At 71.0% G+C, this 86592-nt stretch carries 89 protein-coding genes and 1 pseudogene; 31 read left to right on the top strand and 59 right to left on the bottom strand.

The genetic code is table 11. The features are described from left to right. The 4 genes and pseudogenes from P3T27_RS33185 to P3T27_RS33170 all read left to right on the top strand — a co-directional run. Positions 1-667, top strand: a pseudogene (locus P3T27_RS33185) (hypothetical protein); the annotation flags it as partial. Positions 668-733: 66 nt separating this feature from the next. Beyond that, positions 734-937, top strand: coding sequence for a hypothetical protein (locus tag P3T27_RS33180; RefSeq protein ID WP_348534171.1), 204 nt, complete (start codon positions 734-736; stop codon positions 935-937). A gap of 59 nt (positions 938-996) precedes the next feature. Next, positions 997-1236 carry a hypothetical protein gene (locus tag P3T27_RS33175; protein ID WP_280684981.1) on the top strand — a complete coding sequence of 80 codons (240 nt, stop codon included), beginning with the start codon at positions 997-999 and terminating at the stop codon, positions 1234-1236. A 418-nt stretch (positions 1237-1654) separates the two neighbouring features. Beyond that, positions 1655-1858 carry a hypothetical protein gene (locus tag P3T27_RS33170; RefSeq protein ID WP_280684977.1) on the top strand — a complete coding sequence of 68 codons (204 nt, stop codon included), beginning with the start codon at positions 1655-1657 and terminating at the stop codon, positions 1856-1858. Positions 1859-1945: 87 nt separating this feature from the next. Here the strand turns inward: P3T27_RS33170 and P3T27_RS33165 are convergent, their stop codons facing one another. From P3T27_RS33165 to P3T27_RS33140, 6 genes are all read right to left on the bottom strand, one after another. Then, the gene (locus P3T27_RS33165) at positions 1946-2218 is read right to left on the bottom strand and encodes a hypothetical protein (RefSeq protein ID WP_280684976.1); all 273 of its coding nucleotides are present in this window, start codon (positions 2216-2218) and stop codon (positions 1946-1948) included. A gap of 56 nt (positions 2219-2274) precedes the next feature. Further along, positions 2275-2661: a hypothetical protein gene (locus P3T27_RS33160; RefSeq protein WP_280684975.1), complete on the bottom strand. Its 387-nt coding sequence runs from the start codon at positions 2659-2661 to the stop codon at positions 2275-2277. Between the two features lie 68 nt (positions 2662-2729). Beyond that, positions 2730-3155 carry a sigma factor-like helix-turn-helix DNA-binding protein gene (locus P3T27_RS33155; RefSeq protein WP_280684974.1) on the bottom strand — a complete coding sequence of 142 codons (426 nt, stop codon included), beginning with the start codon at positions 3153-3155 and terminating at the stop codon, positions 2730-2732. A 77-nt stretch (positions 3156-3232) separates the two neighbouring features. After that, a complete protein-coding gene (locus P3T27_RS33150; protein ID WP_280684973.1) occupies positions 3233-4300 on the bottom strand; it encodes a helix-turn-helix transcriptional regulator in 1068 nt (355 codons plus the stop codon). 1046 nt (positions 4301-5346) lie between these two features. Next, positions 5347-6114: a hypothetical protein gene (locus P3T27_RS33145; protein WP_280684972.1), complete on the bottom strand. Its 768-nt coding sequence runs from the start codon at positions 6112-6114 to the stop codon at positions 5347-5349. Then, entirely contained in the window at positions 6111-6794 is a 684-nt protein-coding gene (locus tag P3T27_RS33140; protein WP_280684971.1) for a hypothetical protein, read from the bottom strand. Before P3T27_RS33140 ends, P3T27_RS33145 begins: the two co-directional genes overlap by 4 nt. Before the next feature lie 164 nt (positions 6795-6958). Between P3T27_RS33140 and P3T27_RS33135 the strand changes: the two genes are divergently transcribed. Next, complete coding sequence (locus P3T27_RS33135; protein ID WP_280684970.1) at positions 6959-7378, top strand: hypothetical protein; 420 nt, start codon at positions 6959-6961, stop codon at positions 7376-7378. A 147-nt stretch (positions 7379-7525) separates the two neighbouring features. Here the strand turns inward: P3T27_RS33135 and P3T27_RS33130 are convergent, their stop codons facing one another. From P3T27_RS33130 to P3T27_RS33110, 5 genes are all read right to left on the bottom strand, one after another. Further along, positions 7526-8659 carry a methyltransferase domain-containing protein gene (locus P3T27_RS33130; RefSeq protein WP_280684969.1) on the bottom strand — a complete coding sequence of 378 codons (1134 nt, stop codon included), beginning with the start codon at positions 8657-8659 and terminating at the stop codon, positions 7526-7528. A 224-nt stretch (positions 8660-8883) separates the two neighbouring features. Further along, positions 8884-9318: an ATP-binding protein gene (locus P3T27_RS33125; protein ID WP_280684968.1), complete on the bottom strand. Its 435-nt coding sequence runs from the start codon at positions 9316-9318 to the stop codon at positions 8884-8886. Between the two features lie 257 nt (positions 9319-9575). Then, positions 9576-10424 carry a helix-turn-helix transcriptional regulator gene (locus P3T27_RS33120; protein WP_280684967.1) on the bottom strand — a complete coding sequence of 283 codons (849 nt, stop codon included), beginning with the start codon at positions 10422-10424 and terminating at the stop codon, positions 9576-9578. Positions 10425-10448: 24 nt separating this feature from the next. Beyond that, positions 10449-10973: a DUF6879 family protein gene (locus P3T27_RS33115; protein ID WP_280684966.1), complete on the bottom strand. Its 525-nt coding sequence runs from the start codon at positions 10971-10973 to the stop codon at positions 10449-10451. After that, positions 10948-11211 carry a hypothetical protein gene (locus tag P3T27_RS33110; protein ID WP_280684965.1) on the bottom strand — a complete coding sequence of 88 codons (264 nt, stop codon included), beginning with the start codon at positions 11209-11211 and terminating at the stop codon, positions 10948-10950. Before P3T27_RS33110 ends, P3T27_RS33115 begins: the two co-directional genes overlap by 26 nt. Before the next feature lie 367 nt (positions 11212-11578). On the opposite strand from P3T27_RS33110, the gene P3T27_RS33105 reads away from it, so the two are divergent. Together P3T27_RS33105 and P3T27_RS33100 are read left to right on the top strand one after the other, a co-directional pair. Next, entirely contained in the window at positions 11579-12379 is an 801-nt protein-coding gene (locus tag P3T27_RS33105; protein ID WP_280684964.1) for a ParA family protein, read from the top strand. After that, positions 12379-13344, top strand: a complete 966-nt coding sequence (locus tag P3T27_RS33100) for a hypothetical protein (RefSeq protein ID WP_280684963.1) — start codon at positions 12379-12381, stop codon at positions 13342-13344. The genes P3T27_RS33105 and P3T27_RS33100 overlap by 1 nt, the downstream gene beginning before the upstream one ends. Before the next feature lie 96 nt (positions 13345-13440). On the opposite strand, the gene P3T27_RS33095 is transcribed toward P3T27_RS33100, so the two are convergent. After that, a complete protein-coding gene (locus tag P3T27_RS33095) occupies positions 13441-13626 on the bottom strand; it encodes a hypothetical protein (protein WP_280684962.1) in 186 nt (61 codons plus the stop codon). Between the two features lie 151 nt (positions 13627-13777). On the opposite strand from P3T27_RS33095, the gene P3T27_RS33090 reads away from it, so the two are divergent. From P3T27_RS33090 to P3T27_RS33080, 3 genes are read left to right on the top strand one after another with little or no spacing between them, the layout of a single operon-like run. Continuing rightward, positions 13778-14941 carry a site-specific integrase gene (locus P3T27_RS33090; RefSeq protein ID WP_280684961.1) on the top strand — a complete coding sequence of 388 codons (1164 nt, stop codon included), beginning with the start codon at positions 13778-13780 and terminating at the stop codon, positions 14939-14941. Beyond that, positions 14941-17433: a tyrosine-type recombinase/integrase gene (locus P3T27_RS33085; RefSeq protein ID WP_280684960.1), complete on the top strand. Its 2493-nt coding sequence runs from the start codon at positions 14941-14943 to the stop codon at positions 17431-17433. The genes P3T27_RS33090 and P3T27_RS33085 overlap by 1 nt, the downstream gene beginning before the upstream one ends. Next, the gene (locus P3T27_RS33080) at positions 17430-17954 is read left to right on the top strand and encodes a DUF6262 family protein (RefSeq protein ID WP_280684959.1); all 525 of its coding nucleotides are present in this window, start codon (positions 17430-17432) and stop codon (positions 17952-17954) included. Before P3T27_RS33085 ends, P3T27_RS33080 begins: the two co-directional genes overlap by 4 nt. A gap of 194 nt (positions 17955-18148) precedes the next feature. Here the strand turns inward: P3T27_RS33080 and P3T27_RS33075 are convergent, their stop codons facing one another. Beyond that, positions 18149-18832 (bottom strand): response regulator transcription factor, encoded by a 684-nt coding sequence (locus tag P3T27_RS33075; protein ID WP_280684958.1) that lies wholly within the window; start codon positions 18830-18832, stop codon positions 18149-18151. After that, positions 18829-20034 carry a sensor histidine kinase gene (locus tag P3T27_RS33070; protein ID WP_280684957.1) on the bottom strand — a complete coding sequence of 402 codons (1206 nt, stop codon included), beginning with the start codon at positions 20032-20034 and terminating at the stop codon, positions 18829-18831. Before P3T27_RS33070 ends, P3T27_RS33075 begins: the two co-directional genes overlap by 4 nt. Before the next feature lie 154 nt (positions 20035-20188). Between P3T27_RS33070 and P3T27_RS33065 the strand changes: the two genes are divergently transcribed. The 4 genes from P3T27_RS33065 (at position 20189) to P3T27_RS33050 (ending at position 25414) form a co-directional block, all read left to right on the top strand. Then, positions 20189-20917, top strand: coding sequence for an ABC transporter ATP-binding protein (locus P3T27_RS33065; RefSeq protein ID WP_280684956.1), 729 nt, complete (start codon positions 20189-20191; stop codon positions 20915-20917). Then, a complete protein-coding gene (locus P3T27_RS33060) occupies positions 20914-23316 on the top strand; it encodes an ABC transporter permease (protein WP_280684955.1) in 2403 nt (800 codons plus the stop codon). Before P3T27_RS33065 ends, P3T27_RS33060 begins: the two co-directional genes overlap by 4 nt. Before the next feature lie 839 nt (positions 23317-24155). After that, positions 24156-24899 carry a hypothetical protein gene (locus tag P3T27_RS33055; protein WP_280684954.1) on the top strand — a complete coding sequence of 248 codons (744 nt, stop codon included), beginning with the start codon at positions 24156-24158 and terminating at the stop codon, positions 24897-24899. Between the two features lie 5 nt (positions 24900-24904). Beyond that, positions 24905-25414, top strand: coding sequence for a hypothetical protein (locus P3T27_RS33050; protein ID WP_280684953.1), 510 nt, complete (start codon positions 24905-24907; stop codon positions 25412-25414). Between the two features lie 15 nt (positions 25415-25429). On the opposite strand, the gene P3T27_RS33045 is transcribed toward P3T27_RS33050, so the two are convergent. From P3T27_RS33045 to P3T27_RS33010, 8 genes are all read right to left on the bottom strand, one after another. Next, positions 25430-25843, bottom strand: coding sequence for a hypothetical protein (locus tag P3T27_RS33045; RefSeq protein ID WP_280684952.1), 414 nt, complete (start codon positions 25841-25843; stop codon positions 25430-25432). Continuing rightward, complete coding sequence (locus tag P3T27_RS33040; protein WP_280684951.1) at positions 25840-27960, bottom strand: hypothetical protein; 2121 nt, start codon at positions 27958-27960, stop codon at positions 25840-25842. Before P3T27_RS33040 ends, P3T27_RS33045 begins: the two co-directional genes overlap by 4 nt. Beyond that, positions 27957-29915 carry a hypothetical protein gene (locus P3T27_RS33035; protein ID WP_280684950.1) on the bottom strand — a complete coding sequence of 653 codons (1959 nt, stop codon included), beginning with the start codon at positions 29913-29915 and terminating at the stop codon, positions 27957-27959. Before P3T27_RS33035 ends, P3T27_RS33040 begins: the two co-directional genes overlap by 4 nt. Beyond that, the gene (locus tag P3T27_RS33030; RefSeq protein WP_280684949.1) at positions 29905-31353 is read right to left on the bottom strand and encodes a site-specific integrase; all 1449 of its coding nucleotides are present in this window, start codon (positions 31351-31353) and stop codon (positions 29905-29907) included. Before P3T27_RS33030 ends, P3T27_RS33035 begins: the two co-directional genes overlap by 11 nt. Continuing rightward, on the bottom strand, positions 31319-31603 hold the full coding sequence (locus P3T27_RS33025) for a hypothetical protein (RefSeq protein ID WP_280684948.1): 285 nt from the start codon (positions 31601-31603) through the stop codon (positions 31319-31321). The genes P3T27_RS33030 and P3T27_RS33025 overlap by 35 nt, the downstream gene beginning before the upstream one ends. Positions 31604-31619: 16 nt before the next feature. Continuing rightward, positions 31620-31871: a hypothetical protein gene (locus P3T27_RS33020; protein ID WP_280684947.1), complete on the bottom strand. Its 252-nt coding sequence runs from the start codon at positions 31869-31871 to the stop codon at positions 31620-31622. A 94-nt stretch (positions 31872-31965) separates the two neighbouring features. Further along, entirely contained in the window at positions 31966-32727 is a 762-nt protein-coding gene (locus P3T27_RS33015; RefSeq protein WP_280684946.1) for a hypothetical protein, read from the bottom strand. Positions 32728-32758: 31 nt separating this feature from the next. Beyond that, positions 32759-33430 (bottom strand): hypothetical protein, encoded by a 672-nt coding sequence (locus P3T27_RS33010; RefSeq protein ID WP_280684945.1) that lies wholly within the window; start codon positions 33428-33430, stop codon positions 32759-32761. A 493-nt stretch (positions 33431-33923) separates the two neighbouring features. On the opposite strand from P3T27_RS33010, the gene P3T27_RS33005 reads away from it, so the two are divergent. The 4 genes from P3T27_RS33005 (at position 33924) to P3T27_RS32990 (ending at position 35856) form a co-directional block, all read left to right on the top strand. Further along, positions 33924-34532: a hypothetical protein gene (locus P3T27_RS33005; protein WP_280684944.1), complete on the top strand. Its 609-nt coding sequence runs from the start codon at positions 33924-33926 to the stop codon at positions 34530-34532. A gap of 5 nt (positions 34533-34537) precedes the next feature. Continuing rightward, positions 34538-35065 carry a hypothetical protein gene (locus tag P3T27_RS33000; protein WP_280684943.1) on the top strand — a complete coding sequence of 176 codons (528 nt, stop codon included), beginning with the start codon at positions 34538-34540 and terminating at the stop codon, positions 35063-35065. Continuing rightward, complete coding sequence (locus tag P3T27_RS32995; RefSeq protein WP_280684942.1) at positions 35059-35268, top strand: hypothetical protein; 210 nt, start codon at positions 35059-35061, stop codon at positions 35266-35268. Before P3T27_RS33000 ends, P3T27_RS32995 begins: the two co-directional genes overlap by 7 nt. An 87-nt stretch (positions 35269-35355) precedes the next feature. After that, positions 35356-35856: a hypothetical protein gene (locus tag P3T27_RS32990; protein WP_280684941.1), complete on the top strand. Its 501-nt coding sequence runs from the start codon at positions 35356-35358 to the stop codon at positions 35854-35856. 26 nt (positions 35857-35882) lie between these two features. On the opposite strand, the gene P3T27_RS32985 is transcribed toward P3T27_RS32990, so the two are convergent. The 13 genes from P3T27_RS32985 to P3T27_RS32925 form a co-directional block, all read right to left on the bottom strand. Further along, positions 35883-36359 (bottom strand): hypothetical protein, encoded by a 477-nt coding sequence (locus P3T27_RS32985; RefSeq protein WP_280684940.1) that lies wholly within the window; start codon positions 36357-36359, stop codon positions 35883-35885. Continuing rightward, positions 36356-36748 carry a hypothetical protein gene (locus P3T27_RS32980; RefSeq protein ID WP_280684939.1) on the bottom strand — a complete coding sequence of 131 codons (393 nt, stop codon included), beginning with the start codon at positions 36746-36748 and terminating at the stop codon, positions 36356-36358. The genes P3T27_RS32985 and P3T27_RS32980 overlap by 4 nt, the downstream gene beginning before the upstream one ends. Beyond that, positions 36745-36870 carry a hypothetical protein gene (locus tag P3T27_RS32975; RefSeq protein ID WP_280684938.1) on the bottom strand — a complete coding sequence of 42 codons (126 nt, stop codon included), beginning with the start codon at positions 36868-36870 and terminating at the stop codon, positions 36745-36747. Before P3T27_RS32975 ends, P3T27_RS32980 begins: the two co-directional genes overlap by 4 nt. A gap of 86 nt (positions 36871-36956) precedes the next feature. Beyond that, on the bottom strand, positions 36957-37808 hold the full coding sequence (locus P3T27_RS32970) for a nucleoside 2-deoxyribosyltransferase domain-containing protein (protein ID WP_280684937.1): 852 nt from the start codon (positions 37806-37808) through the stop codon (positions 36957-36959). After that, a complete protein-coding gene (locus tag P3T27_RS32965; RefSeq protein WP_280684936.1) occupies positions 37805-38182 on the bottom strand; it encodes an HIT family protein in 378 nt (125 codons plus the stop codon). Before P3T27_RS32965 ends, P3T27_RS32970 begins: the two co-directional genes overlap by 4 nt. Positions 38183-38317: 135 nt before the next feature. Next, complete coding sequence (locus tag P3T27_RS32960; RefSeq protein WP_280684935.1) at positions 38318-38734, bottom strand: hypothetical protein; 417 nt, start codon at positions 38732-38734, stop codon at positions 38318-38320. Between the two features lie 122 nt (positions 38735-38856). Further along, positions 38857-39615 carry a hypothetical protein gene (locus P3T27_RS32955; protein WP_280684934.1) on the bottom strand — a complete coding sequence of 253 codons (759 nt, stop codon included), beginning with the start codon at positions 39613-39615 and terminating at the stop codon, positions 38857-38859. 104 nt (positions 39616-39719) lie between these two features. Further along, on the bottom strand, positions 39720-40922 hold the full coding sequence (dnaN, locus tag P3T27_RS32950; RefSeq protein WP_280684933.1) for a DNA polymerase III subunit beta: 1203 nt from the start codon (positions 40920-40922) through the stop codon (positions 39720-39722). 63 nt (positions 40923-40985) lie between these two features. Then, complete coding sequence (locus tag P3T27_RS32945) at positions 40986-41603, bottom strand: hypothetical protein (protein WP_280684932.1); 618 nt, start codon at positions 41601-41603, stop codon at positions 40986-40988. 131 nt (positions 41604-41734) lie between these two features. Further along, positions 41735-42103: a hypothetical protein gene (locus P3T27_RS32940; RefSeq protein WP_280684931.1), complete on the bottom strand. Its 369-nt coding sequence runs from the start codon at positions 42101-42103 to the stop codon at positions 41735-41737. Between the two features lie 133 nt (positions 42104-42236). After that, a complete protein-coding gene (locus tag P3T27_RS32935) occupies positions 42237-42887 on the bottom strand; it encodes a hypothetical protein (RefSeq protein WP_280684930.1) in 651 nt (216 codons plus the stop codon). A gap of 117 nt (positions 42888-43004) precedes the next feature. Beyond that, complete coding sequence (locus P3T27_RS32930) at positions 43005-43382, bottom strand: hypothetical protein (protein ID WP_280684929.1); 378 nt, start codon at positions 43380-43382, stop codon at positions 43005-43007. 49 nt (positions 43383-43431) lie between these two features. Next, a complete protein-coding gene (locus P3T27_RS32925; RefSeq protein WP_280684928.1) occupies positions 43432-43626 on the bottom strand; it encodes a hypothetical protein in 195 nt (64 codons plus the stop codon). Positions 43627-43765: 139 nt separating this feature from the next. On the opposite strand from P3T27_RS32925, the gene P3T27_RS32920 reads away from it, so the two are divergent. Further along, positions 43766-43909 carry a hypothetical protein gene (locus P3T27_RS32920; RefSeq protein WP_280684927.1) on the top strand — a complete coding sequence of 48 codons (144 nt, stop codon included), beginning with the start codon at positions 43766-43768 and terminating at the stop codon, positions 43907-43909. Positions 43910-43928: 19 nt separating this feature from the next. Here P3T27_RS32920 and P3T27_RS32915 read toward each other — a convergent pair whose 3' ends face one another. From P3T27_RS32915 to P3T27_RS32855, 13 genes are all read right to left on the bottom strand, one after another. After that, on the bottom strand, positions 43929-45362 hold the full coding sequence (locus P3T27_RS32915; RefSeq protein WP_280684926.1) for a transfer protein: 1434 nt from the start codon (positions 45360-45362) through the stop codon (positions 43929-43931). A 1-nt stretch (position 45363) separates the two neighbouring features. After that, complete coding sequence (locus P3T27_RS32910; RefSeq protein ID WP_280684925.1) at positions 45364-46194, bottom strand: hypothetical protein; 831 nt, start codon at positions 46192-46194, stop codon at positions 45364-45366. A gap of 111 nt (positions 46195-46305) precedes the next feature. Beyond that, positions 46306-46833 (bottom strand): hypothetical protein, encoded by a 528-nt coding sequence (locus P3T27_RS32905; RefSeq protein WP_280684924.1) that lies wholly within the window; start codon positions 46831-46833, stop codon positions 46306-46308. Between the two features lie 11 nt (positions 46834-46844). Beyond that, a complete protein-coding gene (locus tag P3T27_RS32900) occupies positions 46845-48986 on the bottom strand; it encodes a hypothetical protein (protein WP_280684923.1) in 2142 nt (713 codons plus the stop codon). Positions 48987-49130: 144 nt separating this feature from the next. Next, positions 49131-49313 carry a hypothetical protein gene (locus tag P3T27_RS32895; RefSeq protein ID WP_280684922.1) on the bottom strand — a complete coding sequence of 61 codons (183 nt, stop codon included), beginning with the start codon at positions 49311-49313 and terminating at the stop codon, positions 49131-49133. A 4-nt stretch (positions 49314-49317) separates the two neighbouring features. After that, positions 49318-49833 carry a hypothetical protein gene (locus P3T27_RS32890; protein ID WP_280684921.1) on the bottom strand — a complete coding sequence of 172 codons (516 nt, stop codon included), beginning with the start codon at positions 49831-49833 and terminating at the stop codon, positions 49318-49320. Between the two features lie 221 nt (positions 49834-50054). Beyond that, entirely contained in the window at positions 50055-52136 is a 2082-nt protein-coding gene (locus P3T27_RS32885; RefSeq protein ID WP_280684920.1) for a hypothetical protein, read from the bottom strand. Between the two features lie 46 nt (positions 52137-52182). Further along, the gene (locus P3T27_RS32880; protein WP_280684919.1) at positions 52183-52494 is read right to left on the bottom strand and encodes a hypothetical protein; all 312 of its coding nucleotides are present in this window, start codon (positions 52492-52494) and stop codon (positions 52183-52185) included. Positions 52495-52557: 63 nt separating this feature from the next. Next, complete coding sequence (locus P3T27_RS32875; RefSeq protein WP_280684918.1) at positions 52558-53004, bottom strand: hypothetical protein; 447 nt, start codon at positions 53002-53004, stop codon at positions 52558-52560. Between the two features lie 86 nt (positions 53005-53090). Further along, positions 53091-53585 carry an ATP-binding protein gene (locus P3T27_RS32870; RefSeq protein ID WP_280684917.1) on the bottom strand — a complete coding sequence of 165 codons (495 nt, stop codon included), beginning with the start codon at positions 53583-53585 and terminating at the stop codon, positions 53091-53093. Positions 53586-53913: 328 nt separating this feature from the next. Continuing rightward, the gene (locus tag P3T27_RS32865; RefSeq protein WP_280684916.1) at positions 53914-54315 is read right to left on the bottom strand and encodes a hypothetical protein; all 402 of its coding nucleotides are present in this window, start codon (positions 54313-54315) and stop codon (positions 53914-53916) included. Between the two features lie 167 nt (positions 54316-54482). Then, the gene (locus P3T27_RS32860) at positions 54483-55085 is read right to left on the bottom strand and encodes a hypothetical protein (protein ID WP_280684915.1); all 603 of its coding nucleotides are present in this window, start codon (positions 55083-55085) and stop codon (positions 54483-54485) included. A gap of 122 nt (positions 55086-55207) precedes the next feature. Then, positions 55208-55813 (bottom strand): hypothetical protein, encoded by a 606-nt coding sequence (locus P3T27_RS32855; protein WP_280684914.1) that lies wholly within the window; start codon positions 55811-55813, stop codon positions 55208-55210. Positions 55814-56159: 346 nt separating this feature from the next. Between P3T27_RS32855 and P3T27_RS32850 the strand changes: the two genes are divergently transcribed. The 4 genes from P3T27_RS32850 (at position 56160) to P3T27_RS32835 (ending at position 63438) form a co-directional block, all read left to right on the top strand. Then, the gene (locus P3T27_RS32850; protein WP_280684913.1) at positions 56160-56516 is read left to right on the top strand and encodes a GntR family transcriptional regulator; all 357 of its coding nucleotides are present in this window, start codon (positions 56160-56162) and stop codon (positions 56514-56516) included. Between the two features lie 389 nt (positions 56517-56905). Next, the gene (locus P3T27_RS32845; protein WP_280684912.1) at positions 56906-60316 is read left to right on the top strand and encodes an NB-ARC domain-containing protein; all 3411 of its coding nucleotides are present in this window, start codon (positions 56906-56908) and stop codon (positions 60314-60316) included. A gap of 6 nt (positions 60317-60322) precedes the next feature. Further along, complete coding sequence (locus tag P3T27_RS32840) at positions 60323-61477, top strand: damage-control phosphatase ARMT1 family protein (protein WP_280684911.1); 1155 nt, start codon at positions 60323-60325, stop codon at positions 61475-61477. 476 nt (positions 61478-61953) lie between these two features. Next, entirely contained in the window at positions 61954-63438 is a 1485-nt protein-coding gene (locus P3T27_RS32835) for a hypothetical protein (RefSeq protein WP_280684910.1), read from the top strand. A 265-nt stretch (positions 63439-63703) separates the two neighbouring features. Here P3T27_RS32835 and P3T27_RS32830 read toward each other — a convergent pair whose 3' ends face one another. Then, on the bottom strand, positions 63704-64297 hold the full coding sequence (locus tag P3T27_RS32830; protein ID WP_280684980.1) for a histone deacetylase: 594 nt from the start codon (positions 64295-64297) through the stop codon (positions 63704-63706). A 336-nt stretch (positions 64298-64633) separates the two neighbouring features. Here P3T27_RS32830 and P3T27_RS32825 point away from each other — a divergent pair, with 336 nt between their 5' ends. Continuing rightward, positions 64634-66196: an ISL3 family transposase gene (locus P3T27_RS32825; protein ID WP_348534170.1), complete on the top strand. Its 1563-nt coding sequence runs from the start codon at positions 64634-64636 to the stop codon at positions 66194-66196. Between the two features lie 636 nt (positions 66197-66832). Here P3T27_RS32825 and P3T27_RS32820 read toward each other — a convergent pair. Continuing rightward, entirely contained in the window at positions 66833-67429 is a 597-nt protein-coding gene (locus P3T27_RS32820) for a TetR family transcriptional regulator (RefSeq protein WP_280684909.1), read from the bottom strand. 65 nt (positions 67430-67494) lie between these two features. Here P3T27_RS32820 and P3T27_RS32815 point away from each other — a divergent pair, with 65 nt between their 5' ends. Beyond that, entirely contained in the window at positions 67495-68382 is an 888-nt protein-coding gene (locus tag P3T27_RS32815) for an NAD(P)H-binding protein (protein ID WP_280684908.1), read from the top strand. A gap of 500 nt (positions 68383-68882) precedes the next feature. Beyond that, positions 68883-70568, top strand: a complete 1686-nt coding sequence (locus P3T27_RS32810; protein ID WP_280684907.1) for a competence protein CoiA family protein — start codon at positions 68883-68885, stop codon at positions 70566-70568. 148 nt (positions 70569-70716) lie between these two features. Here P3T27_RS32810 and P3T27_RS32805 read toward each other — a convergent pair whose 3' ends face one another. Beyond that, on the bottom strand, positions 70717-71619 hold the full coding sequence (locus P3T27_RS32805) for a hypothetical protein (protein WP_280684906.1): 903 nt from the start codon (positions 71617-71619) through the stop codon (positions 70717-70719). Positions 71620-72006: 387 nt separating this feature from the next. Continuing rightward, positions 72007-73065 (bottom strand): hypothetical protein, encoded by a 1059-nt coding sequence (locus P3T27_RS32800; RefSeq protein ID WP_280684905.1) that lies wholly within the window; start codon positions 73063-73065, stop codon positions 72007-72009. A gap of 358 nt (positions 73066-73423) precedes the next feature. Here P3T27_RS32800 and P3T27_RS32795 point away from each other — a divergent pair, with 358 nt between their 5' ends. Then, a complete protein-coding gene (locus P3T27_RS32795; protein WP_280684904.1) occupies positions 73424-73735 on the top strand; it encodes a hypothetical protein in 312 nt (103 codons plus the stop codon). 248 nt (positions 73736-73983) lie between these two features. Here P3T27_RS32795 and P3T27_RS32790 read toward each other — a convergent pair whose 3' ends face one another. Continuing rightward, a complete protein-coding gene (locus P3T27_RS32790; protein ID WP_280684903.1) occupies positions 73984-74769 on the bottom strand; it encodes a hypothetical protein in 786 nt (261 codons plus the stop codon). A 410-nt stretch (positions 74770-75179) separates the two neighbouring features. On the opposite strand from P3T27_RS32790, the gene P3T27_RS32785 reads away from it, so the two are divergent. Beyond that, positions 75180-75830 (top strand): hypothetical protein, encoded by a 651-nt coding sequence (locus P3T27_RS32785; protein ID WP_280684902.1) that lies wholly within the window; start codon positions 75180-75182, stop codon positions 75828-75830. Positions 75831-76256: 426 nt separating this feature from the next. On the opposite strand, the gene P3T27_RS32780 is transcribed toward P3T27_RS32785, so the two are convergent. The 3 genes from P3T27_RS32780 to P3T27_RS32770 form a co-directional block, all read right to left on the bottom strand. Further along, positions 76257-76958: a class I SAM-dependent methyltransferase gene (locus P3T27_RS32780; RefSeq protein ID WP_280684901.1), complete on the bottom strand. Its 702-nt coding sequence runs from the start codon at positions 76956-76958 to the stop codon at positions 76257-76259. A gap of 39 nt (positions 76959-76997) precedes the next feature. Further along, entirely contained in the window at positions 76998-77438 is a 441-nt protein-coding gene (locus tag P3T27_RS32775; RefSeq protein WP_280684900.1) for a hypothetical protein, read from the bottom strand. Between the two features lie 205 nt (positions 77439-77643). Further along, on the bottom strand, positions 77644-78678 hold the full coding sequence (locus tag P3T27_RS32770; protein ID WP_280684899.1) for a hypothetical protein: 1035 nt from the start codon (positions 78676-78678) through the stop codon (positions 77644-77646). Between the two features lie 1021 nt (positions 78679-79699). On the opposite strand from P3T27_RS32770, the gene P3T27_RS32765 reads away from it, so the two are divergent. The 3 genes from P3T27_RS32765 to P3T27_RS32755 all read left to right on the top strand — a co-directional run bounded on the left by P3T27_RS32765 (position 79700) and on the right by P3T27_RS32755 (position 83262). Further along, on the top strand, positions 79700-81292 hold the full coding sequence (locus P3T27_RS32765) for a restriction endonuclease fold toxin-2 domain-containing protein (RefSeq protein ID WP_280684898.1): 1593 nt from the start codon (positions 79700-79702) through the stop codon (positions 81290-81292). Between the two features lie 43 nt (positions 81293-81335). Next, positions 81336-81710: a hypothetical protein gene (locus P3T27_RS32760; RefSeq protein ID WP_280684897.1), complete on the top strand. Its 375-nt coding sequence runs from the start codon at positions 81336-81338 to the stop codon at positions 81708-81710. A gap of 229 nt (positions 81711-81939) precedes the next feature. After that, positions 81940-83262, top strand: coding sequence for a hypothetical protein (locus P3T27_RS32755; RefSeq protein WP_280684896.1), 1323 nt, complete (start codon positions 81940-81942; stop codon positions 83260-83262). Between the two features lie 1079 nt (positions 83263-84341). On the opposite strand, the gene P3T27_RS32750 is transcribed toward P3T27_RS32755, so the two are convergent. The 3 genes from P3T27_RS32750 to P3T27_RS32740 all read right to left on the bottom strand — a co-directional run bounded on the left by P3T27_RS32750 (position 84342) and on the right by P3T27_RS32740 (position 86368). Further along, the gene (locus P3T27_RS32750; protein WP_280684895.1) at positions 84342-84500 is read right to left on the bottom strand and encodes a hypothetical protein; all 159 of its coding nucleotides are present in this window, start codon (positions 84498-84500) and stop codon (positions 84342-84344) included. Between the two features lie 6 nt (positions 84501-84506). Continuing rightward, the gene (locus tag P3T27_RS32745) at positions 84507-86180 is read right to left on the bottom strand and encodes an IS1182 family transposase (RefSeq protein WP_280684894.1); all 1674 of its coding nucleotides are present in this window, start codon (positions 86178-86180) and stop codon (positions 84507-84509) included. A 101-nt stretch (positions 86181-86281) separates the two neighbouring features. After that, a complete protein-coding gene (locus tag P3T27_RS32740; protein ID WP_280684978.1) occupies positions 86282-86368 on the bottom strand; it encodes a hypothetical protein in 87 nt (28 codons plus the stop codon). Between the last annotated feature and the right edge of the window lie 224 nt (positions 86369-86592).

The following is an 86592-nucleotide window of genomic DNA, read 5'->3' as shown; positions in this document are numbered from 1 at the left end:
CAACCCGGACGCCTACCTGCCCGACCTCGCAATGGCCCTCAACAACCTCTCCAACCGGCTCGGTGAACTCGGCCAGCAGGAGGAGGGGCTGGCCGCCGCCCAGGAAGCCACCGACCACTACCGCGCCCTCACAGCCACCAACCCGGACGCCTACCTGCCCGACCTCGCAATGGCCCTCAACAACCTCTCCAACCGGCTCGGTGAACTCGGCCAGCAGGAGGAGGGGCTGGCCGTCGCTCAGGAAGCCACCGACCACTACCGCGCCCTCACAGCCACCAACCCGGACGCCTACCTGCCCGACCTCGCCGGCGCCCTCAACAACCTTTCCGTGAACCTCGGTGAACTCGGCCAGCACAAGAAGGGGCTGGCCGTCGCTCAGGAAGCCACCGACCACTACCGCGCCCTCACAGCCACCAACCCGGACGCCTACCTGCCCGACCTCGCCATGGCCCTCAACAACCTTGCCGGGATCCTCGGTGAACTCGGCCAGCACAAGAAGGGGCTGGCCGTCGCTCAGGAAGCCACCGACCACTACCGCACCCTGACCGAGGCCAACCCCGACCTCTTCGAAGCCGCTCTACAGCAGTCCCTGGAGGTGGCCGCTTGGCTCGAGATACTGGAGTACCCCAGCTCTGGCCTCTCAGGGAATATCGCGCGTTCCGAATGACGCTCCCCGCCAGTCGGTGCCGATCTCTGGGACACCAGTACGAGGAAGAAGTTTGCGAATGACCTGGTGGAGCCTCAGCTGGTCGCGGTGTCCGCGGTCAGCAACAGGTCGAAGGGCGACAAGGGGCCGGAGGCCTGGCGGCCGCCGCTGCGGTCGTACTGGTGCACCTACTCGCGGGCCTGGGTCGAGGTGAAGAGCCACTACCAGCTGAACATCACCGGGCCCGAGAAGCGGGCCCTGTCCGACATGCTCGACACCTGCGGCCAGTGAGCGTCCCGCCGGACGCCGAGCGCCACCAGGCGCACGTGACCGCCGGGCCCGGCGGGGTGATGACCGAGGAGGTCGGCTGCATCACCGGCGAGCTCACCGTCGTCACCACCGCATTCCCGAAAGGGCAAGCGTGGGTCGCGGTCCAGTACCGCGGCGCCGACGAGTGGTACACACTCACCGGCACACCCGCTCCCCTGACCGCCGGCGAATCCCTGGCCCAGTATCACCAGCGTGTCCTAGACGCCGTCCGCGCCGGCGGCGAAGCGGTCGCGCCGCCCGCGGCCGGCACCGGGCAGTAGGCCATGGCACCGTCCCGGGGGTCCGGTCACCCGGGACGGCGACGCCCGCCCGCGCGTGCTCGCGGCCGCACGCAGTAGCGCCCCGGCCCGCCGTCGCCCTGACCGTCACACCACGAACCCGTGGCCTCCACACCCTGCTCAGGAGGTGGAGGCCACCATCGTGTTCCCGGCCAGCCCCACAGGTCAGCGGGGGTTGACCGGCCGACAGGGTCGTGTAGTCCCCGCCGCTTTCGCCGCCCAGACGCACCTGCCGCCCCAGCCGAAAATCCTTTTCCGGCGCCCCTTGACCAGCGCCCTCAGCCGCCTACGGTCCGGTGTCACGGACCCGCCCGGCCCTACCCGGGGCGCCGCGTACACCGGAACGTCGCGTACGCCGCTGAGTCTGTGTCAGCCACCCACGACTCGGAGGGGAACCATCATGACCAATCGCTCTTCTCGGCGCCGGAACACGGCGCCGCGCACCGGCGGCACGAACGGCAGGCCCCAGGCGGCGGGGCAGGAGCGGCCGGCCTGGCGTGATCCGGGTCGGATGCTCGGCGCGGTGCTGGCGAATGCCGGCTCCGGGGTGTTCGTCGCCACGCTGCTGTTCCTGGCACAGCATGTCGAGGTGACCTGGCACTGACACCTGGGGACCGGTCCGCTGCCCGCTCGGGGGTTCGGGCGCGGACCGGTCCTTCCAGTGTGCGTGGGCGGACACCGCGGTGCTCGGTCAGGGAGTGTCGCCGGCCCAGTCCCAGCGGGACGGGTCCGCACGGCGGGGTTCGTAGTGGGCACGGCCGCCGGCACCGTAGGAACCGATCTCCGTGGAGAGCGCGGCGCCGTCGGCGAGCTGTCCGGCGTCCCAGCCGGTGACGTCCAGGAGGAGGCCGTCCAGCGGGCCGCCGACGAGCTCGCGGTACTCGTGCCCCAGGCGAGGGCCGGGGTTCGGGTCGTCGTGGTCGGCCCCGTACACCCGGCCTCGCATCAGCGTCTCGTCGTCCATGCCGGCCAGCATTCCAGCCGGCACCGACACGCAGGACGCGAACAGGAGGACCGGGGTCACCACCATGCCGGCTCGACGGCGACGCCCTGGTCGTCGTCCTGGTCGCGGTCGGCAGCCCGGTGGCCGACCTCCTCCAGCACCTGGGCCTCCTCACGCAACAGCTCGGCGATCCAGTCGGCCACGCCTGCGGGGATTCGGACGGTGCGCTGTTCGATTTCGTACAGGGTGCCGATGGTGGCCTGGACGCCGCCGTTGCCGCCGTTGCCGCCGGGCGCGACATCGGTGGCGGTCCCTGGAACGCAGCGCCTGAGGCGGAACGGATGAACCCACGACAGGCGCTTACGACAGCTGGCCTGGGTCGGACGGCAGGCCGGCCGTCTCCAACATGCGGTTGTGCGACGCAGCCCGATCTCGTCCGTCCTGGTCAGGATCTCAGCCGTCATTGGCACAAGCCCAGGGTTGCAGGTGGCGAGCGGGAACGTTGGGGATCCCCTCCCCCGTCAGCAGCGGGTCACAGCTGGTGGCGGTGGGCCGCGCGAACAGAGCACAGGTGCATGTGTACAGCTGCCGGGTCGGTTCCGGTGAGTTCGGCGACCTCGGTCTCGGGCAGGTCGAGGACGAGGTGCAGGACGAGGACGTCCTGCTGAGGATCGCTCAGGTGGGCTACGGGTTTCAGAGGTCCGGCCAACGTTCGGACACGATGGCGGACGGTTTGCCAGGCGCAGGCGGCCGGGCTGGGGGCGGCCAGGACGCGGGGCCAGCTGTCGGCAAGTTCGTCGAAGGCCTCTCTGATGGCGTTGCAGGCGTCGGCGGCAGGCAGGAGGAGGGTGGCGTACTGGAGGTACCGGTCGTAGTGGAGGTCGCGGAGCGCCCACGGTCCGACCCGGGCGGGCCGTGTCGGCTGGCGCGGTCGGCCCCCCTGCCGAGTCGGCGGCATGCTGCCTCCTAAAGGTGTGGGGATGGACGGGGCGGTTTGCGGGCTGCGGCATGCGGTCCCGTGCCGCGGCCGGGTGGTCAGAAGGACTCTGCGGGCAGGGTGCTGAGCTCCGTGTCAGATACCGTTGACGGAGGGAGCGGGTTCTCGGGTGTCCACTCCGGGTTTTCCGCCAGCTGGAGGCATTCCCACAAGGGTCTGATGACCTCGGGCGGGCCTTGGAGGACAGTGATCACCGCTGCGATGTCCGGCCACGACGACAGCTTGAGGCCGGACAGGACGGCGGTGGCCTGAGCGGCGGTCAGGGGGCGCGAGGACCGCTCGGCGATGAACTGTGGGGTGGGGCGGCCGGCGCCGAGGTGAAGGCCCTGGAGCGCGGATGTGAGCTGGAACAGGGCGTGGTCGTATGCCTTCGGCCTGCCTGCGAAGAACGGCCGGGCCGTGGGTTTGCCGTTGGCCTCCTCCCACAGCACGCGCAACTGCTCGGGGTGCGCACCGCAGGACCGGGCGAACGAGTGCACCACGTCCCAGCGGGGCATGCGCTCGCCGCTGACCGCGCGGGAGATGTAGGAGGTAGAGACCCCGGCCACCTCGGCGATTTTGCGCATGGAGTTACCGGAGGAGCGCTGCAGGTGGGACAGGGCACTGGCGAGCCGGGCCTGGGCATCGAGAGTGGTGGCTGCCGAACGCCGGTTGCGGGAACCACGCTGCCAGGAACCGGAACCCCTCGGGCGTGCGGTCCGCCGTCCTCGTTCGCTACGGCGTGCCAGCAGGCGGGTGACCTTCGCCTCCTCCCAGCGGGTGCGTGCGGTCTCGGTACTGACGCCGAGGATCTTGGCGATGGCCGGCCATCGGACCTTGCGCAGGCGTGCCTGGAGGACGACGGCATTGAGCAGTTCGTGGTACTCCTTGCCGATCTCGGCGACGATCGTGAGTTCGGCGAAGTCTCCGAGCGCGGGATCGGCGGACTTCGCGACGTTCTGCAGACGCCGCGCGGTTGCCATCAGGCCCTCGGCGATGTGAATGACCATCGGGTCCACGGTCGGCGACGGTGCCTTCGGCGGGGCCTTCGTCTTGCGGTGCGCGGCGGAACGGCACTTGTCGGTACAGAAGCGGCGTCGGCGCCCGCGGGAGCTGAGCGTGAACATGGTGCCACAGTGGTCACAGGCCTGGCTCGGCCCTGTCGGCTGGGTCATTTTCCGTTCCTCGAAACAGTTCGGGGTAACGCAAACGGGTGAGCCCTGCGAGGGATTTCGTTCGCGGATGCCCGATGATCCAGAATTGCGCGTACGGATTGCATTTCACCAGCGCAATGGCAGTACGCTCGCCCGCCCGCTGCGGCGAGGCCACGAAGCGGGCGGGCCGCGTCGGATTCTCAGGTGCGACGGCGCAGGTAGCTGACGTGGGAGGCGTTAGCGACAGTCCCAGCGGCGCACAGCAGGGCCGACAGCCCGAGCCCGGGAGCGGCCCCCGCAGCGAGGGCGAAGAGCGCGCCCGGGACCGCTACGAGGAGCCCGCCTTTCAGATGTACCCACATGGCAATGGCCTCGGACGTTTCCCCGCCCAACTGCAGAGGCATGTTAGTTTCGGTGCCACGGCCAAACTGTCGCAAGGCGGCCAGGTACCGGATCCGGTCAGGACTCACGAGAGCTCCTTGATCGAGTGATGTTGTTGCGTAGAGCCCCGGCGCTATCGGTTTCTCAGGCCTGCCGGGGCTCTCCGTATTCGCGACATTACAACGCGATCACCCCAACGCGTTAACGGCTGATCCGCTTAGCTGCCATCGATCGGAAAGAATTCGAACGACTCGATCAGAAGCGAAAGCATTCGATCAGGTAGCAGCTTGGGTAGTTCCGAATTCCAGCCTGAATGTTCCGGTACGCCTGACTCCTTGCACCCGCCAAGGTCAACGAAACGCAATCTTCGGTACTGAGGGTGCGACTGTCGGCCCCGAAGCGCCTTCGCACAGCCGCAATCAGCGGCCGCCACTCCCAGGCACCGCGCAACGCGCGCTGTTGCCAACCCCACCAGCGGGCTTCAAGGCAACAGCCCGCCCACACACCGCCCATCTCGGCCGGCCTCAGTCGGCCAAGCGCATCCGGCAGCAGAGACCCGGGCAACCCCGTGCTAAGCCAGGCAGGCTCGAGAACCGGCGTAAGCCACCACCCAGCCGAGGCTCGTCCCACCGCTTCGGCTAGGCCAGCGCTGCCGCGGTCGGCAGCAGCGGCGTGGCCTCGGTGGCGGCTGCCGTGGAAACCTGGCGGACACCGCCGCCCTCGTCCGGCAGCCACAGTTGTGCGCGCCGCGGCCGGGCCGACGGCCCGCGCCCGACCGCCTGTACCTCGGCACGCCGGGCGGTGAGCTGGCCGTACCCGTCCCCCAGACCGATCCACTCCTTCGCGGTCACCTCCAGGCGCAGCTGGGCGCCGGGCCAGGGGCCGGGGGTGAGCAGAACAGTGCCGGCGCGGCGCAGGTGGGCGGCGAGCCGGTCCGCGGTGCGGGGCGGCAGGCGGCGGGGTGGGGCGGCGGCGAGGATCACGGGGCAGGCTGCGGCGAGCGTGGTCAGGACCTCGGCGTAGTGGTCGTCACCGGGGTGGTCGGCGACGACGAGGCGGCGCAGGTCGAGGCCGTAGCCGGCGGCCGCGGCCAGGCCGAGGTCGGGCAGGCCCACCACCGCGGTCCAGGCGTGCGGGTCGGCGGTCGCGGGACCTGCGGCGAGGGCCAGCAGCAGGCTCATGTCGGGGGCCTCGGTGACGGTGCCCTTTGCGAGGCCGCCGTGCGGCAGCAGCGGGCGCAGCGGCTCCAGCACCGGCAGGACGGCCGCCCGGGCCTCGCGGGCGCGGGCTGCCGGGGCGGTCTCTTCCATCAGGCCGGCCAGCTTCAGTCGGCGCCGCTCGTCTGTGTCCGGCTCGGGCAGCGAGGGTCCGGACACGTCGGGATCCGGGGCGGCGGTGAGCCTCATCCGGCCGTCTCCGGGGCCGTGTGTCCACGGTCGCGGACCGGGGTCCCGTCGAGGAACTCCGCAGCCCCTGCGGGCCCTTCGACGGGGGCGTCGGACCGGGGCAGGACCCGGACCGCGGCCGGGTCGTAGAGCGCCCAGGCGGCCTGCTTGTCCTCACCCCAGCGCGCGTGCACGATCCACGGCACGTCCGGCCCCGGGCGGCGGCGGGCGGTGACCACGCCCGAGCGCCACCCGCCCCCGGCCCGCACCCACGCCAGTCGCCAGCACCGGTCCGCGCCGTCCGGGTCGGGCGCGCCCGCGAGCTCGCCGGGCACCGTGATGGCGTCCCGCCACACTCCGTGGAACGGCGCCCGGGCGGGCGCCGGACCGCCGGGCTCGGGCAGCGGACGCACCGTCTCTCCGGAATAGAGGAACCAGCCCCAGGCCGTGCCGGGGCCGGCCTCGGCCGCGTCGTCGTCCCACCGCACGTGGACGACCCAGCCCGTCGACCCGGGAGGCCTGCGCCACACCGTGAGCAGCGCCGGGCGCCACCGGCCGCCCAGGCGGATCTCCACCAGCCGCCACCTGCGGACATCCCGCGAGCGGCCGGGCAGCGTCATCAGCTCCCGGGGCGCCCACTCGGCATCTCCAGGCAGTCCTTCGGGGCGCACGGGGCGGGAGAACGGCACGGCGGAGGTCATAGACTCAGTATTCGACCATTTGTTCGAGTGATCAAACGTCAGCTGCTCCGCCGCCGAACGGGCCGATCCTTCCGGGATCAGCCCAACGGCCCGAGTCGCGGGCGTCACCGCCGGGGCATACCCGGATACGGTGAATCACTCCTCTCCCCCGGCGAAGGACACCCGTGCGCCCTGCCCGATTCCAGCAGCTGCTCCTCGATGCCGCAGCCGGACTGCCTGGAGTGTCGGCGAAGACGTTCGCTGACGCCGGCCACACCCGGCACCCGTTCGGCGTCGCCGTCGAGGCCGGCGGACGGACCTCCCTGTGGCAGGTGATCGGAGTCGGCGCCCCCGGCGAAAAGTGGTACGACGCCGAACCCGCCCCGGTCCTCGGCACCAAGCCCGCCCCGATGGACGCGCCAGCCCCCGGCAACCACCTGGCCTCGGTCGAGCGGGCACTCGTCGCCGCGCTCCTCGCCGCCGACCCGGGCGAGATCGCCGCGGTCGAGGTCTACTCCGGCCTGCCCACCGCTCCGGCAGTCGGCCGCGGCGCCACGATCGACTTCCACGACGGATCGCAGATCTTCATCAACCACGTCCGCTGACGTCGAACACCCCTGGCCCCGCCGCGCAGCGCCGTGACAGCAGAAAGCGCGCCCGCACCTGCTACGCCCGACGAGTCGCGGCAGGCGGTGTTCGACACCGGTCCGACGCCGCGAGGTGAACTCGCGGCTCCGGACCGGGCCGGCCGGTCAGATCGCCTGGGCGGGGTCGTCCAGCCAGGCGTGCCAGCCGTGCGGGGTGACGGTGAGTCCGAGACGCTCGACTTCGGGCTCACCCGTGTCGTGCCACCAGGTAAGGGTCCGCTCGAAGTCGTCCCAGAGGCGACGCCCGCCGTACTGGCGTACCAGGTGCACGGCGTCGCCATCGCGGAAGGTCGCGGCGGCCCAGGCCGGAACGGTGAGGGAGTAGAGCCACAAAGTGCGGGCGCCGTCCTGGTGTGGCTGGATGGCGTGGACGACGTCACGCAGGCGCAGCCCGGTGGCGATCGGGAACGGGTCGAACTTGCCATGCGGCGGCAGGACGGCGGTGGTGGTGTGCTCGGCGACGGTGCCGCCGTCAGCGGGGTTCTCGGGCCACCGCAGGCGCTGGGAGCGCATCTTCATGAACTCGACCGGCTGGAGGAAGGGGCCGGACGCGGTGCCATCGGCCTGGACGGTGAGGCGGACCAGGGCGTCGGCGTTGGAGTAGTGGGTGCCGAACGGCGCCAGGATCAGCCCGCCGGGGCGGGTCTGCTCGATCCACGCACGCGGAATCTCCCGCAGCCCGTACGTCGCGGTGATCCGGTCGTACGGGGCGCCGAGTGGGTGGCCGGGCGCGCCGTCCCCGCAAACGACCTGCGGGCGGTAGCCGGCGCGCTCGAGTGCGGCGCGGGCCTGGGCGGACACGGCGGCGTCGACCTCGATCGTGGTCACGTTCGCGTCGCCGAGCCGGTGGGCCAGCAGGGCGGCGTTCCAGCCGGTTCCGGTTCCCTGCTCCAGCACCCGCATGCCCGGCTCGGCCTTCAGGTCGTCCAGCATCGAGGCGACCAGCGACGGCATCGAGGCCGAGCTGGTCGGCACGGTGCCGGGCTCGGCGCCCTGGTGCTCGCCGTCGTCCCACTGGGTGACGATCGGGATGTCCGCGGCGGCCGCCGCCAGCCAGCCGGATTCGTCGGCGGTGCGGTCGACGGGACGGCTCTTCCCGGTGGCCATGTCGTGCGCCCACACCAGGTCCGGCAGGAACAGCGCGCGCGGAACCGCGTCGAAGGCCGGCGCCCACGCGTCGGCGACGGGGAAGGACCGCCCCGGCGCGGGGCGGCCCTCCTGCTCAGGTGCGAGCGTCACTTGCGGTGTCCCCCGTCCCCGGGCGGGGTGCTGCCGTCAGGGGACGGCGGGTCGGACGGAGGCGTCCACGGAGTCCCCGGGTGCCCGTCACCCCCGCCTCCGTCGCCGCCCGAGCCTCCGCCACCGTGGCCACCGTCAATGTCCATACCGAGCTCCTTGTCGTCGCTGTGATGGTGCCCTCCCGCAGCCTGGGAGGAGTAGAGGGACGCCCCGGCGCACTGGGGCTATGCCGGGGCGGGAGCGCGGGTGCGCAAGTCCGCGTGAACGGTCTTGCCGTACGACTCCGGGGTGGCGCCCCAGTGCCCGCCGGTGAGGTGGTGGACCAGGGCCATGCCGCGGCCGGACTCGACTGCGGGGCCTGCGTCGATCAGACAGGGCAGGACGCGGGAGCCGTCGCGGACGCTGATCCGCACGCACCGGCCGGTGATGCGCTCGACAGTGACGGTCATCTTCCGCCGACAGCCGGTCTTCGCGGCGTTGCCGGCCAGCTCGCTGACGATGAGTTCGCCGGCCTCGACCAGGTCCTCCAGCTCCCACCCGCGCAGCGCGGTGCGCACCAGGCGGCGGGCCGCCGAAGCGGACCGCGGCTCATACGGCAGCAGCACCTTTACGGAGTCGGCGACCGGGGGCCGTGCCGGGGTCTCGACGGTCGTGGTCACCGGGTGCCTCGCACCCGCCGGCGCTGCCCGGGCGCGGCCGTGGCCGGTGGGCGGGGTATGCGGTGCGCGGCCACGGCGGTTCTCCGCTCTCTCGTCGGCGGTGGCAGCTGCGCCCACCCGACGGGGGGACAGGCGGGCGCAGCGGCCCCAGCTCGCCCGCCGGGGATCGGGTGTCCGGTCCGTCACGGCGGGCGACGGGTCGACGGTAGGGAGTGGCCGGCCGGGCACTCAACGTGTTTGCACGCGTTTGCAGGATTTCACCCCAGGGAGTCAGCGGCCCGGGAGATCAGGGCCCGTGCCTGCGCGCCGTGGACCGCGAAGGTCTTGAGCCGGTCGAACGCCTGGGCGTAGAGCGTGAGCTCGCTGGGCGTGGTGACGGTCACCTGGGCGGACAGCAGTTCCACGCCGGCCTCGGCGTCGTCGAAGATGTTGAACGTCTCCGCCGGCCACATGGTGCGCTGCGCGGTGAACGGGATGACGCCGAGCGAGACGGCCGGCAGCGCCATGGCGGCCCGCAGGTGCTCCAGCTGCTCGGCCATCGTCTCGACGGTGCCGAGGCGGTAGTAGAGGACGGACTCCTCCACCAGGATCGCGAAGCGGTGGTTGCCGGTGCGGATGACGCGGGAGCGGGCCAGGCGTGCCTTGACGGCGTCGGCGACGTCGTTGGGTGTTCGGCGGAAGTCGGCGACCGTGGCGAGCAGGGCGGTGGCGTACGCCTCGGTCTGGAGGACTCCCGGTACGACGCGGGAGGAGTAGGAGCGGAAGTGCCGGGTGCGCTCGTAGAGGGGCGCCGCGGATTCCTGGAGGCGGCGCAGGCCGGTGCGGGTGAGGCGGCGCCACTCGACGTACATGGAGTCCACGGCGCGGTTGGCGGCGATCAGGTCCGCGGCCTGGTCGTCGGCGCCGCAGGCGCGGCACCAGGTGCGGATGTCGGCGTCCGAGGGCGCGGTCTTGGCGTTGATGATGCGGGAGGTCTTGGCGCCGTTCCAGCCGCACAGGGCTGCCAGCTCCTGCCCTTGGAGGCCGGCGTCCAGCATGATCTCGCGAAGGCGCGCGGCCAGGGTCAGGCGGGCTTCCTGGGCGCTGGAGGACGGGGAGGGGGGCATGGAGCTGGTCGTCCGGCCGGGGTGTCAGACGGTGTACTGCTCGTGCGGGATGGCGCGCTCCCAGACGGCCTCGAACGCGTCGGCGCAGAGCTTGGCGACGGCGGGGTCCTCGCACATCTCCGGCCCGGCGGAGGCTCCGTCGCCGGTGAAGTGGTTGAAGCGGACGGTCGTCGCGTCGAACAGCCAGAAGTCGTTGCCGGGCAGGGCGAGGTCGGAGGCCTGGCGGCGCGGGAGCCAGCGGACCTGCTCGCCGGCCGCGAGGCTGACCACGGTCCCGGCGTGCTCGTAGCGGATGTACTCGGTGACCGGCTCGGAGACGATCCGGGCGCGGCGCACCACGACACCACGGGCAACTGCGGCCCGCACCATCGACACCCAGCCGGACCAGCCCTCGCCATCGGGATCGAGGTCTGGGTGCACACCGGTCCGCTGGAACTGCTCGAACTCGGCGGCCTCGCCGGCGATCCCGTAGGAGTCGCGCATCTCCAGGTGCACCGCGGAGTGCCGGGCGCCGGCCAGCAGCTCAGAGAAGGCCGTCACGTTCTGCATCGTCGAGCGCCTTCCTGATGATCGCCGCCATGCGCAGCGGGATGCGGGTCACGTTCTCGTGGTCGGGGGTGCCGACGGAGTGGCCGGGTACCCACTCGGTGGTGCCGATCTCCGTCAGAAGCTCGGCGCCGGGCTTGAGGCCCTGGACGACCAACTCCTTCTGGTCGTCGTCGACCCACACCATCGGGCTCTCGTCCTTGCCGGTGTTGGGGTCCACCCCGGCGAACCGTAGCGTCATGATGCCCTCCCGTACCAAGTCGGTTGCGCAGTTTTGCATGACGCTCCACCCACAGGTGACGGCACGTCAAGGGCGTGCGGGTGCATCAGGGCGGCTGGCGCCGCCCAGAATCGCGTGATGGTACTGGTGAGCGTCAGGTAGAGCGCCGACACGGGGGCATCCTCCAGCTGGCGCAGGCCGTCCTCCCGATCCGTGCCGCGTCGGTCCAGTCACTGCCCTGCCGATCCAGCCGCAGGATCAGGTCATGCGTGGACGCTCTGGCGGTGAGCGCCAACGTGGTGACATGCCCGTGGTGTTTTTTGCAGCACTCGGCCCCAGATAGCCTTCCTTCCGTGTATTGGGCATTCGACGGTCAGAAGGGCCGGGCATGAGCAGAGTGATCGCGGTCTACAGCGAGAAGGGCGGCGTCGGCAAGAGCGCCTTGGCAGCCGGCCTGGCAGCCGCTGCCCGCAATCGAGGCCTGGACGTCGTCGCCGGAGACCTCGACCCCCGCGGCACCTTCACCGCTGAGCTTGGCATCTCCGAAGACGAGGCCCCGGCCTTCAGCATGAACGACCTGCTCGCCCTCGACCCTCAGGGCGAGACCGGACTGGCCGCCGAAGCCTTCGCCCCGGCGTCCGACGCGTGGCCGGGAGTCCAGGTGATCGCAGCGGAGCGCGCCCTGGCTAACCGGGAGACTGACAACGTCGCTGTCGGACTGGAGTTCCGCCTGCGGCTTGCTCTGAAAGGTGCCATAAAGCCTGGCTCGGTCGGCGTCCTCGACTTGCCGCCGCGCGCTGGCGGCAAGCTCGTGACCTCGGCCCTCGTCGCAGCGACCGACGTGATCATCCCGGCGACCCTCGACGAGGACGGGCGTATCGGCGCCAAGGAGGCCCTCGCGACCATCAAGCTGGTCAGGGACCTCGGCATGAACCCGGACCTGAGGGTAGTGGGCATCGTCCCCTCCATCGTTCCCGGCGGGCGCAGCACCCTGAAGGACGCCATAGGGGCTTATCTGGCGGAGACGTACGGGGATCTGTACCGCGACGATCTCGCGATTCCCCGGCATTCGGTGCGCCAGCAGACGCGTTTTGCCTGCGTACCGATCACTGCGGCCTCCGGCAAGGAAGCTCAGGCGCTTACAGGTGCCTATGACCGAATCCTCACGGCAGCGGGAGTATCCCTGTAATGGCCAACAAGCTGATCCAGGCTGGCACTAGCCGACTGAAGAAGGCCCCAGACTCCGCAGTCGACCCGGCGGTGCCGGCTGAGCTGCAGCAGCAGGCTGCCTCCTCTGCGCTGCCGGCGATTGTGGACGCCCAGGGCACGCCGAGCGTCTTCGCGGGCGGCCGGGTGCTCACCGCCGAGGACATCACGGGCACTCCCAAGGAGCAGCTCGAATATGTCACCGAGCGGCTGATCGAGATCGATGGCCTCGGGCGGCGGGCCGAGGACTTCGTCGTACTCAACAAGGGCGTCCTGCTGGAGACCGCGCAGGAGCGGGAACTCCACGTGGTCGCTGGCCACTCGAACTTCGCTGTATGGGCGTCCGGGGTCCTGGACGTGGACGAGAAGTACGTCTTCGAGCTCATGCAGGACGCGGTTCGGGCGCGGGCGGTCGCTGAGCTGGGGCCCGAACTCACCCAGTACCTGAGCCGCGCCTCGGCCCGCAAGGCGGTGGCTGCGGTCATCGCCTCGCATGACCTGAAGACGGCCCGCACGGTCGTCGAGTTCGGCGTCGCCGAAGCGGCCGAGCATGGCAAGAAGCGCCCTACCGCATCCAGGTTGGTCGAGCTCGCCGCCGAGCTGACGACGCCATCCATTCCCGGGCAGAAGGCGGGGTCAGAAATTTCTGACCTCACCCCCTGCGATCAGGGGTCAGAAATTTCTGACCTCGGGAACGAGGAGCAGCCAGGTGTGGCCCAGCTGCGCGACCTGAGCCGCTCTGCAGCCGTACTGCGAGAGCGGGTGACCTCACTCCTTGCCCCCCGCGCGTTGAAGTCTGCAGTGGAGGCCGACCCGGCCGCAGCCCATCAGCACCTCGAGGACCTCGACATCGAGCTGCAACGTCTAGGCAAGCGCTTGGCGACCGCCAAAAAGACGGCCGCGGCAGCAGTGGCGGCAGCTCCAGTGGACGCGGAGATCGTCGACTGACCCTCGGACAGTAACGGGCGCTAGTCCACCCGGAAACGCAGAAGGGGCCCGTTCCTGGCTACTCACGCCAGGAACGGGCCCCTTCGGGTACTGCTGTCAGACGGCGACCTGAGTCAGGCCGATCGCGCGGGTGACGGTGGCGAGGGTGGTGGTCCAGTCGCCGTTGAAGTAGACGGCCTTGTCGCACACGTACGCGGCTGCACCGAGTTTGAGGTTGGTCACCAGGACGGTGCCGCGCTCGGTCCAGTAGGCACGGTCGGGGTCGTCGTTGACTCGAGTCACCAGGCCGCTGTGTCGGGTGATTCTCTGGGGGTCTCACCTACGTGGTGTGACGTGGTGCGGAGGGTTGTCGTTGGTGCTCTGAGACTCGTTCTCGGGGGGTGTGGCTCTGTGGCGGGTTGTTGCACGTATCCGTCGGACCCTGGAGTTTCACATGCGGGCCTTTCCTGTCGTCTTGCCGTCGGGCAGTCGGTACTGGACGGTCATCGACGATGACCTGAACGTTGTCCCGGTTGCTGACCACTGGCTGCGGTACCTGCGGTTCGGCAGGAGCCGGGCCGAGCTGACCACCAAGGCCCATGCTGGTGGTGCCGCGCTCTATCTGCGCTGGTGCTGCGGGACCGGTCGGCACTGGCCGGACGCCGCCCGTGACCTCGGCCTGTTCATGGTCTGGCTGAAGTACACGCCGTCGCGCCCGCCGGCCGGGGAGGGGGTGCTGCTGCTCGGACCTGGTGCAGAGCCAGCGCGGCGTGAGCGCCGGGTCAACGCCGTCCTAGCTGCGGTGCGGGGGCTGCTCGCGCATGCGGTGTCGCTCGGGGAGGCACCTCGGTCGGCGCTGTCGCAGATCTACGAGCTGGGTGACAGTCGGGATCTGCCGCTGGAGGCGCAGGGCGAGGACGGCGGGCTGTTCTACCGTCTGCGGGTCCGCCACCGGTTGCAGGAGCCGGAGGCGGATGTCGACCGTGCCTCGGACGAGGAGCTCGTGGCGATGTTCCTGGCCTGCCGCAACGCCCGGGACCGGCTCATCGTGCTGCTGCTGGGCCGGGTGGGGCTGCGCCGTGGCCAGGTCGCGGGCCTGCGCCGCGCGGACTGCCATCTGCTGGCCGACTCCCGCGTGCTGGGCTGCGAGCACCCCGGTGCGCACCTGCATGTGCGGCGCCGGGAGAACGGGAACGGCGCCTGGTCGAAGTCGAAGGCGGCGTGGGTCATGCCGGTGGACTTTCTGGTGGTCGAGGCCTTCGACCAGTACAGCGTGGAGCGCCATGAGGCCCTCGGCGCGGGTGGCAGCGACTTCCTGCTGGTCAACCTGTTCCGAGCTCCCTTGGGTGCTTCGATGCCGCCGGATGCGATCGGCGAGCTGATGGAGCGGCTGTCGCACCGTGCGGGGCTGGCCCGCACCGTGGGCCCGCATATGGCCCGGCGGGCGTTCGGCAGCAACGTCGTCGACGCGGGCGGCTCGCTGGACGAAGTGCAGGCCCTCCTGGGACACAAGAGCCCGCTGTCCTCCCAGCCCTACCTGATCCCCGACCGGTCCCGCCTGCGCGAGGCAGTCGAACGCGTTCCCACCCCGCGCCTGAACCCGCGGGGAGAGTGCTGATGACCTCGCCCCTGCCTGTCTCGTCTCCTGGCCAGCCGGAGGCGCGGACGCGGGAGATCACCGACGCTCTGGATCCGCACTTTCTGGCTCTGTTGAGCTGGGACTGGGACCTGCGGGTGGTCTTCTTCCCGAAGAGCCACCCCGTGCTGGGCATGCCGGACTGCCGCATCGAGGGCTGCCAGAAGGGCACAACGGTCGACCAGCCCCTGTGCCTGGGCTGCCACCGGCGCTGGAAGGACTCCGGTCTGCTGATCGACGACTTCGTGGTCTTGCCGCGCACCGAGCACTTCCGCTCTGTCGGCCATGTCCCGTGCCGGGTCCCTGGGTGCGAGCGTCCCCGCAAGACCGTCCGCGCCGGCCTCTGCGTCGCCCACCACGGTCAGCGCGATGGACTCGGGATCCCGGTGGAGGAGTACCTGCTGCTTCCCCAGGCGCTGCCCTTGCCGAGCTTCGGAACCTGCCAGGCTGCCGCCTGCTACCTCCAGCGCCGGGGGCCCGTGAACCCCTACTGCCAGGCCCACTACACCCGTCTGCGCAACGCCCGGCTGGACGGCACCCTCGACCAGGACGAGGCAACCTGGCGCCGGACCACCGCGGCGGTGGCGGTGAACCGCGAGGCGAGCATGCGCGGCCTGCCGGACCGGCTCGTCGCCGAGCTGCTCTACTTCTTCCAGGTCCGCACCGCAGGTGGCTCGAAGACCGTGGCCCACCAGCTGCGCCGGGTCTGCGACCGCCTCCGCGCGGCGGGGACGCCCTGCCTGGAGACACTGTCCGACGCCGAGCTGGCCGAGCAGCTCGTCGGTCTGGGCGGGTACGGGCCCGCCCTCCTCGGCGGGGCCCGCACCGCGGTTCGCCGGCTGGGGCTGACACCCGAGACCGAACGGCACAAGGACATCTGGGACCTGACGGCGTTCGGGCACCGGGGCCAGCTCTTCTTCACCAGGATCCACCAGCGACCTCTGCGCGAGGCGATGAAGATGTGGGCCACCGACGTTCTGCCCAAGCGCCGCGGCAAGCAGGTCCGCAACTCAGTCCAGGTGGTTGTGAACGCCGTCGGGGTGCTGTCCGAGAGCCTGCGCCTGCAGCGCGAGGACGGCGGGCACACTCCGGCCCTCCTGGGGCGGCCGGACATCGTCGACTTCTGCAACCGCACGGCGTTCCTCGCGGAGAGCGGCTCCTTCAGCGCCTACCGGCGCGTCCACATCATCCGCGACGTCCGCCAGGTGCTGGCCCGGTTCCGCACCCTCGGCCTGACCCGCGCCGGAGAAGTCCTGGAGGGCCTGCCCGCGGACTTCATGCTCGACCAGGAGGATGTGCCGGACGAGCCCGAAGACGGTGAAGCCGGCCGTGACCTGCCCGACGAGGTGATGCGCCAGCTGTGCGCGAACCTGGACCTCCTGGAGGAGAGCAGCAACCGCGAGGTGAGGGTCGCCACGGAGCTGGTGATCGACACCGGCCGCCGCCCGGAGGAGATCTGCGAACTCGGCTGGGACTGCCTCGCCCGTGACCCTGACGGCTCTCTGATCCTGGTCTACGACAACTTCAAGGGCCACCGCCCGGGGAGGCGGCTGCCGATCGGCAAGGCGACGGCTGCGGTCATCACCGCCCAGCAGGAGCGGGTGCGTCAGCGGTACCCGAACCGCCCGGTGTCCGAGCTGAGGCTCCTTCCGCGCCGAGCCGCCAACCCCGACGGGCGCAAGCCGATCGCCGACCTGTCCGAGCCGCACCGCGCCTGGGTCAACGCCCTGCCTGAGTTCCTCGTGCCAGTCGTCGTGGAGACCGATGGGCGGCCGATGACGGTCAAGCTGCCGTTCGACAAGGCCAGAGTCTTCCCCTACGCCTACCGGCACACCTACGCCCAGCGGCACGCCGACGCCGGCGTCGCCCCGGACGTCCTCCAGGCCTTGATGGACCACCGGCAGATGTCGACAACCGAGGGCTACTACCGGGTCGGCCAGGAACGCAAACGCGAGGCGGTCGACCGCGTCACCGCCCTGCAGTTCGACCGGCACGGCAACCGTGTCTGGCGCAAGGTTCAGGGACTGCTGGACTCGGAGCACGTACGCCGGGCGATCGGCGAGGTCGCCACCGCCTACGGCGTCTGCCTGGAACCCTCCAACGTGGCGGCCGGCGGCCACGCCTGCCCGCTGCGGTTCCGCTGCATCGGCTGCAACCACTTCCGCACCGACGTCTCCTACCTGCCCGACCTGGAACGCTACCTCGCCGACCTGCTCCGCAGCCGCGAGCGGCTGATGTCCGCCTTCGAGGCCGACGACTGGGCCCGCTCGGAAGCCATGCCATCCGAAGAGGAGATCCGCAGGGTCCGACGCCTGATCACCCGGGTCAAAGCCGACCTGGACGACCTCACCCCCGAGGACCGCGCGCAGATCGAGGACGCGGTCACTGTGGTCCGCCGCGGGCGCACGGTCATGCTCGGCCTGCCGAAGGTCCGCCAACCCCTGCCCGACATCCGCCCGTGGAGCGCCGGATGATCCCCGCCATGCACGACGGGCGCCAGGCCGGCACCGACCGCAGGCGCCAGCGCGTCGCCGACGCGATCAAGAACGCCGCGAAGAACGGCACCCCGATCAGCGTCTCCGGCATCGCCCGCCTGGCCCGAGTGGACCGTACGTTCCTCTACCGGCACCGTGACCTGCTCGCCCTCATCCACACCGCCGAACTCGAATCCGCCGGCCATGACCCGGCCGGCAGCTCTCCGGTCAGCCGGGCCTCGCTCCAGGCGGACCTGGCCAACGCCCAGGCCCGCAACACTCGACTGACAGCCCGCGTCCAGCAACTGGAGAGGCGGCTCTCCCAAGCCCTGGGGGAACAGGCGTGGCGGGAGTCCGGCCTCGGCGCACCCGCCAACGTCGACGAACTCCAACGCACCATCACCCGGCTGGAACAGCGGACTGTGGAACTGGCAGGACAGCTGGAGGAGGCGCGCGCCGACCTGGACGCCGCACGGTCGGCCAACCGGGACCTGACTCGGGCCCTCAACCAGCGCAACTGAACGGAGCCAGTCGACCCGCTGGCCTGTTGAAGCAGGCCAGCGGCTTCATTTCACGGGGCGGAGGATGCCTTCAGAGTCGGCGCGTGCGCTCGCGGCAAACTCCTGGAAGTCGAATCCCGCTGCGGCCAGGTGGGTGTGCTGGCGCATCTGGAACGCGGCGAACTCGTGGTCTCGATTGTTCTTCTCGTCCTGCCCTACCGTCTACGTGGCACGAGTCCGGTTTCGAAGGCGATGATCGCCAGGTGGACGCGGTCCCGGGCTTCGAGCTTGGCGAACAGACGTGCGACATGCGTCTTCGCGGTCGCCGCGCTGATCCCCAGCCGCTCGGCTATCTCGCCGTTCGACAGTCCCTGTCCGACCAGTGCCAGCACCTCGCGCTCCCGGTCGGTGATCCCCGCGATGAGACTTGAGTCCGCGGCGGGCTCGGCGTCCGGTTCGGGGGCCGCGGGGCCGGACGTTCCGGCGAAGTCCGCGATCAGCCGTCGGGTCACGCTCGGCGCGATCAACGCGTCGCCGGCCGCCACCACGCGGATCGCGTCCAGGATCGCGTCCAGGGCCATGCTCTTGAGCAGGAATCCGCTGGCCCCGGCGCGCAGTGCGCCGTAGACGTACTCGTCGTCGTCGAAGGTGGTCAGCACCAGCACCTTGGGCGGGTCCGGCTCGGCGGTCGCCTGCCGGGTCGCCTCGATCCCGTCCATGCCCGGCATCCGGATGTCCATCACCACGACGTCCGGCCGCAGCTCACGCACCAGGCGCACCGCCTCGCGGCCGTCGCCGGCCTCGCCGACCACCTCCAGGTCGTCGGTGTCGCCGATCAGGATCGTGAGCCCGACCAGCATCAGTGGCTGGTCGTCGACCAGCAGTACCCGCACGCTCATGCCGGGAGCCTCGCCGTCACCCGGAATCCGCCCTCGGGACGCCGGCCCGCGCTGAACTGGCCGGACAGCAGCGACACCCGCTCGCGCATGCCGAGCAGGCCGAAGCCGCTCCCGCCGGCCGCCGCCGGGGGCCTCGGCCGGCCGGGCCCGCCGGGACCGTCGTCCACCACCTCGATCGTCACTCCTGTCGGCTCGTAACCGACCGCGACCCGGCACGTCCGCGCACCGGAATGCCGCACCACGTTCGTCACCGACTCCTGGACGATCCGGAACGCCGACAGCTCGATCTCCGGCGGCAGCGGACGCTGCTCGCCCTGCCAGGTCACGTGGACCCGCACCCCGGCGTCGGCCGTGCGTTCGGCGAGCCGCGGGATATCGGCCAGGCTGCCGGCCGGCGCCAGCGGAGCGGCCCCCGGCATGGCGTCGTCGGGCTCGGCGCGGCGGAGTGCTCCGAGCATGCGCTGCAGCCCGAGCAGCGTCTCCCGGCTGGTGGTCTCGATGCCGGTCAGCGCCTGCCGCGTCTGCTCGGGCTTGGTCTCCACGACCCGCGCCGCCGCTCCCGACAGCACCGTGATGATCCCGATGCTGTGCGCGACGCTGTCGTGCAGTTCGCGGGCGATCCGCAGCCGCTCGGCCATGACGGCGCGAGCCGCGGTCTGCTCGTGCAGGGCTCCGAGGTATTCACCGCGTTTGCGGTACACCCCGCCGAAGACCCACGCGACCGCGAAGACGAACGCGAGCTGCCCGGCCCGCGGGGCCGCGAAGCCGACGGATTCCCGGTGGTAGCCGAGGGTGCGCTCGGCGAAATCGGTCGCGACGGCCGCGACGGAGGCGACGGCGGCAGCCGTCGGCCGCCGGGCGGCGAGGTGTCCGGCCAGGACCGGGAGCAGGAGGACCACGATCCAGGGGTTCGCGCCGAAGAGGTCGCCGAGGGCTGCTTCGCCCAGGACCGCCGCGAAGACCGCCGCGGGCAGCCGGCGCACCAGCAGGATCGGAAGGGCGAGCACGACGCAGAGACCGATCATCTGGTCGGGCCCGAGGGCGGGGAACCGGAACGTGCCGCCGGCGCTCCGGACCCGACCGACCGGCATCGTCCAGAAGAGCATCAGCGCGTAGAAGCAGGCGGCGGCCAGCAGCACGGCCCGCGACGTCAGCCAGGCGACGGGTTTCGATGTCGAGAAACGCTGGAGCAGCTCTTCCATGCGGAGATCGTATGGACCGGTGTCGGCTCTGCGCGTCGCCCCGGGGATGTACGCGGGGATGTACGCGGGTACGCCCCCGGGCCGACGGCCTGGGAGAGAGGTGACATCCGCCGGCCGACGCGATGGACCACGGTCCGTTCCTAGGTTGATGGCCATGACGAACGAACCGATGATCGATCTCCAGGACGCGACGAAGAAATACGATGACGGCCCGCCCGCGCTGGCCGGGGTGAGCCTGTCCGTGGCGGCTGGTGAGTGTGTGGCGATCCTCGGCCATTCCGGCAGTGGCAAGTCGACGCTGCTGAACCTGGTCGCGGGGCTGGACAAGCCCTCCAGCGGCACCGTGACCGTCAACGGAACTCGGGTCGATCAACTCGGCGAGGCCGGTTCGGCGAAGTACCGGCGGGCTTCCATCGGCATGATCTTCCAGTTCTTCAACCTGCTGGACGACCTGACGGTGCTGGACAACGTGATGGTTCCGGCGCAGTTGGCCGGGATGGGCAGGCTCGAGGTGAAGCGGCGGGCGATCGAGTTGCTCACCTCGCTGGGTATCGACCGGCACGCCAAGGCCTACCCGCAGAGGCTGTCCGGCGGTCAGCGGCAGCGGGTGGCGGTGGCCAGGGCCCTGATGAACCGGCCGGCGTTGCTGCTGGCCGACGAGCCGACCGGCGCGCTGGACTCGCGCTCGGCTGAGGACGTGCGCCGGCTGCTGCTGGATCTGAACGACGAGGGTCAGACCATCCTGCTGGTGACCCACGACATCCAGCTGGCCGCAAACACCGCGCGACGCACGATCGAGCTGGTGGACGGTGCCGTGGCCCGGGACGTGGTCAACACGGTCAGCGGCGCCACCTCCAACAGCTCGGCGGGAGCGAGCCGGTGAGCGCCCTGGGCAAGGTCGTGCGCTCCGGCGTCGGCCGGCGTCGCGTGCAGTCCCTCGTTATGGCGCTGACGACGTTCGCGGCCGTCACCTCCTCGGTGCTCTCGCTCGGTCTGCTGGCTATCGTGCAGGCCCCGTTCGACCACGCCTTCAAGGCCCGCAACGGCGCCCACCTGTCGGTCCAGTTCGACAGCTCGAAGGCCACCGCCGCGCAGGCCGCCGCCACCGCGCACGCCGCCGGCGTCACCGAGGCGTCCGGGCCGTACCCGGTCACCGCCGCCCTGAACACGGCTTACGGCGCGGACTGCACCGGGAACATCGTTGCGGGCATGCCAGTGGCCGGTCGCGCCAGCTCGCCGGTCGTCGTCGCCACCCGACCCGACCTGGCCGACACCTCCGGTCTGGACCATCTGGCCCTGGTCCAGGGCAGGTGGCCGACCACCGCGAACGAGATCGTCCTGTCCACGTGGGACCGTCTCTGCGCAGGCGGTTCCGTGATGTTCGACTCGCTGCCGGGCAAGCCCTCGTTCAAGGTCGTCGGCCAGGCGAACTCGCTGACCAACACCGCGACCGGCTTCCTCACCACCGACGGCTTCGCGCGGCTGACCGCCGCCGGCGCCAAGACCGACCAGCAGATGCTCTACCGGTTCGCCAAGTCCGGGACCGACGCCGACCTCACCACGGACAAGCAGGCGATCGCCGCCGCCGCGCCGGCCGGCTCGGTCGAGAGCGGACAGTCCTACCTGGCCGTAGAGAAGCAGATCGTCGGCGCCACGAAGTCCTACGTGCCGTTCCTGGTCGTCTTCGGCATCCTCGGCCTGTTCCTGTCGGTGCTGATCATCGCGATCGTGGTCAGCGGCGCGGTGGTCTCGGGAATCCGGCGCATCGGGATCCTGAAGTCGCTCGGCTTCACCCCCTGGCAGGTGGCCCGCGCCTACGCCGCACAAGCCCTGATCCCGGCGACGATCGGCGTGGTGGGCGGCACGCTGGCCGGCAACGTGCTGGCTGTTCCGGTCCTGGGCAAGGCCAGCAAGGAACTCGGTGCCGCAGACACCGGCCTGCCGGTGTGGGTCAGCCTCGTCGTGCCGATCGGCACCTTGGTCATCGTCGGTGTCACCGCGCTCATCCCGGCGCTCCGGGCCGGCCGAATGCCGGCGGTGCAGACCCTGGTCGTCGGCCGCGCCCCGAAGGCCCAGCGCGGCCGAGCCGCGCAGCGCCTGGCAAGCAGGCTGCCGCTGCCCCGACCGATGTCGTTCGGACTGGCCCAACCGTTCGCCAAACCGGCCCGGGCCGCGCTGGTCGGCGCCGCGGTGCTGTTCGGCGCGGTCAGCGTCACCTTCGCCATCGGGCTGGAGACCGCGTTCACCAAGTACCAGGACACGGATACCACCGGCTTCCACGCCGCGTCGATGCTCGTGGTGCCCGCCGGCACGCCCAGCGGCTTCCACGCCCCCGGCGGCGGCCCTGGCAGCCCCCACCTGGACTCCACCGAGGTGGCCGCCGCGCTCGCCTCGATCCCGGGCACGAAGGCCGCGTTCGGCTGGGGCAACAGCGGCGCGACCGTGATCGGCGCGCCGACGGGCGACCACACGATCGTGGACACCACCACCGGCGACCTGTCCTGGACCAACCTGGAACTGCTCGAAGGACGCTGGTACCAGAGCCCCGGCGAAGCCGTGATCAACGACCACCTGTCCTCGGCGCTCGGGATGCACCTCGGCGACACCGTCACCGTGACGCAGGACGACAAGCGACTGCCGCTGCGGATCGTCGGCATCGACTTCGACGGAGGCAGCGACGGGTTCGTGATGACCGACAACGCCACGTTCACCGCCGGCGGTCTGACACCGTACATCACCCAGTTCAACGTCAAGCTGGCCGACAACACCAGCGGCTCGGACTGGTCCGCCTCGGCCGCCCCCGCGTTGGCCCCGCTGCACGCCGAAACCGCCCCGAACATCACGTACCCGAACCCCACGGTGCTCACCATGGCCGCCCTGGTGGCCACCCTCACCCTGATGATGATCGCGGTCGCCGCGCTCGGCGTGCTGAACACCGTGGTGCAGGACACCCGGGAACGGATCCACGACCTGGGGATCTTCAAGGCCCTCGGGATGACGCCCAAGCAGACCATCGCGATGGTGCTGACCTCGGTGAGCCTCACCGGCCTGATCGCCGGGCTGATCGGGGTCCCGATCGGGATGGCGGTGGAGAAGGCGACGCTGAGTCAGATGGGGAGCGCGCTCGGCAGGAACATGCCGCCGAGCGTGACCCACGTCTACACCCCCGGGATACTGCTCCCGCTGCTGGCCGGCGGCATCGCGATCGCCCTCCTCGGGGCACTGCTGCCGGCCGGCTGGGCGGCGCGCTCCCGGACCGCCACCGCGCTGCGGACCGAGTAGAACCGGTCGCTCGTAGCACTGAGGATCTACCATCGTGAAGCTGCTGGTCAGGGTGACGGCACGGCTGGGATGGTAGGTCCTCGTGCTCGTGCTGGTCGTGGGCGGCTGTCTGCGGTCTCGACCGTTTGACGTTTCCCGGTTTCGGCGTCGCAGAGCGCGGTGGGGTTCCTACGCTCTGGATCCATGACGGATTCGGTGATGCTGGAACGGATCGCCGCTCGGCGTGCCGAACTGGACCTTCCGGAGGAGGAACTGGTCAGGTCGCTGGCCAACGGACGGGTCGAGCGTGACGATCAGTCATAACGGGGATCGTGGGCCAGTTGGGGCAGGCACGGTAGACGAAGACGTAGATACCATCGGCCTCGCCATGACCATCCCGTGGCTGTTGTTGTGCCGGGCGTCGGACACCTCCCAGCCTGAGCCGGGACTCGTCCACTCCTCGACTGGCAGCCATCGGCCGCACGACTCGCTCATCGCCGCACGGTAGCGCGGGCCACAGACACCACCTGGCGGGGAATCAGCCCGGGGCGACTCGTGCGCAACGCGGCCAACGCTCACCCTCCCAGGCGATGGCACCACAGCTGTTGCATTCGCTAGGGTCACCTTCACCGCTGCTGACCTGCACTGCTCTACCCGCCACGCGTCATCAACCCCAGAGAAAGGTGACCCACCCGGCGACGGCGTCGTGGAATCGACGGTGGCGGGCGGTGTAGTTATGGGGGTCTTTCAAATCTGTCCGTTGTCCACTCGTCCACCTACTCCTCGGAGCCTGCAGTAGCCCTGGTCTGTGGCCCGAGAATTCGGGTGTCTTGTTGGTGAGGCCGTGCGAGCATCGGCGGGTGATCGACGACGAGGAGCTGTTTGCCGCCGACCTGATCGGGAGGCGACTGCTGAAGGTGACCACGGCTTGGCATCACTACGCTGACGACGATCCGTCGCTGCTGCACCTGTGGCTTCACCTGGAGGGACTGGGCCCGGTCCTGTTCCACACGCCTTCAACAGGCGTGTCTCCGCAAGCCGACCAGCCACACGGACCGTACTCGATGGAGGAGCACGGAAACGTCTCCGTGATCGACGATTCGCCGGATGTTCCGGTGACCCAGTTCGTCGGACAGACGATCCGATCGGTTCGGCAGATCGACTACAACGACGGCCATGTCGGCTTCACGGCTGGCCTCACGCTCCAGTTCCCCAGCGGCAGCGTCCGCCTGATCGGTCTCGTGGACGATCTCCTCATCGCCCACGACCAGCATCTGGGCGCCGTCGAGGCCCACCTTCACGAGGATGTGACCCTCGCGCGGGTGGTGCAGACCTCCGGGGGTTGCCCGTCGCAGTGGGACGCCTGGACGACCAGGGGTCAGTACCTGTACCTGCGGTACCGGCACGGCGAAGGGACTGTCGAGCAGCATCCGAGCGAGGACGTCGACACCTGGGAGGGCGAGGAGTCGAGGCTCTGGACCAGCTGGGACGACGGAACCAACGGCGGCCGGATCGGACTCACAGACTTCCTCGCCACGGCCGGCCTGAGGCTGGCCCCGGAAGCCGAGGTCCACACCGCACCGCCGATCGACCCGAAGGCCTGAGGACGATGGTCACGCACCCCAGCCGCGACTACGTAATCACCGCGATGTACTCCGTGGCTGACGACGCCTGGTACCTGGAACTGAACCTCGTCCGGGAGCAACGGGCCGTGGTGACCGCGGTCATCCCCGACGAGGACCCAGCCCGCGAGCCGACGGTGTGCTTCGATCCCCAAGGGCGACATCTGGACATCCCGTACGAGGTCATGCGCTGGTTCATGGACCAGGTCGCGGATGAGATCCGGACTTCCCGCGCATGGATGCAGCTGAGGCCCGAGCTGGTGGAGGTCATCCACCGCTTGCGCCAGGAGTACCTGGGCGCCATCGACGACGCCGACTTTCCCGGCGTCCTCGCGGAGCTGCGCGTCGCTGTCCCCGACGCCGATCTCCCCGCCGTCCTTGCGGCCGCATTCGGACTGCATCCCGATGGGACCCCGATGGGTGGCATGCAGGCATTCGAGCTCGTCGCCGCGGGGGCGGTGGGAAGTGATCGCCGTCCCGCCGCCCCTGGGCGGTGAACCTATGCAGATCTCTCAGTTGTGTCCGTTGTCCACTTGGTGGCGGCGGCGGTCGGCGAGGTTGGTCACCCCGCCCAGCGCTTGCAGCTCGTCCTCCAGGGCAGCCTTGTCTCCGGTCAGCTGGCGGATCGCCTCGGCATAGATGCGAACCAGCTTGCGCAGGTCGGTGTTCTCCCGCCGAAGGCGGGTGGTCTCGTCGTCGGCCCGGACGCTGTTCTTCGGGGTCGTGGCCGAGCGGTGCCGGTCGGCAAGCTGGGACTTGAACCAGGTGATCAGTTCCGGGTAGTTGCGGTAGAAGGTCGCGTGGGTGACGCCGAGGCGCTTCTCGGCGTTGGTGACGGTGGCGCGCCGGCCGGCTGCCTCGCTCTCGGCGAGTTCGGATTCCATCGCAGTGCGGACCTGCTCGTCGGTGGGCGGGTGGTGGCTCACGGTGTCTCCGTCTTGGTGTCCGGGCCGGTGACGGCGGTTTCGGTGAGGAAGTCGGCGAGCTCCTGTCGGCGGGTCTGGAGGCGGTGCCGGACGAATGGCGCCAGTTGGTCCGCGCGGGCGAGTTCCCGGTCGTGGGCTTCCAGGGCCGCTCGCAGGTGGGCGGTGTTCTCGGCGGACAGGGCGACGTTGCGACACCGTAGGGGCTGGCAGTCCGGCAGTGATGGGCCGGCCTGGCCGTCGTCCCGGCGGCACAGGGCCCGGTCGGGATTGTGGACGCAGGTGACGTACCGGCCCGGGTAGATGTGGGGGTCGTGGCGGGTCATGTGGCGTTGGAGCCGCTTGGCGTCGTTGATGACCTTGCCCTGGAACTGGACATGCCGCTCGAACTCGGCGAGACGGCTTTCCGCCTCGGCCGCGGCTGGTCCGGTGAGGCGGTGGAACTCGTCGCTGGTGATCAGGTCGCCGAGTTTCTCGCCGCGGGCGATCGCCTCCTCGGACTCGACCTCGTCGCGGAACCCGGAGTCGGAGGTACCGGCGTAGCCCTCGAACATCTGCACACGCAGGTGCCGGTACTGCAGGGCGCCGGCGATGACGCCGCCGGGGCGGCGGGCGATGAACCAGGCCAGGGTGCGGCGGAACTGGCTGGTGGTGACCCGCCACTCCCGGCCGTTGACCGGCGGGATCCCGTCGTCGCGGCCGGTGCCTCGGCAGTAGGTGTTGATCCAGTCGCGGAATTCGGACAGGTCGTGGTTGGTCGTGCTCGTCGTGCGGGCCTCGTTGCGGCCACGCTGCAGCACGTAACCGGGCGAGGACGGCAGCAGCGCGAACAGGTACTTCTGCCGCGCGGGCTGGAGGCGCTCCAGGACGTCGACGGCCCGATGGGCGGGCGCGCTGATCACCCAGGTGGCCTCGGCGCCGTTGTGGTCGGCCTCGCCTTTGAAGGCCCGGCCGTGCAGCCTGCGGCGCACGATCCGCCCGGTCTCGTCACGCCAAACCTGAACGCAGCCGCGCTTCAGGTGCTTGACCTCGCTGTCGCGCAGGCCGGACAGGAACGAGATGGTGATGTAGCAGGCGGTCTGCAGCAGCCGGGTCAGCACGCCGATGCCCTCGTAGGGGACCGGGCCCCGCCAGGGCACCCCCTCCAGGAGGCCGGCCATCGGGGTCCGCAGGTAGGTGTCGTCCGCGACGCCGAGTTCGGCGGCGGCCTGGCGGATCAGCTTCCCCGAGGGGCGCCCTGCGCCCAGGGTTCCGCGCTGGACCCTGGCCTCGCGTGCGAGGTGGCTGAGGTTGGCGCCGCCCTTCCACCCGGGCAGCGGCCGGCCCTCGGCGCGGTAGCGGTCCAGGACGCCGATGACTGACGGGATCACCTGGGCCCGCGCGAGTGGCTCCTGCCCGCGCCGCTTGCGGCTCTTCTTTGTCCACCGGTCCAGCTGCTGCCACTCCTCGTAGGCCGCGAGGACGTCCTCGGAGAAGTCGTCGACCCAGCGCAGTGCCCACACCAGCATCGGCGCGTGGACCTGCTCGGGGATGCGGCTGGTGGCGTTCTCCCGCCCGCCGCGCCCACCCGTGCGTGACGGGGCGCCCGGCACCCGGCCCACGGAGGCAGGGTCGAACGTCAGCGGGTCGCCGATCGTGGAGCGGAACAGCCACAGCAGCCGCAGCGCGCGGTGGCGGGCTTCCCTGGTGTCGTGGGCGACCCGCAGGCCGGCGACGTGAGCGGTGAACGCCTCGATGTCGCCGGGGGTCACCGCCGCCGCCGTGGTGACCCCGCGGCCCTGGAGCCAGGTGAAGACGGCGTTCAGCCCGGTCAGGTACTTGCGGACCGAGGCGATGCTCCGGACCGGCTTGAGGCCCGGCGGCAGGTCTCCGCGCAGCAGCAGGAAGGCGAGTTCCTTGGCCGTTGGGCGGAACGGCTCCGGGACCAGTGCGAAGTTAATGACGATCGCGTTCTGGTGCCGCTGCGTCTGGGCGTGTTTGAGCTGCCAGGTGTCGTCGCCGAACCGGGAGGTGTCGGCCAGACGGACACCCGGTACCAGCGGATGTCCGGCCAGGACCGGCGCGTGCGCGGGGAAGCGTTCGCGGGTCAGGGCCGTAGCGGGGGCCTCCAGGTCGGTCACGAGGGCTCCTTGAATCCGTCGAGAAGGTCGGTCGGCAGGGACTTCGGCGCGAGCGCGCGGGCCTGCTCGCGCTGGGCCGCTGTGAACTTCGGCAGGATCAGGCGGGTGACGATCAGCCAGGTGGCGCCGTGGCGCCCGATCCAGTCGTCGACGTCGCGCGTGTCCAGGTCGGCCTGCAACTGGTGGAGCAACGCGAACAGCGCGGGCAGGTGGTGCTCGGCGACCAGCGCGTTCGGGCAGCGCAGACAGGTCAGGAACGACACGTCGCACAGGCCGTTGCCGCTGTAGGGGCTGTGCTCGAAGTCCAGGCAGGCGGCCACCAGGGTGTCCAGGTCGCCGGCCCGCGCGGCGGCGAGCGTGCCGGCCGTGGTGCCCAGGGCTGCGGCCGCGGCCTGCGGGTCGCGGGCGGCCTCCTCGGCGGCGGGCCCGTTCAGGATCCGGCCGCGGAACGCGCGGGCCGAGCCCTCGGCGTCCTCCAGCGCCTCGGTGAGGACCTGCTCCGCCCAGTCCCGGATCCGTGGATCGCTGCGCAGGTAGTGCAGGAACGAGACGTTGGGGGTGTTGGTGCGTGATGCCGACGGCAGGTGTCCGCCCACCGTCCGGGCGGTGCGGACCTCGACCGTCTTCTTCAGCCGGCCCAGGGTCAGCTTCAGCGGCCGCACCCCGCGCGCGTCGTCGGCGTCGTCGGGTTCGTCCGCGGTCAGCCCGTGCCGGGCGGCCCACCTGAACAGGTCCAGCTGCCGGCCCAGGCGGTTCTCGAACGGGTCGATGTGGCCGTGGGCCGCACGGCGGGCGGCCAGTGCCTCGCTGGGACCGGCGGGGTGGTGGGCGGCCCAGATCGACCACACCCTCCGCGAGCCGCTGAAGACCCGTCCGGCGGCGGTCAGCTCGTGCAGCAGCAGGAACCAGCCTCCCGGGGTACGCAGGCGGGAGCTGTCGGTGCCGGTCTCCCAGTGGATCGTCTCCCGCGAGCGGCTCTTTCCCCGCCGGCGCTTGAGGAGGTTCACCGCCACCGCCCGGTCCTCCAGGAGCCGGTGCTCGCAGGACAGCTCCTTGAGTGTCTCCGTGTTGCGGCCCGACAGGCCGACGCCGAGGACCAGCAGGGGAACGATGTCCTGTGTGGTCAGGAACAGCTCGCCGGCCGCCTCGCGCCAGGCGGCCATGTCCGCGACCTGGCCGCCGCCGGCCAGCGTGGTGTGCACGAGGGGGACCTCACCGGTCTCCAGCGTCCGTGCGAGGGCGGCGGCCCGGGAGCGGGTCGGCTCGTCCAGGTCCTGGGGTGCCGCGCGGAAACGCTCGACGAGGTCGCGTGCGGCCCGGTGCCGACGGCGGATGGCCACCACGTCGCCGCGCGCGGCCGCCATGATTGCGGCGAACTCGCGGTCCGAGTAGCCCGGGACCTGCGCACGCTCCTGCTCCACGTGCCAGCGGTCGTAGAGCCGTGCGGGCTGTTCCAGGTACTCGCGCACCTGCGGCCGCAGCACCTCCTGCGGCTCGACCTCCTTCAGCAGCGCCCGCACCTGGTGCATCTCCTGCACGACCGCCGGCCCCTGGGTCGTCATCCGCCGGTGCTGGTCGTAGCGGCGCAGGTGGGCAAGCGTCAGCGCACCCAGGGTCCGCGGCGGGCGGCTCAGCTCCCCCAGCCACCTCACCAGCCGCACGACGCCCGACCAGGACCCGTCGGCGGCCCCGCGGGTCCGCAAGCCCCCCGCTGTGCCGACCCGCCGGGCCCACGCCGCCGCCAGAGCCGCGTGCAGGCCCGGACACGGCAGGTGCTCGAACGAGTACACCGCCCGCCGCCCGTCCTCGCCGAAGAACTCCACCACCAGCCCGCCCGCGTCCGCCGCCGCTGGCGGCGCGTAGAAGCCGTCCGGCTGCGGTGAGATGCGCCCCCGCCCGGCCCGGCGCCCTGCGGCCGTGCCCGTCCCCGTGTCCGTGTCCGTTTCAGGCGGCATCGGCCACCGCCAGGTCCTCGGGGTGGACACCGGTCGGCTCCCAGCCGTCGGGGACCAGCGCCATCCGGGTCTCCATCTCCAGCTCCTGCAAGGTGTGCAAGTAGATCTGCGTCGTCTCGATCGACCGGTGCCCCAGGCGCATCCGCACCCAGTTCAGCGGATCACCGAAGATCATCTGGTAGGTCTCGCGCTGCCTCGGCGTCATCGCCGACAGCTCCTGAATGTGCCCGCGCCACAGCTGTTCGAGGGTGATCACCGCGAAGCTGTGCCGCAGGACGTGGGCGTGGCACGACACCCGCAGCCCCAGCCGCGCACAGCGCGCGTTGGCAGTCTTGAACACCTCCTGCCAGCCCGAGGGCCGGCTCGGCAGGCCGTAGCGGTTCAGCCACAGCGCCGCCGGCTCCAGGCCCCGCGCGGTGTCGATCAGGACCCGGCGCCGCTCCCGCTCGTCCAGCTTCCCGATCGCCACGCGCTCGCCGTCGACCACCACCACCGGCCTGCGCGCGTCCGGGACGATCAGCGGCCTACGGATCCGCTCGTAGAGGCCCTTCTTGTGGGCCTCCTCAACGGCCTCCGCCCGATCCGTCTCCACGTAGTCCCAGACGTCCTTCAACGCCGACGCCGGGAAGTAGACCCTGCGGGCCGAGCCGCCCTTGGCGATCGCCTCCGGCAACCACGTGCGGGCGTTGAGCACCCCCGGCACCGGCTCGGGCAGCTCGAACAGGCTCAGGCTGGTCTGCTCCGAGAGCCGCAGGCCGGTGCGGATCATCGCATCGGTGTAGGCGGCGTTCCGCGAGGCGAACCGGCCGCGGAACGACCGGTCCGCCAGGCCCCGCACGGTGAAGCCGCGCACCCCCGTGTCCCGCCAGAGCCGGTAGGTCGCGGGCGGCAGCCACTCGACGTCGTTCGGCCGGCCCTCGTGCGATGCCTCCGCCGGCGTCGGCCCGCCCGGTGCCCGCCGCGGATCGCGGCTGCGGGAGGCCCGCTGGCGGAACGGGTTCCGGGCCGCATGGCCCGCCGCGACAGCCCACAGGTAGAACTGGTGGACCGTGGCGACCTCGCGGTCCCAGGTCGTCATCTCCACCCGCGGACCGGCGGCATCGTGCAGCCGCCAGTGCTTGAAGGCCGCCCGGTCGTCCGCGGTCGCGGCCTTCCAGCTCCGCCGGCCCCGGTTGTCCCACAGGAACTTCAGGAACCGCTTCAGGTCGTAGGCGACCGCCGCCTGGGTCGTGGTCGGCTCGGTGGCCAGCACCCTGACGAAGTAGTCGTTCAGGTCGACGTCGTACCGGCCGAGCGGGTCGATCAGGTACGGCGAGCCGTCCTCGATCCGGTACGCGTCCAACCAGTCGTCCAAGGCGCCGACGTCGACCATCACGTCCGTACTCGACTGAGGCAGGCCGAGCTCACGCCGGGTGAAGAACACCCGCCAGCCCAGCACGCCCGGATCTCTTGATCTGGATCGCACCGCTGGAACGTAGCGCGGACATGTCCGAGACCGCATATGTGTAGACGAAGACGGCGCGGTGCTGGGCGAGCAGGCGCAGCGCTTCGATGGCGCCGGGGATCGGCTCGCCGTACACCTGGCCGTCCATCCATCCCCGGTCGACCAGCATGAGGGTCTCGTCGAAGTCCACGCCGACGGCTTGGCTGCTCGGGCTGTCGGGGCTGGGGGCGATGACGCGGCGCACGTGGTCCTCCGTCAGGTCAGCGAGCGGCGGGGCGGTGCAGGAGGAGCTGGAGGGCAGCGGTGATGTTGGGGTGCTCGCCGGTGGCCGGCCTTCCGCAGTTGAAGCAGTCCTGTTCTCCACCGGCCCAGGAGGTCTCGCAGGGCGTGCAGGTGTAGTGGCGGCGGCCGGCGGGCCCGGCGTACGGGTCCGAGGAGACGATCGGGAGGGCGATCAGGATCGGCTTGTGGTTGGCGGCCGGGGTGGGGCGGCAGGTGGCGGTGCGGGACATGGCTGTGGTCTCCCTGATCTGAGCTGCGGTGTAGGGGAGGGGGCAGCGGGCCGGTCCTCAGTGAAGGCCGGCCCGCTGCCGAGGTGCTGTCGAGCTACAGGAGGCCGGCCGCGTGGGCCTCGGCCTCCTGGTCGCGGTCGTCGTCCTCGTCGTCCTCGTCGGCCTGGTCCTCGCCGTCGCGCGGTTCGGCGGGGCAGAGCTCGGCGATGGCGAGTTCCTCGCCGAGGGCGGCCCACGGGTCGTCGGCCTGGTCCTCGTCGTCGGCGGGCTGCGCCGCGTCGGTGGCGGGGCCGTCCAGGAGCGCGACCAGCTCGCTGATGCTGCTCACCCGGATCTGCTGCTCGCCGTCGCGCACGAGCAGGTAGGTGCGGGTGTTGTGGCCGTACTGGTCGGCGGGGGAGGGGACGCACAGCAGGTGCGCGCCGCCGGGCAGCTCGCACGTCGCGGTGCCGTCGGCCGACCCGACCCAGTTGGCGGCCTCGGTCAGGCTGCCGCCGCTGCGGTCGAGACTGTGGGCACTGGTGGCCGCGCGGTGTGCGGCGTCGGCGGCGACCTCCTCGGCGAGCTGCTCCCTCGACGGCGCCGGGACGGGCGCAGCGGCGGCGGGGGTGTAGCCGTAGGCGGGGACGCCGAGGCGGTTGCGCAGCGGGCGGCGGAACTGGGTGGTGGCCTGGTCGGCGAGGCAGGCGGCGAGGCCGGCGCCGGCCGCGGCGAGGGTGAACCGGACCTCGGCCGGGCGGCCGGTGAGGGTGCGGTAGGTGGTGAGGCCGGCGCCGGCCGCGGCGGCGGCGATGGCGATGTTGTCGGCGGTGTCGAGGGCGGCGCGGATCGCACGGGTGCGCAGGGTTTCGGTCATCGGGGTTTCCTCCTCGGTTGGCGGCGGGCGGTCAGGGCGTGGGGCGGCGTGCGGTGGTGAGGAAGTCGGTGGTGGAGGTTCCGGAGGTGCGGGTGGCCAGCGCGGCCGCGAGCCGGTCACTCGGCTGCAGGTTGGTGCCGAGGTGGGTGCGGGCCGCAGTCATGGCGTCGTCGGCGGTGGCATGGAAGCCGTGTTCGGCGACGGCGAGATCGACGGCGGCCAGGGCGATGAGGTCGTCGCGGTCGGGCCCGGCCGGACTGGCGGCGGTCAACTGGTCGAAGGCGGCCTTCCACCCCCGGTCGGCTCGCTCGCGGGCGGCGGTGGCGCCGAGCGTGGTGGTCCCGGCCCGGCCGAGGCCTGCGATCCAATACCGGACGGGCACCTCGAGGGCCTCGGCGAACAGCACCTCGCGTCGGGTGGACTCGCCGAGGTAAAGGTTCGAGTCGGTGACGACCAGGACCTCGTCGGCACAGTTGATCTTCGCCAGGTGCAGGGCGTCGAGTCCGGCCTTGAGGGTGGCGGCGGCCGCCGGGTCGGCCCAGAGCGGGTGGTGGTCGCGCATGTTGACGGCCGGGGCGAGGACCATCCGGCCGGCGGCAGTCTCGTGGAACGCGGCTTCGGCCATGGCCTCCCAGAAGCGGGTGCTTCCGCAGATCGTGACGGTCGGCGGGAACACGTCCGGGATGTCGGGTACGTACGGCAACGGGCTCTCCGGTGGAGTAGGGGTCGGCCGGGCGGCCGCGCCGCTCACCACGGCGCCCCGCCGCCCGGGCCTGGCTGGCCGGTGGGCGGGGCGTGGTGGTGGGCAGCGTGGTGGTCCGGTCAGGCCGTGCGCAGGTGGCGGATCTCGTCCCAGCCTTCGCGGGGGAGCAGCTCGCGGGCGGAGCGGGCCATGCGGTGCTGCCAGCGGACCGTGTCCTCCGGCACCCGCTGCTGCGCCGGGCGCGTCGCATTCCGGGCGAGGCATTCGGGCAGTTCTCGGGTGGTCGCCGATCCTGAGGCGGACCCCTAGTTGGGTCCTCGCAGCTCAGTGGCTATGACCAAGCAAGGTAGGCAGTGCAGCAGGTGTGGCGCAAGGGATACCGGCTGGCTTCACTCGTCCGTGATCGTTGGCCGTGTCTGGGGGCCGAACCAGGCGAGGGTGGCCCGTCTGAAATTCGGGTGTCCTGGCGGTGGGGCCGTGCGAGCATCGGCGGGTGATCAACGATGAGGAGCTGATTGCCGCCGACCTGATCGGGAGGCGACTGCTGAAGGTGACCACGGCTTGGCATCACTACGCGGACGACGATCCGTCGCTGCTGCACCTGTGGCTTCACCTGGAGGGGCTGGGCCCGGTCCTGTTCCACACGCCTTCAACAGGCGTGTCTCTGCGAGCCGACCAGCCGCACGGACCGTACTCGATGGAGGAGTACGGCAGCGTCTCCGTGATCGACGATTCGCCGGATGTTCCGGTGACCCGGTTCGTCGGACAGACGATCCGATCGGTTCGGCAGATCGACTACAACGACGGCCGTGTCGACTTCGCGGCCGGCCTCACGCTCCAGTTCCCCAGCGGAAGCATCCGCCTGCTCGGCCTCGTGGACGACCTCCTCATCGCCCACGACCAGCATCTGGGAACTGTCGAGGCCCACCTGCACGAGGACGTCGACACCTGGGACGGCGAGGAGTCGCGCCTCTGGACCAACTGGGACGACGGAACCAACGGCGGCTGGATCGAACTCGCCGCGTTCCTCGCCATGGCAGGCCTGCGGCTGGCCCCGGAAGCCGAGGTCCACACCGCACCACCGATCGACCCGAAGGTCTGAGGACGATGGTCACCCATCCCAGTCGTGACTACGCGATCACCGCGATGTACTCCGTACCCGACGACGCCTGGTACCTGGAACTGGACCTCGTCCGGGAGCAACGGGCCGTGGTGACCGCAGTCATCCCCGACGAAGACCCGGCGCGCGAGCCGACGGTGTGCTTCGATCCCCAGGGACGGCACATGGACATCCCGTACGAGGTCATGCGCTGGTTCATGGACCAGGTCGCGGATGAGATCCGGACGTCCCGCGCCTGGATGCGGCTGAGGCCCGAGCTGGTGGAGGTCATCCACGGCTTGCGTCGGGAGTATCTGGGCTCCATCGACGACGCCGATTTTCCCAACGTCCTCGCGGAGCTGCGCGTCGCTGTCCCCGAGGCAGATCTCCCCACCGTTCTCGCGGCGGCATTCGGGCTGCACCTCGATGGCACCCCCATGGATGGCGTGCAGGCGTTCCAACTCGTCGCTGCGGGGGCGGTGGGAAGTGAGCACTGTCCCACCGCCCCCGCATCCGAGGTCAGTGGCTCGTGTTGAGCCGACTGATCAGCTGGCGGTTGGCAGCTCTGTGGGAAGCGTCCGGCCTGGGTGCCCCCGCCGACGTCGAAACGCTCACCCGCCGGATCGGCGAGCTGGAGCAGCAGATCCTCGACCTCCGGTTCGAAGTCGCCGAACGCGACGAGGACCTCGCCGCCGCGCGCGCCGCGAACCGGGAGTTGATGGCTCAGTTGAACCGCTGACCGAGTCGTCGCCGCCTCGCCCCATGCCGGTGAGAGCTGGACATAAGTGAGGTGCAGAACGAGAGGGCCTGCGGCTACAACGGACCCATGACGGTCTTCTACTGCTCCAAGTGCGGCACGACGCTCACCCCGGATCTGACGGCCTTGCCCGCCGTTCCCGCCGTTCCGGGGCTCGAAGACGCGCGGCCAAAGGGAGCACGGCAGGCCCCGCCGACCGTTCCGCAGGGCTGCTACGCGGTGGAAACAGAGCCCTGGGGAGCCCCCTTCGTCGTGCAGGAGGACCAGGAGAACCCCGTGCCGTCGCAGCCTCGCGGGACTCTCATGGCCACCGAGGAGGGCTTCGTTGCGTCGGCCGGGGTCCGCAACACGATCGTGATCCACCCCGATGACGCGCCGGCGTTGCAGCCCCTCCCGGACTGGGAGAACAGCACCGGATGCTGTGGGCCGAACGGAACCGAGGGTCCCAACCGGGCCTGTCCCTGCGGAGCCCGGGTCGCCACACTTGCCGCGGACTGCTTCGGGCCCTACGAACTGCACCTCGACCCGGTCCGCACCTACGCGTTCACGCCAGAGAGCGCGGAGGGCTGACACCTCAGCGGATTCGCCCGGGGACCTCACAGCCGGGTGATCAGGAGCGCGGAGATCAGCAATGCCCCGGCATGAAGAGCCTGATCAGCCAAATACAGCCCATTGAGCCCGGCTGACCGGAGATCGGCGAACGCCGGCGAGCCGGTGCGCTGAAGCAGCCAGCGCACCGGCCATCGCCGGTCCAGCACGGCGTGGGTGGCCGCCGACCACACGAACCCAGCGGCCAGCCCGGTCACAGTCAGTGGCAGCGGGATGAACAGCCACACCAGCGCGAGGAGCGCGGCCATGACCAGGTGGTACTGGCCGACGTGGGCCAGGCAGGCGGCCCAGCCCCGCCGCGGGCTCGCCCCGGCAGCCACGTCCTCCGCGCTCGGGGCTCCTTTGTTCGCGGCCTGGTGGTCGCTCTGGCCGAAGACGTGGTCCGCGAGGTTGTGACCGACAGCGAGCACCCCCCAGACCGCACCGAACGTCGCGAGGGTCGCGGCCTGGTCGATGCTCATCATCGAGCCGCCCCCATCTGCGCGACACAGGCGATGGCGGGAACGGTGCGCGACACCTGTCGCGCACTCACTACCCAGTGCGGCACGTCGCTGAGCTGGGCGGTCATCAGCTTGCCCGGCCGCTCAACCCGCGCCGCCCCCAGAGAAGCGACGTGCCGGGCGACGCTGAGGCGGCCGAGTTCGGTGGCGGTCATGGTTGGCTCGCCGGTGCGGTCCTCGGTCTCCTGCCCGACGGGCGTGCCGTCGCGGTAGACCAGGTGGTCCCCGTACAGGCCCTTACAGGAGGCGTCATTCGAGTTCTGGGCCCACTGATCGAGCGCAGGGTGCAGCTCGCCGAAGAGGCCGATCAGCGCGCCCAGCAGCGCGAGGCGCTCGATGTTGAGGTGCTTCATCGGGCCACCTCCACCGGGACGCGGGAGTGGCTGGACACGGCGGGTGCCGCGTTAACCCAGTGGTCGCCGACCTGGTGGCCGGCGTAAAGGGTGATGAAGACGGCTGCGAACGTGGCGAGCACGGGTTCCCTCTCTTCGTGGGCAGGCAGATGGCGCCCCGCCCGCCGTCCCGGGGACGGGCTCAGCAGGTGGGGCGTGATGGTGGGCGTCAGCAGCGTCCGGACTCGTTCTGCCGGGTGCGGATGGCGTGGCCGAGCGGGTCGGCGATCACGTCGAGCAGCGTCTGATGGTTGGCGGCCTCGATCTCGGCGACCCGGTGGGCCAGGTCCAAGGCCTCCTCCCGGGTGTGCCGGTAGGCGGCGGCGCGGCCGATGTCCCTGACGGGTTGCCAGCCGTCGGTCTCGGTCCAGGCCGCCAGGCCGACCAGGGCGCCGTCTGTCACCGCCCAGCCGTCGCCGGTCTCGTCGCGGCGCACGACGACCTCGCCGTACCCGCCGACCGGGCCCTGGGGGATCGGCACGCGGAACTCCACGGCCAGCGCCAGCTGCTCCTGCGGGGACAGGGTCCTGCTCTGGAGCCCTGCGTGGACCAGGGCGAGGGCGGCGGCCGCGGCCTCGGGGAGGGTGTCGCGGACCGGGGTGCCGTGGCGGCGGGCGATGTAGATCAGGTAGCGGTTGCGCTCGGGGTTGGGGCAGTCCGGGGGTGCGCCGAGCACCGCGCGGCCGCTGGTGACGTCCAGGCCGAACTCGACGTTCGTCGTCATGCCGGGCAACGTGATCATGTCGCGGGGGATCCAGAACAGGATCGCGTCGGCCGCCGCGCGGGCGGCGGTCTCCCAGTCGACCTGGTCCTTGTAGCGGTCGGCCCGGGTGCCGTTGCGGGATTCGGGGCTCAGCACAGTGAGCGGCTGCTCGCCGGTCCACTGCTCGGCCAGGGCGGCGACGGCGGCCGGGCGCCAGGACGGCACGGGGGCGGCCTTGTCCGGGGTTGGGCCGGCCAGGAACACCGAGGGTCCGGCGGGGATCGGCTCGCGGGCCATGACGACGTTGATGCTGGTCACTTGCTGGCTCCGTTCTGCGCGGCGGCGCGGGCGGCGTGCTGGGGGGTCCAGGGCAGCGGCAGGTCGTCGCCGGCCTCCCTGGGCACCACGTGGACGTGCAGGTGGGAGACGGTCTGGGTGGCCGCGCTGCCCTTGCTGGTGATGAGGTTCGCGGCCGGGTGCTCGGCCATCAGCTCGGCGGCCCGGTGCATCACGGCGGCGGTGACGTCCGGGTCGGTCCCGGCGTCGGCCACGTGCTGACGCGGGATCACGAGCAGGTGGCCGGGGTGGACGCCGCCGCTTCGGGGCCGGATCGCGACCGCGTCCGGCCACCGCCGGACGATGTCGGCCGCGGCCTGGCCGGCGGCGATGGCGCAGAAGACGCAGGACTGCACGGTTGGACTCCTTGGTCCCGTCGGTGGGCGATGCGGGCCGGGTGGCCGCGCCGCCCACCGGGCCGCGCCTCGCCGCCCGGCTGGGTGCCGGGAGGCGGTGTGCGGACCGGTGAGCAGCGGCAGTGCCCGGGTGGGTCAGCTGTGCTGGAGCTCGGCGGGGGCCGGGCTGGCGGGCAGGGAGCGGGCGGCGACGGCGGCGACCTGGCGCTCGAAGTCCTCCGCCGCGCGGGCCGCGGCCAGCAGGCCCGCGTACAGGGCCCGCTGGTCGGGGGCGGTGAGGTCGAGGTTGGTCTCGGCGGCGGCGGCGAGGGTGTTGAGGTAGGCGGTGGTGTGCGCCTGGTCGCGGTACAGGTCGACCAGGCCGGGCTGGAAGTGGATGGGCTGGATCAGGTTCGGGAGGGCCTTGCGGAGGTCGGCGGGCTGGACCGCCCAGGCCTCGGTGTGGGCGGCCTCGAGCGTGCTGTCGAGCTCGGCCGGGTCGAGATGGGCGTCGTGGTAGCCCAGGGCGCGCAGCAGGCGGGCGGGCAGGAGGCGGAGCAGCTGGCCGGTCACGGGTTCCTCCGGTGCGGGGTGGTGGCGGGATTCGGCCGGGTGGCCGCGCCGCTCGCCGGGCCGCTTCGCCGGGGTGCGCCCGGCCTGGGTGGCCGGGGCCCGGTGCGGACCGGCGGGCAGCGTCAGCGCCCGGACTCGTCGGTGGGGTTGATGCGGTGGCCGTCGCGGTCGACGACCAGGCGCTGGACGTCGACCACGACGCCCTCGATGCGCGGCTCGGGCACGGTCACCTCGACCGTGACGGGGGTGGGCTCGGGGGCGGGGATGACCACCGGCGCCGCCGGGGTGGGCGGCTTGACCTCGTTGATGACGGTGGTGTGGGTGGTGATCCAGGACCCGGTGAGGGCGAGCGCCGCCAGGCCGGACCAGAGCAGCACGGCCAGGCCGGCGGCGACCGGGCGTCCGGTGCCCGGGGTGCCGTCCCAGACCAGGGCGGCGGTCAGCGCGCCGAACACGAGCGCGCCGAGCTGCACGCCGACGATCGCCCCGCGGCGCAGTGCCCGCCACAGGATGAGCAGGCCGACCACGGACCAGGCGCCGTAGAGGGTGGCGGGCCCGGCGGGAAGGCCGGCGCCGCGTTCGGTGAGGCTGCGGCGGATCGGGTCGTTGACGGTGTGCCAGACCTCGGCGGCCGGGTGGGCAACGTTGGCCGGGTCGAGCAGCCAGCGTCCTGCGGCGAGGACGTAGGGGCCGACGGCGAGGGCGAGGATGACGAGGACGGCCAGGGCGCCGAGAGCGGCGAGGAGCGCCTGGGCGTCGGTGAGGTCGGCGTAGCGGCCGGGCAGGACCTGGCGCGGCCGGCGGTGTGGCTGGGGGCGGTGCCAGATCATGTCCGGCCGCTCGTCCTGCTCGGGCTGGTCGGGGGTGGGCTGCTGGTACATGGTGCGGGCTCCTCGGCAGGCAGGCGGTGCGGGTGGCAGCGGGCGGCCGGTCCGCCCCGGGCCCGGTACGGGGCGCGGGGCGGACCGGCCGGGGCGGCGGTTGGTCAGGAGGCGTTGAGGCGGATCGGCATCAGCAGGTGCTCGTAGCCGTCCTCGGTGGGGCCGCCGGAGTAGCCGGTGATCAGGGCGGGCTTGTGCGGGTGGGTCAGGTGCAGGCGGGCCTCGGGCGCGGTGAGCGCCTGGAGGGCGGTGACCAGGTAGGCGGGCTTGAACGCGATGTCGCAGCCCTCCCGGCCCTCGGTGAGGGCGCCGGTGGCGTTGCAGGGGATGCGGTCGGCGGCGTGGGCGTCGTCGCCGTCGCCGGCGTCCAGGAGCAGCTGGTCGTCTTCGTGGGTGAGGCGGATCGGGCGCTTGTCGTCGACGACCAGGGCGACGCGCTTGATGGCGGCCAGTGCCTCGTCGACGGGGATGGTGAGGGTCATCGCGGCGTCGGCGGGGTCGGGCATGAGGCCGCGGAAGCGCGGGAAGTCGCCCTCCAGCAGGCGGGTGCCGATCGTGCGGCTGCCGGGGACGGTGAAGGTCAGCTGGCCGTCGTGCCAGCCGATGGACAGCTGGTGCTCGCCCGCGAGGGCCTTCGAGGCGTCGGTGAGCCACTTGGCGGGGACCAGCGCGGTGCACAGCACCGCGTCGTCGGCCTGGTCCTTCTTCTCCTTCTTCTTGCCGCTGCGCTTGGGCTCGGCGGGCACGGTGCCGGTGGGCTGGACGGCGATCTCGCGCATGGCGAAGCGGTAGCGGTCGGTGCCGGCCAGGGTGAGCTTCTCGCCCTCCAGGGTCAGCAGGACGCCGGTGAGCACCGGCAGGGAGTCGTCGGTGCCGGCGGCGGGCGCGCACTGCCCGACGGCGTCGGCGAAGGCGTCCGCGGTGATGGTCAGCACGGTGTCCGGCACCGGGGGAAGCGCCGGGTACTCCTCGACCGGCAGGGTCGGCAGCGTGAACCGGGCGCTGCCGGAGGTGACGAGCAGCCGGGTGCCGGACAGCTCGATGTCCACCTCGGCGCCCTTGGGCAGGGCCTTGGCGATCTCGGTGAGGAGGCGGCCGGGGACCAGCACGGTGCCGTCGTCGGCGATCTCCGCGGTCAGGCGGCAGGTGGCGACGGACTCGTAGTCGTAGGCGGCCAGGCTCAGCCCGTCGGGGCCGGTGGTGAGCAGGATGCCGGCCAGGACCGGCACCGGGGCCCGGGTGGGCAGGGCGCGGGCGACGTGGGCGACGGCGTCGGCGAGCACTCCGGCGTAGGCGCGCAGCTTCACGGTGATGCCTTTCAGGATGAGGGGCCGGGCTGATGTCGGATCGGGCCGTGGAGCGGCGGGCCGTCAGGCCTCGGCGTCCTCGACGTAGTCGGGTCCGAAGGTGGGGTAGTCGGTGTCCAGCAGCAGGCACTCGCCGTAGTCGTCGGCGCTGTCCAGAACGAGCTCGGCGGTGCCGGCCCAGCCGTGGACGACGGCCATGACCGGCGCGTGGTCGGGCAGGCCGGCCAGCACCGCGGTGAGGTCTCCAACCGTCAGCACGCCGGTCAGGGCCGTACGGCGGGAGGCGGCGGGCTGTGCGGTCGGCGCTTCGTCGGAAGCGGGTGCGGGCAGGTGGAGGTCGAGGGCCAGGGCGTGCGGGTCGGGCTCGACCGGGGCGCTGCTGAGAACGAGCGCGCCGTCCCAGACGGTGGAGCGCACCGGCTCGATGTCGCGGCAGTCGAAGTCCGGGACGCCGAAGACGACCGGCAGCTGTCCGGGCACCTCGGTGAGGCGGGCGGCGAGGTCGCCGACGGTAAGGCGGGCGGCGCTGTAGGGGGTGCCGGCGATTCGCCAGCCCGCACTGCGGTCGACCTGCGGCTGGCGGCCAGCGGCGCGGATGGTCTCGGTGATGGCGGTGACCGCGGCGGCGCCCATCTCCTCGGGGCTGGCCGGGTCGGCGGTGACGGTGACGGTGATGCTCACGACGTCCTCCAGGCGGATCTCGGTGTCGGCCGGTCGGCCGGCCCCGCCCCCGGACACAGACCCGCCCACCCCAGCCGGAGATCGGCGGGGTGGGCGGTGTGCGGGCCGGGGCCGGATTGGTCGACCGGGCGTCAGGCCGCGTGGTTGGGGTGGTTGGCGGCGAGCCAGGCGCCGGCGGCGGTCATCGTCCGTCCGTCGTCGAGGGTGGTGAGCGGGGCGGTGTCGATGTCGTGCATGATCTCGGCCGGGGCCAGGACCCGCAGATAGGTGACCGGGACACCGGGGATGGTCTCCTGGGTGCGCAGGTCCAGCAGGGACGAGCAGCCCGCGGTGAGGTGGTCGGCGGGGTGGTCGATGACGCGGCAGGCCCGGGTGTGGTCGCTGTGCCCGGCGAGGTAGCGGTCGACGTCGCGGTACAGCACGTAGGTGCCGATGGGCAGCGCCGGCCCCAGGCCGGTGGGGGCGGGGTTGGTCAGGTCGATGCGGAACGGCTCGGTCATGGTCTGGTCCTCCAGGCGGATCTCGGTGTCGGCCGGTCGGCCGGCCCCGTCCCCGGACGCGCAGCCGCCCACCCGGCCAGTGGCGGCGGGGCGGGCGGAGGCGGGCCGGGGGCGAGACCGGTGGACCGGCTGGTCAGCCGTTGTGGTTGTTGACGACGCCGCGCCAGCCGGCGGACTGCTTGCCGATGGTCGTGGTGTGGGTGCGGTGAACCAGGGCCAGCACCGTGCCGGTCGCGCTGGCGCCCTCGCCGGTGGCGTTCGCGCTCGCCCCGGTGCCGGTGCCGGTGCCGGCCGCGACGGAGCGGAGCTTGCCGAGCAGGCCGGCCACGCCGAGCACCACGGCGGCGACGAAGATGGCGGCCCACTTGAGGAGGTCGCCGAGCTGGCTGGCGTGTGGGGCGACCTCGGCGACGGCCGCGCCCAGCATCCACACCGCGCCGCCGGCCGCGAGGGCGGCGATGGAGCCGTACAGGACGTACTGGCGCACCGCGAGCGACAGGCCCGGGTCGACGGCGGGTGCGGCCGCGGGGACCGGGTCGAGGGCATCGACGGCGCGGCGGTGGTCGGCCAGGCGGGCGGCCATGGTGTTCAGGTGGGCGCTCACGTCGAAGACGGGCACGGCGACGGCCTGGCCGTCGACGAGCGCGGGCACGCACGTGGCGTCCCCGCAGTCCGGGCTCAGCGGCACGGCGACGAGCTGCCCGTCCATGGTCGTCGGCGCGTAGCCGCGCTCCAGGAGGATGACCTGCGAGTCGTTGTTCGGGGTGTTGTCGGTGCCGGGCACGGGGGTCTCCTTCGGGGAAGCGGGTGGGCGGGGCGCCGCGGCGCCTTCTCGGGCTGCCGGATTCGCCCGCGCCGGGTGGCGGGCGGGTCCGGCGGCCCTGGGAGAGGCCGGGAGCGGTTACTGCTCGGGGAGGCGGTGCCGGCCGTCGTTGATGCGGCTGGTGCGGTCGGCGGCGAGGATCTCGCGGATCAGGTGGGCCGCTTCCGGGGACTGCTTGCCGCTGCGCGGCTGGCCGATCAGGATCGCGGCCTCGTCGAGGACGAAGACGACCTGGCGGGGCGGGCCGGGCGGCAGCTCGGGGCGCCGGGGCGCGGCGGGCAGCGCCCTGCGCTGGCGCAGTTCCATCGCGGCCCGCAGGGCGGTGAGCGCCTCCTCGACGGTGGTGGGCGGGCGGAGCCGTACGCGCGGGTCGCGGGACGCCTCGGCGAGGACCTGGTCGACCGGGCCGACCTGGTGGGATCCGAGCGGGGTGGCGGTGGAGCGGTGGGTGTTCACGGGCGGGTGTCCTTCCGGGGCGCGGTGGGCTGGTCGGGGTGGCGGTGGGTCAGGAAGCGGTGTTGCTGAGCGCGGTGACCAGGTTGGTGAGCAGCTGATTGATGACGGGGCCGGCGCCGGTGGAGGAGAGGGTGAAGCCGAACAGCACGAGGGCCAGGGCGGGCCAGAAGCCGACGGCGCGGCCCCGGTAGAGGACGACGGTGATGACGCCGAAGAGGACGGCGAGGGAGACGGTGACGGCCACGGCTGCTCCTGGCGGGTCGTTGGTGGGTTGGGCGGACAGGCGGGCCGGATCGGGTGTTTGCTGGCCAGGCCTGGTGGTACGTCAGGTTCGGACTGCGCCCCGCACTGCCTGGTGCGGGGCTTGGAGACGAGGGGGCGCGATGGCGCACGTGCACTACGCCTGTTGGAACTGCGGTGCGGACAACCGTGTGTATGGCGAGGGCTGTGACTGCTGCGACGTCGTGGAGGTTCCCGAGTCCTGGTTCTGCTGGGACTGCGACGCGGAGAACTTCTGCGAGGACTGACCACCGCCGGTCCTCGTGGTCAGCCGTGCAGGCCCGTGAGAGCGTTGCGGACGCCGCCGAGGCTGACTTTGCGGCCGCCGTCGGCGTTGACGGCGGCGAGGATCTCCTGGGCGTCCAGTTCCTCGCCGTCGTTGTTCTCCAGGACGGCCAGGACGCGGTCGGTGAGGTTGAGGCGGCCGGCGGTCCGCGGCTCGGGGGCGGGGATGACGGGGACCGGCGCGCTGCGCGCACCCCGTCCGCCGCCGCCCCGGTTCCCGCCGCGGCCGCGGCCGCCACCGCCGTCCTCGGGTTCCTCGAACTTCTCCGGGCACGCGGCCTGGTAGGCCTCCATCCCGTCCAGCTTCCCGACGTAGGCCTCGCCCGCGTCCTGCCAGGACTCCTTCTCCAGGACGGAGTGCGGGCCGTCGCCGTACAGGGCGAGCATCTCGGGGTCCAGGCCGTCGGTCGGCATCTCGGAGCCGACCTTGAAGAACCTCGTCCTCGCGGTGGGGTGCAGGCCGGAGAGGTGGTAGCCGCTGCCCTGGGTGCCGGGCCGGTCCTCGTCCGCCTCGGTGTCGTCGAACTGGGAGACCAGCTCGACGGCGCCGGCGTACTTGGGGATCGCGGCGAGCTTCTGCCCGGCGGGCAGCAGGCCGTCGCTGACGAGCTGGCGCATCAGGTTCGACGTCCAGCGCAGCAGGATCACCTCGCCCTCCTTGAGCATGGAGCGCAGGGTGTCGGAGCCGCCGAGCTCCTCGAGGTGGCCGGCCTGGGCGAACAGCGCGATGCCCATCCCGAGCGAGCGGCCGGTGCGGCCGATGTCCTTGATGTAGAACGTCGCCTCGTCGCGGTAAGGGGCGCCCTTCTCCAGCAGCCGGTTCGCCTCGTCCACGACCATGTACATCAGCGGGTCCGGGCGGTCCATCAAGAACTTCGACCGGCCCGCGGCCGCGTACCTGATCTCGCGGGCCTTCATGACGTTCCAGAAGGTCCGCAGCTGGGCGATGGCGCCCTCCTGCGTGTAGACGCACCAGTCGCAGTTGCCACGGGCCTCGGGGGCGGACTGGCCACCCTTGAGGTCGGCGTAGAACACGCCGACCCCGCTGCGCTTCATCCCGGCGAGGATGATCTGACCGCCGGTGGACTTCCCGGCGCCGGTGGTCCCAAACAGCAGCATCCGCTGCGCGCTGCCGGACTTCGGGTCGTACAGGCGCAGCCGGGTGCGGCGTCCGTTGTGGTGCAGGCCGACCCAGATCCGGCCGGTGGAGTCCATGACCAGGTACTCGGGGTCGGGCAGGAGGACGTCGGCGAGTGGGTCTTCGGGGTAGATGGTGACCAGGCCCTGGCTGCCGTGGGTCTCGACGGCGAGGCGGGCGGGGTCCTTGATGTCCATGGCGTCGGCGAGGCGGGCCATGTCGTAGCCGATGACGTCGCCGGGCGGGGCCGCCACGGTCAGCTCGTAGATGAGCCCCACGTCAGTGCAGTTCCTTCGTGTCGGTGTCGATGATGCGAACGCCGGTGATGACCGTGCCGGGCATGCCCTTCGGGGCGATGTTCTTGATCCAGTGCGTGTAGGGGTCCACGGCCTGGTCGGCGGTGCCCACCGTCAGGCGCCGCACCCCGGCGCCGCGACCGGCCACCTTCTCGACGCGGATTTCCTCCTCGTCCCAGTCCCGGAGCGCCGAGAGGGCGGTGATGGAGATCGTGGGCACCGGCGCGCCCGGGACGGCGGCGCGGATCAGCCCGGACATCCCCTTCTCGCCGGTGCGCTCGACGTCGGTCAGCACGGTGCCGGGGGCGACACCGCCCTCGACGGCGACCCGCTGCGCCCACCAGATCGACATCGGGTGGGTCGAGCCGGCCGGGACGAGGGCGGCGGCCTGCTGCTCCTGGACCTGCTGGACGGCCTCGGGGGTGAGGGAGCGCTCGCGGCCGGCCAGGACGCGGGCCATGCGGGCCGGGCGGACCTTCCAGACGGCCACCGCCCACGCGGCGTCCAGCGCGAGTTCCCACCAGTGCAGTCCGTGGACCAGGCGCTCGGTGACGAGCAGTGCGGCCGCGCTCACGGGGGCCACGAGGTAGAGGGCGGTGGCGGCGTCGCGGATGCGGCCCTTGGGCAGGGTGGCCGACCAGATCAGGCCCCACACGGTGGCGGTGCCCGCGCCGGTGATCGTGACGACGAAGGGGAAGGTGTCGGCGGTGAGCGCGCCGGCCGTCAGTCCCGCCGTGCCGGCGAGGGTTGCGGTGCGGCCGACGTAGCCGCGGGCGACGGCGATGCGCCCGCGCAGCGGGCCGAGGGACATCATCGGAGGAGGTGCTCCTTCGCGGGTGCCGCCGGGGAAGCGGCGGGGGTTCAAGGGGTTGCGAAGGGGCGGCCGGTACCGCGTCGGGGCGGCACCGGCCGCCCCGACGCGGGGTCAGCGGTTGCTGTAGAACTCGCGGACGGCCATCTGGCCCTCCTTGTTGGCGGCCGCCTCGTCGACCGGGCCGTAGTCAGCCTCGTGCGCGTCGGCGGTGGCCTGGAACGCGGTGGACAGGTCGGCGGTGGCGGCGGCCATGGCCTCGGCCTCGGCGAGGACGGAGAGCATGACCATGGCGGCGTCGCGGTGCTCGGCGATGGTGTCGCGGTCGACGTCCATCCCTGCGGCCTGGTCGGCCAGGCGCTGCACCGACTTGGCGCAGCCCTCGACGTACTTGTAGGTGCCGGTGACCTGGTCGGACAGGCGGGCCAGGCGCACCGCCGCGATGGCGAGCTGGCCGACGACCACGGTGTACTGGACGGCGTCGTGGATCATCTCGCCGGCGGCGGCCAGGGCCCGGCCGGTGGAGGCCGCCAGGCCGCTGCCGCGGGCCGGGGTCTGGGAGCCGCCGGGCCGGTCGGCGGGGGCGTCGTGGACGGTGGCCGGCGTGCTGCTGGTGACCGGCGCGAGGTCGGTGTCGGACATCGGTCTCCTTCCTACTTTCCGTGGTACTCGCGCTCGGCGGGGGCGGTGTGGCCCATGTCGCGCACGGTGTCGGCGAACGGCTGGTCGCGGCGGGCCGCGTTCTGGCCGGCCTGGGCGATGGCCTCGGAGGCGGCCGGGATGGTCTCGGCGACGGCGTCCGCCTTCGCCTTGACGTGCTCGGTCTTCTCGATCAGGGAGGCGACCATGCCCTCCAGGACGCCGGGGACCTTGAGGTCGATGACCTTGGTGTGCAGGGCCTCCAGGCGCCCGAGGAGCCGCTCGCAGCCCTCGGCCGCCAGCCGGGCCTCGTCGGCGCCGGCCAGGATCTCCTCGGCCATGTCGGCGTCGGCGTCGATGACGTCGTAGATCGTCAGGTCCGCGTCGGCGTACTGGGTTCCGTGTGCCGCTCTGGGCACGGGGATGGTCACGGGTCGTCCTCCAGCGGGTGATGCCGGAGGCATCGGGATCGGGCGGGTGGTTCCGGGCCGCGTGTGCGGGCCGCTGTACGGGGCGCGCGGAAGCGCGGCCTGGCCCCGGCCGATGGCCGGGGCGGCCACGTCGGGGTCGGGCCGGTCGTAGCGGCGCACCTTGATGTCCGGGCTGTGGACCCAGCCGGGCGGCGGGCCGAAGCCGTCCGTGCCCGCCCCGGCGGCCTGGCCCGTGGGCCCGGTGCCGCGGCCGCCGGTGCGGTCGGCCCGCTGCGAGCGGCGGGCGTTCGCGCGTTCCGCCCGCTCACGGGCCTGTCGCGCCTTCCGTTCCTGCTGCTCCCAGCGCTTTCGGGCCTTGCGCTCCTGCTGCTCCCGGCGCTTTCGTGCCCGGAGGTCGTCCGGGCTGCCGGGCGCGGTGGTGCCGGGCCTGCGCAGCCGCCAGGGCCGCGAGCCGCTCTCCCCGCCCGGGGTGAACACCCGCCGGAACCGGCGACCGGACCGGGTCCTGGCCGCCGCCGAGGCGGTGTCCGCCGTGCCCGTCCCGCTCCCGGCGCCCGTCGTCCCGGGCCGCACGGCGAGTTCGGTGCTCGGCGTCGTCGGCTTCGACAGGTCCGTCGTGCCGTCCTTCGCCGTGTCCTTGGGCTTCTTGCCGTTCAGGATCCGGTCCACCGCGCGCTTGCGGACCGCGCCGCGGATGGTGGTCGGGGTGGCCCCGCCTCCGCCGTGGGCGCCGGTCGGCTTCCAGGTGCCGGTGGTGATCCGGTCGGCGGCCCGGCGCCGTGCCGCACCGCGCACGGTGTCCGGCCCGGCCGGCTGCCGCTCGGGCTTGCCCGGCCGGTCGCCCGGCCCCTTTCGGTCGGGGCCCGGCTGCTTGTCCTTCGGGCCGTTCAGGACCCGGTCGGCGGCCCGCTGGCGGGCCGCTCCGCGGATCGTGTCCGGCCCGGCCGGCTGCCGCCCCGGGCGTTGCTGACCGCCGTTCAGGGGACCGTTCCGGGAGCCGTTTTGGGTTCCGGAATTCCCTTCTTGGCGGCCCTTGCGGCCGGAGTCCTCCAGGGCCTTCCTGCGGGCCTCCTGGACCCGCCCGGGCCCGGTGCTGCCCGCCGGGCCAGTACGTCCGTCCTGCCTACCTCCACGGCCCGTGTCGGGCTTCTTCGGCTGCGGGCCGCCAGGCCCCGTATGCCCGGTGGAGCGGAACGTCGAGGGCACCTGGCTATTCGGTCGACCCGAATTCTGGGAGTAATTCGGACCTGAATTCCGGGAGTTCCGGCCGAATTCCGGACCGGACTGCATGCGGCCCCGCTGCTGCGCCGCCAGGGCGGCCGCGCGGGCCCTTTCCAGTTCGGTATTGGCCTTTCCTGTGGCCGCGCTCTGCTGGTCCCGGACGGCCTTGAAGTGCTCCGCTCGGGCCTTCAGATAGCCGACCGCGTGATAGGCGCCGCGCAGGGCGGCGACCGTGATTCCCGCCATCATCACGGTGGACATCGAGGCGACCCCAGCCAAGGAGCCGGACCCGGCGGCCGGGGCGGCCTCCATTCCGTGAGCGGCGGTTTCCGCATTACCGCCGAGCGCGGGCCCCTCGGGAACGGACAGGGACGCGGGCGGGGCGAATTCGGTGGTCAGCGGGGCCAGGGTCGGCAGCCCGTCGCCGAGGCCGTCCTCGCCCACCACCCCCGGCAGGGTCAGGCCGGGGAAGCCGAGCACGGTCCCCGTGGTGTCGTCGGCCATCCGGCCGTCTCCAATCGTTCGTCACTGTCCGTCACCGATCCGGGGTCCCTCGCGTGCGCGCACAGTGCGCGCACGTGAGGACCCCGGATCGCGGCATCGCGGTGGATTCGGTGAGCGCGAAGAGTCACCCCGCCGTCCGGCCCGTCAGGAGCCGGCGTGGGCCTGCGTCCACTTCGTGAGCATCCGCACCAGGTCCGCCCACGCGGTCTCGTCCTTGCCGGCGAGCGTGCGGGCCAGGTCCCACAGCGCCTGCGCGCGGTCGGAATTCGTCGCGGTCGCTGCGATGCGCTGATTCCAGTGGGCAGCCTGTCCCGGTGTGAGCGGCACGGATTCACGCCTCCTTCAGGAAATCAAGGAACGTCGGGGCGGGCTTTTCCTGGGCGTTTCCGTCGCCGTTTCCGTCCTGACCCTCGGTGAATCCTGCGGCGATTCCGTGCAGGCTCGCCGCCGTGTTCACCGCCTGCATTCCCTGGCCGTTCTTGATTCCGGCCTTGTTGGCCTTCTGGAGCGCCTTGGCGTTCGCGCGGGCCTCGCGCTTCTGCGGGAGTTCCACGTAGAAGCGGTTGTAGGAGGCGTCGATCTTTCCGGCCGCGTTCACCGCGTCGCGCAGGTGCTTTTCGAGGGCGGCCATCGGCCGGGTCGCACGGAATGCGCGGACCTTCGGCTCCAGCGGCTTGTCGCCGTCGATTCGGATGTTCTCCAGGGCCGCGCGGTACTCGTGCAGCAGCGCCTGGACCTCGTTGGCCATCTGCCGCAGCCGCTCACGCTGCTGGGCGGCGTACAGGTTGGTGCCCTGCGGCTTGAGCAGGTGCTCCGACGTCCACGGGATCTTGGTGTTCTGGGACATGCGGCTCCTCCAGGGGAAGGTTGGTCGACCCGGGCTCCGGCCGGATGCACGGGTCGTATCGTGGCGCTCGGTGCCATCGGCACCTTCGGCGGTCACCAGGGCGCTTTCCTCGCCCTGGTGGCCACCGGAGAGACCGACTGTGGTTGCTTGCTCTCTGTGACGGATCGACGGGACGAGCCGCCACCGTGCGACCTGTCGGGGCGTCGGCGGGCGGGCCGGTCTCAGCCGGTCTTGCGGTAGCGGCCCCGCGCGGTCTCAAGGCGACGGGCGGCCGTCGCCCGGCTCTTGCCGGTGACCTCCTCGGCGTCGTCCAGTGAGACCAGGCCCGCGCCGCCCCGGCGGTGCATGAGACTGAGCAGTGCGGTGATCTCGCCCTCGATCTCGGCGTCCTGGGAGGAGGAGCGGCGCTTGGTCTCACCGCCGCGCTTGGCGAGCGCCGCGCCGGGCTTGGTCTCACCGTCGGTCTCACGCTCTGACCTGCCGGTCTCACGCTCGCCGCTGCCGGTCTCAACCAGTCGCATCGGCCGGGCGGTCTCACGCGGGCCGGTCTCACCGGGCCCGGCCTCGATCTCACGGTGGTCTCGCGGACCGTCCGGGTCGGTGCCCGCCTCGGGTGAGAGTGCGGCAAGGTCGTCGCTGAGATCGGCGTACACGCCGTCGCCGGTCTCACCGTCGTCCTCGGCGGTCTCACTCTCATCGGGGCCGGGCTCGACCGGGGCGTGGTCGCTCTCACCCTCGGCGGTGATGTGGTGCAGGCGCCACATCACCCACGGCGCGATGGCCGCCACCGTCACAATCAGCCACCACAGCGGCTGGCCCTTGTGCGGCCCGTCGGTGTGCACTCCGACCAGGCCGGCGGCCGCCAGGTGGTAGACGGCGTTCGCGGCGACCATCAGGAGGATCGCGCCGGGCACGTCCTTGTGCCGGCGGAAGGCCTGCACGACGTACACGTCGATCGACAGCGGCAGCGCCCAGGCGACCTGCCAGGGCCAGCCTGACATACGGGCGAGCGCGAACTCACCGGACGCGGTGAGGACGATCGTCGCGGCCAGCGCGACGCGCGGTCCCCAGGTGTCGACGAACTTCTTGCGGACCCGGGTCTTGGCGACCAACGCCTCGGCCTGCTCGGCCTCCTGACGGATCGCCTCCAGCCGGGCCTGCGCGTCGGCCTGCTGGCGGGCCCCGGCGCCGAGCACCTCGCGCACCCGGTCCTCCGCGTCGCCGACCAGCCTCCGGGCCTTCTCCTCGGCGCCGGCCAGGTGCTCGTCCGCGTCGGTCTCGGCCTTGCGGATCACCCCGGACGCCGTCGCCTCGGCCCGCGCCTTCACCTCGGCGACCGCCTCCTCGGCCTGGCCCTGCGCGGCGGCCAGCACCTCGGCGGCCTCCTTCTCCCGCTCCTCGGCCTGCGCCTCGGCCCCGGCCAGCAGCTCGCCCGCCTCCTCCCGCGCGCGGTCCAACATCTGCGCCGCCTCCTCCTCCGCCGCGTCGACCGCTGCCCGGGCCTGCCCGCGCAGCCGCTGCGCGTCCGTCTCCGCCTCGGTGCGCGCCTTCGCCGCCGACTCCCGACGGGCCTCGGCGTCCTGCTCGGCGGCCTCGACCAGGTCGGCCGCGCGCTGCTTGGCCTCGGCGACCAGGTGCTCGGCGTGCTCGGCGACCTGCTCGGCCTCCGCCCGCGCCTGCGCCGTGACCCGCTCGGCGTCGGCGATGATCTGCCGCGCCCGCTCGCGGGCCGCGTCGACGATCCGCGTGCCCTCGACCTCCGCCTCCGCCTGGAGCTTCTCGGCGGCCTGGCGGCGGCGGGCCACCGTCTGCTCGGCCGCGGCAAGGTCGCCGTCGGCGATGGCGCGGGCCCGGGCGACCGTGTCCTCGGCGGCCGCGATCTGCTGCTCGGTCAGCGACCGGAGCCGGGCGACGTGCTGCTCGGCCGCGGTGCGCTGCCCGATCGCCTCGGCCAGCTCCTCGCGGGCGGCCGTCAGCCGGCCGTCGAGGTCGGCGGCCGTCGCCTTCGCCTGCTGCTCGGCCTGGGACAGCACGGTGCCGGCCTCGGTGCGGACCTGCTCGGCGTGCTCCTCGGCGTCGGCCAGCTTCCGGCGGGCGTCGGCGAGCAGCTGGTCCGCGTCGTCCTGCGCGGTGGTGCGCAACTGGTCGGCCTCGGTTCGGGCGCTCTCCAGCAGGGCGTCGGCGGCGGCCTGGTCGACGACCGGCTCGCGGGGGACCGGGACGGTGTCCGTCGAGGTCGGCTTGGTAGTGGTGGGCTTGGTCGGCGCCGGGCGGCGGGCGGGAGTGCGGGTGCGGGCAGCCACAGCGGGCTCCTCCTCTATATAGGGGTGCGCGGGGAACGCGGTCGGATCAGGGGCGGCGCAGCCAGGCGAGGCGGTCGGCGGTGCCGTCGGCGTCCAGGACCAGCCGGACGTAGCGGGCGACCTCCTCGCCACGGGCGCAGCAGCCGCGCCAGGTGAGGGCGGCGGCGAGGGTGCCGGTGCGGAAGGCTTCGACGGCCTCCTGGTCGCCGCTGGCGATCCGGGCCTTGATGGCGCGGGTGAGCTCGCGGTGGCTTTGGAACTCGGTGACGGTGTCGGTGATCGCGGTGTGCAGGCGCTCGAACATCGGGGCTTCTCCTCTCGGGTCCTTGCCGGTGCCGGCGGGCGGTGCGTCGGGCACCGTCGAACACCCCCGCAGCCAGCGGTCTGGGGCGGGGGCGAACGACAGCAACCGCTGCGGGGGTCAGGCGGTGTGGGCGAGCTGCTGGAACGCGGCGGTGCTCACCGGGTGGGCGATCTCGTCCAGGACGTGCTGCCAGGCCGGGCTGGCGGCCTCGCGCCGCGCCCACGGGTCCGGGTCGTGGGTCAGCTGCCAGGCCGCCCAGGCCCGGGCGAAGCTCTCGTCCTCGGGCTGCGCAATGACCTGGTCACGCTCGTGGTCCCAGGCAGTGCAGTGCCGGCGGATCCGGTCCTCGCCGACGGTGCGCACGGTGATCTGCCAGGTCGGCCAGCCCTCGCGCGGGCCCGGGTCGATCGCCAGGACCTCGTAGGGGGTGTCGGTGGAGTAGGCGGAGCGGTAGATGCCGCCGACGCGGCGCGGGCCGATCACGCGGGCGATCCAGCGGCGGGTGCTGTCCGCCTCGTAGTACGCGCGGCGGGCGGGGGACGAGGTGCGGGCGCGGTGCTTCATGACGGCCTCCAAGCCGGGATGCGCGGGCGCCCGCTGCGCCCCGGGCCGAGGTCCAGGGCGCAGCGGGCGCGGGGGAGAGGGTCGGGTCAGCCGACTGCGAGGATGCGGCAGCGGATCGCCTTGCCGATCGGTGAGGGCTTGACGGTCCAGCCGGGGGCGAGGATGTCGAGGAGGAGCAGGCCGCGGCCGGACTCCGCCTCGTCGTCGTCCGGGGCGAGGTTGGTGCGGCGCGGGGCGATGTCGGCGAGCGGGTCGTGGACGGTGACGACCGCGTCGGTCCCCCGGGAGCGGTGGACCTCCACGACCAGCGGGACGTGGGGGCCGCAGGCCCGGATCGCGTTGCCGAGCAGCTCGGACAGGACCAGCTGTGCGGCCTCGGCGGTCTCCAGGTCGACGCCGTGGGCGACCAGGACGGTGAGGGCCAGCGCGCGCACGGTCTGCACGGTGTCCTGGTCGGCCGTCAGGTGGGCGGTGATCCCGCCGAGCCGGGGCGCCAGGTAGAAGCCGGGGCGCGGCGCGGGGAGAATCGGTTCCTGCGTGGTCAGGCCGGGCGCGGTGCCGGTGCCGAAGGTGGTGGTCATCGCTTGCCGCCCTTCGGCCGGGTGGTGGGCTGCGGGGGTACGGGCGTTCCGCCAGCGAAGCTCATCGCCGGCCTCCGCCCTGGCGGACCCGGCGCAGCGCCTCGTCCATGTCCGGGTCGCTGTCCCCCGCGGCGGCGGTCAGCATCAGGCGTGCCATCATGGTGTTCAGCAAGGTCGTTGCCTCCAACTAGGCGACGGACTCGAAGGCTCCGGGAGGGCAATCCCGGGGCCTTCGGCATTTCAAGGGCGGCTCCTGCCGTCCCCCCGCCGTCTCCGCACCAGCTCGGGGGCGGAGGCGACGGGCAGCGTCGCAGAAGTGGCACGCTGGTCAGGCGGCGAGCCCGGCGACCGCGACGCTCGTGACTACGGGGCGAAGGGGCCGGGGCCGGGCGGGGACGGTGTCGACCTGGTCGGCGTAGGTCTCCAGGTCGGTGGAGTCGACGCGGCGGCGGGCGCGGGGGAGTCCCGTCGGCCACTGCCTGACTCGGGCGGCGCGGACGCGGCGGACGGCGCTGTCGAGCAGGTCGAGGAGGCCGTCGAGGCCGCGGCGGCCGTCGGGGTAGTGGCCGGCGGCGACGGCCTCCCACACGTCCTGGGTGATGTCCTCGTCCAGGCTGGTGGCGTCCGGGCCGATCTCGGCGAGGCACTCGGTCGCGGCGGCGAGGAGCCTGCAGGAGTAGCGGGTGTAGAGGTCGAGGAGGGTGTCCTCGTGGGAGATGATGGGGGTCACGGTCGTGGTTCCTTCCGGAAGATGGTGGTGCGACCGACTACGGCCCCGGGGGCGCAATCCCCGGGGCCGTCCTGCTGCTCATGTGCTGCGTACGAGCAGCCACGGCCGCCGCCCACCCGAAGGTCCGGGTCGGCGGCGGCCGTGGCGGTTCGTGCGGGTGTTGGTGGTCAGGCGGGGCGACGCCCGGGCCGGGTTTCCTCCGGCTCGGGAGCGGCGCCGAGGTACTGCCCGATGAGGAACCCCAGGACGACGGCCGCGCACTCGTGCCACGACGGCCGGCCCCGCCCCGACGGGACGCGGGCCACGCCCTGCTCCGCGCCGTCGCCGGTACGGGCCAGGTAGGCGACCAGGTGGATACGCATCAGGCCGCTGCACGCTGCGGGCAGCAGCGCTCGGCGGTGTGGCGGCGCAGGCGGGGAAGCGGCCGGTGGCCGACACCCGTCCGCCGCGGCAACTGCGAGCTCGGCGATGTCGACCGGGTCGGCGGCCATGTCGAGCCGGCCCGCAGCGGTCACCGGCGGCTGGTCCCGGAGGCCGGCCACCAGGATGGTGGCGTGGGCGTCCAGGGCGTCGAGGAGCCCGGTGAAGGAGAGGCCGTCGGAGGCCGCGGCCTCGGCGGCGTGCAGCCACAGCTCACCGCACAGGTCATCCGCGAGATCGCTCGCGGTGTCCGGGCCGGCACCGTGCAACAGCTCCTGCACGAGGTCGCGCATGCCGGTCGAGTACCGGGTGAAGGCCTCGGCGAGCGGCGTGGTCGGGGTGTCGGACATCGGTCTCCTCGAGGGTGGTCTCGTCGAGCGGGCTGCTGTACGGAGGCAAGGCGACGGCCGCCGCCCACCCCGCAGGTCGGGGGTCGGCGGCGGCCGTGATGGTTCGTGCAGCTGGCGACTGGTCAGGCGGCGAGGCGACCCTTCCGCTTCCGGTGCTTCCGGGGCGGCTCGGTGGCCACGCCATCGGGCAGGGGCAGTGAGAAGAGGGGGCCCCGCGCGCCGTACAGCGGCTGCACCCGCAGGGCGTCCGTGACGAGCACGCCGACGCGGACGGCCTCCCAGCCCTTGGCGCGCTTCCTCGCGGCCGGCCTGGCGGACTCGGTGGGCTCGGCCGGACGGCCCTGCGCGATGTGGAGCACCGCCCGGGGCGCCGGGGCCTTGACCTTGCGCAGGACCTTGGTGGGCCGGCGGGCCGCAGTCTCGGTGCTGCCCTCCTCGATGTCCCGCGCCCAGCGCGCCACCAGGACGTCGATCTCGACGATCCGGCGGGCGGAGGGGCAGCGGGTGTCCCGCTGGCCGGCTTCCAGCTCGGCGCCGGACAGGTCGGTGGAGTAGTGGTCGCGGATAGTGAGCGTCTTGTCGCCCATGATCCGCTGCCAGGTCTGGCAGTCGGGGCAGACCACGGTGTTCACCTCGTCCGGGCGCAAGTTGTAGTGGCTGGGAAGCAGGGTCGAGAGCTGCAGCGGGGGGAGGAAGCTGCGGCGCTTGGTGCGGGTGCGAGCGGGCATCGGGGCCTCCTGGCGGGAGAAGGGGGAGTCCGGGCGGAGCGGAGGTGCTGCTCTCTCTGCCCGCCAGGCCCGACCCGATCGGTCGGAGTCCTGGCGGACAGGCAGCGCAGCAAGCTGCTCAGGTCTTTCGGTATTGCTATGTAGGCGTCCGACGTGGGGGAGCTACGGGCTCGACCCCTGTCACCGAGGTGACTTTTCGCCACCGCCCGAAGGCGGGTGACAACCGCTGGTTTGCTCCGGCGTTGTCAGCGCCGGCCTTGCTCAATCAAGGTAGCCACCATTGGCAACCATGTCAACATACATGGCATGGCTATCTATGGCGGGCCGCCGGATGTACGATGCACCCATGAGTAGCGACCCGAGCCGGCAGCAGGTGCCGTATCAACAGCTGGTGCAGGCCGTCCTTGCGCAGATCCGCCGCGGAGAACTCCGCCCTGGCGACAAGCTCCCCAGCACCAGCCAGCTGGCCGCCGAGCACGGCCTGGCAACCGGGACAGTGCAGCGAGCCCTGGCCGAGCTGCGCTCCCGCGGCGCCGTTTACTCCCAGGCAGGGCGCGGCAGTTTCGTGAGCTCCCCGGAGGCCAGGGCATCGACTGTTCCGACGGTGGAGGATCTGGCGCGCGAGCTTGCCGCGCTTCGCGAGCGCGTCGAGGAGCTGGAACATGCTCAGCGGGCCGGGCTTCGAACTTCCCCAGGTTCGTAAGAGTCATCTACTCACCTCCAGCTGGCCGTTGCGAGAGCGGAGTGGGGAGGTCCAGCTCCGATATCCAGAAGCGTGCCTGGACTTCCCGGTGCTGTGGCTGGTGCGGTGCTGCGGCGGCGCTGCGGACTGGGTGAGCGCCAGTGAAGATCTAATTCGTGATCCACACCGCCCTGCCGGCCAGGCGTGGCGGTGGCGCTGCGGGTCTGCTGCGGGGTAGGCCCGCGACCGCGATTTGGGCACAACCCGTTGTTAGCGTCAGAGAGTCGGTCGAGGGGGTCTCGGTGGGCACAGTGCAGCGCTGGACTGGAAGGGAATCGCGCGCATTGCGGGAATCCAAGCGCCTATCGGTGCGGGGGTTCGCGGCCTACCTGGGAGTCGGAAGCCGAACAGTGTCTGACTGGGAGTCGCCTTCCAACCCGAAGGCGATCAGCAAGGTCCTCCAGGAGGCGCTGGACTCATCCTTGGAGCGATGCAGCCCGGCAGAGCAGGCGCGGTTCTGGGAAGCGATCGGCGAGAAGCCGGGAGCTCCCGTGGCGCTACTGGGCAGCTTCCTCCCTATTCCGAACGTGGAGCCCAGTCTGGTGCGCAGGAACACTGACTTTGATGGCCTCATCTCCGTTCTGGAGGAGGCACGCAACGCCGAGGGAATCGCGACGGTCGCCGTCGTAGGTCCCGGAGGATTCGGCAAGACGACCATCGCGACGCAGCTGGTTAACAATGAGCGGATCCAGGAGCTCTATCCGGAGATCCTGTGGGTGGAGACCGGTGAGGACTGCACCCCGGCCCGAGTCGTGGAGCTCGTCTCCGACGTCTGCGTCCACCTCAGCGGCTCCCGACCTGCCCTGACGGATCCGGAGCAGGCCGGCTTCCATCTCGCGCGACTGTTGCAGGACCGGCGTGCACTGCTGGTCATCGACAACGTGTGGTCCGCCGCAGACCTCTCCCCATTTCTCCTGGGCGGCGAGGAGTGCGTGCGGCTAGTCACGACGCGGAACGTGCGGGTGTGTCCGTCGACCGCACAGGTCGTACGGCTCGGGCCGATGACGGCGGCCGAGATCAGCGAGATACTGACCCGCAACGTCGCCTCGTTGGAGCGCTCGGATGCCGAACAACTGGCCGGGCTGCTCGGCGGCTGGCCGCTGCTGGCACAGATCGTCGGTTCGACCGTCGGCCAGGATGTGGCGTCCGGCGCGTCGTCGGGTCACGTCATTGCCGAGGCATCGGAGACGATCCGCGACTACGGACCGCAGGCGTTCGATGTCCTCGACGCCGACCAGCGACGCAGCGCGATCGGCCAGGCGATCGCGTCCAGTCTCGACGGCTTGGAGGAGAGCGTCATCCTCAACGGCGCGTCGGACTTGCGGGCGCGGTATCTGTCGCTGGCGGTGTTCCCGCCGGCGACGGCGGTCCCTGTCCGCGTGCTGACGCATTGGTGGAAGACAGCATTCTCCTGGTCGCCGCACGCCACCAGGCAGTTCTGCCGTGTCCTCGCAGACCGGTCGCTGGTGAGCAGCTACCGGGCGGACACGGAGACCATCACGCTCCACGACGTGTTCCGGTCGTACCTGCGGCACCTGGTCGCGGACGAATGGGAGCAACTACACGCCTCCCTGCTGGACACGTTCCGCGAGTCGACCGGAGGCCGGTGGGAGGAGTTGGGGACGGAGCAGGGCTACCTGTGGCGTCATCTGCCCTACCACCTGCGTGAGGCCGGGCTGGAGGACCAGCTCGTCGCGCTGCTGTCGTCGCCCTCGTACATGGTGCGGAAGGTCGCGCTGGTGGGGGAGCAGGCGCTGGTTGCTGACACAGCGATCCTCGACGTTCTGCCGGCGGGGCGGCGCTCGGCCGCGTGGACGGCGGCGCGGGTGATGGCGGGCTCCGGGTATCTGCTGACTGGACTGGTGGAGCCAGCCGACGTGGCTGCGACCTTGTCGGTCGCGCTGCACCGCTCGCCCTCTCCGGTGGCGCCGGAGGCGCTCGCTGAGGCCGCATCGCTTGGCGCGACGTTCACCGCCGGGTGGCTGCGCCGTGGTGCGGCGGTCCAGTCGAAGGATTCCGGCCACGTGGGCGCGGTCGTCAGTGTCTCCACGGAGGCGAGGATCGTTGCCTCGGGTGGAGAAGACGGCGCGGTTCGGCTGTGGGACCTCGGCAGCCGTCGGCTGCTGCGTACGTTCCACGCGCACACCGGCTGGGTGTTCGCCACCGCGTTGTCTCCGGACGGGGCCATCGTCGCCTCGGCCGGGGACGACGGTCTGATCCGCCTGTGGCGCACCGACTCCGGGGCGCCGGTGGGCGTGCTGGCTGGGCACTCCCGGCGGATCCGATCCCTCGCGTTCACGGCCGACCGGCAGCTGCTGGTCTCGGGGGCCGAGGACGGTGCCGTGTGCGTGTGGGACGCCGAACGGCTGCTGCTGGTCCGCCGAATGCAGACCACCGGCACTCCGGTCTGGTCGGTCGCGGTGAGCAGCGGGAGCGAGCCGGTAGTCGCGGTTGCCGGTGAGGACGAGTTCGTCCGGCTCTTCGACCTGGTCACTGGGCGGCTGCTGGATGAGAAGGCGCAGCATCGGGACTGGGTGCGGTCGGTGGCTTTCGCGGCGGATTCGGGTTTGCTGGCTTCAGGCTCCGGTGACCGCTCAGTCGTGGTGTGGACGACGAAGGCCGGTACTCTCACCGCGGTCCGACGCACGAACCTGCCCGATCGGGTGCGTTCCGTCGTCGCTGCCCCGGACGGCGGTCTCGTGCTCACCGCGACCGAAAAGCCGACGATCCACGCGTTGACCGTGGACGGCGAGGCTGGGAAGACCGCGTTGCCGCCCGGTGTCGACTGGGTCCGATCGCTCGCCCGCGGCAGCGACGGCACGGTCGTTGCCGGCTGTGAGGACGGCTCGGTGCGGCTATGGCTGGCCAATGGTGGCGAGCTTCAGACGCTGGCTGCCGGATCGAACACGACCTGGTCGACTACGTTCTCGAGTACCGGCGCGGTCGGGCTGATCGGTGACGGAGCGGGGCAGGTCGACCTGGTCGACGCCACCGACTCAACCCCGCTGCGCAGGCTCCCGGCCGGACACGGCCGGGTCTGGTCCCTCGCGTCAGGCGCAGACCTGGTGGCGGCCGCGTGCGGCGACGGCGCGGTGCGCGCCTGGTCTCTGACGGACGAGGCATGGGAGCTGACCCTCAACCAGGACACCCACCGCACCTGGGCGGTGGCCATGGCGCGCACCGTGCCCAGGCTGGCGGCGAGCACTGGTGACGGACACATCCGCTGCTGGGACCTGCCGGACGGCAACCTCCTGTGGTCACAGGATGTCCACGCCGGCCGGCTGCGCTCAATCGCGTTCAGCGGCGACGGCCAGGTTCTCGCAGCCTGCGGTGGCGATGGATCCGTTCGCGTGTGGAGGGCCGCCGACGGCGAGTTCGTCTCCAGGTTCACCTGCCCGACCGGCTGGGCCCGCGCCGTCGCACTCGACGACCAAGGCGCCCGAGCCGCCGTCGGAGCGGGCACGGGCGACATCGCTGTCCGAGACCTGACCGGTGACCGGTTCACCGCTCAGCTCAGCGGGCATTCCGGCCGCATCCTGGTGATCGCATTCACCGCCAAACCGGACCAGCTCGTCTCCGCTGCCGCCGACGGCACCATCCGACTCTGGTCGCTCGCCGAGCAGCGGCAGCTCGCCGAGGTCCGCGTCGACGGCAGCCTCAACTGCGCCGCCTACGACCCTGTCCACGGTCGCATCCTCGTCGGCAGTGCCGCCGGGGTGGTCGCCCTGGACCTCAGTCTGAACCCGCTCCGAGAGGGATAACAGCTCATGACCCCCCAGGCCCCGGTGATCATTTCGAGTGAGTCGCCGTTCGCCGGCGACGTGTTCGCCAAGCGGCATCCCGCGCTAATCGAGCGGCTCGTCGGGGCCTGGCCCTTCGGCCCGGAGCAGCGCCAAGCGCTGTCCGAGCTCGCGGAGGAGAACGTCAGCGGTGTGATCCTGCCTTTGCCTGAGAGCGCCGTCGACGCTGAGCGTTGGCGTGAGTGGGGGAGCGGTTTCTACGGCCGTCCGTGGGCGGAGGTGCCGTTCCTGTGGGCGGAGTCGTATTTCTACCGGCGTCTGCTCGAGGCCGTCGGCTTCTTCGGGACCGGGCCGTGGCGGGGTGTCGATCTCTTCGCGCCGTTCAAGCGGGCCGAGCTTGCGGGCGAGGCGGTGTCGGCCGAGATCGCCGCGCTCGACGATGTCGTCGGCCTGGCCGACGACGAGCGAGGCCAGGCGCTTCTGCGGGCGAGCTTGTGGGGCAACCGCGCCGATCTGGCGCTCCAGATCACGACGGGCCGTGGCATCGAGGCCTCCGGCCTGGTGGCCGACGACAGCGGGGTCCTGTGGGAGCTTCTCCGGTCCCAGCCCGGCGGCACCGTGGCCCTGGTCGCGGACAACGCAGGCAGCGAGACGATCGCAGACCTGGCCCTCGTCGACCATCTCCTGGCGGGCGGACTCGCCGGCGAGGTGGTGCTGCACGTGAAGCCGACGCCGTACTACGTCTCCGACGCCACCCTCGCCGACGTCGCGGACTGCCTGCGCGCGCTGCTGCGCAGTAAGGGCGAGGCCCGGGCCGTCGGTGAGCGGCTGCGCGAAGCCGCGGCGGCCGGCCAGCTCCGCGTGCACACCAACGAGTTCTGGTGTGAGCCCTTCGACTTCACGGCCATGCCGCAGACTCTGAAGGAGGAACTCGGATCGGCCACCATCACGGTCTTCAAGGGCGACCTGAACTACCGCAGGCTCGTCGGCGACCGCTGGTGGGACCCGACGCTCCCCTTCACCGAGGTAACGCGCTACTTCCCCGGCCGCGTCGCGGCGCTGCGCACGCTCAAGTCCGATGTCGTCGTGGGGCTGAGCGTCGAGCGTCTGGATGAGCTGGAGCAGTCCGGAGCTGAATGGCAGACGTCTGGTACGCACGCTCTGATTCAGATGCTCCCATGATTCGTCGCGAGGACGGCATCGACCCTCGTTGGGGACGCCCTGGGGCTGCTTCGGGCATCGGTTGTCTGCGAAGGAGGGGGGCTCGATGAAGCTGCCTACCTGACGATCAGTGAGGCGTAGACACGCTCTGAAACCGTTCGTGCCAGCTCCCTACAGAGCTAGGCTCGCCTGGTGCCCGTCTCGGGCATCTACAAGTCCAGAAACGCGAAAGCGGCCCCGGTATCCGCCAAGAAACTGGGCCGCTATCGCATTCAGAACTGCGTCGTCACGACGGTACCAGCCATACCCGCCCACCGGCGAGAGACACCCGTCACTCGCCTTGGTTGGCCGAACCCTGCTAACCGCCACGTGACGGCGCTCCACCGAGAGGTAGCGCCTCCCCTTGCCCAGCTACATCACGCAGCGCGGCAGCTGTGTCACTCCGGCTCACCGCCCGGGCTGCTCCTGCCGACCCATGCTGCCCCGGCGGTGACGCGATGAGTTCCAGCTTCATCGCGGATCCGTCTGAGCTCGACGAGGATCTCGAGGTCGCCCTCGGCCGGCGTGCCCCATTCAGCCAGGTCGGCGACTGGGTGCTCCTGTCCGGCGCCGACAACGACGCTCGCACGCTCTACTGGGGGATGGTCGCGCACGTCAACGTCAGCAGGGACGACAACGAGGTCTGGCCGGGCCTGGTATCCCTCGCCCGCATCCTCCAGCTGAAGAAGCCGGACAGCGTCAGCAAGTACATGCTGCAGCTGGAGGTGCTCGGCGCTGTCGAGGTCATCCGTTCCACGTCCGGTCTGGTCAGCCGCAACCGGTACATCGTCCACCAGACACCGCCCCGCGGGTACCGCGGCCCACAGTCGATGGCCGCCTGGTACGGGATGAACCGCGCGCCGAAGGGCGAGACGCAGGAACAGAAGAAGCAGCGCGAGGCCGAGTTCGACGCATGGCTTGCCGCGGTCCGGACCGCTCTCAAGGTGCACTGCGACAAAGTCGCTGATCAGCGCGCTGCGGCGAAGAAGGCGAAGCTTCCGGTACCGCCTGTGGACAACTTCCGTATGCCCGAGCTGGCCGACTTCCGTACCCCTGCGCCGGGGGGTACGGGCTCACCTGCAGAAACGCGAGAGAACCCAGCAATTCCGGTACCCCCCGGCGCGGGGGTACGTACCCCCGCGCCGGGGGGCGTCGTACCCCCGCGCCGGGGGGTGGAACAAGACGAAGTAGAAAAAGACGAAACTGATGCGCCTCCGGCGCGAGCCGGTGGTGACGCCCGTAGGGCATCTACAGGTAGTACTGCGCGCGCGATGCGAAGCGGCTGCGCCGCGTCCGACAAGACCAGCAGCTCGGCGAAGTCACGAAGCGGCGGCGTCCGCATGACCCGGGAGCAGGCCGCGAAGGTGCGCACTGTGGTGGCCGCCCTTCCGGCTGAGCTGACCACCCTGCCGGCCAAGCCGTTGCCGAGCCGTGTTCCCGCGAACCCGATGGGCGACCTGATCCGTGATCAGCTCAAGCACCGCACGGTTGAGCAGCTGGTGGCACGAATCGAGCGACGGTGGGTCAGCCGGGGGTACCTAGCGAAGCTGTGCGGCCTGGACCCGATCGAGACGGCGAAGACGGGCGTCGGGCTGGCAGTGGAGTTGATCAAACCGTCGCCGGACTGCCCAGACCTGTCATGCGAGGACGGACTGGTCATCGGTTCAAGTCTGCCCTGCAAGGCGTGTACGGAGCGGAGGGTGGACCGCCGCTTCGGGAAGAAGCCGATTCCGCCACAGGCCTCCGAGAACCAGCCGATGGGGAAGTGGTGGTGCACGACGGACGGGTGCGGCTACAACTCCTACGGCACTGCGCCCACCGACGGCCTCTGTCACGACTGCCGCAGCGAGCTGGAGCTCGATCCAGCGGATGTGGATCCTCAGGAGCTTGCTGAGGCAGCTGCGGCGTTCGAGGAGCTCTTCCGTTCACAGGCTGGGCGGTAGCGACGTCAAGAGCGGCCATGAAGGTCTCGCTCGGCAACACCGGTACGTCCGTGTTGCCAAGCGAAACCGCCTTCACCGAAGCGTCGCCGCCCAGGCCCACCAGGACGAGACCGCCGCCAGCAGCCAGGCCATCGCCGAACGCCGCGCCCGCGCCGACAAAGCGGCCCGGATGGGGTGGACCTGGTCGCGGCCGCCGTACATCACCCCGGGCCGCGCCCGGCACCGCGGGCGCTCCACAGCAGTCCGTCCGGCCCGGCCTGGGCGCTCACGGCAGGGCCGATGCGGGGCGCAGGGCGTCCAGCACCGCGTCGGCGCTCCAGTGGCCGGCGGCGCCGGGCCGATCAGCAAGATAGGCCGCGGCCTGCTCCAGACTCCAGCCATGGGCCTCGGCCAGGCCGGTGGCGAAGTTGGCGAGGTAGGCGGCGCAGGGCACGTTGAGTTCGGCGTCGGCGAGCGCCCAGGGGGCGGTGAAGGTGAACACCGGGACGCCCTCGATCGTGCCCGGGCACACCAGGGTCTCGTAGCGTCCTGGGCCGAGGTGGTCGCTGCCGGCGGCCAGGGCGCGGGTGAGGTCGAGGTCGGTGCCGGGGTGCCGGTGCATCTCCTGGGCGGCGATGTCGGCGAACTGCTCGGTGGTGACGAGGTAGGCGCGGGCGGGCATCTCGCCGTCGGCGGCCGGGTCGTAGAAGCCCATGCCGCCGGTCCACACCGCGGATTCCAGGGCGAAGTACAGCGCGCCGGGCAGCAGCACCGGCAGAGTCCGCTCGGGCAGCCGGCGGTCGCGGCAGCCCGGGTAGGTGCGGGCGCCGCCGGGCGGGCGGCCGCCGGCGATGTAGTAGGCGAGCCGGTCGGCGTGCATGTTCGACCCGTACGCCGCGTACCACACCTCCTTGCCGCAGGGCAGCGCGCCCGATAGTGGCTCTGCACGGCGGGCCCGCAGCGCGGAACGGTCGTCGACCGGTCGAATTTCACTCATGTTGCAGAAGGTAGCGGCGATCTGACGCACTGTCGGTCGAATCCGGCCGACAGGACCCGCCTCGCCGCAGGGCCAGGGGTGGCGGGGGAACCGGTGACTCAGCACAGGGCGGCCTGCTCGAAGTCGGGCAGGTCGACTGTCAGTGGCCAGTTCAGATTGGCTCTGGCGCGAGTTCCGTGAAAGCCGCCCGTGGATCTTGAAAGTTGTCGATCATGATGGGTGTCTGTCGCTGATCTTCTGGCCGCCTTGTTCCCCCAGTTCGCGCTGCTGAGCGTGGACTTGATCAGGCCGGTTGGCCGGTCGGTACGGGTGCACGCCCGGGGTCGGGCACCGGAGGCAGAGTGTCCGAGCTGCGGTAGCTGGTCAGGACGTGTCCACAGCGGGTACGAGCGGCAGGTCAGCGACACAGCGGTCTCCGGCCAGGAGCTCGTGCTGCACCTGCGGGTCCGCCGGTTCTTCTGCGACACCGCCGACTGCGGGAAGCGGACCTTCGCCGAGCAGATCCCCGGCCTGACGTTCCGTTATGGGCGGCGCACAGTGCCGCTGCGGAAAGTTCGCGAGGCCGTCGCCCTTGCCCTCGGTGGCCGGGCCGGGGCCCGCCTGGCCGAGCACCTGTCAGCAGGGATCGGCCGGGACGCCCTGATACGCCTGATCCGCGCGCTGCCGGACCCGGCCATCGGGCGGGTCCGGGTGCTCGGTGTCGACGACTTCTCCCTGTGTAAGGGCCATCGCTACGGCACCGTCCTGATCGACATCGAGGGCCGCCGTCCCGTCGATGTCCTGCCTGAGCGGTCCGCCGACGCCCTGGCCCACTGGCTCGCCGAACACCCCGGTGTCGAGGTGATCTGCCGTGACCGTGCCGCCTACTATGCCGAGGGTGCGAGCCGCGGCGCCGGCACGGCGACGCAGGTCGCGGACAGGTACCACCTCTGGGCGAACCTCGGCGTTGCCACCGAGCGGCTGGTCGCCCGTCTGCGCTCGCGGTGGGTCCCGCCCGCGCCGGACAAGAAGAAGGTGGAACTGCCGGAAGGACCGCGGGCCCTACGCACCCGCGAGCGCCACGCCGCCGTCCACGCGCTGGTGGACAGGGGCATGGGGCACAGCCAGATCGTCGCCGAGCTGCAGCTGGACCCCAAGACGGTGCGGAAGTTCATGCGCGCCGCCACCGCGGACGAGCTGATTGGCGCGGGACCCTCGGGCGGCCGGCAGACCAGCCTGGAAGGCCACGCCGCCTACCTGATCGCCCGGTTCAACGAGGGCTGCCACAGCGCACTACGGCTCCACCGCGAACTCGCCGAACGCGGCCTGTCCGTCAGCGAGCGCACGATACGACGCTTCGTGCACCGGCTGCGCGAGAACGCCAAGCCGACCGCCCGCCCGCCGGTCCCGAAAGTCCGCGAGGTGACCGGACTGATCCTCACCAACCCCGATCACCGATCCGAGGCCCAGCAAGTCCTCCTGAAGGAACTACGCATCCGTTGTGGCGAGTTGGACGACGCGTGCGACCTCGTCGCCCGGTTCGCGTCGATCCTCGTGAACCGGCGCGGCCAGGAGGAACTCGAACAGTGGACCGCAGACGCCGAGGCGAGCGCCCTGCCCGAGCTGCGAGGCTTCGCCACCGGCTTGCGCAAGGACTGGGACGCCGTCGTGGCCGGCCTCACGCTCCGCTGGAACTCCGGCCCGGTCGAGGGTCACGTCAACCGGATCAAGATGCTCAAGAGGCAGATGTTCGGACGCGCCAAGCTGGACCTCCTGCGCAAACGCGTACTCCTTGCGGCCTGAAGATCACCTTGTCCTGGAGCTACACCAGAGCAGCGGGGCAAGCGCAGAGCCCGCTCACGGCGCGTAGGGCGGCTGTGTGGAGGTTCTTCACCTCCGTGAGGGGGACGCGGGCTACCGCAATGGCGACACGGCTGGGATCCGCGGGGGTTCTCGCGGTGACATCAAGTTCTGCCTGCTCCGCTTCTGTCGCACGAACCAGGACTGAGAAGACGTAAGCGCCTTCGTCCGTGGTGTACGCATCGGCCCACAGCTCGATCAGTGCACCGCTCTGCAACGTCACGTGCTAGGTGAGGGGCGCTCCAGCAGCAAACTCCATGGTCGGGAGGCTAGCGGACACCCACGTGCAGCAAGCACTCGCCCACCGGGAGCAAGACGGCAACGATAGCCCGGACCTGCTGGCAGCCGCTCAAGATCGGCTTCCGGAAGACAGCCACGGGCAGCGTTCACGGAACTCGCGCCAGAGCCTTCAGATTCCCCACCGGCGGCCACCTGACGGGGAGCTATCTGGCCGCGCCTCCGTCACCTTCCGTGCCCACTTGATCGGGGCCATCATCGGACGGAAGCGGCCTGGCCGGGCCCGCGGCAAACGCGCGCACCGAGGGCCGCAGGGCGTCTTTCCATCGGGCGCGTCGCCTGTCACCGCAGTTGGTTGAATGCCTGGTCGGCGTCGGCTACGGCCTCGGGGTGGACGTCGCTGGCGGTTCGACCGTCGGCGATCTTCTGCCAGTTGGTTCGGGCGAGCACCCGTTGGACCGCAAGTACCTGGGCGGCTCGCAGGCGTGCCTGGATGCCTTCGCCGAGGGCGTCCGCCAGTGCCTCTTCGTCCTCGAGCTGGTAGCGCGTGAGCCGTCCCGCCAGGCTCGGTGTGGTGAACACCAGCCGATGGAACGCCACCACCTCGGGATGGTCGTTGAGGCCGGTGACGGGGTCGTAGCGGTCGAGGGCGGCCCGGAAGTGCCAGTGCAGCGCCGTCAGCGGCTTGATGCCGGACCCGCGGTCACGTACGACGCGTGCCGCCTCGCCCTGGTGGTCCGCGAACCGGTGCAGTACCAGGTCTTCCTTGGTGGGGAAGTACCGGAAGAGGGTCGGCTTGGAGATTTCGGCGGCCACGGCGATGTCGTTGACCGAGACGCGGTCGAAGCCGTGCTCCAGGAACAGTGATACGGCCGCGTCGGCGATGGCGTCGCGCGTCCGCTCCTTCTTGCGGGCTCGCAGTCCCGTCGGCTCGCTCATTTGGCCACCGTAACATTCACATGACCAAGTTGCTTTTTTAACCGAGTAACGTTTCCATGGGCGGCATGAGTCAGACAGACATTCCTCCCGTCCTCGTGACCGGGGCGACGGGCCGGGTCGGCCGCGTCGTCCTCGACCAACTCCTCGACGCGGGCGTGCCGGTCCGCGCCCTCACCCATCGCCCCGAGGCAGCGGCGATGCTGCCGGCGAAGGTCGAGGTCTTCACCGGCGACCTCACCGTGCCCGAGTCGCTCGACCCGGCGTTGAACGGCGCCGGTGCGGTCTTCCTCGTCTGGACCGCACCGCCTCAGACCGCCGCGGCAGTCGTGGAGCGGCTGGCAGCCCACGTGCGGCGGGTCGTCTTCCTCTCCTCCCCGCACCAGACGCCGCACCCCTTCTTCCAGCAGCCAAACCCCATGGCGGTGCTGCACGCCGACATCGAGCGGCTCATCGCGGCCACCGGACTCGAGTCGACGATCATCCGGCCGGGAATGCTCGCGTCGAACTCGCTGGCCTGGTGGGCGCCCGCGATCCGGGAGGGCGAGCTCGTCCGGTGGCCCTACGGCGCTGCCGAGACGGCACCGGTCGACGACCGCGACGTCGCAGCCGTCGCGGCACGGACCCTCTACCAGAACGAATACATCGGAGGTGATTACGTCCTCACGGGCCCCGAATCGCTGACCCACGCCGCGCAGGTGGGCGTCATCGGTGACGCCCTGGGGCGACAGATCGCATTCGAGGAGATGACGCCGGACGAGTTCCGGAGCCTGTCGGAGGGTACGGCGCCCAGCTCTGTCGTCGACATGCTGCTCGCCGCGTGGAGCGCGGCGGTCGGACAGCCCGCGTACATCACCACCGCGGTGGCCGACATCCTCGGGACGGCGCCGCGAACGTTTCGCCAGTGGGCCACCGACCACGCCACCGCGTTCACGGAGGGTTCTGAGAGTTCGTGACCTCGTCGACCCGACCTGCGCCCCCGGCCGCAACCCAGTCCGAGGCCACTCCGGCCTCCGCCTCCGGGACCTGCCGGGCTCGTGGGCACGGGAGGCTCGTACCGACAGGAGGCGCAGTCAGCCGCCCTGCGTCCCCTCAGCGGCCCGGCAACGCGCACACCTGCTTGCCCGCCAGTTCGTCCACCCCGGTCCTCGTCGTCTGCTTCAGGAGCAGGCCAAGCAGGAAGAAGCACAAACGAGCAATCACCCCGAGCCACGCAGCAGAGCCCTGGCTGTGGCGCCACGGTCTGTGACAGAGCTTCCCGGCGTGCCACTCGAACTGGCCGTCGGCGGGGACCGGTGACCGACCAACCCGACCGCCCGTACCGACCCGGCCGCCGACACCGGCGACCGCATCAGCGTGATTTATACCTGGCCGCGGACTACCCGGGGACGGCTTGTGTCGTCAGTCTGTTCTGGTGAACTGCGGGGCGGTGAACGCGTACAGACTTGGGGGGCGGATGGCTTTCACGGCACGGCACTCGCAGTGGGGCCGGCTCGACGCGACCATGGCGGACCTGGGCTGTGGGCGCGCCTGGAGCCTGGTCCACCGGACCAGGCCACGAACGCCGTTGGTCTGCCTGGAGTGCGGGCACGGCCTGCATGCGAAGGTCTCACCGAGAGGCCTGCGCTTCTTCGCCCACGACCCCCAGGCGCCAGAATGCGTCCTGGCCGGTGAGTCGCTCGAACACCACCTGCTGAAGCTCCAGCTCGTCACACTGGTCCGAGAAGCCGGCTGGTACGGCGAACTCGAGGTACGGGCTGACGACGGCTCCTGGCGGGCAGACGTGATGGCTATCTCCCCCGACGGCTCGAAGCGCTTCGCCTGGGAAGCACAGCTCTCCCCGATCACCATCGAGCTGGTCCGTGAGCGAACGGATAATCTTCACCGCGACGGCGTCCGCGTCTGCTGGGTCGCCCCCACCGTCCGGCCGTGGCTCGGGTGGGTGCCCTCCATCCACGTGGCCACACCGTCGTGGGAGTCGGACCAGTGGGATGTCACCTCGGGGATTGCCCGGTTGGACACCAGGCCGCAACCGGAAGGCCGGGAGGGACCGCCGGTCCGGTGGTGGGCACCCGTCAGTGGTGTCTCCCTGCGTGACTTCGTGGCTTGGGTCCTCGGCGAGCGCGTAGTCGAACACCGATTGGTCGAGGGTGTCTTCAACCTTCCTCACGCGACGGGCGGGCACTGGCGTGCGTTCTGGACAACGCAGCAGAACATGGCCCGGGGAAATGAGCTAGAGGAGGCCGACAGGGAATACGCCGAGCAAGAGGCGAGACGAAACCGCCTGCTTCATGAGCAGATGACGGCGAGCGTGAACGAGGCTCTCGAAAGGGAGAAAGCCGAAGCCGCCGAAGCAGCAAGGCGAGAAACCCGGAAGGCGTACGGAAACTCGCACTCCGAGATCGCTGAGACGCGGAAAGAAGCACTTCGGCAAGCGCTCGACCTGTGGGCGGCGACCGAGGGCATACCAGCCCTGCAACTGGTCTTCGGGGCAGGCGGCGGCGCCCTGTACTGGGCCGGCGGAAGCGCCGTCCTCCTTGACGGACGCCCCTACGGAACCCTCATGCCCGCCATCAGCCTCCTGGGCGACCTGCCCGCAGACAAGAGCATGGTGCTCTTCGCCACCTCCCGCACGGAGGAGCGCGACCTCGCGCGATTCGCTCCTCCAGGCACCAAGGTGGTCAGACTGGCCGGACGAGGTGTCCTGGCCGTCGACGGCTTTGCCGACAGGCTGATATCGGGAGAATTCGTGACACTCGAGATGGAACAGAGGCAACGAGACGCCTTCGGTCACAAGCGGAACCATCACTCCCGAGATGGACTTCTTGGGTCCGCCGCAATCTCACTGCGCCAATTCCGAAGGGCCGGAGCGTCGGACTTCGATTCCCTTCTTCGATTTTGCCGAGAAATGGGAGAGCTTGTTGCCGATGGATTCCTTGATCAGGAAGCGACGTGCAGCATGATCGTCCATGTGGCATTGGGAATAGGATGGAAAGAGAGATCTGCTGACGGATCCCAAGATCTAGCAGAGTTCGTGCGGCATGATGTTGCCACGACGATAAGGTGGAAGGTGGAAGAAGCGGAGCGTAAGAAGAATGCGTTGAATCGACAGGGCAGCGTAGGAGGCGCTCATCAGGGTTGAGACGCCCACCACTCCGCTCTCACCACCGCCTGACCAGCTCGTGCCCGCTTGCGGCCTGTCACCCGCTCCGTCATCTGGCGGGCCTCTGCCACGGCGGGCCGCCGTGCTCGGCCGACTGTGTCGGGCGCGCGCTCGCGGGACAGAACAGCTAGGGCTGTGGGAAGGCGTTCGGGTCGACGTCGTTGGTCTTGGCGTTGCCGTCGGTCGTCTGCTGGAGAGTGATCGTCCAGGAGGTCGTGGTCCGGCCGGTCTCGAACGCGAAAGTGTCCTCGAACTTGCTGTACTCGCAGTCCAGGGTGAAGCCCTTGGCCTCGGTGTCCCAATCGGAGCCGTAGGCGACGTACACCTCGTACGTCCCGTCCTCCACACTCTCGATGCCGGCCTTCTGCCCCTTGGCGACGAACACCGAGTGCACGGCCTTGCCGTTCAGTGCGAGCGAGACCACCGCGTCTGTTGTGCCGCTGTTGTCGACCTCGAACGCGCCCTGCCCGTGCGTTTTCCCACCGCGGACCATGGTGCCGTTCTGCAGCGAGCGGATCTGTTGCTTGGGCAGCTGCGGAACGGAGAGGCTCGCCGAGTAGCCGGCCGCCGCCAGTTTGGTAAGGGCCTTCGACGCGTCCGCCAGACCGCCGGAGGCGCCGAGTTCGGCCTTGGCGGAGCTCAGCGCGCAGACTCTGTGCCGCTCCATGTGGCTGCGGAGCGTCGCGACGTCATCGGCCAGTGAGGTGAGGGCGAAAACCATCTGGTTCTTCGCCGTCGCCGCCCCCGCGTCGGCCGGATCGTCAGCCCAGCCCAGCTTCTGACCGCCCAGGCCCGCAGCGCTGCCGAGCAGGACGAGCGCGGTGTCGAACTCGGTGAGGTTCTTGGCCTCGGAAGCCTTGCCGAGCGCCGCGTTGACGGAGTCGACCGCGTCGGTGAGGGCCGGGCGGTGCGGCGGCTTACCGGACGTCGTACCGCCGCCCCCACCTGCTGTACAGGCTGCCAACACGATCGCTACGCCGACGGCCAGACCGGCCTTCCCCACGAACCGCCCGGACACCACGGACTTCATAACCCCACACCCCGGTCTGTGCGCACCCGCGCACTCGCGCGGCGACACATAGTCCCGAGCACGAACGATCTCGTCAACCCAATACCCAACGGTCACCCGGAAGGGGCGTTCCCGGGCCCGCGGCAGTGAACAGCGGAGCTGGCCTGCCGCCCCTACGACCAGGCCCGCACGCTGCTCTGCCGCGGGGAGGACCACGGTCGATTCGGCGACAGCGCGGGACGTAGCTCCGACCGCTTCGCCCCGGGGACGACGCATCGGGTGGCTACCGCGCTGAGTACGCGGGCTGGCCGCACCACCCGGGTGTCGAGGCCGCCATCACCCGCCAGACCCAGCATCTCCTCGACCACCGCGAACCCGAGAGCGCCTTCGTCCCCAACCCAGCCCGGATCAGCGGTGCTCGCCACCCACCGTCTTCACACTGAGGTCGTCCAGCACGATGCGGGGCTGGACGAACTGCTGGTCGTCACCGGCAGGCCGCGTGGCGTTGACCACCTCGGCGATCCGCTCGTAGCAGGTGACCGCCAGCGCCCAGCTCTCCACCTCCTGCCCGGTACCCGCGTACACGGTGCCGCGCAGGGCATTGAGCAGCGCGATCACGCTACGCCCGGACAGGATGTTGTCGCCCTGGTCGTCCTGACCGGCACCGCGAGGCTGAGGGACGGTCTTCTGCTGGTCGAAGTGCTCAGCACCCTCGACCCGCTGCTGGAGGAACTCCCAGGTGTGGGGGTTACAGGAGACAGCGACGGTGTTGACGGCCGCGGCCTTGAGGAGCGTGGCCACGTGGGCGGGCCACGCCAGAACAGCGGGGATCAGATCGGCGACGCCCCCAGCGTCGACGGACGCGACCGGGACGGCCTGTTCGACGGCCTGCTGCTCCGGGACCGTCACGGTCACCGGGGCGGGGGCGAGGCGGCCGAGCAACTCGATGAGCTGGTGGGCCTGTTCGGCGGTGATGCCGGCCTCCGGGCTGCTGCTCTCCTCGGCAGGGGCGGTCTCGGGCACGACGGTCTCCTTCACGAAGAGGTGGGTGGGCTCCGGCTCCGGGGTCTCAGCGCCGGTGGGTTCCGGCGTGCCGACCTGGGGGACGGTCGGCAGGACTTCGGCAGGCGGGTCGGCATCCGCCGCCGGCCTGACGGGATCCGTCACCGCCTCGGTACCGGTCTGGGCGGTGCTGGTGCTGGCTTCCACCGCCTGGAGCTGGAGGCGGTGCAGCTCGTCGCGCGTCTCGGTGAGCTGGCGCTGCAGCTTCCGGTTGTCCCGGTGCGCCAGCTCCGTCTCCTGCCGCTCCCTGGTGAGCTCGTTGATGAGCGCGTCGCGGTGGTCGCGCAGGCCGTCGGTGACAGCCGTCAGCAGTTCGGTGCGCAGAGTCTCGCCGGTGGTACGCAGCTCAGTGAAGCCGCTGCCGACTTCGGTCCGTAGAAGATCGACTTGGCGGGCGGTGCCCATCAACTGCCCTCCCCTGTGGGTGCGGCACGTGGCCGTGCCGGGACAAGGATGGCGGCGCAGTGCGGGAGCAGGGCGGTGATCGCCCACGGCCGACCCGATCACGACCATCACTGTCCGGAATCACATCGTCACATCGACCGGGAGGGCTACGGCTGTTCGAGCCGCGGCCCACGATCCCCGTGACACCAAAAACACCGGCCTCGGCCGCCCATAGGCAGCCGGGGCTTCTTCCTGAATCCACGCCCGCACCCGGCCGCCACCCGGCCCGACGAACAGCCCGTCCACCCGCCCGCCTCACTCAGGGCCCGCCTCCCCACGGGGGCGGGCCCTTCCGCATGCCCGGACTAAGGAGAACGCAATGCCGACACTGCACTCCACCGCCACCGCCGCCGCCCGCACCCCGCGCTGCCTGGAACGTCGACGGGCCGGTTCGGCAAAGCTGGGCTGGGTCCGCCGCGCCCTCGACCCACGCCACCCCGGCCTGCGCACCCACCGCCACCACGCCCTCCCCGGACACTCCGGCCAACGGGTCTGGGACTCCTACGTTGAAACCGGCGCCGACGCCTGGCGGATCTACTGGATCTGGGGCCCGACCGACGGCGGCCGCCAGGAGCGCAAGGGCCAGGAAGACCCGGTGGTCACTGTGCTGCTGATCGGCCCGCACTTGTAGTAGCCACGTTGCCAGGTCGCTTCCCAGACCGACCTGTCCGTGGAGGCCAGGCCGGTCCGGCCATCAGCGTACGGGCGGTTCAGACGGAGGCTCGCCCCGGCTCCTCTTCCAGAGCCCTGAAGAAGGCCCTCGCCAGACTCGTTCCTGATGGCCGCCTTGTGGTGCGTCAGGTTGGTCGGATGACGCTGCAGGCATATCGCCCCCGGGCCCGCAGACCGGCTGAGAAGCCGGTCGCCCTGTCGGCGTGGTCACTTCCCGGTCTCGGGCCGGCCGGCCGTCACCGTGTAGAGGCCGCGCCCGGGCCGCTGCGCGCGGCCGTCCCTGGCGAGGCGTTCCAGCCTGGTGCGGAGCGCGTTGATGTTCCCCTCGAGGGCATCCAATTCCAGCAGGTCGAGTACCTCGCGGGCGCGCAGCGGCTTTCCCGCCTTCGACAGGACCTCCAGGACGCTGTCCGCGTCCGTCACCTGCCGTCGGCGGCTCGCCGCCGGCACGGTCGCCTCAACGGGGTGCTTGCCACCGGCGGACGCCGCTTTCCCCCGGGCCGCCTCCTTGGCCGTGGCCGTCCGCTGCGCCGCGCCCTTGGGCCCGGTGTCCTTCGCCGCCGTCTTCCGGGCGGTCTTCCTCGCGCCGGGTGCCGAGGCCCGTTCCTTCCGTTCGGGCGCGGGGGTGGCCGTCTTCGCCGCCGCGCGCGTCCTCGTGGCGGCGGCCTTCTTCTTCGCGGCCGTTCTCTTCCCGGTGCGGACCACCGCGGCGGCAGGCCCGCTGGGTGAGGACGCCACCCGCCGGTCGGCCGGCTCGGCCGCCGCAGCGGCTTCCCGCACAGCCCCAGCAGACGGTGCCGGAGACAGGTCGTCAGCGTGCAGCTCACCAGCGCTGTCCAGGGGCGTGCCGAACGAGAGGAGCCGTAGCCCTTCGAGTGCCTTGGCGATGGCCTCCTGTTCCGCCGTCGCGGCCGCCAGTTCCGCCTCCGCTCGACGGATTCGGTCCTGCACGGCGGGCTGTCGTACCTCCAGCAGGGCGATCGTCGATGCCACACCGCTGTCCGTACCGAAGGTGTTTCCGCTTCCCACAACCACTCCCATGCCTCATCGGTCACCGGTCGTCGCAGTGAATCTACGGCTCACCGGCGGGCAGTGCGGGGATTGCGGGGATACCTCACCACAAGGAGTGCGCCTTCCCAAGCGCCGGTGTGGGCTCGGCCCGTGGCCAGCCGGCGCTGTACGGCGCGGCACACCCCTGCCCGAAAGCCGCGCACGGGACCTATGGGCAGCTCCGCCAACCCTCGCCTGCCACCCGCAATGCCGGACGGCCGGGTACCGGCAGCAACGGGCCCACGGTCGCCGCCCACCGGTCCGGGCCTGGCGGGGAAGTGCGAAACCCGAGTGCCGTGGCGGGCCGACGTGGCAGGATCGACGCGGTCACGTTGAGGGAGGATTCTGTGGCTTTGAGTCACGATGAGTGGGTGATGCTGGAGGCCGCCGCTGCCGAGGGCTCCGGCTGGCTGACCGGGGACCTGCCCCTGGAACGCCGGATCGCGGAACACGGGACCGTGCGCCGGCTCGTCGGAGCGAAGGTGTGCGAGTTCGCCGGCCCCGAACAGCTCGACGGTCTCGCCGCCGCCGGGACCCGTCCAGCGTGGGCGGTGCGAGCCACCGGGCTGGGGCAGGACCTGCTGCGCTACCGGGTCCTGCGGGACCGCCCCGCCGAGCAGCCCGTCACACCGGTGGCTGACTGCGTGCCGGACTCCACGATCAGCGTGCGCGCCGTCGACCTGCCTCTCCTCCGCGCCGTCCGCAAGGACGCGGAGGCCAGCCTCCTCCCCGGGGTAGACGCCGGCCTGCTGGGCGCGGCAATCGCCAGGGCGCGGCCGGTCGAGGGCTCCAGCCGGCACAGCGTGGACGTCACCGAGGCCGAGCTCGCGGTGATCCTGCGGGTGTTCTACCTGGAATCCCTGCGTGGTGGCGGTGCTGCCGGCTACCACCACGTCCTGCGTTCGTCGCCTCTGGCAGACGCCCTGAGGCCCGATCCGGTGTACCGCCCGGAGACCACCGTCGTACGGTCTCGCGCCGCCGTCTCCGCCGCGCCGGCCCGCTGAGTGCCTGTGTCTGAACCCCTACTTTGGGTAGCCTGGAGCCCTAACCTGACTGGGTGTCCGAGGGCGCCGGGCGGGCCGGAGAGCGGAAGTGCAGGGGCTGTGGTGGTCGGCTGAGGCCAGCATCGCGGCCCGATGCCGCGTTCTGCTCGACGGCCTGTCGTGCCAGGCAGTGGCGGGTGGAACGCCGGCTGCGGAAGCGGGTGGCAGCCGAGATCAGCGGCACCGGCCGGGTTGAGTGCCCGGAGTGCGGCGTCTGGTGGGTGGCCGGGGTGGATCGGCGTTCGAACGCCGTCTACTTGTCCCGTCTCAATTGATCATTGCCGGTAAGCAGTCCCGTGACCTGGGCAGGTGTAATCAGCGGTGAGACCGGCTTGGCGGCCGGTCTCACTTGATGTTGTCGCCGGGAAGTAGATCGGCGGGTTCGTCTCACGTGGCGTTGTCGGCTGCCCGCGTTTCCAGGTCTCCGGCCGGCTGCCCTGGCTTTCGGGCGAGGAGGTATGCCTGCTGGCCCTGCCGGGGCTTCTCGCTCTCGTTGGGCTCGCGGATCAGTCGGGCATCCACCACCAGCCCGATCTGGCTCAGGAGCTCGGAGATTCGGTCGGGAGACACCCAGTAGACGTCGAGGGAGAGCTCGTGCCCGTATGCGTTCTCCAGGTGCCGGTGCTTGTCGCCTGCCTTGAAGGCGATCAGCAGATGGCCGCCTGGGGCCAACACACGGTGGAACTCTGCGAACACCACCGGCAACAGCTCCGGAGGGGTGTGGACGGTTGAGTACCAGGCGATGATGCCACCGAGAGCTCCGTCCGCCAGGTCCAGGTCGGTCATCGACCCTTCGTCGAATTGCAGGTCCGGGTGCGTGCGGCGGGCAACCGCAACCGTCTCCGGCGACAGATCGATGCCGAACGCGGTCACCCCGAGCGAGTGCAGGTGTGCCGTCACGTGGCCGGGCCCGCAGCCGAGATCAGCGACGGGCCCGGCGTCGACGGCCCGCGTGAGTTCAGCGAACGTGCTTATCATCGCGCGGCCGTATAGGTCGCCCTCGAACGCAGGTGGCACAAGTTTGGCGTAGTCGACGGCAACGGTGTCGTAGGCCACCCGAGTGGTGTGCAGGTAGGTCGGCTCTGTCATAGCTGAGGACAGTAGTGCCTGCCTGCTGTTGTCGGTCAGTCAGCTTCGGCCATCATGCGTTGGCGGTAAGCGGCTTGTCGGCATCGCGGTGAACAGTAGCGAGCGTCTTGACGTCGGTCGTTGCCGCTCGTCCAGGTGACGCCGCAGGCTGGGCACTCCACCTTCTGCATGGAGGACGAGGGGTCGCTGAGTGCGCGTTGGTGCTGTTCGAGCCTCCAATTGCGTGATCTGCATGCGGTTGAGCAGAACCGTGTCCTCGAATTTCGGGCTTTCAACTGGTTGGTCGAGCGCCCGCATGATCTTGGCCGCCCACTGCTCGGGATCCACGAACGGCCGGCTGCGATACTGCTCGACCAGCTGCCGCCCGTGCTCACGGCCACACGCCACCAGCAGCCGCTGGCCGTCGTGCTTCGGGTCGGTGCGGTGCACCACCGAGGAGTCGCGCACCAGGAAGTAGACCTCGCTGCCATCGGCGATCACCTCCCCGCTCTCCCCAGGCTCACACCGCTTCCGACCCGCGAGCGCACCGGTCAGGCCTCTTCTGGCGGGTCCCAGCCACAGGACGTGTCCAGGTCAAGGACGCCTTCGGCGCCGCGAGCGCGGTGAGCTACGCTCATCCCCTCCGCGCCCTCAAGATCAGGCTGGCTGTCGGGCGGCCCGGGAAAGAGCGGCGTCCTCATGGAGATCAAGAAGCAGCGTCGGGATCCCCACGGGGAATGGGTGGCAGCATTTTGGCTGGGAAAATACGTGGCATTTCACCCCGGGTGACCACGTAGATGCCGGAGCCAGGGCTGGTTTCTGTGGATCTGGCCAGGAGTTCTTCTCGGTTCACGACTGGTGGCCACTGGGTGCCGCCAAGGGACCACCGTATGCCGGTCAGGACGATATGGGTGAGGTCGGCGTGGCGGAGGTCGGCCTGTGTGAAGTCGTCCAGCAGGCCCGCTTGCACGGCGTTGAGCAGGTCCTCTGCATCCACACCAACAACAGTGCTGAGGCCTTCGCTCAGGTCGCGGACGCGGGGGAGGACGAGGTCCTGGACGAAGCGGCCGGGGTCGAGGGTGTCGCGGGCGAGGGCGAGGACGAGGTACCGGATGAGGTCCGGGTCGTCGATATCTTCGACGAGGCCGATGGCGAGGTCCCGGACGAGGTCCCGGTCGAGGGTGTCGCGGGCGAGGGCGAGGGCGAGGACGAGGTCACGGGCGCGGTCTCGGTCGCCAGCTAGGGCGAGCGTGTGGTTGAGGTCGCGGGCGAGGCCACGGGTGAAGGCGAGGGCAAGGCGGACGGCCTTGTGGAGGGCGCGAGCGAGGTCGCCGGTGAGGGCGAGGGCGAGATCGAGGTCGGGGTCGTACTTGTCGCGGGCGATGGCGCGGGCGATGGCGCGGTCGAGGTCACGGGTGAGGCCACGGGTGCGGTCAAGGTCACGGGCGAGGGCGCGGGCGATGGCGTGTTCGAGGGTGCGGTCGGGGCTACGGTCGCGGTCGAGATCACGGGCGATGGCGAAATTGAGGTCACGGGCGATGGCGCGCTCGCGCTCGCGATCGAGGTAGAGGACGGGGTCGAGGGTGAGGTAGAGGTCGAAGGCGCGGTCGAGAGCGAGCGCGCGGTCGAGGATGGGGTCGAGGAGAAGCGGTCGACGGTGCAAAGGGTGTAGGTGTGAGTGGGCGTGCACGAGCTCGAGGGTGAGCCTGAGGTCGAAGGTAAGAGTGAGTGTTCTCGCCAAGATGCCGCTGATGAGTGCGGCCTGAAAACCGGGCCGAGTGCGCAAAGCTAGGCGTTCTGCCGCGCCAAGATCCGCCACTCTGAACCGGACAGGCTGGGTGGGGATGTCACCGGAGGCGTCATGGCCAGCGGTCTCTATCCCCGGCGAATGGTCCGCCGGCGGACCAGTGATGACGGTCGGTGGCTCGGTGGGTTCGGCGAGGGAGGGAACGGCTGCAGGGTGGGCGGGCTGGAACGCAAGCGCTGCCCGAATCCATCCCCACAGGGTCTTCTGCGGCGAAAGGACCGTCGGCGGCGTACCCCGGAGGTGATGCCGGACCGTACTCAGCACACGGGAGTCAGCGGACACTCGCGCCCCCCTGAGTCTCGTCCCGGAGTTCAGCCGCCTGTCCACGGGCACCGAGCCCGCCCTCTGAGATCTGCCCAATCCCTGTCTGTGCGATGGTGTCCGCCGCAGGCACAGGCGCGGCCTCCGCACGCACGGCCATCTGCTGGATCACCAACGGCGCCGCGATACCCATCGTCACTGCTCCCAGCGGTCCCGCAATCTGATGCGCCGCGGCGTAGACGGCATCCAGGCCAACAGCCATCGAGAACCGGCAAGCCACGGCAATGACGTAGCCCCACACCTGAGGCCGGCCCCTACCGCCCTTCCACGGCCACTTCGGGGCACGGGACGGCTGGAACGCCGACCATAAGCCACGGATCTCGATCAATCCGGCTCCAAGCAGACCCCAAAGGCATGCCTGCCATATCACCATCATGCAACCCCTCGACCGGTCATCGCCGTACCCAGCATGGCCGCCCGCCCCGCTCTGCACACCCCGTCTCACACATTTTGCGACGGTCCAGGTTCAGACACAGGCACTGAATCCGGGCGAGCCGTCCACGGCGGCCGGTTTGTGCTGTTCTCCGGACCGTGGCCGCCGACACGTTCGCCTGGATCCGGTCCCACGGCGGATGCCTCCCTGCGCGCCAGACGTGCTTGCTACCGTGAACAGCACAGAAAACTGGGGGGCCTGATGACGAGTTTCCACGTCAAACCGGCGGACATGATCGTGTCCTCCGCCGGCTTCAGCGACCTGCACAGCGCGGCTGCCCAGCTCTACCGGAGCCTGGTGTTCACCATGGACGACGCCGCCGGCATGGCCGGTGATGACGATGCTGGCACGAAGTTCGCCGCCAAGTACGACTCCGCGGCGCAGAAGGTCGCCGACGCGATGTCCCAGGTCATCGGTCAGCTCGGCGGGACCGCCAACGGCCTGTACACGATGGCGATCAGCTACCTTCAGGCCGACGCCGATGTCGCGGCCGCGATGATGGCTCCGCAGAAGCTGCCCGAGACAGCCGACCCGCAGTGCGACGAGCAGGCCGCGAAGGCCAAGCTCCGCTCGGCCGCCGGGCACAACGACACCGGTGCGGTCCACGAGATCCTCCGGAAATTCTGGCCACAGGGTGACGTGGACAGGCTCCGCAAGGCCGCGGCCGACTGGAAGCACTTCGCGGCGCTGATCAGCCGGCTCGGGACCGAAGGCGACAAGCGGGTGCAGCGGGTCACCGCCTCCAGCACCTCCAGCGCCGTCACCTCCTTCGCGCAGAACTGGGCGAAGATGCACGACGGCTGCGCCACCGAGGGTCCGCTGCTGAACAGCCTGACGAATGCGGCGTTCAAGCTGGGGCAGGCGTGCGAGGCGTATGCGAAGGAGGTCGAGGGCCTGCGGGACAAGCTGGAGGATCTCGCCGTCGCCGCCGGGCTCGTCGCGGGGGCGGGCATCCTCCTGACCGTGGTCACCCTCGGCGGGTCCGATCTGGCGGCTGCCGGGGGTGAGGCCGCGATCGCCGCCGAGGCCGGTACCGCAGCGGTCGCCATGACCGCGGCGGTGGAGGGGAGCGCGGAACTCGCGGTGCTCGCCGAGGCGGCGGCCGTGGTCGACAGCGCGGCGGCGAGCCTCATCCCCGTGGGCGCGGCGGTGACCGCTACCGCGACCGCCGTTGTGCTGGCCGGGGCGACCGACGCCGCGGCCGTTCCCGGCCCCAAGCCCCCACCGTTCACGGTCACCGCCGGGATGCCGCCTCTTCCCCGTGACCCTGCCAGCCCGTTCCCGGCCCTCTCGGCGCAGGACCAGGCCGCCGTTCGGGCGTGGATGACGCAGATGGAGCAGGACGGCCGTACCTTCCAGGCGCTGGGGCCGTCGGTCAAGGGCGATCCGAAGATCGACGCACGCCGCGGGTACCAGGTCAGGGTGGCCGGGTCGACCGAGTACCGGCTGTACACCAACGTGACTGACCCGGAGACCGGCCGCGAGCTGGGGATGGACGCCGACGGAGTCCGGCCCGAGGACGGGGCTGCGATCGACGCCAAGTACATCGGCCAGCAGAAGAGCTGCAAGTCACCGTTCCGGCTGGACAACGCCGACGGCGTGTTCGACTTCGTCTACGAGAACACCATGGACGGCGAGGCGAAGAAACTGGAGAAGTACGCGTCCGCGCTGAAGGACCCCCGTAACAAGGTCAACCACCTCGAGCTGATCACCAACGACGCGAAGGCGAGCTCCTACTTCCAGGCCCTCATGACCGCCCAGGGCGTCACCGGACGCGTCCGCATCGAACCCTGACCCGCCACCCGGGCCCGCACCGCCAAGAGAAACGAGAACGACCGTGGGATCCACCTTCTACGTCAGCGCCGACCGCGAGCACGCCGGACCGTGGACCTTCACCGGCGAGCAGGTGAAGGACTGCGTCCGCCGGCACTGGCCAGCCTCCACGGTGAGCAGCGCTTTCGAGAACTTCCTGGAGATCGACGCCGAGGTCGAACCCGGCCAGCGGGCTGAGCTGTCGTTCAACCTGCGGCACGGAGCGTTCTCGTTCGAGGACCGGGAACCGCACTCCGCACCGCTGACCGTCATCTACACGGTCCTGCGCGAGCTGGCGCCCCAGACTCCGGTCGTGTGGTGGATCGACTACGACGCCGACCTTCAGCCACTCGATCTCGCCGGAGGCCGGGGCGCGTTCATCGATAGCTTCCCGGCGTAGAACGAACCGTCCAGCCCGTGCGCGCCGGGATGTGTCCCGCGGGTCACATCCGTGCTGTGGCCGGACCCTTGTATGGGCCGCCGGCGGGCAGGTATGCGCGGGTGGGAATTCAAACAGAATGTCGAATTCTGTCAATCGTGAGGCCAGTGTTATTTGAGAGCTTTATCTGCCGATCCTAAACATTCACAGCGGTGTTTAAATTGTCAGTTCCTGTTTCTATTCTCCGGATATGGCTAACGGCGTTTTCCACACCGGGTACGGCATCGAGATCAACCTGACCCTGCCCGACCTCAACCATCCGGACCGGCCCGGCCTGCTGGAGGAGATCACCACCCCGATCGACCGGCGCGAGCTCCTGGAGTGCCTGGAGCACCACCGCGACGGCGCCTGTCAGGCCGAGGAGGAGGGCCGGTCCCCGTGGATGACGATCCGCCGCCGGACGGTCGGCGGTTCCACTTTCTGGGTGGCCGCCCACCTGCCGGTGCGTCACACCCCCACCGCCGAGGAGAGCGCGAAGCACCAGGCGATGAAGGAGCGGATCGCCCGGGCCGCCGAACGCCACGGCCTCCACGCCGAGGTCGAGGCCCGCGCAACCGACGGGCGGATCCGCACCGACGTCCTCGTCACCGGCGATGACGGCCGCCGGATCGGCTGGGAGGCCCAGTACTCGCCGATCACCGCCGACACCGTCCGCCGCCGCTCCCGAGCCGCCGCCGAGCACGGGATCGTCCCGTTGTGGGTGACCGACACCGACCGCTCCGCCGTGGTCGAGCGGGCACCGTGGGCCCGCGTCGACGACTTCAGCTGGAAGGAGATCGCCTCCCCGCTCGCCATGGTGGTCCGCGCCGGGGTCCGGCACCTGCAGCAATGGAAGTGCCTGCCGAGCAGTGTGCGGCCTTGCCCGGTCAACGGCAGCTCCTGCGGTCGCTTCCACGCCGAGTGGTTCCTGCCCGCGCTGTGCCTGCCCGCGAAGCCAGCCACCGAGGTCGACCAACTCGTCGTCGCCAGCGCGGACGGCGAGTTCGTGCCGATGCGCATCCCCAGCCAGCGTGACCCGCGCTCCATCTCCCGAATGTGGGTACCCGCCGCCGACCGGGACCGCTGGCACGACATGTTCGGCCCCGACGAGGACTCCCCGGCCGAACCCCCGACCGGGGACGCCGAAATCACCTACACCTGTCAGGAACTCGACGCGGCCTGCCGCTACGGCGAGGAGACCTTCACCTTCAACGACCCCCGGCCCCGGCGCGGCAACTCCGCCGGCACCGGCCTTCACACCTTCGACGAGGTCCCCAAGCGGCTGTTCACGGTGCCCCGGCAGGACCACCGACTCGACGCCACCGAGAGCCAGCGCCGCGAAGCCGCCCTCGCCCACGGCTGCGAGCCCTGGCAGATCGGACCGTGTGCCGGCTGCGGCTCGCCCATCCGCCGCTACGGCGACGCCGGCTTCCACGCCTGCGAGGCCTGCCGGGCGAGGGCCGCCCGAAGGTGGGCACCGGGATCAGTCCGGTTGGCTGCCGGAGAGTCACCTGGGGACTCGGGATCGGGTTGACCGTTGGATGGCGGGGTGAGGGCAGGGGCTTCGGCGGCCCTCCTGCAGCGGGCGCGCGATCGCCTTCGCGTCTGCGGGCCGACCGGGGCAACCCGTCGCTGCGGTCCATCGAGAGCCGGGCGCGCACGCTGTTCGCGCAGGAGAAGGCCTCGTTGCCGAGAGTACCTGCGCCGGCACGCGATGCTGCACGCCGAGCAGCAGACGGCGGACCGTCAGCGGGTTGCGCAGCAGCGGGTCGAGGCCGACGCCCGCCGGGCTTGTTCAGCTGGCGCGGGCCGAGGCCGCGGAGGCGGTCCGCCAGACGCTGCCGTGCGCTCCATCCGCACCGTGATCCGGGAGTGCGTGGACCTGGCCCTCACCGCCCTGCGCGCCGCCCGCACGAACCGAAGCCTCCCCGCCCAGCCCACTCGTCTCGGCTGCCGACCACTGGCCCACGATCGTCGGCCCCGACGCCGCCGCCCACTGGCCGCCGGCCCCCGGGCACGTCGGGGACCTGGAGCTCGGTTCGGCCAGCGGTACGAGCAGGCAGTCGTCTTCGTCGGCGACCCGCGGCGGCAGCGCCGGGACGGGTCGCCGACGCCAGGTCGTCGAGGAGCAGGTGGTCGGGCTGGTCGCCTTAGAACGCCCGCCCAGCTGAGAGCAGGAATTGGGGGTTCGGGGACACCTTCGGAAGGTTCCGTCGTGGGAAGGCCCAAGAGGGCAGTTGCTGCTGGCGCGGTCGCCGGGCATCTTGCCGAGTACCTGAACGCTTTGTGCGCGCGCAGCGGGAAGACCTACGCCCAGATGGCCGCCGAGACGTCTCCGAGCGTCTCCGTAGCGACGCTGTCCCGGGCAGCATCCGGCAAACGCCGCCCGCAGCTGGAAGTCGTCCGCGCCTTCGTCCGTGCGTGCAGCTCGGCGCCGACCGTGGCGAATGCGGCCCGCTTCTCCTCGGTCGGGTCGGCGTCCCAGTCGGCCTCGGCTGTGTACCAGCGGCGCTGGAGTTCGAGCTGAGCGGCGGCCGGATGACAGAAAGCGGCGCACGCACGAACCGGGCGGGTCCCAGCCTTGAGCTTCCCCCGGTGTGCGGGAGGTGCTGATTAGCTGGTCAGGGCGGGTGTGGGTGGTTCGACGGCCACTGGTTCGGTCGTCGCCTGGTCGGCGTAGTGCTTCGCCTCGTACTCGTCGGGGCTGAGCCAGCCGAGGCGCTTTTGGATGCGGCGGGTGTTGTAGAAGCCGTCGATGACCCTGTTGCCCAATTGATCTCACGCGGCGAGGTCGAGGGCTGCGAGATGGGAAGTGCGCGTCGGTGCGAGTGGACTTCCGTTCCACCAGGCATCGAGTCGGATCAGGTTGATGGCGGTGGCCATGAAGATGTGGGCCAGGTGCGTCTTCGCCAGGCTGGTGTAGCGGGTGCGGCGGGCTCCGGTGGTAGCGACGGCCTGGTGAATGGTGCCTTCCACTCCTGCGCGGGCCGCGTAGCGGCCCTTCCAGTCCTCGGTGGCCTGCTCGGCCCGGACGCGTTCGAGGAGGATGTCTTGGTCCTGGGGGCGGACGGTGAGCTGCCGGCCGTACTGGGTCGAGCGGGTGCACTGGTCGCGGACCGGACACGGCGCGCACGTCTGGGTGGGGAAGCGGATCCGGACCGCCAGACGGCCGTTGTTGTCGTAACCCTCGTTCCAGTACCTGCTGTTGGCGCCGCTCGGGCAGGTCGCCTGCCGCGCGCCCCAGTCGATACTGAAGGACGTTTTGCCGTAGCCGGCGGCCTGGACGGCCTGGCGTGTGCTGTTCGGCCTCACCGGACCAATGACTTCGACACCGCGTTCAACCGGCGAGGTCAGCAGCAGTTCGGCGGAGACGTAGCCGGAGTCCAGGAGATGCTCGGACGGCAGCAGGCCTTTGTCGTCGAGGCGATCGTGGATCCGCTCGACGACCGCCGCGTCGTGGACCGTGGCATCGGTGGTGTGGACGTGGGTGATCATGTGCGGGCGCCCGACCTCACCGGGGTCGTCACAGGTCTCGCTGAGGTGGACCTTGTAGCCGTCCCAGCCGGACCCGCGTTTCATGGCATAGCGGGAGTCGACGTCGTAGGGGGAGGTGATCCTGGCACTGCTGGGCGGGCAATCGCCTTTCCCCCGCCAGGCCACCTCCTGGACTCCGTCGGTCACCGTGCGGCTGAACTGCTGCATCCACACCGTCCGCAGGACGGCGACGACGGGGACGTCCCGCAGCCAGCGCGGCGCCGTGGGTGTGAATACCGCTTCGAGCAGCCGGTATCCGTCGGTGGCGATCTGTCGCGCCAACTCGTCCCGCTCGTCCTGGGCGCTGGGCAATCGGTAGGCGTCCACCCGCGCCCGATAGCGTTGCTGCCAGGACGGGTCCATCCACGTCCTCAACCACGCCGGCGCGGCGACCGCGATTGCTTCCAAAGCCGCCCGCAGTGTCTCTCCGACGAACTCCAGACGGTTCAAGTCCCGTACTGCGGCCAGGACATGCGTGGAGTCGGTGCGCTGTCGACCACCTGGGGCGACCAGTCCCAGCTCCATCAGTCGCTGCAGTAGCAGGTCCAGGACCTTCTCCTCCAGCCCGTGCGCCAGGATCCGGTCGCGGAACCCGGTCAGCACGGTGAAGTCGAATCCGGGGTCCGACAGCTCGACGCCGAGGAGATACTTCCAGTCGATCCTTGCGCGTGTGGCGTGAGCAGCCTGGCGGTCGGTCAGGTCCTCAGCGAACTGCAGGACGCAGACCAACGCCAACTGTCCCGGCGAGACACCAGGACGGCCTCGGACACCGAAGGCGGACCTGAACACCTCGTCTTCGAACAGCGGGCCGAGCTCGTCCCGGACCCTCATCGCCAGACAGCCTTTGGGGAAGGCAGCGAGGGCCACCTGCCGTGTCACCTGCGGGACCTCTGCCCCTGATCTCGACCCCATCGACACCACTCCACCCCGTTCCGCGGCCGAACGACGCACCCTGGATCAGACCGCTGAAGAGCGATCTTTCCGTCCAGGACACATCCAGGTGCGAAATCGCGAAGGGTTCACCCAATTGGGCAACAGGGTCCGTCGATGTAGGCGAACAGCGCCAGGTCTGCGTCCATGCGGGTCGCGAAGGTCGTGCGGCGCACGCACTCGGTCTTCAGCACGCTCCAGAAGTTCTCCGCCAGGGCGTTGTCGAACGAGTCGCCGACGGTGCCCATGCTTGCCTCAATTCCGGCCTTGAGCAGGCGGGTTGTGAGCTTGATAGATGTGTATTGGGTGGATTCAACCGGTCGTCGCAACACCTCGATCGTGGAGGTGTCGGGTGGGGCGGCCTGTGGGGTGGACGACGAAGGTGACGGGGCGTCCGGCG

The sequence above is a fragment of the Kitasatospora sp. MAA19 genome, from assembly GCF_029894125.1.
Taxonomy (GTDB): Bacteria; Actinomycetota; Actinomycetes; order Streptomycetales; family Streptomycetaceae; genus Kitasatospora.
This window is presented reverse-complemented; position numbering and strand designations above follow the sequence as displayed.

Excerpts from the sequence above, each read along its gene's own strand:
- P3T27_RS32910 (WP_280684925.1), bottom strand. The coding sequence starts at position 46,194 with ATGATGTCCCTCGGCCCGCTGCGCGGGCGCATCGCCGTCGCCCGCGGC.
- P3T27_RS33145 (WP_280684972.1), bottom strand. The coding sequence starts at position 6,114 with ATGAGGCTCACCGCCGCCCCGGATCCCGACGTGTCCGGACCCTCGCTG.
- P3T27_RS33015 (WP_280684946.1), bottom strand. The coding sequence starts at position 32,727 with ATGACCGAAACCCTGCGCACCCGTGCGATCCGCGCCGCCCTCGACACC.
- P3T27_RS33100 (WP_280684963.1), top strand. The coding sequence starts at position 12,379 with ATGGCCAACAAGCTGATCCAGGCTGGCACTAGCCGACTGAAGAAGGCC.
- P3T27_RS33080 (WP_280684959.1), top strand. The coding sequence starts at position 17,430 with ATGATCCCCGCCATGCACGACGGGCGCCAGGCCGGCACCGACCGCAGG.
- P3T27_RS32820 (WP_280684909.1), bottom strand. The coding sequence starts at position 67,429 with ATGAGCGAGCCGACGGGACTGCGAGCCCGCAAGAAGGAGCGGACGCGC.
- P3T27_RS32795 (WP_280684904.1), top strand. The coding sequence starts at position 73,424 with ATGCCGACACTGCACTCCACCGCCACCGCCGCCGCCCGCACCCCGCGC.
- P3T27_RS33160 (WP_280684975.1), bottom strand. The coding sequence starts at position 2,661 with ATGACGGCTGAGATCCTGACCAGGACGGACGAGATCGGGCTGCGTCGC.
- P3T27_RS32990 (WP_280684941.1), top strand. The coding sequence starts at position 35,356 with ATGACGGTCTTCTACTGCTCCAAGTGCGGCACGACGCTCACCCCGGAT.
- P3T27_RS32980 (WP_280684939.1), bottom strand. The coding sequence starts at position 36,748 with ATGAAGCACCTCAACATCGAGCGCCTCGCGCTGCTGGGCGCGCTGATC.
- P3T27_RS33155 (WP_280684974.1), bottom strand. The coding sequence starts at position 3,155 with ATGCCGCCGACTCGGCAGGGGGGCCGACCGCGCCAGCCGACACGGCCC.
- P3T27_RS33090 (WP_280684961.1), top strand. The coding sequence starts at position 13,778 with ATGCGGGCCTTTCCTGTCGTCTTGCCGTCGGGCAGTCGGTACTGGACG.
- P3T27_RS32955 (WP_280684934.1), bottom strand. The coding sequence starts at position 39,615 with ATGTACCAGCAGCCCACCCCCGACCAGCCCGAGCAGGACGAGCGGCCG.
- P3T27_RS33065 (WP_280684956.1), top strand. The coding sequence starts at position 20,189 with ATGACGAACGAACCGATGATCGATCTCCAGGACGCGACGAAGAAATAC.
- P3T27_RS33110 (WP_280684965.1), bottom strand. The coding sequence starts at position 11,211 with ATGACGCTACGGTTCGCCGGGGTGGACCCCAACACCGGCAAGGACGAG.
- P3T27_RS32810 (WP_280684907.1), top strand. The coding sequence starts at position 68,883 with ATGGCTTTCACGGCACGGCACTCGCAGTGGGGCCGGCTCGACGCGACC.
- P3T27_RS32900 (WP_280684923.1), bottom strand. The coding sequence starts at position 48,986 with ATGGCCGACGACACCACGGGGACCGTGCTCGGCTTCCCCGGCCTGACC.
- P3T27_RS32860 (WP_280684915.1), bottom strand. The coding sequence starts at position 55,085 with ATGTCCGACACCCCGACCACGCCGCTCGCCGAGGCCTTCACCCGGTAC.
- P3T27_RS32850 (WP_280684913.1), top strand. The coding sequence starts at position 56,160 with ATGAGTAGCGACCCGAGCCGGCAGCAGGTGCCGTATCAACAGCTGGTG.
- P3T27_RS32855 (WP_280684914.1), bottom strand. The coding sequence starts at position 55,813 with ATGCCCGCTCGCACCCGCACCAAGCGCCGCAGCTTCCTCCCCCCGCTG.
- P3T27_RS33115 (WP_280684966.1), bottom strand. The coding sequence starts at position 10,973 with ATGCAGAACGTGACGGCCTTCTCTGAGCTGCTGGCCGGCGCCCGGCAC.
- P3T27_RS33150 (WP_280684973.1), bottom strand. The coding sequence starts at position 4,300 with ATGTTCACGCTCAGCTCCCGCGGGCGCCGACGCCGCTTCTGTACCGAC.
- P3T27_RS32920 (WP_280684927.1), top strand. The coding sequence starts at position 43,766 with ATGGCGCACGTGCACTACGCCTGTTGGAACTGCGGTGCGGACAACCGT.
- P3T27_RS33000 (WP_280684943.1), top strand. The coding sequence starts at position 34,538 with ATGGTCACCCATCCCAGTCGTGACTACGCGATCACCGCGATGTACTCC.
- P3T27_RS32870 (WP_280684917.1), bottom strand. The coding sequence starts at position 53,585 with ATGACCACCACCTTCGGCACCGGCACCGCGCCCGGCCTGACCACGCAG.
- P3T27_RS33035 (WP_280684950.1), bottom strand. The coding sequence starts at position 29,915 with ATGCCGCCTGAAACGGACACGGACACGGGGACGGGCACGGCCGCAGGG.
- P3T27_RS33050 (WP_280684953.1), top strand. The coding sequence starts at position 24,905 with ATGGTCACGCACCCCAGCCGCGACTACGTAATCACCGCGATGTACTCC.
- P3T27_RS32985 (WP_280684940.1), bottom strand. The coding sequence starts at position 36,359 with ATGATGAGCATCGACCAGGCCGCGACCCTCGCGACGTTCGGTGCGGTC.
- P3T27_RS32905 (WP_280684924.1), bottom strand. The coding sequence starts at position 46,833 with ATGTCCGACACCGACCTCGCGCCGGTCACCAGCAGCACGCCGGCCACC.
- P3T27_RS32940 (WP_280684931.1), bottom strand. The coding sequence starts at position 42,103 with ATGACCGAGCCGTTCCGCATCGACCTGACCAACCCCGCCCCCACCGGC.
- P3T27_RS33105 (WP_280684964.1), top strand. The coding sequence starts at position 11,579 with ATGAGCAGAGTGATCGCGGTCTACAGCGAGAAGGGCGGCGTCGGCAAG.
- P3T27_RS33175 (WP_280684981.1), top strand. The coding sequence starts at position 997 with ATGACCGAGGAGGTCGGCTGCATCACCGGCGAGCTCACCGTCGTCACC.
- P3T27_RS33165 (WP_280684976.1), bottom strand. The coding sequence starts at position 2,218 with ATGGACGACGAGACGCTGATGCGAGGCCGGGTGTACGGGGCCGACCAC.
- P3T27_RS33075 (WP_280684958.1), bottom strand. The coding sequence starts at position 18,832 with ATGAGCGTGCGGGTACTGCTGGTCGACGACCAGCCACTGATGCTGGTC.
- P3T27_RS33140 (WP_280684971.1), bottom strand. The coding sequence starts at position 6,794 with ATGACCTCCGCCGTGCCGTTCTCCCGCCCCGTGCGCCCCGAAGGACTG.
- P3T27_RS32800 (WP_280684905.1), bottom strand. The coding sequence starts at position 73,065 with ATGGGCACCGCCCGCCAAGTCGATCTTCTACGGACCGAAGTCGGCAGC.
- P3T27_RS33070 (WP_280684957.1), bottom strand. The coding sequence starts at position 20,034 with ATGGAAGAGCTGCTCCAGCGTTTCTCGACATCGAAACCCGTCGCCTGG.
- P3T27_RS32755 (WP_280684896.1), top strand. The coding sequence starts at position 81,940 with ATGGCTAACGGCGTTTTCCACACCGGGTACGGCATCGAGATCAACCTG.
- P3T27_RS32835 (WP_280684910.1), top strand. The coding sequence starts at position 61,954 with ATGAGTTCCAGCTTCATCGCGGATCCGTCTGAGCTCGACGAGGATCTC.
- P3T27_RS33120 (WP_280684967.1), bottom strand. The coding sequence starts at position 10,424 with ATGCCCCCCTCCCCGTCCTCCAGCGCCCAGGAAGCCCGCCTGACCCTG.
- P3T27_RS32765 (WP_280684898.1), top strand. The coding sequence starts at position 79,700 with ATGACGAGTTTCCACGTCAAACCGGCGGACATGATCGTGTCCTCCGCC.
- P3T27_RS32830 (WP_280684980.1), bottom strand. The coding sequence starts at position 64,297 with ATGCACGCCGACCGGCTCGCCTACTACATCGCCGGCGGCCGCCCGCCC.
- P3T27_RS32780 (WP_280684901.1), bottom strand. The coding sequence starts at position 76,958 with ATGACAGAGCCGACCTACCTGCACACCACTCGGGTGGCCTACGACACC.
- P3T27_RS32840 (WP_280684911.1), top strand. The coding sequence starts at position 60,323 with ATGACCCCCCAGGCCCCGGTGATCATTTCGAGTGAGTCGCCGTTCGCC.
- P3T27_RS32875 (WP_280684918.1), bottom strand. The coding sequence starts at position 53,004 with ATGAAGCACCGCGCCCGCACCTCGTCCCCCGCCCGCCGCGCGTACTAC.
- P3T27_RS33085 (WP_280684960.1), top strand. The coding sequence starts at position 14,941 with ATGACCTCGCCCCTGCCTGTCTCGTCTCCTGGCCAGCCGGAGGCGCGG.
- P3T27_RS32815 (WP_280684908.1), top strand. The coding sequence starts at position 67,495 with ATGAGTCAGACAGACATTCCTCCCGTCCTCGTGACCGGGGCGACGGGC.
- P3T27_RS32805 (WP_280684906.1), bottom strand. The coding sequence starts at position 71,619 with ATGAAGTCCGTGGTGTCCGGGCGGTTCGTGGGGAAGGCCGGTCTGGCC.
- P3T27_RS32890 (WP_280684921.1), bottom strand. The coding sequence starts at position 49,833 with ATGTCCCAGAACACCAAGATCCCGTGGACGTCGGAGCACCTGCTCAAG.
- P3T27_RS33170 (WP_280684977.1), top strand. The coding sequence starts at position 1,655 with ATGACCAATCGCTCTTCTCGGCGCCGGAACACGGCGCCGCGCACCGGC.
- P3T27_RS33020 (WP_280684947.1), bottom strand. The coding sequence starts at position 31,871 with ATGTCCCGCACCGCCACCTGCCGCCCCACCCCGGCCGCCAACCACAAG.